106 protein-coding genes and 1 tRNA gene are annotated in these 114,125 nt (G+C 69.0%); 69 read left to right on the top strand and 38 right to left on the bottom strand.

The genetic code is table 11. The features are described 5' to 3' along the window. Positions 1-62: 62 nt before the first annotated feature. The 12 genes from HKK74_RS23180 (at position 63) to HKK74_RS23125 (ending at position 9,539) form a co-directional block, all read left to right on the top strand. Positions 63-317 (top strand): acyl carrier protein, encoded by a 255-nt coding sequence (locus tag HKK74_RS23180; RefSeq protein WP_187245387.1) that lies wholly within the window; start codon positions 63-65, stop codon positions 315-317. Positions 318-347: 30 nt separating this feature from the next. Further along, the gene (locus HKK74_RS23175; protein WP_187245386.1) at positions 348-806 is read left to right on the top strand and encodes an SRPBCC family protein; all 459 of its coding nucleotides are present in this window, start codon (positions 348-350) and stop codon (positions 804-806) included. After that, a complete protein-coding gene (locus HKK74_RS23170) occupies positions 803-1,660 on the top strand; it encodes an AfsR/SARP family transcriptional regulator (protein WP_187245385.1) in 858 nt (285 codons plus the stop codon). The genes HKK74_RS23175 and HKK74_RS23170 overlap by 4 nt, the downstream gene beginning before the upstream one ends. Before the next feature lie 96 nt (positions 1,661-1,756). After that, positions 1,757-2,497, top strand: a complete 741-nt coding sequence (locus HKK74_RS23165) for an SDR family NAD(P)-dependent oxidoreductase (RefSeq protein WP_187245384.1) — start codon at positions 1,757-1,759, stop codon at positions 2,495-2,497. 24 nt (positions 2,498-2,521) lie between these two features. Then, entirely contained in the window at positions 2,522-2,809 is a 288-nt protein-coding gene (locus HKK74_RS23160) for an antibiotic biosynthesis monooxygenase family protein (protein ID WP_187245383.1), read from the top strand. A 52-nt stretch (positions 2,810-2,861) separates the two neighbouring features. Further along, positions 2,862-3,170, top strand: coding sequence for an antibiotic biosynthesis monooxygenase family protein (locus HKK74_RS23155; protein ID WP_187245382.1), 309 nt, complete (start codon positions 2,862-2,864; stop codon positions 3,168-3,170). A gap of 34 nt (positions 3,171-3,204) precedes the next feature. Next, on the top strand, positions 3,205-4,389 hold the full coding sequence (locus HKK74_RS23150) for an FAD-dependent oxidoreductase (protein WP_187245381.1): 1,185 nt from the start codon (positions 3,205-3,207) through the stop codon (positions 4,387-4,389). Beyond that, positions 4,389-4,850, top strand: coding sequence for an anthrone oxygenase family protein (locus tag HKK74_RS23145; RefSeq protein ID WP_187245380.1), 462 nt, complete (start codon positions 4,389-4,391; stop codon positions 4,848-4,850). Before HKK74_RS23150 ends, HKK74_RS23145 begins: the two co-directional genes overlap by 1 nt. A 143-nt stretch (positions 4,851-4,993) precedes the next feature. Further along, positions 4,994-7,090: an MMPL family transporter gene (locus HKK74_RS23140; RefSeq protein WP_187245379.1), complete on the top strand. Its 2,097-nt coding sequence runs from the start codon at positions 4,994-4,996 to the stop codon at positions 7,088-7,090. Positions 7,091-7,096: 6 nt separating this feature from the next. Further along, positions 7,097-7,939 carry a methyltransferase domain-containing protein gene (locus tag HKK74_RS23135; RefSeq protein WP_187245378.1) on the top strand — a complete coding sequence of 281 codons (843 nt, stop codon included), beginning with the start codon at positions 7,097-7,099 and terminating at the stop codon, positions 7,937-7,939. Beyond that, positions 7,936-8,901, top strand: coding sequence for a hypothetical protein (locus tag HKK74_RS23130; RefSeq protein ID WP_222722626.1), 966 nt, complete (start codon positions 7,936-7,938; stop codon positions 8,899-8,901). The genes HKK74_RS23135 and HKK74_RS23130 overlap by 4 nt, the downstream gene beginning before the upstream one ends. Further along, positions 8,901-9,539, top strand: coding sequence for a hemerythrin domain-containing protein (locus HKK74_RS23125; protein WP_187245377.1), 639 nt, complete (start codon positions 8,901-8,903; stop codon positions 9,537-9,539). The genes HKK74_RS23130 and HKK74_RS23125 overlap by 1 nt, the downstream gene beginning before the upstream one ends. 15 nt (positions 9,540-9,554) lie before the next feature. Here HKK74_RS23125 and HKK74_RS23120 read toward each other — a convergent pair whose 3' ends face one another. Continuing rightward, entirely contained in the window at positions 9,555-9,983 is a 429-nt protein-coding gene (locus HKK74_RS23120; RefSeq protein WP_187245376.1) for an ester cyclase, read from the bottom strand. A gap of 231 nt (positions 9,984-10,214) precedes the next feature. Here HKK74_RS23120 and HKK74_RS23115 point away from each other — a divergent pair, with 231 nt between their 5' ends. From HKK74_RS23115 to HKK74_RS23105, 3 genes are read left to right on the top strand one after another with little or no spacing between them, the layout of a single operon-like run. Further along, positions 10,215-11,162 (top strand): oxidoreductase, encoded by a 948-nt coding sequence (locus HKK74_RS23115; RefSeq protein WP_187245483.1) that lies wholly within the window; start codon positions 10,215-10,217, stop codon positions 11,160-11,162. Positions 11,163-11,164: 2 nt separating this feature from the next. Beyond that, the gene (locus HKK74_RS23110; protein ID WP_187245375.1) at positions 11,165-11,959 is read left to right on the top strand and encodes an SDR family NAD(P)-dependent oxidoreductase; all 795 of its coding nucleotides are present in this window, start codon (positions 11,165-11,167) and stop codon (positions 11,957-11,959) included. Between the two features lie 50 nt (positions 11,960-12,009). Further along, positions 12,010-13,665 carry an NAD(P)/FAD-dependent oxidoreductase gene (locus tag HKK74_RS23105; RefSeq protein ID WP_187245374.1) on the top strand — a complete coding sequence of 552 codons (1,656 nt, stop codon included), beginning with the start codon at positions 12,010-12,012 and terminating at the stop codon, positions 13,663-13,665. Positions 13,666-13,739: 74 nt separating this feature from the next. Here the strand turns inward: HKK74_RS23105 and HKK74_RS23100 are convergent, their stop codons facing one another. Next, positions 13,740-14,177, bottom strand: coding sequence for an SRPBCC domain-containing protein (locus HKK74_RS23100; RefSeq protein WP_187245373.1), 438 nt, complete (start codon positions 14,175-14,177; stop codon positions 13,740-13,742). 200 nt (positions 14,178-14,377) lie between these two features. Here HKK74_RS23100 and HKK74_RS23095 point away from each other — a divergent pair, with 200 nt between their 5' ends. Both HKK74_RS23095 and HKK74_RS23090 read left to right on the top strand, forming a co-directional pair. Continuing rightward, positions 14,378-14,893, top strand: a complete 516-nt coding sequence (locus HKK74_RS23095; RefSeq protein WP_187245372.1) for a cupin domain-containing protein — start codon at positions 14,378-14,380, stop codon at positions 14,891-14,893. Beyond that, positions 14,880-15,293 (top strand): ester cyclase, encoded by a 414-nt coding sequence (locus tag HKK74_RS23090; RefSeq protein ID WP_187245371.1) that lies wholly within the window; start codon positions 14,880-14,882, stop codon positions 15,291-15,293. The genes HKK74_RS23095 and HKK74_RS23090 overlap by 14 nt, the downstream gene beginning before the upstream one ends. Before the next feature lie 68 nt (positions 15,294-15,361). On the opposite strand, the gene HKK74_RS23085 is transcribed toward HKK74_RS23090, so the two are convergent. After that, positions 15,362-16,417, bottom strand: coding sequence for a methyltransferase (locus HKK74_RS23085; protein WP_187245370.1), 1,056 nt, complete (start codon positions 16,415-16,417; stop codon positions 15,362-15,364). Between the two features lie 54 nt (positions 16,418-16,471). Further along, a complete protein-coding gene (locus HKK74_RS23080) occupies positions 16,472-17,014 on the bottom strand; it encodes a flavin reductase family protein (protein ID WP_187245369.1) in 543 nt (180 codons plus the stop codon). A 220-nt stretch (positions 17,015-17,234) separates the two neighbouring features. Between HKK74_RS23080 and HKK74_RS23075 the strand changes: the two genes are divergently transcribed. From HKK74_RS23075 to HKK74_RS23060, 4 genes are read left to right on the top strand one after another with little or no spacing between them, the layout of a single operon-like run. Further along, positions 17,235-17,555 carry a TcmI family type II polyketide cyclase gene (locus HKK74_RS23075; RefSeq protein ID WP_187245368.1) on the top strand — a complete coding sequence of 107 codons (321 nt, stop codon included), beginning with the start codon at positions 17,235-17,237 and terminating at the stop codon, positions 17,553-17,555. A 32-nt stretch (positions 17,556-17,587) separates the two neighbouring features. Further along, a complete protein-coding gene (locus HKK74_RS23070) occupies positions 17,588-18,007 on the top strand; it encodes a cupin domain-containing protein (RefSeq protein WP_312881688.1) in 420 nt (139 codons plus the stop codon). Between the two features lie 2 nt (positions 18,008-18,009). Further along, complete coding sequence (locus tag HKK74_RS23065; protein WP_187245481.1) at positions 18,010-19,281, top strand: beta-ketoacyl-[acyl-carrier-protein] synthase family protein; 1,272 nt, start codon at positions 18,010-18,012, stop codon at positions 19,279-19,281. Further along, the gene (locus HKK74_RS23060) at positions 19,278-20,507 is read left to right on the top strand and encodes a ketosynthase chain-length factor (protein ID WP_187245366.1); all 1,230 of its coding nucleotides are present in this window, start codon (positions 19,278-19,280) and stop codon (positions 20,505-20,507) included. Before HKK74_RS23065 ends, HKK74_RS23060 begins: the two co-directional genes overlap by 4 nt. Positions 20,508-20,534: 27 nt before the next feature. On the opposite strand, the gene HKK74_RS23055 is transcribed toward HKK74_RS23060, so the two are convergent. After that, complete coding sequence (locus HKK74_RS23055; protein WP_187245365.1) at positions 20,535-21,866, bottom strand: cation:proton antiporter; 1,332 nt, start codon at positions 21,864-21,866, stop codon at positions 20,535-20,537. 347 nt (positions 21,867-22,213) lie between these two features. Between HKK74_RS23055 and HKK74_RS23050 the strand changes: the two genes are divergently transcribed. Both HKK74_RS23050 and HKK74_RS23045 read left to right on the top strand, forming a co-directional pair. After that, entirely contained in the window at positions 22,214-23,155 is a 942-nt protein-coding gene (locus HKK74_RS23050; protein ID WP_222722625.1) for an alpha/beta hydrolase, read from the top strand. Positions 23,156-23,327: 172 nt separating this feature from the next. Continuing rightward, the gene (locus tag HKK74_RS23045; protein ID WP_187245363.1) at positions 23,328-24,806 is read left to right on the top strand and encodes a vanadium-dependent haloperoxidase; all 1,479 of its coding nucleotides are present in this window, start codon (positions 23,328-23,330) and stop codon (positions 24,804-24,806) included. Here the strand turns inward: HKK74_RS23045 and cydC are convergent. Genes cydC through HKK74_RS23025 form a run of 4 tightly spaced genes read right to left on the bottom strand, consistent with a single transcriptional unit; the run spans position 24,773 to position 30,166 of the window. Beyond that, positions 24,773-26,476 (bottom strand): thiol reductant ABC exporter subunit CydC, encoded by a 1,704-nt coding sequence (cydC, locus tag HKK74_RS23040; RefSeq protein ID WP_187245362.1) that lies wholly within the window; start codon positions 26,474-26,476, stop codon positions 24,773-24,775. The two genes, HKK74_RS23045 and cydC, sit on opposite strands and share 34 nt — an antisense overlap. Continuing rightward, positions 26,473-28,047 carry a thiol reductant ABC exporter subunit CydD gene (gene cydD / locus HKK74_RS23035; RefSeq protein ID WP_187245361.1) on the bottom strand — a complete coding sequence of 525 codons (1,575 nt, stop codon included), beginning with the start codon at positions 28,045-28,047 and terminating at the stop codon, positions 26,473-26,475. Before cydD ends, cydC begins: the two co-directional genes overlap by 4 nt. Positions 28,048-28,071: 24 nt before the next feature. Then, on the bottom strand, positions 28,072-28,839 hold the full coding sequence (locus HKK74_RS23030; protein ID WP_187245360.1) for a cytochrome d ubiquinol oxidase subunit II: 768 nt from the start codon (positions 28,837-28,839) through the stop codon (positions 28,072-28,074). A gap of 55 nt (positions 28,840-28,894) precedes the next feature. Continuing rightward, positions 28,895-30,166 (bottom strand): cytochrome ubiquinol oxidase subunit I, encoded by a 1,272-nt coding sequence (locus tag HKK74_RS23025; RefSeq protein ID WP_187245359.1) that lies wholly within the window; start codon positions 30,164-30,166, stop codon positions 28,895-28,897. A 153-nt stretch (positions 30,167-30,319) separates the two neighbouring features. Between HKK74_RS23025 and HKK74_RS23020 the strand changes: the two genes are divergently transcribed. Continuing rightward, complete coding sequence (locus HKK74_RS23020) at positions 30,320-31,477, top strand: sensor histidine kinase (protein ID WP_425544363.1); 1,158 nt, start codon at positions 30,320-30,322, stop codon at positions 31,475-31,477. Beyond that, complete coding sequence (locus tag HKK74_RS23015; protein ID WP_187245357.1) at positions 31,474-32,142, top strand: response regulator; 669 nt, start codon at positions 31,474-31,476, stop codon at positions 32,140-32,142. Before HKK74_RS23020 ends, HKK74_RS23015 begins: the two co-directional genes overlap by 4 nt. 5 nt (positions 32,143-32,147) lie before the next feature. On the opposite strand, the gene HKK74_RS23010 is transcribed toward HKK74_RS23015, so the two are convergent. Continuing rightward, positions 32,148-33,479 (bottom strand): cytochrome P450, encoded by a 1,332-nt coding sequence (locus HKK74_RS23010; RefSeq protein ID WP_187245356.1) that lies wholly within the window; start codon positions 33,477-33,479, stop codon positions 32,148-32,150. A gap of 267 nt (positions 33,480-33,746) precedes the next feature. On the opposite strand from HKK74_RS23010, the gene HKK74_RS23005 reads away from it, so the two are divergent. From HKK74_RS23005 to HKK74_RS22985, 6 genes are read left to right on the top strand one after another with little or no spacing between them, the layout of a single operon-like run. After that, positions 33,747-34,841 (top strand): polyprenyl synthetase family protein, encoded by a 1,095-nt coding sequence (locus HKK74_RS23005; RefSeq protein ID WP_187245355.1) that lies wholly within the window; start codon positions 33,747-33,749, stop codon positions 34,839-34,841. 10 nt (positions 34,842-34,851) lie between these two features. Continuing rightward, on the top strand, positions 34,852-36,669 hold the full coding sequence (locus tag HKK74_RS23000; protein WP_187245354.1) for a ubiquinone/menaquinone biosynthesis methyltransferase: 1,818 nt from the start codon (positions 34,852-34,854) through the stop codon (positions 36,667-36,669). Positions 36,670-36,674: 5 nt separating this feature from the next. After that, positions 36,675-39,905 (top strand): thiamine pyrophosphate-binding protein, encoded by a 3,231-nt coding sequence (locus tag HKK74_RS22995; RefSeq protein WP_187245353.1) that lies wholly within the window; start codon positions 36,675-36,677, stop codon positions 39,903-39,905. Beyond that, positions 39,902-40,588 (top strand): transmembrane-type terpene cyclase, encoded by a 687-nt coding sequence (locus HKK74_RS39220; RefSeq protein WP_222722624.1) that lies wholly within the window; start codon positions 39,902-39,904, stop codon positions 40,586-40,588. Before HKK74_RS22995 ends, HKK74_RS39220 begins: the two co-directional genes overlap by 4 nt. Continuing rightward, positions 40,585-40,815: a ferredoxin gene (locus HKK74_RS39215; RefSeq protein WP_222722623.1), complete on the top strand. Its 231-nt coding sequence runs from the start codon at positions 40,585-40,587 to the stop codon at positions 40,813-40,815. The genes HKK74_RS39220 and HKK74_RS39215 overlap by 4 nt, the downstream gene beginning before the upstream one ends. Positions 40,816-40,827: 12 nt before the next feature. Continuing rightward, entirely contained in the window at positions 40,828-42,027 is a 1,200-nt protein-coding gene (locus HKK74_RS22985; protein WP_222722622.1) for a cytochrome P450, read from the top strand. Between the two features lie 95 nt (positions 42,028-42,122). Here the strand turns inward: HKK74_RS22985 and HKK74_RS22980 are convergent, their stop codons facing one another. Further along, a complete protein-coding gene (locus HKK74_RS22980) occupies positions 42,123-44,105 on the bottom strand; it encodes an anthranilate synthase family protein (protein WP_187245352.1) in 1,983 nt (660 codons plus the stop codon). A gap of 213 nt (positions 44,106-44,318) precedes the next feature. On the opposite strand from HKK74_RS22980, the gene HKK74_RS22975 reads away from it, so the two are divergent. The 9 genes from HKK74_RS22975 to HKK74_RS22935 all read left to right on the top strand — a co-directional run bounded on the left by HKK74_RS22975 (position 44,319) and on the right by HKK74_RS22935 (position 53,260). Beyond that, the gene (locus HKK74_RS22975; protein ID WP_312881686.1) at positions 44,319-45,602 is read left to right on the top strand and encodes an aspartate kinase; all 1,284 of its coding nucleotides are present in this window, start codon (positions 44,319-44,321) and stop codon (positions 45,600-45,602) included. Between the two features lie 15 nt (positions 45,603-45,617). Further along, positions 45,618-46,451, top strand: coding sequence for a 2-amino-3,7-dideoxy-D-threo-hept-6-ulosonate synthase (locus tag HKK74_RS22970; RefSeq protein ID WP_187245351.1), 834 nt, complete (start codon positions 45,618-45,620; stop codon positions 46,449-46,451). 21 nt (positions 46,452-46,472) lie between these two features. Then, positions 46,473-47,576, top strand: coding sequence for a 3-dehydroquinate synthase II family protein (locus HKK74_RS22965; RefSeq protein WP_187245350.1), 1,104 nt, complete (start codon positions 46,473-46,475; stop codon positions 47,574-47,576). Positions 47,577-47,588: 12 nt separating this feature from the next. Continuing rightward, positions 47,589-48,350 (top strand): amidohydrolase family protein, encoded by a 762-nt coding sequence (locus HKK74_RS22960; RefSeq protein WP_187245349.1) that lies wholly within the window; start codon positions 47,589-47,591, stop codon positions 48,348-48,350. After that, positions 48,347-49,663 carry a phenylacetate--CoA ligase family protein gene (locus HKK74_RS22955; RefSeq protein WP_187245348.1) on the top strand — a complete coding sequence of 439 codons (1,317 nt, stop codon included), beginning with the start codon at positions 48,347-48,349 and terminating at the stop codon, positions 49,661-49,663. The genes HKK74_RS22960 and HKK74_RS22955 overlap by 4 nt, the downstream gene beginning before the upstream one ends. Positions 49,664-49,673: 10 nt before the next feature. Next, positions 49,674-50,864 (top strand): FAD-dependent monooxygenase, encoded by a 1,191-nt coding sequence (locus HKK74_RS22950; protein ID WP_187245347.1) that lies wholly within the window; start codon positions 49,674-49,676, stop codon positions 50,862-50,864. Next, positions 50,864-51,649, top strand: coding sequence for a 2,3-dihydro-2,3-dihydroxybenzoate dehydrogenase (locus tag HKK74_RS22945; protein ID WP_187245475.1), 786 nt, complete (start codon positions 50,864-50,866; stop codon positions 51,647-51,649). Before HKK74_RS22950 ends, HKK74_RS22945 begins: the two co-directional genes overlap by 1 nt. Positions 51,650-51,689: 40 nt before the next feature. Beyond that, positions 51,690-52,328 (top strand): isochorismatase family protein, encoded by a 639-nt coding sequence (locus tag HKK74_RS22940; protein WP_187245346.1) that lies wholly within the window; start codon positions 51,690-51,692, stop codon positions 52,326-52,328. Between the two features lie 230 nt (positions 52,329-52,558). Continuing rightward, positions 52,559-53,260: an SDR family NAD(P)-dependent oxidoreductase gene (locus HKK74_RS22935; RefSeq protein ID WP_187245345.1), complete on the top strand. Its 702-nt coding sequence runs from the start codon at positions 52,559-52,561 to the stop codon at positions 53,258-53,260. Here HKK74_RS22935 and HKK74_RS22930 read toward each other — a convergent pair. Then, positions 53,253-53,993, bottom strand: coding sequence for a DUF6081 family protein (locus tag HKK74_RS22930; RefSeq protein ID WP_187245344.1), 741 nt, complete (start codon positions 53,991-53,993; stop codon positions 53,253-53,255). The two genes, HKK74_RS22935 and HKK74_RS22930, sit on opposite strands and share 8 nt — an antisense overlap. Before the next feature lie 202 nt (positions 53,994-54,195). Between HKK74_RS22930 and HKK74_RS22925 the strand changes: the two genes are divergently transcribed. From HKK74_RS22925 to HKK74_RS22915, 3 genes are read left to right on the top strand one after another with little or no spacing between them, the layout of a single operon-like run. Then, positions 54,196-54,531, top strand: coding sequence for a DUF485 domain-containing protein (locus tag HKK74_RS22925; protein ID WP_187245343.1), 336 nt, complete (start codon positions 54,196-54,198; stop codon positions 54,529-54,531). Further along, positions 54,528-56,270, top strand: coding sequence for a solute symporter family protein (locus HKK74_RS22920; RefSeq protein WP_187245342.1), 1,743 nt, complete (start codon positions 54,528-54,530; stop codon positions 56,268-56,270). Before HKK74_RS22925 ends, HKK74_RS22920 begins: the two co-directional genes overlap by 4 nt. Positions 56,271-56,329: 59 nt before the next feature. Beyond that, entirely contained in the window at positions 56,330-57,928 is a 1,599-nt protein-coding gene (locus HKK74_RS22915) for an FAD-dependent monooxygenase (RefSeq protein ID WP_222722621.1), read from the top strand. Between the two features lie 119 nt (positions 57,929-58,047). Here HKK74_RS22915 and HKK74_RS22910 read toward each other — a convergent pair whose 3' ends face one another. From HKK74_RS22910 to HKK74_RS22900, 3 genes are all read right to left on the bottom strand, one after another. Beyond that, positions 58,048-58,257 carry a hypothetical protein gene (locus HKK74_RS22910; protein ID WP_187245341.1) on the bottom strand — a complete coding sequence of 70 codons (210 nt, stop codon included), beginning with the start codon at positions 58,255-58,257 and terminating at the stop codon, positions 58,048-58,050. Positions 58,258-58,370: 113 nt separating this feature from the next. After that, positions 58,371-59,867, bottom strand: coding sequence for a prenyltransferase/squalene oxidase repeat-containing protein (locus tag HKK74_RS22905; RefSeq protein ID WP_222722620.1), 1,497 nt, complete (start codon positions 59,865-59,867; stop codon positions 58,371-58,373). 297 nt (positions 59,868-60,164) lie between these two features. Beyond that, positions 60,165-61,220 (bottom strand): ParB/RepB/Spo0J family partition protein, encoded by a 1,056-nt coding sequence (locus HKK74_RS22900; RefSeq protein ID WP_187245339.1) that lies wholly within the window; start codon positions 61,218-61,220, stop codon positions 60,165-60,167. A 431-nt stretch (positions 61,221-61,651) separates the two neighbouring features. Between HKK74_RS22900 and HKK74_RS22895 the strand changes: the two genes are divergently transcribed. From HKK74_RS22895 to HKK74_RS22875, 5 genes are all read left to right on the top strand, one after another. After that, positions 61,652-63,118 (top strand): DUF6851 domain-containing protein, encoded by a 1,467-nt coding sequence (locus HKK74_RS22895; protein WP_187245338.1) that lies wholly within the window; start codon positions 61,652-61,654, stop codon positions 63,116-63,118. A gap of 485 nt (positions 63,119-63,603) precedes the next feature. Then, entirely contained in the window at positions 63,604-63,774 is a 171-nt protein-coding gene (locus HKK74_RS22890; RefSeq protein ID WP_187245337.1) for a hypothetical protein, read from the top strand. Position 63,775: 1 nt separating this feature from the next. Further along, positions 63,776-64,120, top strand: a complete 345-nt coding sequence (locus HKK74_RS22885) for a hypothetical protein (RefSeq protein WP_222722619.1) — start codon at positions 63,776-63,778, stop codon at positions 64,118-64,120. Positions 64,121-65,293: 1,173 nt separating this feature from the next. Beyond that, positions 65,294-66,406 (top strand): response regulator, encoded by a 1,113-nt coding sequence (locus HKK74_RS22880; RefSeq protein WP_187245335.1) that lies wholly within the window; start codon positions 65,294-65,296, stop codon positions 66,404-66,406. A 19-nt stretch (positions 66,407-66,425) separates the two neighbouring features. Continuing rightward, positions 66,426-67,034 (top strand): response regulator transcription factor, encoded by a 609-nt coding sequence (locus HKK74_RS22875; RefSeq protein ID WP_187245334.1) that lies wholly within the window; start codon positions 66,426-66,428, stop codon positions 67,032-67,034. A 37-nt stretch (positions 67,035-67,071) separates the two neighbouring features. Here the strand turns inward: HKK74_RS22875 and HKK74_RS22870 are convergent, their stop codons facing one another. The 6 genes from HKK74_RS22870 to HKK74_RS22845 all read right to left on the bottom strand — a co-directional run bounded on the left by HKK74_RS22870 (position 67,072) and on the right by HKK74_RS22845 (position 74,915). Further along, positions 67,072-67,455 (bottom strand): DUF6223 family protein, encoded by a 384-nt coding sequence (locus tag HKK74_RS22870; RefSeq protein WP_187245333.1) that lies wholly within the window; start codon positions 67,453-67,455, stop codon positions 67,072-67,074. 368 nt (positions 67,456-67,823) lie between these two features. Further along, a complete protein-coding gene (locus HKK74_RS22865) occupies positions 67,824-69,188 on the bottom strand; it encodes an RNA-guided endonuclease InsQ/TnpB family protein (protein ID WP_312881684.1) in 1,365 nt (454 codons plus the stop codon). 132 nt (positions 69,189-69,320) lie between these two features. Beyond that, positions 69,321-70,547: a 3-deoxy-7-phosphoheptulonate synthase gene (locus HKK74_RS22860; protein ID WP_187245331.1), complete on the bottom strand. Its 1,227-nt coding sequence runs from the start codon at positions 70,545-70,547 to the stop codon at positions 69,321-69,323. Positions 70,548-71,368: 821 nt separating this feature from the next. After that, positions 71,369-71,833 carry a HEAT repeat domain-containing protein gene (locus HKK74_RS41540; RefSeq protein ID WP_187245330.1) on the bottom strand — a complete coding sequence of 155 codons (465 nt, stop codon included), beginning with the start codon at positions 71,831-71,833 and terminating at the stop codon, positions 71,369-71,371. Between the two features lie 100 nt (positions 71,834-71,933). After that, a complete protein-coding gene (locus tag HKK74_RS22850) occupies positions 71,934-74,123 on the bottom strand; it encodes a molybdopterin oxidoreductase family protein (RefSeq protein WP_187245329.1) in 2,190 nt (729 codons plus the stop codon). A 252-nt stretch (positions 74,124-74,375) separates the two neighbouring features. Then, the gene (locus HKK74_RS22845) at positions 74,376-74,915 is read right to left on the bottom strand and encodes a TetR/AcrR family transcriptional regulator (protein ID WP_187245328.1); all 540 of its coding nucleotides are present in this window, start codon (positions 74,913-74,915) and stop codon (positions 74,376-74,378) included. Between the two features lie 75 nt (positions 74,916-74,990). Here HKK74_RS22845 and HKK74_RS22840 point away from each other — a divergent pair, with 75 nt between their 5' ends. Both HKK74_RS22840 and HKK74_RS22835 read left to right on the top strand, forming a co-directional pair. Continuing rightward, the gene (locus tag HKK74_RS22840; RefSeq protein WP_187245327.1) at positions 74,991-75,428 is read left to right on the top strand and encodes a hypothetical protein; all 438 of its coding nucleotides are present in this window, start codon (positions 74,991-74,993) and stop codon (positions 75,426-75,428) included. A gap of 370 nt (positions 75,429-75,798) precedes the next feature. Further along, positions 75,799-76,302 carry a YfbM family protein gene (locus tag HKK74_RS22835; protein ID WP_187245326.1) on the top strand — a complete coding sequence of 168 codons (504 nt, stop codon included), beginning with the start codon at positions 75,799-75,801 and terminating at the stop codon, positions 76,300-76,302. 313 nt (positions 76,303-76,615) lie between these two features. Here the strand turns inward: HKK74_RS22835 and HKK74_RS22830 are convergent, their stop codons facing one another. Further along, entirely contained in the window at positions 76,616-76,900 is a 285-nt protein-coding gene (locus HKK74_RS22830) for a hypothetical protein (protein ID WP_187245325.1), read from the bottom strand. A gap of 347 nt (positions 76,901-77,247) precedes the next feature. Next, positions 77,248-77,820: a hypothetical protein gene (locus HKK74_RS22825; RefSeq protein ID WP_187245324.1), complete on the bottom strand. Its 573-nt coding sequence runs from the start codon at positions 77,818-77,820 to the stop codon at positions 77,248-77,250. 201 nt (positions 77,821-78,021) lie between these two features. Here HKK74_RS22825 and HKK74_RS22820 point away from each other — a divergent pair, with 201 nt between their 5' ends. Beyond that, positions 78,022-78,609, top strand: coding sequence for a hypothetical protein (locus tag HKK74_RS22820; RefSeq protein WP_187245323.1), 588 nt, complete (start codon positions 78,022-78,024; stop codon positions 78,607-78,609). Between the two features lie 359 nt (positions 78,610-78,968). Here HKK74_RS22820 and HKK74_RS22815 read toward each other — a convergent pair. Together HKK74_RS22815 and HKK74_RS22810 are read right to left on the bottom strand one after the other, a co-directional pair. Beyond that, positions 78,969-79,042 (bottom strand) — tRNA-Pro (locus tag HKK74_RS22815). A 58-nt stretch (positions 79,043-79,100) separates the two neighbouring features. Next, on the bottom strand, positions 79,101-80,228 hold the full coding sequence (locus HKK74_RS22810) for an esterase-like activity of phytase family protein (protein ID WP_222722618.1): 1,128 nt from the start codon (positions 80,226-80,228) through the stop codon (positions 79,101-79,103). Between the two features lie 289 nt (positions 80,229-80,517). Between HKK74_RS22810 and HKK74_RS22805 the strand changes: the two genes are divergently transcribed. From HKK74_RS22805 to HKK74_RS22780, 6 genes are all read left to right on the top strand, one after another. Next, positions 80,518-81,585 carry an aromatic ring-hydroxylating dioxygenase subunit alpha gene (locus tag HKK74_RS22805; RefSeq protein WP_187245322.1) on the top strand — a complete coding sequence of 356 codons (1,068 nt, stop codon included), beginning with the start codon at positions 80,518-80,520 and terminating at the stop codon, positions 81,583-81,585. A gap of 3 nt (positions 81,586-81,588) precedes the next feature. Next, on the top strand, positions 81,589-81,834 hold the full coding sequence (locus HKK74_RS22800; RefSeq protein WP_187245494.1) for a hypothetical protein: 246 nt from the start codon (positions 81,589-81,591) through the stop codon (positions 81,832-81,834). 22 nt (positions 81,835-81,856) lie between these two features. Then, positions 81,857-82,843: a PDR/VanB family oxidoreductase gene (locus HKK74_RS22795; protein WP_187245321.1), complete on the top strand. Its 987-nt coding sequence runs from the start codon at positions 81,857-81,859 to the stop codon at positions 82,841-82,843. A gap of 42 nt (positions 82,844-82,885) precedes the next feature. Next, positions 82,886-83,674 carry an IclR family transcriptional regulator gene (locus HKK74_RS22790; protein ID WP_187245320.1) on the top strand — a complete coding sequence of 263 codons (789 nt, stop codon included), beginning with the start codon at positions 82,886-82,888 and terminating at the stop codon, positions 83,672-83,674. A 130-nt stretch (positions 83,675-83,804) separates the two neighbouring features. Then, entirely contained in the window at positions 83,805-84,491 is a 687-nt protein-coding gene (locus HKK74_RS22785) for a putative DNA-mimic protein (protein ID WP_187245319.1), read from the top strand. Between the two features lie 165 nt (positions 84,492-84,656). Continuing rightward, entirely contained in the window at positions 84,657-85,061 is a 405-nt protein-coding gene (locus HKK74_RS22780; protein WP_187245318.1) for a nitroreductase family deazaflavin-dependent oxidoreductase, read from the top strand. A gap of 95 nt (positions 85,062-85,156) precedes the next feature. Here the strand turns inward: HKK74_RS22780 and HKK74_RS40160 are convergent, their stop codons facing one another. Next, complete coding sequence (locus tag HKK74_RS40160) at positions 85,157-85,843, bottom strand: nucleoside triphosphate pyrophosphohydrolase (protein WP_246491890.1); 687 nt, start codon at positions 85,841-85,843, stop codon at positions 85,157-85,159. Positions 85,844-85,924: 81 nt separating this feature from the next. Here HKK74_RS40160 and dacB point away from each other — a divergent pair, with 81 nt between their 5' ends. After that, entirely contained in the window at positions 85,925-87,622 is a 1,698-nt protein-coding gene (dacB, locus tag HKK74_RS22770) for a D-alanyl-D-alanine carboxypeptidase/D-alanyl-D-alanine endopeptidase (RefSeq protein WP_187245317.1), read from the top strand. Between the two features lie 13 nt (positions 87,623-87,635). Here dacB and HKK74_RS22765 read toward each other — a convergent pair whose 3' ends face one another. The 4 genes from HKK74_RS22765 to HKK74_RS22750 form a co-directional block, all read right to left on the bottom strand. Next, entirely contained in the window at positions 87,636-88,184 is a 549-nt protein-coding gene (locus HKK74_RS22765) for a GNAT family N-acetyltransferase (RefSeq protein ID WP_187245316.1), read from the bottom strand. Positions 88,185-88,279: 95 nt separating this feature from the next. Further along, on the bottom strand, positions 88,280-89,149 hold the full coding sequence (locus tag HKK74_RS22760) for an amidohydrolase family protein (protein WP_312881682.1): 870 nt from the start codon (positions 89,147-89,149) through the stop codon (positions 88,280-88,282). A gap of 164 nt (positions 89,150-89,313) precedes the next feature. After that, entirely contained in the window at positions 89,314-90,078 is a 765-nt protein-coding gene (locus HKK74_RS22755; protein WP_187245315.1) for a TIGR03943 family putative permease subunit, read from the bottom strand. After that, complete coding sequence (locus HKK74_RS22750; protein WP_187245314.1) at positions 90,075-91,106, bottom strand: permease; 1,032 nt, start codon at positions 91,104-91,106, stop codon at positions 90,075-90,077. Before HKK74_RS22750 ends, HKK74_RS22755 begins: the two co-directional genes overlap by 4 nt. A gap of 503 nt (positions 91,107-91,609) precedes the next feature. On the opposite strand from HKK74_RS22750, the gene HKK74_RS22745 reads away from it, so the two are divergent. Further along, the gene (locus HKK74_RS22745; RefSeq protein WP_187245313.1) at positions 91,610-92,272 is read left to right on the top strand and encodes an RlpA-like double-psi beta-barrel domain-containing protein; all 663 of its coding nucleotides are present in this window, start codon (positions 91,610-91,612) and stop codon (positions 92,270-92,272) included. A 95-nt stretch (positions 92,273-92,367) separates the two neighbouring features. On the opposite strand, the gene HKK74_RS22740 is transcribed toward HKK74_RS22745, so the two are convergent. Both HKK74_RS22740 and HKK74_RS22735 read right to left on the bottom strand, forming a co-directional pair. Then, positions 92,368-93,318, bottom strand: coding sequence for a carbohydrate kinase family protein (locus HKK74_RS22740; RefSeq protein WP_187245312.1), 951 nt, complete (start codon positions 93,316-93,318; stop codon positions 92,368-92,370). 30 nt (positions 93,319-93,348) lie between these two features. Further along, entirely contained in the window at positions 93,349-94,389 is a 1,041-nt protein-coding gene (locus HKK74_RS22735; protein ID WP_312881681.1) for a phosphotransferase family protein, read from the bottom strand. A gap of 243 nt (positions 94,390-94,632) precedes the next feature. On the opposite strand from HKK74_RS22735, the gene HKK74_RS22730 reads away from it, so the two are divergent. The 3 genes from HKK74_RS22730 to HKK74_RS22720 are packed head-to-tail and all read left to right on the top strand — an operon-like array spanning position 94,633 to position 97,860. Continuing rightward, positions 94,633-96,066, top strand: coding sequence for a hypothetical protein (locus tag HKK74_RS22730; protein ID WP_187245311.1), 1,434 nt, complete (start codon positions 94,633-94,635; stop codon positions 96,064-96,066). Further along, positions 96,063-97,274, top strand: a complete 1,212-nt coding sequence (locus HKK74_RS22725) for an ARPP-2 domain-containing protein (RefSeq protein ID WP_312881680.1) — start codon at positions 96,063-96,065, stop codon at positions 97,272-97,274. Before HKK74_RS22730 ends, HKK74_RS22725 begins: the two co-directional genes overlap by 4 nt. 55 nt (positions 97,275-97,329) lie before the next feature. Then, complete coding sequence (locus HKK74_RS22720; RefSeq protein WP_222722617.1) at positions 97,330-97,860, top strand: HAD domain-containing protein; 531 nt, start codon at positions 97,330-97,332, stop codon at positions 97,858-97,860. Positions 97,861-97,893: 33 nt separating this feature from the next. On the opposite strand, the gene HKK74_RS22715 is transcribed toward HKK74_RS22720, so the two are convergent. Both HKK74_RS22715 and HKK74_RS22710 read right to left on the bottom strand, forming a co-directional pair. Next, a complete protein-coding gene (locus HKK74_RS22715) occupies positions 97,894-98,646 on the bottom strand; it encodes an NUDIX hydrolase (RefSeq protein ID WP_187245310.1) in 753 nt (250 codons plus the stop codon). Positions 98,647-98,689: 43 nt separating this feature from the next. Beyond that, positions 98,690-99,505 carry a helix-turn-helix domain-containing protein gene (locus HKK74_RS22710; RefSeq protein ID WP_187245309.1) on the bottom strand — a complete coding sequence of 272 codons (816 nt, stop codon included), beginning with the start codon at positions 99,503-99,505 and terminating at the stop codon, positions 98,690-98,692. 107 nt (positions 99,506-99,612) lie between these two features. Between HKK74_RS22710 and HKK74_RS22705 the strand changes: the two genes are divergently transcribed. Both HKK74_RS22705 and gltX read left to right on the top strand, forming a co-directional pair. Continuing rightward, positions 99,613-100,203, top strand: a complete 591-nt coding sequence (locus HKK74_RS22705) for a TIGR03086 family metal-binding protein (protein ID WP_187245308.1) — start codon at positions 99,613-99,615, stop codon at positions 100,201-100,203. A gap of 16 nt (positions 100,204-100,219) precedes the next feature. Beyond that, positions 100,220-101,620 (top strand): glutamate--tRNA ligase, encoded by a 1,401-nt coding sequence (gene gltX / locus HKK74_RS22700; RefSeq protein WP_187245307.1) that lies wholly within the window; start codon positions 100,220-100,222, stop codon positions 101,618-101,620. A 35-nt stretch (positions 101,621-101,655) separates the two neighbouring features. Here gltX and HKK74_RS22695 read toward each other — a convergent pair whose 3' ends face one another. After that, positions 101,656-102,309 (bottom strand): response regulator, encoded by a 654-nt coding sequence (locus tag HKK74_RS22695; RefSeq protein ID WP_187245306.1) that lies wholly within the window; start codon positions 102,307-102,309, stop codon positions 101,656-101,658. A 42-nt stretch (positions 102,310-102,351) separates the two neighbouring features. Beyond that, positions 102,352-106,512 (bottom strand): HAMP domain-containing protein, encoded by a 4,161-nt coding sequence (locus HKK74_RS22690; RefSeq protein ID WP_187245305.1) that lies wholly within the window; start codon positions 106,510-106,512, stop codon positions 102,352-102,354. 134 nt (positions 106,513-106,646) lie between these two features. Here HKK74_RS22690 and HKK74_RS22685 point away from each other — a divergent pair, with 134 nt between their 5' ends. From HKK74_RS22685 to HKK74_RS22675, 3 genes are read left to right on the top strand one after another with little or no spacing between them, the layout of a single operon-like run. Beyond that, on the top strand, positions 106,647-108,776 hold the full coding sequence (locus tag HKK74_RS22685; protein ID WP_187245304.1) for a SpoIIE family protein phosphatase: 2,130 nt from the start codon (positions 106,647-106,649) through the stop codon (positions 108,774-108,776). Positions 108,777-108,816: 40 nt separating this feature from the next. Further along, positions 108,817-109,155 (top strand): STAS domain-containing protein, encoded by a 339-nt coding sequence (locus tag HKK74_RS22680; protein WP_187245303.1) that lies wholly within the window; start codon positions 108,817-108,819, stop codon positions 109,153-109,155. Positions 109,156-109,158: 3 nt separating this feature from the next. Continuing rightward, complete coding sequence (locus HKK74_RS22675; RefSeq protein WP_187245302.1) at positions 109,159-109,527, top strand: ATP-binding protein; 369 nt, start codon at positions 109,159-109,161, stop codon at positions 109,525-109,527. A gap of 73 nt (positions 109,528-109,600) precedes the next feature. Here HKK74_RS22675 and HKK74_RS22670 read toward each other — a convergent pair whose 3' ends face one another. Both HKK74_RS22670 and HKK74_RS22665 read right to left on the bottom strand, forming a co-directional pair. Next, entirely contained in the window at positions 109,601-110,950 is a 1,350-nt protein-coding gene (locus tag HKK74_RS22670) for a class II 3-deoxy-7-phosphoheptulonate synthase (protein ID WP_312881679.1), read from the bottom strand. Positions 110,951-111,084: 134 nt separating this feature from the next. Then, a complete protein-coding gene (locus HKK74_RS22665; protein WP_187245301.1) occupies positions 111,085-112,035 on the bottom strand; it encodes a sigma-70 family RNA polymerase sigma factor in 951 nt (316 codons plus the stop codon). A gap of 320 nt (positions 112,036-112,355) precedes the next feature. On the opposite strand from HKK74_RS22665, the gene trxA reads away from it, so the two are divergent. Continuing rightward, positions 112,356-112,715 (top strand): thioredoxin, encoded by a 360-nt coding sequence (gene trxA / locus HKK74_RS22660; protein ID WP_187245300.1) that lies wholly within the window; start codon positions 112,356-112,358, stop codon positions 112,713-112,715. 56 nt (positions 112,716-112,771) lie between these two features. Further along, a complete protein-coding gene (locus HKK74_RS22655; protein WP_187245299.1) occupies positions 112,772-113,635 on the top strand; it encodes a putative RNA methyltransferase in 864 nt (287 codons plus the stop codon). Positions 113,636-114,125 lie beyond the last annotated feature (490 nt).

Genomic DNA, 114,125 nt, shown 5'->3' with positions numbered 1-114,125 from the left:
GCCACCGCCTCCAGAGTGGGTGCACCGGTAGCGAAGGCCACCGGAGACGAAGGGAGCGAAAGTTGTCCCAATTCAGCGTTGACGACATCAGGCGAATCCTGCGCGCCTGCGCCGGTGAGCCGGATTCCATCAGCCTGGACGACGACATCAGCGCGGTCAGCTTCGAAGAGATGGGCTACGACTCCCTGGCCCGCCTGGAGCTGGCCGCGCGGATCCAGCAGGAATTCCTGGTGAACATCCCCGAGGAACAGGTCGATGAACTCAGGACGCCGGACGCAGTGGTGGGCTACGTCAACCCCCGACTGACCGTGGCGTGATCGCGGCACCTCAACGAAGGGACTTGCCCCATGGCGGGACACACCGACAATTCGATCATCATCGACGCGCCGATGGGCCTGGTCTGGGACATGACCAACGACGTCGAATCCTGGCCTCGGCTGTTCAGTGAGTACGCCTCCGCCGAGATCGTGGCACGTGAGGGAGCCACTGTCCGCTTCCGGCTCGCCCTGCACCCGGATGAGAACGGAAAAGTTTGGAGCTGGGTCTCCGAGCGCACTCCCGACCCGTTGACGCACACCGTGCGGGCGCACCGGGTGGAGACCGGCGTCTTCCGATACATGAACCTCTTCTGGCAGTACGAGCAGGTCGCCTCCGGTGTGCGGATGCGCTGGGTGCAGGACTTCGCGATGCGGGATGACGCTCCGCTGGATGATGCGGGCATGACCGACCGCCTGAACCACAACACCGCGATCCAGATGGAACGCATCAAGCGGCTGGTGGAGGAGGCAGCTGAGCGCGTCGCATGAACGCACCGCAGGCGACCATGAGAGAGCACGTCCTCGTCCCGGCCGAGGACCCTGGCATGCCGGCGCACTCCGTCCGCTTCCTGCTGCTCGGGCCGCTGGAGGTTTTGGACGGGCGCCGGAACTGGACCCCACGCGCGAACAAGCTGAGGGTACTGCTGGCAATCCTCCTGGTACGGGGGAACACCGTGGTCTCGACCGACACGCTGATCTCGGAACTGTGGGGTGACAAGCCCCCCCGAACCGCGATGAAGGCGCTGCGGGTGTACGTGTCGCAGCTCCGCCGTATCTTCGACGCCCTGACCGCTTCCGGGCCACCCGTGATCGTCACCCGCGATCCGGGCTACCGGCTGGAGATCGATGACGACTCGCTCGACGCGAACCAGTTCGAGCGGCTGTGTGAACGTGGGCGAGCGGCCTGCGACGGCGGCGACATGGAGCGTGCGCTGAGGCACTACCGGGAGGCAGCGGGCATGTGGAAAGGGTCCGCGCTGGTGGATGTGCGTTCCTCGCCACTCTTGGAGGCGGCGGCCCTGCGCCTTGAAGAGTCGCGGATCTTCGCTCTCGAGCGGCGGATCGATCTGGAGCTGCGCCTGGGCGGGCACGCCGAGGCCATCTCGGAGTTGCGCGCCCTCGTCAGAGAGCATCCGCTCAACGAGCGGATTCACGCGCAGTTGATGGTGGCGCTGAGCCTGGCCGGTCGGCGAAAGGACGCGTTGGAGGCGTATCGCGGGCTCCGCGGCGCGTTCGTCGAGGACCTCGGGGTCGAGCCCAGCCGGGACTTGAAGCTGCTCCACCAGGAGATCCTCGAGGCGGACGACCGAGCGCCGCTCCGATGGGAGTCATGGGCCCGATGAGCGCCGGCCCGGAGTTTTCCGGCAGCTGATCTCGGCTTAATCCCGCCCTGAAAACCTGATGACCCGAGCCCACTCGAAGCTCGAAGGGACGGCACCATGGATTTCGGCCTCAAGGGAAAGCACGCGGTGGTCACCGGAGGCACCCGAGGTATCGGGCGTGCCATCACCCTGGCTCTGATCGAGCAGGGCGTCTCCGTCACGGCCTGCCATCGGCAGGAGAGCGACGAGGCGGCGACCCTCCGGGCGGAGTTCGCGGCACGCGACGCGGCCGCGCGGCTGGTCCCCGCGGACGTCGCCGACGAGGGCGACGTGCGCCGCCTGCTCGACGTGGCCCACGAAGCGTTCGGACCGGTCGACGTCCTGGTCAACAACGCCGGGGTGATCAGCCATCTGCCACTGGCTGAAATGCCCACGGCGGAGTGGCGCCGCGTGGTCGAGACCAACCTCGGTGGCACTTATCAGATGATCCGCGGCTCGCTGGACCGGCTGGCGCGCCCGTCTTCGATCGTCAATATCACCTCGGCCGTGGCCAAGCACGGAATGCCGAACGCCGCGCACTACGTGGCCTCCAAGGCGGGCATCATCGGCCTGACTCGTGCGCTCTGTAAGGAGCTGGGGGCGGAGGGCATCCGCGTCAACGCCCTCACGTGCGGCATCGTCGACAACACCGGGCAGAAGAGCCCCCAGGGTGAAGCCGGGAAGCGACGCTACGCGCAGATGACCGCGTTGGGGAGGCTCGGCGAGCCCGCCGAGATCGCCGCAGCCGTCCTGTTCCTCGCCAGCGACGCCGCAGCGTATGTCACCGGCGCCGTACTCGATGTCGACGGCGGGATCTAGGAGATCGATCAGGAGGAGGCCCCGATGGTCCGTGCAGTGCTCACGATGCTGGTGCGTGAAGGATGCGAGTCCCTTTTCGAGGACATCTGGTTCACGGCGCTGAAAGAGGCCGAGCCTCCGGGGAGCCTGGGTCAGACACTGATGTCAGATCCCGAGGAGCGGCGGAGGTACGTCATCACCGGTGACTGGGAGAGCCGGGACGCACTTCGGGCGTTCGAGTCCAGCCCGGAACGCCGTGCCATGTCCGCGGCGTTCGAGCCTATCCGGGAAGCGGCGAGCAAGCAGGTGCTCGACATCATCGCCCGGACCTGATCCCGGCCATGCGGACCGAGGTCCGCAGGCTCATTAAGGAAGGACGACAGCCATGACCGTACGCATCCTTGTCCGCGCGACCCCGAGGAAAGAGGACCAGGAGAAGTTCGAGGAGGCCTACCGTCAGGTCACCGAAACGGTGCGCGGCACGCCCGGGCACCTGCACGACGAGTTGTTGCGCGATGCCGAGGACGGCGAGACCTACATCCTGCTCGCCGAGTGGGAGAGCGAGCAGGCCTTCCGCGCCTGGGAGGACGATCCCAGACATATGCAGATGGCGGCGCCGATGTTCCCCTACTGGGGCGACCGGGGGGTCGAGCGCCGGATCTTCGAGGTACGTGCCCGGCTCGACAGCGTTTGACATTCCTTCCTCCTGAGACAGGTGAGGTGACGTGATGCCGGCCGTGCGGAACGCGGTCGTGGTGGGCGCGGGCATCGGCGGTCTGACGGCGGCCATCGGGTTGTCCAGAGCCGGTGTCGACACCACGGTCCTCGAACGGCGCTCGACTCCCGACCGGCTGCTGACCGGCGGTGGATTCATGCTCTGGCACAACGCGCTGCTCGCCCTCCGCGAGCTCAAATTGGACGAGCAGGTCGCGGAGGCGGGGGTCGAGATCCTCTACCACGAGTTCCGGTCCGACCGGGACCGGCGGCTCGCCCGTTGGGACATCGCTCCGGAGGCGGCGCGGTACGGCGTGCCCGCGCTCGGTCTGCGCCGTTCCGCGCTCAACACCGTGCTGATGGACGCGGCGGGCGACTGCGTACGGCTGGGTGCCCGCTGCGTGGGCTTCGAGCAGGACGCGGACGGGGTGACCGCGCGGCTGGAAGACGGCGGCGAGGTACGTGCCGACGTTCTCATCGGAGCCGACGGCCTGCGTTCGACGGTCCGCGAGGCCATGCGCAAGGGACATGACCTCCCGCCGCGCTATGCGGGCTACACGGCCTGGCAGGCGATCACCCGCCTCCCGGGCGAGGACGCCGTCCCCACCGGGACCTTCTTCAATCTCTGGGGCAGGGGTGGGCTCCGCTTCCTCTACATGCGGTTGAACGACGACGAGGTCTACTGGGACGCCATCACCGCCGACAGTGTGGGCGGCTCGTTCGACATGCTGGCCAAGGGGCGGCGCGACGTGCTGGCTGAGGCGTACCGCGACTGGCCGGCCCCTGTCCCGCGCATCATCGAGACCACCGAAGAGGACGCGATCCTTCCCATCGACATCTTCGACCGCCCACCCGACCGCTGTGCCGGCTGGGGCGCCGGCCGCGTCGTTCTGCTGGGAGACGCCGCACATCCGATGACCCTCAACCTGAGCCAGGGCGCGGGCCAGGCCATCGAGGACGGGGTCGCCCTCACCAGGCTCCTCGCCGAGCATGACGATGTGTCGGCGGCGGTCTCCGCCTTCGAGGCGCTCCGGTACGAACGGGTCGCAGGCATGATCAGCACAGCCTGGTCGATCGGCGCGATGGGCCGCTGGCACAGTCGGTTCCGCTGTGCGGGGCGGGACCTGTTCATGCGCGCGTTCTTCGATTCCAAGGGGCGCCGTGAGAGCTACAAGCAGATGATGGACGTGCGGTTCTGATGGCCGTCGACATCCTCCTCGCGGCCTTCCTGTTGCTGTCGGGCGGGCTCGCGGGCGTTCTGTTCGCGGTCGAGGTGGCCATCGTGCCCACGGTCGGCGCTTTGCCGGGAGAAGGCTATGTCCAGGTGCACCGGCTTCTGGACCGGCGTTTCGACCCGCTGATGCCGAGGGTCAACAAGGTCGCCCTGGTGATCTGCGTTGGGGTCATCGTGCTGGCGGGGGACATGTGGCCGAGGGTCGCCCTGGCGCTGGCCGGGCTGTGCATCATCGGGGTCGCCGTGGTCTCCGAGGGCTGGAACGTACGGATCAATCGCGACATCGACGCCTGGGACCCGGCTGATCCACCGGCGGACTGGCCTCGCGTGCGGACCCGGTGGGCGGCGGCCAACCGGATCCGGGCGCTCTTGGCGGTGGCGGGCTTCGTGGCGGCGATCGTCGGTGCGGCGCTGGCCTGGGGGTGAGAAGCGTCCTGCCGGCGACATCACGGCAGGGCGCGGCTCATTCGGCGGCATAATAGCTATGGCGATAGTAGTTATGTAGATAATAGTCATGTTGTGCTCCCGGCCCCGATCTCAGGCTGATCAAGTACCTCTGGAGGTTCGCGATGACGAGGCTGATGGCGGTGCCGGCGGGACGCCGGGCCAAGTGGCTCGTCCTGGTGGCTTGGCTGGTGCTGCTCTTCGTGGCGGCACCCTTCGCCGGCAAGCTGTTCACGGCGGCTGACAACGACCGGCTCGAGTACCTGCCCAAGAGCGCGGAATCCACCGAAGTACTCAAGGTCCAGGAACAGTTCCCGCAGGGACAGGTCATCCCCGCCATGGTCGTCTACCAGAGGGACGGCGGACTGACAGTGGCCGACAAGCAACGAGTAGCCGCCGACCAGCAGAAACTCACGAGGGAATTCGCACCCAAGGCGAGAGCGCAGCCGCCGGTGGTCTCCACGGACGGCACGGCCCTGCTGTACACGGTCCCGCTCGTGGCGGCCGAGGGCGAGCAGGAGGGTGAGGTCATCCTTGACGCGGTCGACGGCATGCGCGACCGGCTGGGCGAGCCGGGCGCCGGTCTCGATGTCAAGGTCGCAGGCCCGGCCGGTCTCAGCGCCGATGAGTTCCTGATCTTCCGGGAGATGGAGTTCACCCTCGTGCTGATCCCGGTCGTGGTGGTGGCGATTCTCCTGTTGCTCATCTACCGCAGTCCAGTGTTGTTCCTGGTGCCGCTCTTCGCTGTCGCAGCGGCCAACCAGGTCGGCAGCGCGAGCGTGTACGGCCTGATCAAGGGACCGGGCATGGTCGTCAACTCCATGGCGACCGGTGTGCTGACCATCCTCATCTACGGCGCAGGGACCGACTACGCCCTGTTGCTGATCTCCCGGTACCGGGAGGAACTGGGCCGTCACGCCGACCGGCACGAGGCGATGGCGGAGGCGCTGCGCAGGTCCGGCGGCGCGATCCTCGCCTCGGCCGGCACGATCGCCCTCGCCCTGCTGTGCCTCGGCGTCGCGGACCTCAACTCCACGCGTTCGCTGGCCCCTATCGGGGTCCTGGCGGTCGGCTCCGCGGTGCTCGCCATGATGACCTTGCTGCCCGCGCTGCTGGTCATCTTCGGCCGGTGGGTCTTCTGGCCGCGGGTACCGCATGCCGGCCTGAGCCCGCATGCCTCCCGCCTGTGGGTGCGCGTCGGGAATCTCGTGACCGCACGGCCGCGGGTGGTCTGGGCGACGACCGCGGCGGTTCTGGCGGTGGGAATGCTCGGGCTGACCGCGTTCAACGTCCCGCAGCAGACGCGTTTCACCAGCCCTCCCGACTCGCTCAAGGGGCAGAACACCATTTCGGCCCATTTCGCCGCGGGCGCGAGCAACCCGGTGGACGTGATCGCGAATGCGACCCAGGCCGAGCAGGTCAAGGCCGCCGCGCGCTCAGCGGGCGTGGCCACGATCGAGGAGTCCGGCAGGTCCGGTGGGAAGGTCCAGCTCCAGGCCACGCTGGCGGCCGAGCCGGACACCGCGGCCGAGCGCGCCGCGGTTGAACGGCTGCGGGAAGGCCTGCACGCGGTGCCGGGCGCGGAGGCGAAGGTCGGTGGTTCCGCGGCGATCGAGCTCGACATGGTCGAGACGACCGTGCGGGACTCGTGGCTGGTGATCCCGCTGGTCCTGCTGGCCGTCCTGCTGGTGTTGTTCGCCCTCCTGCGTGCCCTGACGCTGTCGCTCCTCCTCATCGCCACCGTCGTGCTGTCGTTCGGCGCGGCGATGGGCATCTCCACGGTTCTGTTCGAGTACGTCTTCAACTGGACCGGGCAGGACGCACAGCTACCCCAGATCGCCTTCGTCTTCCTGGTGGCGCTCGGGGTGGACTACAACATCTTCCTCATGAGCCGCGTCCGTGAGGAGTCCATACGGCAGGGAACCCGGCAGGGCACCATCACGGGCCTGGTGTCGACCGGCGGTGTCATCACGTCGGCGGGTGTCGTCCTGGCGGCCACGTTCAGCGTGCTGATCACGCTCCCCGTGGTGGGTTTCGCCGAGCAGGGCGTCGTCATCGGCCTGGGCGTGCTGATCGACACCTTCATCGTGCGCTCGCTGCTGGTTCCCGCGCTCACCTACGACTTCGGTGACCGGATCTGGTGGCCGAGCCGCCTCGCCCGTCGACAGGTCGAGCGGCAACGAGAGCGCGAACGAGTGCTCGCGCCGGAACAGAAGGGATGAGCATCGATGGTGGAGCGACTGGCAGGCGGCATGGCGACCGGCGAGGCGACCGGCGAGGCGAACGGCCCTACCACCACCCTCCTTGGACGGCCGGCCGCCGGGTACCTCGACGAGGCCGCCGGTGCACTCGCCGTGGTCAAACGGGAGATCCTCCGCAGGCTCGAGCTCGCGCCCGGACAGCGGGTCCTCGACGTCGGGTGTGGCAACGGGACCGACCTGCTGGACATGGCCGCGCAGGTCGACCCGGGCGGTGAGGCGATCGGCGTGGACGTCAACCCGGAGGCGATCGAGGAAGCCACGGCCCGGTGCGAGGCCACCGGCGTTCCCGCGACGTTCACGACCGCCAGTGCGTACTCGCTGCCGTTCTCGGACGACCGATTCGACGCATGCAGATCAGAGCGAATGGTCCAGCACCTGGACGAACCGGTGCGGGCCGTAGCGGAGATGCTGCGGGTTGCCAGACCAGGCGGGCGGATTCTCGTGGCGGACCCGGATCACGGCATGTGGGCGCCCGACCTGGACGACCAGGAGGCGACGCGGGCCGTGCTCGCGTGGTGGTTCGACAACGTCCGCAATCCCTGGATCGGGCGCCGGCTCCCCGGCGTCCTGCGCGCCGCCGGCGTGCGGGAGGTGCAGGTCACCGTCGCGCCCGTAGTGCTGAACGGGCTGGCAGCCGCCGACGGGCTCACTGGACTGTTGAACGCGGTACGCCAGGCCGGTGAACGGGGTGTGATCGCGCCCGACCGGGCCCGGGTCCTGCAGGAGCAGATCACCGCCCGAGAAGCCGAGGGCGGGTTCCTGATGTACGGCACGATCGTCCTCGCGGAGGGGAGGAAAGCGCTCCCATGATTCAGCCTCCCCGCTACGCCGAGGCGATCGACGACGCGCTCGACCGGATGTGGGAGGTCGGGTTCGAGTTCGGGCCGGACTTCGCCGTACACGCGCCGATGGCCGCAGAGACCTTGATCACTCTGGGGCACCCCGACGTCGTGCCGTCCTGGCTCGAGCTCAACCGGCGGCAGCGTCGCTACACCGCGCCACCCGCCGCCGCCGAACCGATCCCGGACGACGATCCCGGGGCGCAGCGGCTCGCGCTGGGCGACTACCGGCGTGTCGCCGACTGGGTCGCCTTCTTCGACCGGCGGCTCGACACCGCTCCATGGCAGGAGGTGGTCGTCAGGTGGTGGCCGGTGCTCCTGGACGGCGCGTTCGCGGCCTTCACCCACGGACTCATCCGGACCGCGCACGCGGTGCGGATCCTGCGGACCACCCCCGAACCCAGCCCGCTCCAGCTGAACGAGCTCGCGCGCGGGCTGGCCTACTGGGCGGCTCGCCATACGCCGATCATGACCGGGGATGCCGACGAGAGGACGTCGGCTCCGGCAGAGCGGGACGTCCAGGTCGCTTTGAGTGACCTGACCGTGGCGAGCGCCGGGAAGTACGCGACGCTGGCGCCCCGGCCGCCCGTTCCGCTGGTGCACGCGATCACCGCTCCCGCGGCCATGCGCCTGGTGCTGCCCATCCTGCCCGGCGAGCTGCGGTTGCGGACCTGTGAGGTCGCCGAACGACTCGTGGAGATGGTCTGGAACAGGATCCCGGGATTCCCCAGCGGCCGGGGGCCGGCCCGCGAGCCCGGTTACCGGCCGCCTACGGGCGAACACCTCACCGAGGAGGCGGTGCAGATCGGGGACGAGCACGCCATCAAGCTCGCTGAGGCCTGCGTGCGAGAGTACGCGCTGCGTCCCGACGACCGATATCTCGCCGCGGCGCACACGCTGAACATCAGTTGCCGGTACGAAGGAGGACTGTGATGTCCGGCGATCTCGATATGACGATGATGCTCGTGACGCACAACGCGATGCGGCGCGACCTGCGCCATCTGGCCGACGCCGCCGAGAAACTGGAAGAGGGGGATGCGCGCGGTCGCGAGTCCGTGCGAGTGGGCTGGGAAACCTTCAAGGCGATGCTGCGTAGCCATCACGAGGGTGAGGACCGGCGTATGTGGCCGCGGATGCGGGCCGGTCTCCGTGGCCGCCCCGACGATCTGGCGGTCCTGGCCGCGATGGAGGAAGAGCACGAGCGGATCGAGCCGCTGATCCGGGCCGTGGACCAGGCGCTCGCGCGGCCGGACGGGGCCGGTGCCCTGCTGGCGGATGCGACCGACCGGTTCTGTGGCGAGCTGGGTGAGCACCTGACCCACGAGGAGTCGGCCGCTCTACCGCTGGTCGGGGTCGCGATGTCGGCCGGCGAGTGGGAGCGATGCCTCGCGGACATGCGCGGCGGAGGTTTGGCGGCCCTACGTTCCGCTCCGGAGTTCTTCCCGTGGCTGATCGGGGAGGCGGACCCGGCGGACCGGGCGGCCGTGCTCGGCCGGGTGCCTCCTCCGGTGCGCCTGCTTTTCCAAAAGGTGTGGCTGCCCCGCTATGCGAGGCAGCCACGGTGGTTGTGAGATGACCGTCCAAGGTCACTGTCCGCCAGGAGGTCCAGGAGGTCCAGGAGGACCGCCCGGACCGCCCGGACCCGGAATGACACCGAGTTGCCGCATCATGCCGAGGTCGTCCCGCAGCGCCCAGTGTTCGGCGATCTTGTCGTCGGCGAACCGGACCAGGTGCATCTGCGGGACCTCGACGCTCTTGCCGGTGCCCGGTAGACCCGACCCGGGGAGTGGCCCCGCATGCGTTCCCTTCATCACCATCCGGAGGGCCACGGTGTCGCCCTCGGCCACGACCTGTTCGATCTCGTACTCGAGATCGGGGAAGGCGGTGCGTGCGGCCTTCGCCGCGTTCAGTACGCGTTGCGGGCCGCGCTCGGGCGCTCCACTGTGGTCGGTGTAGTCGGCCGTGTAAGTTTCATTCGCCAGCTCGGCTCCGGCCTTTCCTCGGAGAATATCCAAAGACCGTAGCAGGATTGCCTTATTCCTTTCTTGTTGGCTCTCTTCGGGCATCATTATTCCCTTCTGAAGAGTTGATGATCTGCATCTTATTGGGACGGTACCCAGTTCCATAAATGTTGTCAAGGTGCCATCTTGTCGTCTTTTCCTCTCGCTTAGCCGCCAATTTATCGACGTGCCGCACACTGGTCAGGTGGCTCGTGTTCGAACCGGGCGGGCCGGAGAGGACCGATGATGGGCAAGTGGACCGCGGCCGATATCCCTGATCTTTCCGGAAAGTCGGCGATAGTCACCGGCGCCAACGCCGGCCTGGGCTTCTACACCGGACTGGAACTCGCCCGCCACGGCGCGGAAGTGACCTTGGCCTGCCGGAACCGCGAGCGCGGTGAGCGCGCGCGAGCCGAGTTGCGCAGGCGGGTGCCGGCGGGTGATCTCGCGTTGCGCATTCTGGATGTGGCGAACCTGGATTCCGTACGGGCGTTCGCCGACGAGTATCTCTCCGATCACCCTGGGCTCGACATTCTCGTCAACAACGCAGGGGTGATGGCCACCCCGTACACGCTGACGCCGGACGGGTTCGAGCTCCAGTTCGCGACCAACTATCTGGGGCATTTCGCGCTGACCGGGCTGTTGTTGCCCGCGCTCCTGGCCCGGCCGGGCGCTCGGGTCGTCAACCTCACGACCTTCGGGGTGAACTACTGGGGGAAGATCGATTTCAACAACCTCCAGGGTGAGCGGAAGTACAACAAGTCCGCGGCCTATACGCAGGCCAAGATGGCCAACCTGGTGTTCGCCAAGGAACTTTCCCGGCGCTATGCCGAACGCGGGCTGATCGGCGTGGCGGCACACCCCGGATACGCGGTGACCGACGTGCTCTACGTGGGCCCGCGGATGACCAACAACAAGATCCAGGAGTTCTGGTACCGCCTCACCACCGCGATTGTCGCCAAGCCCACCGCACAGGGCGCGTGGCCCTCCCTGTACGCCGCCTGTGCGCCCGGGGTCGAGCCCGGCGAAAGCTATGCGCCGCAGGGGCCCGGACAGATCCGGGGCCGTACCGGAAAGGTGAAGACCCCCGCGCGAGCTGAGGATCCCGTGCTGGGCCTGCGTCTGTGGGACGTCTCAGAGGACCTCACCGGCGTGTCGTACGAACTGACCGTTCCCAAGACGAAAGGACCCTGAGGATGGGAGAACACGCACCGGCAGAGGCGCAGCCACGGGTCTTTCACGGCCAGGTGGCGCTCGTCACCGGAGCCAGCAGCGGGATAGGTGCCGCCACGGCCCGGACACTCGCCGCCCGGGGGGCCGTGGTCGCGGTGAATTACCACCGCGGCGAGACCATGGCGAAAGAGGTCGTCGAGTCGATCGAGACCGCGGGCGGCCGCGCGCTGGCGCTCCAGGCCGACGTGACCGACCGTGACCAGGTCAAGGATCTGGTGGAACGCGCCCAGACCGAGCTTGGACCTGTCGAGATCCTGGTGACCAACGCGACCGGCCTGTACGGATTCGACGTGAAGGTCGCCCCGTTCATCGGCACCTCTGTGGAGTACACCGAGTGGATCGTGCAGCGGCAGCTGCGGGCGGTGCTGAACCCCATCGACCTCATCCTGCCGGGAATGATCGACCGCGGGCACGGCTCCATTGTCGCTGTCGGCGCGGCGTTGTCGCGTACGCCCGCGCCCGGGTTCCTGCCGCTGAGCATGGCGAAGGCGTCCGTCGAGGCCGCGGTCAAGGTGCTCGCCCAGGAGGCCGGCCCCTATGGGGTCCGCGTCAACGGGGTGGGGCCGGGGCTGATCATCACTCGGGTCGCCGAGGGGCTCCCCGAGCAGGTCCTGCGCGCCAACGCCCAGCGCGCCTCAGTGCGGCGCAACGGCCTGCCGCAGGACGTGGCCGAGGTGATCGCCTTCCTGGCGGCCGACCCGGCCGGTTACCTCACCGGAAGCTATCTCCTTATCGACGGCGGTACCGCGTTGGTGTGACGGGCCCGATTCGAGGTGAAGCACCCGACCTGCGAAAAAGAGCGAGGCTGATGCACGTGAAGGAAACCAACTGCGACGTCCTGATCATCGGGTCGGGAATCGCCGGCTCCATGCTCGGCGCCATCCTTGCCGGGAACGGCGCCAAGGTCATCCTGGTCGACGGGGTGACACACCCCCGGTTCGCGGTGGGGGAGTCGACGATCCCGCACTTCCTCGTCCGGCTGAACATGCTGGCGGCGCGTTACCGCATCCCGGAGATCACGACGCTGGAGAGCATCCACGCGGTCGACAAGAAGATCGGCAGCACGTTCGGCATCAAGCGGCACTTCGCCTTCGTGTCGCACCGGCCGGGGGAGGAGCCCGATCCCGGAGAGACCATCCTGGCCGGAGTGCCCAGGGCGTTGTACAAGGCCACCCACATCTTCCGCCAGGACAGCGACGCCTACATGTTCCACGTCGCGATCAAGTACGGCTGTGATCCGCGCCAGAACTGGCGGGTCGCCGACGTCGACTTCGCGGCAGACGCCGTGACGGTGACCGGACAGAACGGTGAGCGCATCCGAGCGCGCTACCTGGTGGACGGGAGCGGTTTCCGCTCACCGGTCGCCGACGCGCTCGACCTGCGCGAGGACCCCTGCCGCTTCAAGACCGACACCCGGTCCATCTTCACTCACATGGTGGACATGCCGCCCTTCGACGACATGGTGGACTGGCCGAAGGAGCAGCGCCCGCCGCTGCGCTGGCATGACGGCACCCTTCACCACACCTTCGACCGGGGGTTCTTCTGGATCATCCCGTTCGACAACCACAAGAAGTCGACCAACCCGCTCTGCAGCGTGGGCCTGGTCCTCGACAACCGTGTCCACCCCAAGCCGGACGACATGACAGCGGAGGAGGAGTTCTTCTCCTATGTCAACAGGTTTCCGGCCGTGGCACGGCATTTCCGGGGTGCGCGCCGCGTCCGGGAATGGGTGTCGACCGGCCGATTGCAATATTCCGCCAAGAAGACCGTCGGGCACCGCTGGTGCATGATGTCGCACGCCGCCGGGTTCATCGATCCGCTCTTCTCGCGGGGGATGTCCAACACGGTGGAGGTCATCGACGCGGTGGCATGGCGGATCCTGGAGTCGCTGGAGGACGACGACTTCTCCGAGGAGAGGTACGAGTTCGTCGAGCGGCTTCAGCAGGGCCTGCTCGACTACAACGACGATCTATGCAACGTCGCATTCATCTCCTTCCCGCATTTTCCCCTGTGGGACGCGATCTTCCGCATCTGGGGCTTCAGCTCGAACTACGGCGCGATGCGGCTGAGCCGGGCCCAGCTCCAGTACAAGCTCAGCGGTGACGACGCCGTTTACAAGGCCCTGGAGGATGCCCCGAACGCCGGTTTCTGGTGGCCGGACGAGCCCGAGACCAAGGCCATGTGGGACACCATGGTCGAGACGGTCGAGAAGTTCGATGTAGGCGAGATCTCGGCCGACGCCGCCGCCCGCTCGATCCTCCGGATGGTGATGGAGTCCGAGCTGCCCCCCGCCGCATTCGGTTACAAGGACCCTGACAACCACAACCTGCACCCGACGACGGTGGATCTCGCCAAGTTCCTGTTCTGGGCCATCCGGAGCGGTCCGCCCAGTGCGAAAGAACTCGCCTCCGGCACCCTTCAGGCCATCGGCCGGGCGGCGCTGCGGCGCAAGAAGATCGCCTGAGTCGCGGACGACGCCACAGAGCCGGCCGTTCCCTTGGGGACGGCCGGCTCTCCGGCTCTCGGCGGTGGTGTTGATCAGCCGTTCTCGCACTGCTTCTTGAGAGCCTCGTTGAGGTTGTGGAAGTCTCGCTCGGTCTTGGCCAGAAGCCCGCCGATGATCGGGACCAATACGCCGGAGAACTGCTCTGAATGGACTAGGCGGGTCCCGCCGTCGGTGGCGGAAAGTCGGAATTCGTGGCGGCCTGCGACCAATCCTGGAATGGGAATGAGACGCGCCGACCAGCGCAACACCTGGTTTGGGACGGCCGCGAGCAGCGTCGCTTTGTTGGTCGCGCTCCACCCGGCCGAGGAGCGGATCTTCAGGATGACCTTGGCGCCCGGCGTGGGCGTTCCGGTCACCCGCACGATGAAGGGGTTCCACTCGGGATACGAGCCGAAGTCGGTGAGCACCTCCCACACCCGGTCCGGGGTCGCCTCGATGTCGATGGCGGTTTCGACCTCTCGCGTCAGCATGGAGCTCCCTCTCGCTCGGTGCCGTTTGCGAGAACGGTCTCCCTAACGGCTTGAGGCCGGCTGGAAGTCTGCTGGTGAGACGGTACGGATAAAGCACCGGCAAGGCGGCAGAAAAATGGCCTTAAGGGGTTCTGATATTGACATCTTGAGTGGGTCGTACGATCCTTATTTAAACAATTCATGGAATGGATGGTGGGTCGATGACGCACACCCCAGGAAGAATCGTCTCGCGTGACGCGGTGGCACCGGTCCACTGGATGGGTGAGGAGGGCCGGTTCCTGCTGCGCAGCGAGGACACCGGCGGCCTTTACACCTTCTTCGAGGTGACCACCTCCCCGGGAGGCGGCCCGCCGCTGCACATCCATGAGGACGCGGACGAGGCGTTCTATGTCATCGCGGGACGCTACGCGATCCATCTCGGTGATGAGGAGCACGAGGCGCCGGCAGGCTGTCTCGTGTACGGACCGCGCGGCGTGCCCCACAAGTTCCGCAACATCTCCGGCGGCCCGAGCAAGTTGCTGGTGATAGCGACCCCGGGTGGGGTGGAAGGCTTCTTCGAGGGGCTCAGCGGACTCATGGCGGCCGGCGCGCCGCCCGCTGCATCCGACATGATCGAGTTGGCCGCCGCGTTCCGCGTCCAGGGACTCGAACCGGTCGGGCCACCGCCGGGTGTTCCCGGACGGCCGCCGGGGACGTCCGGCCGTGGCGTCCGGTGAGCGGGTGAGCCCCGAGGAGCGGAACAAGGCGCTGGCTCGGCGCTGGCTCGACGAAGGCTGGTGCCGGGGCGAGCTGGATCTGGCGTACCAGATCTTCGCATCGGGTTTCGTGATGCGGGGGCGGCGCGTCGGGCCCGAGGGGCCCAGGCAGAGCGCACGGCTGATCCGTGCCGCCTTCGGCGAGTTGTCGGTCGAAGTCGGCCTCCAGGTCGCCCAAGGCGATCAGGTCGCCACTCACTACACCGCCCGGGGGCGGCATGTGGCCGAGTACCGCGGCATCCCTCCGACCGGGCGCTCGGCGGTCGCCTCCGGCATCCAGATCTGGACCGTGCGCGGCGGGCTTGTCGTCGCGGATCTGAACGTCTTCGACGAGTGGGGCCTGGTCTCCCAGCTCCGCTGATCCTCAAACGGCCCGAGCCGGCTCCGCGGAAGCGAAGCCGGCTCGGGCCGTCGTGCGGGCGGTCGCGATCACATGGGCTTGCGGCCGATGACGACCGTGTGCCCGTCGTAGTCCTTAAGCGGAACGGCCACGATGTCCACGAAGCCCGCTTCCCGCATCCACTCCCGGCACTCGGACCCGAGATAGCCGGAGCCACCGACGCTGAGCGTCATGGCCAAGCTGAGCAACAACGGGTTCAGCCTGCTCCGCTCCTCGTCCATCATCAGGTCGTAGACCATGAAGGCGCCACCGGGCCGCACGGCGTCGAACGCCTTGCTGATCACGGTCCTGCGCTGCTCGGCGGTCCAGTTGTGCAGCGCGTGGCCGCACAGCAGCGCCTCGCCCTCGGGCAACGGGTCGTCGAACCAGTCCCCGCCCTGGTAGCGCGCGCGATCCTGGACCCCGAGCCGAGCCATGTGCTCGGCGAAGAGTGGTTCGAGCGGCGGCATGTCGAAGACCGTGCCGGTCAGGTGCGGGTGGGCCTGGAGCAGGATGCCCGCGACGTTGCCGCGGGCCCCGCCCAGGTCCACGATCTTCGTCCACCGGCTCCAGTCGATCTGTCGGCTGAGCTCCCAGGCGATCTCGCTGCTGAGCGCGTCCTGTGCCTCGATGAACATGCGCTGCAGGTTCGGGTCCGCGTAGGTCTGCTCAAAGAACTCCGCGCCTTCGCCCTCCGGTGCGTCCTGCTGCGGCGGGTGGGGGATCTGCGGCTTGCCGGTGCGCAGCACCTCGCTGAGCCCCTCCCAGGTCGGCCGCATGAACCGATCGACGAACCCGAGGTAGGTGCCCATGTAGTAGCGCTTGTCGGGGACGAGATAGTAGTCGGCCTCCGCGCTGTTGCGGTATCGGTCGCCGTCCCGTTCGAGCAGGTCCATCGCGACGAGCGCGTCGAGGAAGACGGGGAAGGCGGATGACTGCACGCCGAGCTTGTCGGCGAGCTCCCCGGCCGTCGCCGGGCCCTCGCCCAGCTGGGCGAACACGCCCAGGTCGGAGGCGCTGAGGATCACCTTCGAGTGCCAGAACGCGGTGCTCAGACGGTAGATCTTCGCAGGGGGAAATGGCGGAGCGTGGGTGGGTGTGGTCATGGGACATCTCCTTACCTCGGTTTGGCCGGGACGACGTACGGATGTCGGGGCCCGCTACTCGCGCCAGGCGGTCCACCACTCGAGTTCGGTGTTCAGGGAGCGGTAGCCGCCGGCGTAGAAGACCAGCGGCTGGGTCTGGTCGTCAGGGTCGAACTCGAGGGCGGCGACACGGCCGATGATGACGTCGTGATCGCCCGCGGGGATCCGCTGAGGCTCGTCACATTCGAACGCCGCCAGCGCGTGGCGCAGCAGCGGAACGCCGGTGCGCCCGGGCCTGGGCTCGCCCTCGGCGAACCGGTCGAATCCTGGGCGGGCGAAACGCCAGGAGACGGCGGTCTGATTCTCCCGCAGGATGCTCACGCCGAAGGCATGGGCCGACGCGAAGGTCGGGTACAGGCAGGACCGGTGGCCGACGCAGAACAGCACCAGGGGCGGATCGAGCGAGACCGAGGTGAAGGAGTTCACGGTCATCCCGACGGGCGTGCCTTCCGGGCTCATCGCTGTCACCACGGCGATTCCGGTGGCGAACCTGCCGAGCGCCGACCTGAGGAGACGCGCCTCGGCCGGGTCCATCGTTCGCGTTTCAGGGCTTCGCATGGCCTCCCCGTTCCCGGCATCGTTTCCGGGTGTCCTCAGCAGTCTCCGGCGGACTGCTCGAGAACCACTCGGGGGCGGCTGTGGACGGAGCCACGGCCTCGACCGCCCGGTGGGCGGCACTTCCAGCGCTCATGCAGCGCGGGTCAAGCGGCAGGCCTCAGCCTGGGGCGGTGATCTCACCGGTACCGAGAGACGGGCCGGTTCCCTGGGAGGAGCGCACATGCACCGAACTCTGATCGTGGCCAGGATGGCGCCGGATCAGGCGGACTCGGTGGCGAGCCTGTTCGCCGAGTCCGACTCCACCGAGTTGCCCCACCTGATCGGTGTCGCCAGGCGAACCCTCTTCCGCTTCCACGACCTCTACTTCCACCTGGTCGAGGCGGACGGCGACATCACCCCGAACCTCTACGAGGCGCGGCACAACCCGCTGTACACCGACCTCAGCGAGCGGCTCACCGCACACGTCCGGCCCTACGACCCGAATTGGAAAGAGCCCAAGGACGCCATGGCTGAGCCCTTCTACACCTGGACTTCGAGCTGACGTCCATGCCCTCTGCCCAAGGAGGAATTCCCGTGTCCACACCACGAACCCAGAAGTTCACGGCGCAGGACGTCGCGCCCAACCGTCGCCGGGGCGGGGACATCCGTGTCCTGCTGAGCCCCAAGACCGTGAAGTCCACCTCCGGGTTCATGGGCGTGTTGACGCTCGAACCGGGTGAGTACGTTTCTGAGCACCGGCACCCGTACTCCGAGGAGTTCCTTTACGTGGTCCGCGGTTCGATGCTCCTGACGGTCGAAGACGAGCCTGTCCGGCTCGGTGCGGGCGACTCCGTCATGGTGGCGATCGACGACCGGCACCGGCTGGAGAACGACGGGGCGGAACCGGCCTTCGTGGTCTTCCACCTCAGTCCACTGGCGCCCCGGCCCGAGCTCGGCCATGTCGACACCGAGCCCCTGCCGGCCCCCGACCAGGTCGTCCCGGAGGTCGGGTGACGATGAAGAGCGGACGCAGTGTCGCGATCACGGGCATCGGTGTCGTGGCGCCCGGCGGCGCCGGCACCAAGGCGTTCTGGGAGATGCTCACCGCGGGCCGGACCGCGACGCGCACCATCTCGTTGTTCGACCCGACCGGTTTCCGGTCGCGGATCGCCGCCGAGTGCGACTTCGACCCCGCGGCCGGCGGCCTGTCGCCGCAGGAGGTCCGCCGGATGGACCGTGCCGCCCAGCTCGCCGTCGTCGCGGCCGACGAAGCCATCGGCGACAGCGGCCTGGAGCGCGGCGCGCTGCGGCCGGATCGGATCGGGGTGAGCCTGGGCAGCGCGGTCGGTTGCACGATGGGCCTCGAGGAGGAATACATCGTTCTCAGCGACGGCGGCCGCCAATGGCTGGTCGACCACAACTACGGGGTTCCCCAGCTGTACGGCTACATGGTGCCCAGCACCTTGGCGGTGGAGGTGGCTTGGCGGGCCGGGGCAGAGGGGCCGGTGGCGTTGATCTCGACCGGCTGCACCTCCGGGCTCGACGCCGTCGCGCACGGCGCCCAGCTGATCGCCGCGGGGAACGCCGACGTCGTGATCGCCGGGGCAACGGACGCGCCGATCTCGCCGATCACCTCGGCCTGTTTCGACGCCATCAAGGCGACCTCGCCCAACAACGACGATCCCGCGCACGCCTCGCGGCCGTTCGACCGCGGCCGGGACGGGTTCGTACTGGGCGAGGGGGCGGCGGTCTTCGTCCTGGAGGGGCTGGGGGCGGCGCGTCGCCGGGACGCCCATGTCTATGCCGAGGTCGCCGGATTCGCCAGCCGGAGCAACGCGTACCACATGACCGGCCTCAAGCCGGACGGCCGGGAGATGGCCGAGGCCATCACGGTGGCCATGCGCGGAGCCGGCATCGGACCCGATGCCATCGACTACATCAACGCCCACGGGTCGGGGACCAAACAGAACGACCGGCATGAGACAGCGGCGTTCAAACGAAGCCTGGGCCAGAGGGCGTACGAGGTGCCGGTCAGCTCCATCAAGTCGATGGTCGGGCACTCGCTGGGCGCGATCGGGTCGATCGAGGTGGCGGCCAGCGCGCTGGCGATCGAGCACAACGTGGTGCCGCCCACGGCGAATCTGCACACCGCCGATCCCGAGTGCGACCTCGACTACGTCCCGCGGACCGCGCGCGACCACCGTACGGACGTGGTGCTGAGCGTGGGCAGCGGCTTCGGCGGATTTCAGACCGCGATGTTGCTCGCCCGGCCGGGCGAGGTCTCATGAGCGGGGCCGTGGTCACCGGCCTCGGCGCCGTCACACCGCATGGCCTCGGCATTGAGGCGTACTGGCGGGCGACCCTCGCCGGACGTCGCGCTCTCCGCCCGATCACGCGCTTTGATCCGGCGTCCTACCCGGTCCGCCTGGCGGGAGAGGTTCCGGGCTTCAGCGCCGCCGATCACGTGCCGAGCCGCATCATCCCGCAGACCGACCGATGGACCCACCTCGGCTTGGCCGCCGCGGGGATGGCCCTCGACGACGCCGAGATCGTGCCTGCGGCGCTGCCCGAGTACGAGCTCGCGGTGGTCACCGCCAGCTCGTCCGGCGGCACGGAATTCGGGCAGCGGGAGATGGTCAACCTCTGGGGGCGGGGGCCGGAGTTCGTCGGGGCCTACCAGTCGATCGCGTGGTTCTATGCGGCGACGACCGGCCAGATCTCCATCCGGCACGGCCTTCGCGGCCCGTGCGGTGTGATCGCGACTGAGCAGGCGGGCGGCCTGGACGTGCTGGCGCAGGCGCGGCGGCTCTTGGGCGAGGGCACCCGGATGGTGGTGAGCGGCGGCACTGACGCCTCGTTGTGCCCGTATGGACTGGTCGCCCAGCTGGCCTCCGGGCGGCTGAGTCTCCGCGCCGACCCGGAGCGGGCGTATGTGCCGTTCGACGTGGAGGCCTGTGGCTATGTACCAGGAGAAGGCGGAGCGCTGCTGATCGTCGAGGCTGCGGACTCCGCGCGGCGTCGGGGCGCTCCCCGGATCTACGGCGAGATCGCCGGACACGGCGCCACGTTCGACCCGGCGCCGGGCGCGGATCGCCCGCCAGGACTCCGGCGGGCCATCGAGAACGCGCTCGACGACGCCGATCTCGCGCCCGGGGAGGTGGACGTGGTCTTCGCCGACGCGGCGGGCGTACCGGAGCTGGACCGGGTCGAGGCCGATGCCCTGGCGGCGGTTTTCGGGCCGCGCGGAGTGCCGGTCTCCGCCCCCAAGACCATGACCGGGCGCCTGTACGCCGGAGGGGCCGCGCTCGACACCGCGGCAGCTCTGCTGTCGATCCGCGATGGGGTGATCCCGCCGACCGTGGGCGTCCGCACCGTCGCGTTCGACGAGGTCGATCTGGTGCTCGACGAGCCCCGCTCGGCGACGGTGCGTCATGCGCTCGTCGTCGCCCGGGGCTTCGGCGGCTTCAATTCGGCGCTGGTGGTTCGGCGGGAGACCTCGGGAACGCGCCTCTGACAGGCCCGGGTCTCCCGCCGCATTGCCTCAGGCCGCGGGGGCGTGGACGACTTCACGTTCCTGTGGCTCTGGGGTGCGTTGCCGCTCCTCGAGCCGCTTGGGCAGGGCCAGCGAGTAGAGCGGCATCGCCGCCGCTGTCGTGATCACGGCCACCAGGACCAGCATCGCGAAGAGCTCCTGGGTGATCATCCCCTGCGAGAGACCGATGTTGATGAAGATGAGGATCATCAGTCCGCGCGCGTTCATCAAGGCGCCCACCGCGTACGACTCCCGCCGGCCGAACCCGAGGCCGCGCATGGCGAACGAACAGCCGAAATACTTACCGACGAACGCGGCGGCGAGGATCAGCAGGAACGCCAGGAACATCGTGGCGCCACCCAGGCCGCCCAGTTGGGTGTTGAGCCCGGAGAAGGTGAAGAACATGGGCAGCAGGAGGACGGAGACGAGGCTCATCATGCGGTCGAGCACCAGCCGCTGGAAGGCCGCGTCCCGTGGCATGGCCAGCCCGGCGATGAAGCCTCCGAAGACCGCGTAGATACCGATCCAGTCGGTCATCCAACCCGCGATGAGCGGCACCAGCACCACCACGTACATGTGCCCGATCTGCACGTCACCGGTGCGGGTGACCGCACGGCCGAGGGGGCGCAGGAGCCTGCGCACCACGAGCAGCATCACGGCGGCGAACGCCACTGACAGCCCGATCGTGCGCATCGCGCTGCCGGTACCGGTGCCGAGGTGAAGTGCGCTCAGCACGGCCAGCAGACACCAGGCCGCCGCGTCGTCGATCGAGGCCGCCAGGAGGGACAGCCGTCCCAGTGGCGAGTTCTGCAGGCCGCGCTCATAGAGAATCCGCGCGAGCATGGGGAAGGCCGTCAGGGACAACGCGCCGCCGAGGAACGCCGCGAACAGCCAGCGGTCGACGTCGGGGCGCGACAGCGTGCTCCACAGGACCAGGCCGGTTCCGCCGCCGAGAATCAGCGCCGGGAAGATGCCCGATATCGCCAGCACGAGAGGCCGGCGCAACCCGGCCTTCTCGCCCGGCCGGGAGCCGTGGTCGAGGCCCGCGCCGACCAGGAACATGTACAGCGTGAGACCGATGGTGCTGAGCACGTAGAGGACCGGTTTGACCTCAGGCGGAAAGATGTTCGCCTGAACGCCGGGGAAGAGCCAGCCGAACAGGGTCGGGCCGAGCAGCACGCCGGCCACCATCTCGCCGAGGACGCGCGGCTGCCACAACATGAGTGCCAGCCGGCCGCACAGACCCGACGTGATCAGGATGACGACCATGGCCGGGAAGACCTTGAGGATCAGTTCGAGGTTCTTGTCGGTGGCGGCGACCGCGAGTGATTGGGCGTTCATCGAACCTCCGTTGATGCCCGGAAAATATTTCCGGGGCCGATCCTCTGGCGAATTGTTAGTGGCCCGCTCGCGGCTCGCTCGAGCCGGTGACACGAGCGCTCGAAGGCGGCGAGAGCAACGGCACCGCTTTATTGACAATTTTTCAGTCAAGGTTCGAAAAGGCTTACTATCGGCCGTCATAAACATGTATATCTAGCCCCGGCTTTTAGGAAGGCGACATGAGGTTCCGACGCCACCCTCGATCTCGGCTCCTTCTCGTCACAACCGCCGTGCTCCTCACGACGCTCGCCGTCCCCCCGGTACGAGCAGACGCACCCCGCTCCGCAGCGGTGTCCGGTCCGGCAGCGATGTCCGGTCCCGCCGGGGAGGCCGTCGCCGGCCTGCGGCCCGGCATGCGGCTTCCGAGCGGTGCCCGCCTTTCTGAGGTTCGGCGTGTCGGCCACCGCACCATTGACGTGACCCTCGACTCTCCGGCGCTCGGCACTGCCGGCCACGCGCGAATCCTGCTTCCGCCGAACTTCGCGGCGTGGCGCACCAGGCGCTGGCCGACTCTCTACCTGCTCCACGGATGTTGCGAGCCGATCCCCGGCTGGACCGAGTGGACCGTTCACACCGATGTCGAGCGGCAGACCGCTCGCTACGACGCCCTCGTCGTCATGCCCGACGGCGGTACCCATGGCTTCTACAGCGACTGGTGGAACGGAGGGCGCCACGGGGCACCCGCTTGGGAGAGATTTCACCTGACCGAGCTCCGGCAGCTGGTCGAACTCGGGCTCCGGGGCGGCCCTCAACGGGCCATCGCAGGATTGTCCATGGGCGGGTTCGGGGCACTGTCCTATGCGGCTCGGCATCCCGGGGCCTTCCGCGCCGTCGCGTCGTTCAGCGGGCTGGCCGACTCGGTCTCCGGGGCTCAGAACGTTCTCGCGGTACTCGAGGCGTTCGGAGCGGATCCCACTGCGCTCTGGGGAGATCCGGTCGCCCAGGCGCGCATCTGGCGCAGGCACAACCCGTACGACCTGGCCGCCCGGTTGCGTTCCACTCCGCTCTACATCTCGGCTGGGAACGGGACGCCTGGCCCGCTAGACCCGCCGGGCCAGGAGGCTGACCCGCTGGAGTCCTGGATCGACCCGATGAACCGGCGATTCGTCGATCAAGCCCGTGCCCATGGTGTGCGGGTGACCGCGAACCTCTACGGCCCGGGCACTCACACCTGGCCTTACTGGGAACGCGAGCTCCGCCGGAGCCTGCCGATGCTCATGGGCGCGGTCGGAGCGCACCGGGCCGGATGACGATGGGCCGCGCATTCGGCCCTCAGCGCGGCACCAGCCTTGCTTGAGCGCCTCATCAGACAGTACCGCCGGGCGTCCCGGTCGCTTCAGGCGGACGGAGCCGAGTGCGCGCCCGCGGGGCGCGCCGAGAGAAGGGTAGTGACCCATGACCACTCCAAGGAGACCGCGGCGGATGGCGTTGTGCTCCGCCGTGCTCATCGGCGCGACCGTGGCGGTCGCGCCGATGACGGCTCACCTGAACCGGCCGGCCGCGGCTGCCGCCGCCTTCGACTTCGACAAGGGCAACGCCGTGACCGGCCTGCTCTGGGTCCGGGTGGGCAACGTCATCAAGACGATCGTGTCACCCAGGGGCAACGACGCCACGCTCGTGTTCCGCATCGCGGCGCTCTCAGCGACCGCGCAGTTCGACGCGATCGCTCCGTATCACCCCACGGCCGTCGGGATCTACTCCGACCTCGGCCGCAGGCCGGCGAGCGAGGCGGCCACCAACCGGAACAAGAACATCGCGATCCTGTATGCCTCCTACCGGGTCTACAGCAGTCTCGTACCGCAGGCCTCCGCGGAGTGGCGCGCGCTCTTGACCGACGTCGGGCTCGACCCGGACGACGACCAGGAGAACACCGACACGCCCATCGGCATCGGAAACCGCGCGGGCAAGGCCGTCATCGCGGCGCGTGCGCACGACGGAATGAACCAGCTGGGCGACGAGGGCGGTCGTAAGTACAACCGCCAGCCGTATTCCGACTACGTCGGATATCGGCCGGTGAACACCGCCTACCGGCTCGAGCACCCGTCACGTTGGCAGCCCGCGACCGTGACCAAAGGCAACGGCATCTTCACGGTGCAGCAGTTCGTGACCCCGCAGATGGGCGTCACCAAGCCGTTCTCCTACGCCGACGTCAAGGATTTCCCGGTGCCGCCGCCCCACAACAGCGATGCTCGTAACCAGAAGGGCTACAAGCAGCAGGTGGACGAGATCCTGGCGACGTCGGCGGGCCTCACCGACAAGCAGAAGATGATCGCGGAGTTCTTCGACGACAAGTTCCGGGGCATCGGGTTCTCCAGCGGAAACATCGCCGTCAACAAGGGCGTGAGCCTGGATCGGTTCATCGAGCACACGGCCGCGGCCGACATCGCCGGTTTCGACGCCCTCATCGCGGCCTGGGCCGCCAAGGTCAAGTACGACGCCGTGCGGCCGTGGAGCGCGGTCCGCCATGTCTACGGTGGCAAGCGCGTGACCGCCTGGGGCGGGCCGGGCAAGGGCACCGTCCGTGACCTGCCGGCCGACCAATGGCAGAACTACCTCGACGTTCCGGACCACTCGGAGTACCCGTCCGGGTCGACCTCCGTGTGCGCCGCCGTGGCGCAGTCGGGACGGCGCACCTTCGGGACCGACGAGATCACGCTCTCGTTCCGCTTCGCCAAGGGCGCCTCCTTCGTCGAGCCGGGCATCACACCGGCCGCCGACACGACGTTGAGCTGGACGACCTGGAGCGACTGGATGCGTGACTGCGGTCTCAGCAGGCTGTACGGCGGCGTGCATTTCAAGTCGGCCATCGCGGCTTCGAGCGAGCTCGGCCCCAAGATCGGCGACCGGGCCTATGAACTGGTACGCCGTCATGTCGAAGGAAGGACCGGCCCGGAGAGCTGACGGCTCTCGCCACAGTCGTGCAACTGCACGCGACCACGGGCCATGATGACGATGTCGTCGAACAGGTCCAGTGCGTCCTCCCGGTGGGTGACCACCACCGTCGACCGGCCATGCCGTGCTCGCAGCACGTCGGCGAGCACCGCACGGCCGGTCTCGGCGTCCAAGGCTTCGGTGGGCTCGTCCAGGAGCAGGACCTCCGGATCGGCCAACAGCGCACGGGCCAGAAGCAACCGCTGTCGCTGCCCGCCGGACATGTCCCGCCCGCCTTCCCCTACCGGACAGTCAAGGCCCCCAGGCAGGCCGCCGAGCCATTCGTTCAGACGGACCTGCTCGAGCACGCGGTGAAGCTCGGCATCCTCGGCCTGCGGTTTGGCCATCAGGAGGTTGGCCCGGACGGTGGTGTTGAAGAGATGTGCATCCTGATACATGCCTCGCGCCGGCCTGAGCGAAGCCACGCCCTTGGTCGGGGGAACGAGGCCGGCGATGACGGCCAAGAGTGTTGACTTCCCTGCGCCGCTCTGGCCGAGGATGGCGACCGACCGGTCAGGAGCAAGATCCAGGTCGACCTCGTCCAGCGCCTCTGCCTTGCCGTAGCAGACGCTGACTCCGCGAAGAGCGATTCGTCCCGGCACCGTCGAAGCGGACATCTGAGCGGCAGGGAGACCGGGAGACGGCGCACTCAGCACCGACCGCACCCGCGCCAGAGCCGGTCGTAGCTCGATGTAGAGCTGCGCGGCCGCCGATATGGGCAGCATCGCCTCGAGTGCGACGAGCGTGGTGAGCACCAGCACCGCACAGAGCACCGGGCCTGCCGTGGCCGAAACCGATGCCACGCCGATCGCTGTCAGCCCCTGAACCGCCATTCCCGCGGCGACGGCCACGGCGGAGACTCCGCCGCTCACCCGTTCAAGTCGGGCCAGCCGGTGGACCTGGTGTTCGGCCGCGGCCACGGCGCGGTCCAGCGCGCCGAACGCCATCAGGTCGGCGTGGCCGTCGGAGAGATCCAGGACGCGGAGCGCCAGATCCGCCCGGGCGGCAGAGACCCGGGCCCCCAACCGGCGCGCGGCGACAGCCGACATCATCGGAATGACCGCACCGATGAGAAGCGCTCCTCCGGCCAGCATCGCGCCGGCGGCGGGGTGCAGCAAGGTGCAGAAGACGGTGGCCGCGATTCCCATGAAAGCGGACACGACCGCGGGGAGGAGGCAGCGCAGACGCATGTCCTGTGCCGCGTCCAGGTCGGCGACCATGTGCGTGAGCGCCTCCCCGTCGCGCGGCCGCGTTGGCGGCTCAGCACCGGCAGGCCCCGCACCGGCCGCTGCAGGGCCGGCCGCTGCAGGGCCGGCCGCTGCAGGGCCGGCCGCTGCAGGGCCGGTCGATATGGGGCCTTGGGCCAGGGCGCGGAACAGCAGGACGCGCAACCCTGCGATGCGGCCGAGCGCCGCGTCGTGACCCGCGAGGCGTTCCAGATAGGCGAACAGCCCCCGGGCGGTGGCGAACGCGCGTACGCCCACGATGGCCAGTCCCAGTGCGGAGAGCGGCGGCTGCTCGGCGGCACGAGCGATCAGCCAGGCGGCCGAGGCCGTCAACCCCAGCCCGCAGAGCTGGGCAGCGGAACCCGCGATGACCGCGAGCGCGGTCATGAGGGCGCCGCTTCGGGAAGCGGTCATGAGCGCACCTCCTCGAGAATACGTCCATCCCTCAGCCGCACGACTCGCTCGGCGGCCTGGAGCAGGGCGGGACGGTGCGCGACGAGTACCGCGGTGCGTCCCAGCAAAAGCCGTCGGGCCGCGTGGACCACGGCATTCTCACTCGTGGGATCGAGCCGGGCGGTCGGCTCGTCGAGCAGCAGAATCGGGGCGTCGCGCAGGTATGCCCGGGCCAAGGCGATTCGTTGCCGTTCGCCGGCGGACAGACCGGCTCCCCGTTCGCCCAGCACGGTGTCACGGCCCTGTGGGAGCTCCTTCACGAAGGTCTCGGCCCGCGCGGCGAGGAGGGCGTTCTGCACCGCGTCCTCGGACGAGTCCGGAGCGCCCAACCGTACGTTGTTCGCCACGGACTCGGCGAAGAGATGTGGAGCCTGCGGCACCCAGGCGATACGCCGCCGCCAGGCGGCGCCGTCCAAATCCGACAGGTCGGCGCCGTCCACCAGGATTCTGCCGTCGTCAGGGCTGACCAGACCGAGGATGACCGCCAGCAGCGTGGACTTTCCCGCACCGCTGGGCCCGGTGAGGGCTACGACTTCTCCCGGCCGGACGACCAGTGAGACGTTGTCGAGGGCGAGCCGCTCGCCATAACGGACGGTGACGTTCTCCAGGCGGATCTCCACACCACGCGTCGCCGGTCGGCGGCCCGCGGGTTCGGTCCCCGGATTTCCAATGACGCGTGCGGCCTCCTCCGCGACCGCGAGCCCTTCGGCCGCGGCGTGGAACCGGCTGCCGAGGGCGCGCAGGGGAAGGTACACCTCCGGCGTCAGCAGCAGCACGAGCAGGGCGGTCCGGTAGTCGATTCCACCGTCCAGCAGCCGCAGGCCCACTGGGACGGCCACCAGCGCGACCGACAGCGTCGCCACCAGTTCAAGTACGAGTGCGGACAGGAAGGCCACCCGCAGCACTCTCCTGGTCGCCAGTCGGTGCGCCTCGGCCATCCTGCCGACTTCCGCCTCCTGGTGGCGGAGCCGGTCGAAGGCCCGCAGCGTCGACATTCCCGCGACGACGTCGCGGAAATGACCGCCGAGGCGGTTCAGCCGTTCCCATTGCAAGCGGGTGGCGTCGCGGGTGTACCAGCCGACGAGGATGCCGAAAACCGGTACGAGCGGCAGCGTCACCAGCACCGTCAGTCCCGCCGCAACATCCGCGGTCAGCAGTCGCACCAGGATCAACGGCGGGACGATCGCGGCGACCGCGAGTTGGGGCAGGTAACCGGTGAGGTAGGGGTCGAGTGCGTCCAGGCCCTTGACGATCAGAGTCGGCCCGCCACGCGCGTGTAGCAATGACGATCGTAGGTCGGCCTTGGCATCCGCCGCGGTTCGCCGGGCGTACTGCGCGGTGGCCCACGACAGGCCGGCCCGGAGCGCGACCGTCCCGGCGAGCCAGGGGAGGGGGCCGGCATCGGGCGGAGCCAGCGCACGGACCACGAGCTCCGCCTGCGCGAGCACCAGCAGCCCCTGGACGACCGCCAGCGGCGCCAGTACCCGCAGCAGCCGCCTGCGATCGACGCCCGGGATCTCTTGACCTCTCACGGGTGCCTCCTCATGGCCGCACGCTCAGAGGTACGTCGGACCTGTGACGCGGTGCCGGAAGAGCCACCACACCCAGGCCTGTGCGGCCACGAGGAGAGGCAGGACCACGGCCGTGGTGACCGCCAGCCAGGAGGCCGATTCCGTGACGTTGTCCCGCAGTGGCAGCCGAGCCGCGGCGACGAGCGGAAGCAAGGTCATGCCCGCCGAAGTGAGCAGGAACGTGATGCGTTCCCCGGACGGCCCCGACAGTGCGCGGGCCCGGCCGTGGGGGGCGTCGTGCAGGCGCAGGGCTGCGAACGCCGCTCCGTGCAGGCCGAAGAGTGCCCATGCCGCTCCGACACCGATGAGGGGGAACAAGGAGGCCTCTGGCTCGAGCCGGTAGAGGAGCAGGCTTCCGATGGCCCAGCCCCACGCGCCCGTCACCAGCCAGCTTCCGGTGGTGATGGCCCCGTCCCAGAACGTCTGCCAGCGGACGGCATCCAGACGCCCACGAAGCCAGAGTCCGGCGTCTCGGATCACCCAGCCGGTCAGGAGCGCTGCGACCACGACGAAGAGCTCGGTGAACAACTCGCCTTCCAGCGTGGGGAACAGACCGACCAGGAGGCCGGCGGTGAGAATCAGCCAGACCTCGTTTCCGAGGAAGAACGGGGCGAACGAGGCGATCACCAGACGGCGCTCCCGAGCGTTGCGGCCCAGGAAGAACAGCGCCATTCCGGTGCCGAGGTCGGTGCCCGCGAGCACGAAATAGCCGATGGCGACGAAGGCCAGCAGGCCGATGGCGAGGACTTCCATGCGAATTCCTTGTCGTGAGGTCCTGGTCGGCCGATCCCGGCCAGGAGGTCACCGGTCAGAAGGTCGGCACCGGCTCAGGCTCCTCGTCCGGGTCCGGCGGCATGCCCAGTGCCGAACCTTCCGGGCCCCGGGCGGCGAAACGCGCCAGCAACCAGGCGTCCAGAACGAGCAGAGCGCCGAACAGCAGGGTGAAGACCACGAGCGTGAGCCGCATGTTCCCCGCGGAGACCGACGGCGAGATCGCATCCTCGGTCCTGAGCACCTCGGTGATCGTCCACGGTTGACGCCCGACCTCGCGGAACAGCCAGCCGGCGATCGTGGCGATGAACGGCAGCGCGATGGACCACGTCAGCAGCCGCCGCCAGAAGCGCGTCACGGGCCCGGCGTGCGTCTTGAACGCCAGCGGCAGGTTGATGAGGAGGAGCAGAACCATCAGGAAGCCGAGCAGGATCATCACGCTCGCCGGCACGTTGATCCAGTCCGGCGGGCGGTAGTCGCCGGGGCCGAGCCGGGCGGTGAGCTCAGCCTGGACCTTCTCCTGCTCGGCGGTGTCGCCCCGGCTCACCGCGAACTTCATCGGCACGCTGTCGCCCACCACCGCGAACTGGCCGAAGCCCACGATCACGGTGAACAACGCGGCGGGCGCGGCGGTGACCACACCGATGCGCAAGGAACGGCGGAACAGATCCAGGTCGGTGGTCTGCTTACGCAGGTGATAGGCGCTGATGCCGGCAAGGAAGAAGCCCCCGGCCAGCAGGCCGGCACCGACGACGTGGGCCAGCGCGATGAGCGTGTCCTCGTTGGTGAGGACCGCGGCCAGGTCGACCAGCTCCAGCTCGTCACCGCGTTTCTCGTAGCCCACCGGATTCTGCAGGAATCCGTTGGCGGCGAGGATCCAATAGGCCGAGGCGTAGGCGGTGATGGCCACGACCCAGATCAAGGCCAGGTGCACCCATTTGTTCAGGTGGTTCCAGCCGAAGATCCACAGGCCGAGGAACGTCGACTCGATGAAGAACGCGATGAGCGCCTCCATCGCCAGAGGGGCACCGAAGACGTCGCCGGCCATGTCGGTGAGCCCGCTCCAGTTCAGCCCGAACTGGAACTCCATGACGATGCCGGTGATGATCCCCATGCCGTAGTTGATGATGTAGAGCTGACCCCAGTAGCGGGTCATCCGCTGGTGAACACCGCTGCCGGACACCGTGGCCCGTGTTTGGGCGAAGACCAGGAAGGCCGCCAGCCCGAGGGTCAGCGCAACGAACAGAAAGTGCGCACCCGCAGTGATCGCGAACTGCAGTCGCGCCAGGTCGAGCGTCTCCGCGTTCATGAGATTCATCGTGGCGGGCCGGCGGTGGCCTGTCGTCGGCCCGGGGTCGACAGTTGATTGTCAACCTTGGGAGACCCAGGGCGCTGACCGGATCAGCCAAATAGTAGTCATGTATAGTGGCCGTGCTGGGTCGGCTTTTCCGGAAGGGTTGCGATGAGGCTCCATCGCCGGTCCCAAGGCTTGGCCTTGGACGCGGCGATCGCCGCCACGACCCTCGCCCTCGTCCTGGGCTCCGCGCTCATGCAGGACGGCCCCGGTCCGTCCCCAGCCCAGGTCATCCTCACACTGCTCGCCTGTGCTGCGTTGATGCTCCGGCGCCGCTTCCCCGTCGCGATCCTGGCCTTCACACTGGCGGCCTCTGCGCTCTCGGGCTCGATCGGCGACTCCGGAGGGCCGATCTTCATCCCGTTCATCATCGCCCTCTTTACCGCGGCGGCTGAGGGGCGGCTCCCCGCCGCCGTCCTTTTCGCGGTGGTCGGAATCATGGGAATGATCCTCCGCAACTCCGCTGAGCCGGACCAGGGGACGGAAGAGGGCGCCATCCTCATCGCCGGCTGGCTGGTGGCCGTGCTGGCGGTCGGCGGGATGACCTGGAAAACGCGCGCGTTCCTCGCCGAGGTGGAACAGCGGGCCCTGGAGGCCGAGCGGAGCCGCGAAGCCGACGGCAGGCGGCGGGCCATCGAGGAACGCATGCGCATCGCCCGTGAGCTGCACGACGTGCTGGCGCACAACATTTCGGTGGTCAACGTGCGCTCCGGGGCGGCCCTGTTCCACCTCACCGATGGGCGATCGCGCGATCCAGGCGACCTGCACGATGAGCTGGTCGAAGCACTGACCGTGATTCGGAATGCGGGCCGGGACGCCGGCAGGGAGTTGAGGGCGACGCTGGGGGTGCTCCGCCAGGCCGACGAGGAGGCCAGCACCGCCCCGGCGCCCGGCCTGGCTCGCCTGCTGGATCTGGTGGACACGGTCGAGCGTGCCGGGCTCAAGGTCCGCACCACCATGGAGGGATCTCCGCAGCGAGTACCGGCTGAAGTCGACCTCGCGGCCTTCCGCATCGTGCAGGAGGCACTGACCAATGTGGCGCGCCATGCCGACACTCGGCAGGCCACGTTGCGCATTCGTTTCGAGCTCGACGACGTCCTCATCCAAGTCGAGAACGCGGGTGCCCGGGCCTGCCGGGACCCCGGATACGGAATCCAAGGGATGCGCGAGCGCGCTACGGCCCTGGGCGGCGAAGTGAGCGCCGGTCCCTGTGGCGACGGAGGCTTCCAGGTCAGGGCCAGGCTGCCGATGCGGGAGCACGCATGATCAACGTTGTCATCGCCGATGACCAGAAACTCGTCCGAGTCGGCTTCCGGTCGATCCTCGAAGGGCTGCCCGACATCACCGTGGTCGGTGAAGCGCAGGATGGCGGTGACGCCGTCGCCCTGAGTCGCGCGCTCCGGCCCGACGTCGTGCTGATGGACATCCGCATGCCGGAGTTGGACGGCATCCAGGCCGCCCGCCAGCTCTGCGCGGACCCGCTCCTGACCGATCTCAAGGTCATCATCCTGACGACCTACGAACTCGACGAGTACATCTACGGGGCGCTGCGCGCAGGGGCGAGCGGCTTCCTCCTCAAGGACATCGACCCGGCGGAGCTGATCCATGCCGTGCGCGTGGTCGCCCGCGGCGACGCACTGATCGCCCCGTCGGTGACCCGCCGCCTCATCGGAGAGTTCGCCGGCCGGGCCGACCCGCAGGCCACGGGTCCCGGGCTGGAGACCCTGACCGACCGGGAGCGCGAGGTGCTGACCTTGATCGCTGAGGGTCTCTCCAACCCGGAGGTCGCCGTGAAGCTGGTCATCAGCCCCGCGACCGTCAAGACCTACGTGAGCCGCATCATCGCCAAGCTCGGCGTTCGTGACCGGGCCCAGCTGGTGGTCGTCGCCTACGAGTCAGGAATCGTCACGCCCCGCCGCCTGCTCTGCTGACCACGTCAACCCACGGGCAGGGGAGCACGGACGTGGTCGACGCGGACGGTGACGCCGCCGCGCGGGAACATCGCGGTGAAGCCCGTCGGCTGGACGTCGCGCGACAGCAGCGTCAGGTCGGTGCGTTGCAGCAGCCGCGCGAGGACGGCGGCGATCTCGGCGCGTGCGAGGTTGGAGCCGAGGCAGCGGCGCGCCCCGACGCCGAACGGCAGGTACTCGTAGCTGGAGGGGTGCCGGTAGCCGGGGCGTTCGCGGTCCCAGCGCTCCGGCCAGAAGCGGTCCGGGTCGGCCCAGATGCGCGGCAGCCGGTGAGTGACGTACTGGCTGAACACGACCAGGTCGCCGGCGCGGCCACGGTGCCCGGCGAAAGTGAAGTCCTCGTCCGCCTTGCGGGCCCCGGCCATCGCGGGCGGGTAGAGACGCAGCGTCTCGGAGGTGACCCAGTCGAGGTACGGGAGCCCCCGCAGCAGGCCCAGCTCCGGTGTTCGCGCGCCAAGCCCCTCCCGGACCTCGGACCTCGCCCTGGCCCAGGCCCTGCGGTCCGACCACAGGGCGTAGACCGCCCAGGACAGGGCGGCGCTCGTGGTGTCGTAGCTCGCGACGATGAGGCTGACCACCATGTCGCGGAGCTCGGTGTCGGTCATGGCGAGCCCGTCGCCGTGGGTGCTCATCAGCAGGCCGAGGACGCCGTCGCCCGGGTCGTCCGCGTTCCGCCGCCGGGTGATCTCGGCGCGGACCCGCCGGTCGATGCGGGCGAGGGCGGCCTTCGCCCGCCGCCAGAACGGGTTGGGGACGGTCTGGAGCAGCTGCTGCTTGGGCAGTGAGTAGTTCAGCAGGTGGAGCACCACCTCCAGGTCGGCGCCCAGCGACACGTGGTGGGCCGCCAGTTCCGGGCCGAAGAAGCCCCGGATGGTGGACGACCGGACCAGCGAGCGGAATATCCGGTAGAGATCGATTCGGTCCCCGGGGCGCCACGAATCGAGTGTGGTGTCCAGCTTGTCCAGGAGGACTCCGAGATATCCCGTCACCGGCTCGCGCTGGAAGGCGGGCTGAACGAGGGTGCGCCTGCGGTCGTGGCCGGGCCCGTCGCTGACCAGCAGCGCCGTCTCGCCCGCGAGCGGGATCAGGGTCTCGAAGCCCCCGCGCCAGCGAAATATCGAGGAATTGCGAAAGATGAATTCATTGGCTTCCGGCCCGAAGAGGAACGTCGTCTTCAAAGGGCCGTACCCATAGGTCGCGACGGGTCCCGAGCGCCTGCTCAGATCGCGCATCGCATAGGCCATCCGCTGATCGAATTCCCGGGCCAGCCGGAGGTCGTCCAGAAGGGTGAATTGCATCGCGGCACCTCTCTTCCATTCGAGCACTGCGTCAGGGTGGATACGCGCCACGTTTCCACTGTCCACACCGGCTTTGCCGGAGTCAACGCCAGAGATCTCTGCCCCTTGGGCGAGTGTACAAGTCGATCTTGCCGTGTTATTTATATGCGCGATTATAAAACACCATTGTTGGCTCTGTGAAAAATTATTCGCACCGCGCCATGTAATTGCCATTCGCGAATTGGCGGAGGTAATATCACTTGCGTTGTTGATCAAGGGAGTGCAGACGTGGATTCACTTTTGCAGACGATGTCGTCCTCACCGGGGAATGTGGGAGAACAGTCCGGCGCGCACGTCCTGAGGCTGATGGAGCTCGAGCCGCACCGGCTGGTCGCCGCCTTCGCCACAGAGGAACGGCTCGCGGCCGACCTGCTCGCGTGCGTCGACCTGGTACGCGAGGAGGCCGGGAGCGGGGACGAACTGATTGCTCGCGCGCTGTCCGGCGTCGTGTCCGGCGGCAAGCGGCTGCGCCCGCTGCTGGCGCTCGCCACCGCCTACGCGACCTGGATCGGCACGCCGGGCGCGGAGCGGGCGGCGGACCGTGACCGGGCCGTGCGCGCCGGGGCGGCGGTCGAACTACTGCACCTGGCGAGCCTCGTCCACGACGATGTCATGGACGAGGCCGGCGTCCGGCACGGCGTGCCCACGGCCAACGTGCGCGACGGCAACATCCGCGCGGTGCTGGCCGGAGACTTCCTCCTCGCCCGCGCGGTCGCCGTCGCGTGCGGGCTGGGACAGCGCGAGGGCATGCTGGTCTCGGAGACCTTCGCCCGGCTCTGCGACGGGCAGGCCCGCGAGTCCGCCCTGCTCTTCGACGCCGCCCGCACCGAACCTGACTACTACGACGCCATCACCGGGAAGACCGCGGCCCTGCTCGCCACCGCGTGCCGACTGGGCGCCCTGGCGGCGGGCGCGGGCACCGAGGCCGCCGAGGCCCTCACGTCCTACGGGCACCACCTCGGGCTCGCCTACCAGCTGGTGGACGATCTGCTCGACCTCACCGGATCGGACGAGCGGCTCCGCAAGCCGGCGGGCCATGACGTGGCCATGGGCGTCTTCACGCTTCCCGTGCTGTACGCGCAGGAGGAGCACCCGCGGCTCGCCGGCCTTCTGGGCGCCCTCCAGCCGGAGGACGACGGCACCGTCCGCGAGGTGGTCGACCTGGTCAAGGACTCCTCCGCGCTGCGGCGGACGCGCGCCGCCGTGGACGAGCAGACCCGGTACGCCGTGGGCGCGCTGTCGGGCGCCGCCGCCGGGCTGACACCCGCCGGGCTGGCGATGCTGTCGGAACTGGTGGCATGCCTCGCCCGCCGCGCGCACTGAGGGGGCGTCGATGACAACCTCGGCCCCCTCCGCGCCCCCGGTGCCGCTGACCGCCCGCGGCTTCGTGGCCCTGCCGCCGACCGAGCAGGTCGCGGCCATCCGGACCCGAGGCGGCGCGGCGTCCCTGGGCACCACCCTCCGGCTGGTGATAACGCTGGGTCGCCCGCGCACCTGCGTGCCCGGCCTCGTCGCCTATGCGATCGGTCTCGGCTACGCCCCTGCGCCGGTCCCGGTGGGCCACGCCGTGCTGGGCGCGGTGTTGGCCCTGCTCGTCGGCTTCTCCGCCAACCTCCACAACACCTACACCGACGTCGAGGAGGACAGCCGGAACCTACCGGGCCGGATGTGGCTGCTCTACCGGCTCGGGCTGCGGCGGCTGGCCTGGACCCTCGCCGGGCTCAACGCGTTCATGGTGGGCGCGGCCGTGGTGTTCGGGCCCGGCTTCGTGGTCTTCACAGTGATCGGGCTGATCGGTCTGCATCAGTACTCGTTCCGGCCGCTGAGGCTGAAGGCGCGGCCGCTGCTCGGCCTGTACGTCTTCGCGCAGGCCGTCGTCGGGCCGTTCCTGATCGGCTGGTTCATCGGCCAGGACGGCGTGCGCGGCCTCCCCGGCCCGGTCTGGGGCATGTTCGGCTTCCTGTTCGCCTGGTTCGTCGCCAAGGGCCTGGTGAAGAACGTCCCCGACTTCGACGGCGACCACGCGGCCGGGCTGCGCACGTCGGCCACGCTGTTCCCCACCCGGACCGCCGCCGCCCGATGCGCCGCGCTGGTGACCGTGGCGGCGTACTTGTGCCTACCGGTGCCGGTCGTCGTCGGCGCCTCCCCGATGGCCGTGCTCTGGGCGCTGCCCTGGAGCCTCGTCGCCGCCTACCAGGGCGTTCGTCTGGTGCGGGCCGAGGACGCCGCCGCTGCCAACGCCGTGCTGCGCGGCGACATGGTGTTGTCGAGCGCCTTCTTGGCGACCGTGCTGCTGCTCCAGGAACCCCGTTGGAGCAGCGTCGCCGTCATCGCCGCCGGCGCCCTGATCATCGCCGCGAGCGACCTGCTCGCCATGGACTCCCGCCGCGACGCCGACACCGGTTCCATGCCGACCCGTGAGGAGCCAATCGCAATGAACCCCCCGACCGGAACATCCGCCCGTCCCGCCACCCCCCAGGAGCTCTTCGACCGGATCGCGCCCCGGTACGACCTGTTCAACTCGCTGCTCAGCGCCGGTTCCGACCGGCGCTGGCGGCGCGAGGTCGCCCGCCGCCTCGCGGCGCCCCCGGGGGCGGACGTCCTGGACGTGGCCACCGGAACCGGGAGCCTGGCGATCGCCGTCGCCCGGCACCGCCCCGACGCGCGCATCGTCGCCTGCGACATCAACGCCTCGATGCTCGCGGTGGCCGCCAGGCGGCTGGAACGGCAGGGCCTCTCCGGTCGGATCACGCTGAAGTCGGCGCCCGGCGAGCTGCTCCCGTTCCCGGACGCCTCGTTCGACGCGGTCTGCATCGCCTTCGCCATCGACGACATGGCGGACAGGCGCGCGTGCGCGGCGGAGATGGCGCGGGTGCTCCGCCCCGGCGGGCACCTGGTCCTGCTGGAGCTCGGAGTCCCCGAGCAGCCGGTGCTGCGCTCGCTCTACCTGGGTGGGCTGGGCGTGATGAGCCTGCTCGGGCGGGCCCGCGGCATGAGCGGCTACCGGCACCTCCGCGAGGAGATCATCACGTACCGGGGTCCCGAGGCCGTGCGCTCCCTGCTGATGGACGCGGGCCTCACCGAATACACGCGGACGCCCCTGACCGGGGGCATCGCGGTCGTGCACGCCGCCGTCCGAGAGAAGGGCTGACCGGGATGCAGGCCAACCGACATGTCTACAGCGAGCTGGCCGGGCGGCGCAGATTCGCCGACGCGCTGGTCACCGCACTGGCCGGCGCGGGCGTGACCGCGGTGTTCGGCATGCCGGCCGAGTCGCTGAACGCCTTCGTCGACGCACTGCGGCGCGACGGCCGGATCCGGCTCGTCGGTGTGCGCCACGAGGGCGCCGGCGCGCTCATGGCCGCCACGTACGGCAAGCTCACCGGGCTGCCCGGCGTCTGCATGGGCACCGCCGGGCCGGGCGCCACACATCTGCCGCTGGGCCTGTACGAGGCGCACGCCGACCGTGCCCCGCTGCTCGCCCTCTCCGGGCAGGTTCCCGTCGAGCAGGTGGGGCTGGAGTCCTTCCAGGAGATCGACCCGGTGGCGCTGATGGACGAGGCGGCCCTGTACAACCGCCACGTCACGGTGCCCGGGCAGATCGGGATGGTGCACCGGGCCATGGCCGAGGCGGCGCTGCGGCGCGGACCCGCGCACCTCGCCTGCTCCTCGGACGTGTTCGCCGCGCCCCTCCGCGGGGTCCCCGAACCTCCGGTCCGCCGACCTCCCGCCGCGGGCGGCGCCGCCGACAAGGCCCTCCTGGAGCGGGCCGCGAACCTGCTCTCCGGGGCCAGGACCGCCGTGATCGTCGGCGCCGTGCCGTCCGATCTCGCCAAGGACATCGACGCGCTCGCCGAGCGGATCGGTGCGCCCGTGCTCGTCCTGCCCGAGGGTTACCGCTACTTCGCGGCGCTGCACGACGGCCCTGCCCTGCCCGTCCTGCAGGGCAGGACCGCCGACTACACGAGGGTGCTCGAAGGCGCCGACCGGCTCCTGCTGGTCGGGCCCTCCAGCTCCGCCGCCCGCGGCCTGGCCGGCGGGCACCCCGTCATGCAGGTGGCCGACGGCGCCGAACGCGCCCACCCCTGTCGTCCCGGCTGGGTGCGGCTGCTCGGCGATCCGGGGGAGACCCTGCGCCAGCTGCGCGCCCTCTCCCCGTCCGCCCCGGACGGGGACCTCGCCGCGGACGTGGACGACCTGCGGACCGAGCCGTCCAACCGACCCTTCTGGGAGGCTCTCGACCGTTCGCTGCCCGCCGACGGGGTGGTCGCCCTCGAGCCAGGACGAATACTGGACGGCGCGTTCGGCGCTCTGCCGGTCCGCGATCGGGTGCTGACCTCGTCCTTCGGGCTGCGCGTCGCGGGCAGCGCGCTGCCGGCCGCCATCGGAGCGTCCTTCGCTCACCCCGACCGCCGCGTCTTCGCCGTCACCACCGACCGCGGCCTCCAGGACTTCGCCGCCGAGCTGCTCACCCTGGCCCGCTACCACCTGCCCGTCTCTCTCGTATGCGTGGAGGAGGACCGCCGGACGGACGTGCGCCGCGTCGCCGGCGGGGGCGGGCTGGCCGCCGAGCGCGCCACCTCGCCCGCCGACCTGGAACGGCTGCTGTCGGCGCCACCCGGCGGGCCCGCCGTGATCACCATCCCTGCGGACGGGCTCGTCGAGCCCGCGCGCGAAGAGGTCACCCTGACGGCCCCGGCCGCCGGCTCCACCGGATCCGTGCTCACCGAGGTCCTGTCCGGGCTCGACGTCGCCGCCGCCTACGTCCGGCCCGGCGCGGGCACCGAGCCGCTCGCCGCGCTGTGCCGCAACGCCGGGATCACCGTGCACGCCGTCCACCACCCAGAGTCGGCCGCGATGACGGCCTCGGCTGTCGCAAAGCACACCGGACGGCTCACCTTGTGCCTGACGGCCCCGGACGCCGACACGGTCCTCCAGCTGAACGGCGTCTACGACGCCTCGTTCGACCATGCCCCCGTCGCCGTCCTCGGACCGCCGGGCGTCGTGGTGGACGGCACCCGCCTCCTGGCCGACGCCGCCCGAACGCTCAGGGTCGGCGACGATCCGGGCGCCACCGAGGAGGCCGCCCACGCGCTGGGCACCGCCGCGGCCGAGGGCCACGCCGTCTACCTGGAGATCGACCCCGCCTCCCTGGACCGTCCGGCGCGCGGGCGCCTCCCGGCCGCGGCACCACCGGCGTCCACGGCCGTCCTGCCCGGGACCGCCGAGCTCGACGCCGCCGCCGCGCGGCTCGCCGGCGCCCGCCGACCGGTCATCCTCATCGGACGCGGCGGCCGGGGCGCCGGGGCGGAGATCGCCGAGTTGGCCGGCGCGCTCGGCGCGCCCGTCGTCAGCACCATGCCGGGCAGGGGCGTCCTGCCCGACCACCACCAGAACTACGCCGGGGCGGTCGGCTCGTCCGGCCACCAGTGCGCGACCAAAACCCTGGAGGCCGCCGACGTCGTCGTCGCCTTCGGCATCTCCCGGCGTGGCGCCTCGGCCTTCGACCTGCCCGGCGACTACGTCCTCGTCCAGATCGACCACGACCTCGGCCGGCTCGCCAACGCCGCCCGCGCCGACCTGGCCCTGCACGGCACCGCCCGGCATACCGCCCAGGCGCTCGCCGAGCGGATCGGCACCGCCACTCCGCCCGAGGCCGACCGGCAGGCGTTCGTGCGCGCCTGCCACGACCGGTTCCTCGCCACTCGGCGGCGGCGCAGCCGCATACCCACCCGGGCGAGCAGCCCCATCAGGCCGTCCGCGCTGGCGCTGGCGCTGACCGACGAGCTCGGCCGGGGCCCCGCCGCGCCCCTGGTCACCGTGGACGTCGGGCTCACCACCCTCTGGATCTACCGCTACCTCACCGGACGGCAGGACTTCGTGTGGACCAGTTCGTTCGCCACGATGGGCTTCGCCGTGCCCGCCGCCGCCGGCATCGCGAAGTTCACCGACCGGCCTGTGCTGGCCGCCGTCGGCGACGGCGGCGTCGCCGTCACCCTCAGCGAGCTCGGCACGCTGCGCGACCTCGACCTGCCCGTCGTCGTGGTCGTCTTCGACAACGGGCGGCTCGGCGCCATCAAGTTCGAGCAGGAGATCATGGGCTGGCCCGAATACGGCTCGTCCCTCCACAACGGCGACCTCGCCGAGATCGCCCGCGGCTACGGCCTCGCCGCCGAACGGGTCACCACGATGGCCGGGCTGCGCCGCGCCCTGCGGGTCGCGCGCCTCGCGCGGCGCCCCTACCTGATCGACGTCGTGTGCGACAGCAACGAGATCCCGGCGCCCGCACAGCAGCGGCCCGCGGCCACCCAAATCGTCGGCTACGCGCTGGCGCTGGCCCGCGAGGCCCGCCGGGGCCTGCGCCGATCTGGAGGTACGACGCGATGACCGGCATCATCATCCAGTCCCTGGCGGGCGTGATGTGGACGCTCGCCTACATCCTGATCATTCTGCGGTCCCGGCGCGACCGGGTCTACGGCATGCCGCTGGTGGCGCTGTGCGCCAACCTCACCTGGGAGTTCTACTACACGCTGGTCGAGCTGCCCCCGCACGACGACCCCACCAAGCTGGCCGCCCAGTTCGTGGTCAACTTCGTCTGGCTGGTCTTCGACCTGGTCATCCTCGTCCAGGTGCTGCGCTACGGGCCCCGTCAGTTCACATGGATCTCCCCGGCCTTGTTCTACGGGCTCTTCGCGCTCACCCTGGCGATCACTGGCCCGACCATCGTCCTGCTGAACAAGGAATTCGACGACATTTACGGCGTTCGCGCCTCGTTCGTTCAGAACCTGGCCATGTCCGCTCTGTTCCTTGTCATGCTCAACGCCCGCAGATCGGTCGCGGGCCAGTCGGTCGGCATCGCGGTCAGCAAGATGATCGGCACCGCCCTCGCCGCCCTCGGCGTCTACCTCTACCCGCCCGCCCCGGTCTACGACGACTCCGTCCTGCTGCCGTTCCTTTACATCGCCATCCTCGCTGTCGACCTCGTCTACACGTTCATGCTCGTGCGGCTGCGCCGCGCACCGGCCGCCCGGGACGAGGCGACCCCCACCACCGCGGCGGTGCCGGCGTGAGCGAGGCGAACTGGAAAGTCGAAGTGACCGGGGCCTGCATCGCCAGCGGGATGTGCGTCGGCACCGCACCCGCCTACTTCGAGCTGGACGGCGACCGCAACCGTTCCGTTCCCCGGTCGGCGCGTCCCGCCCCCGACCCCCTTCTCCTCTCCGTGGCCGACTCCTGTCCCCTCGAAGCCATCCGCGTCCACGACGCCGGTGGCACCCTGCTGGCACCCCTCGACTAGAAGGGCATCACCTTGACCGACAACGCCCCCGGCTACCCCTTCGGCGACGGAACCGGGCTCGCCCTGGAACCGGAGTACGGACGCCTGCGCGCCGAAGAACCCGTCAGCCGCGTCCAGCTCCCCTTCGGCGGCCGGGCTTGGCTCGTCACCCATCACGCCGACGTGCGGAAGGTGCTCACCGACCCGAGGTTCAGCAGCCGGGCCACCACCGCGAACCCGGACGGCCCCAGGTTCACCCCGCAGCCGCTGTTCCCCGCAGGTGTGATGAGCATGGACCCGCCCGAGCACACCCGGATCCGCAGCCTGGTCTCCAGGGCGTTCACCGGCGGCCGGGTGGAGGCGCTGCGTCCCCGCATCGCCGAGATCGCCGGCGGCCTCGCCGACGCGATGCTGGAGAAGGGCCCGCCCGCCGACCTGGTATCCATGTTCGCGCTTCCGCTCCCGGTGACGGTCATCTGCGAGCTGCTCGGCGTCCCTTACGCCGACCGGGACCGCTTCCGCGAGCTGTCGGACGCCCTGCTGTCGACCACGGCGCTCCCGCCCGAGGAGATCTTCGCCGCGGTCATGGCGCTGAACGAATACCTGGCCGGCCTGATCGAGGAGCGCCGGGCCGAGCCACGCGACGACATGCTCAGCGATCTCGTGCGCGCCCGCGACGAGGACGACCGCCTCTCCGAGCAGGAACTGGTCGAGTTCGGCGTGGGCCTCCTGGTGACGGGCCACGAGACCGCCGCCACCCAGATCGGCAACTTCATCTACATGCTGGCCCGCAACCCCGAGCAGCTCGCCGCTCTGCGCGCCGACCCCGCCCTCGTGCCCCAGGCGGTCGAGGAACTACTGAGGCACACCCCGCTCGGCGCCGTCAGCGGCATTCCCCGCGTCGCGGTCGAGGACGTCGAGCTGTCCGGCGTGACCATCCGCGCCGGCGACTCGGTGATTCCGTCCATCAACTCGGCCAACCACGACGAGTCGGTGTTCGAGGACGCCCACCGTCTCGACATCCACCGCCCGTCCAACCCCCACATCGCCTTCGGCCACGGCGTCCATTTCTGCCTGGGGGCCCAGCTCGCCCGGGCCGAGCTCCAGATAGCCCTGGAGACCCTTCTCATCCGACTCCCCGGTCTGAAGCTCGCAACGGACGGCGACGCCGACCTCGCCTGGAAGAAGGGCCTCCTGATCCGGGGCTTCTCCGAACTTCCCGTCACCTGGTGAACCGCTGAGCTCCCGCGCATCCACCGCCGCCCGACCGGTCCGGGTTGTACCAGGCGAAGCCTTCTCGCCGCGAAGGGGCAGGCATGTGCGTCGGCTTACTGGCGACGAACTCCCACGCGTGCACCAGGAACGCCGGTACTTCCCGCTTCCCTTAGCAGTGAGGTGAGCAGGTCGCTGAGGATCTGCGGGCCGTGCTGGGTGAGTATGGATTCGAGATGGAATTGCACGGATCGAAATCCTGCGCCGCGCAGGGCGTGCACTTCGCCTGTTCGGGGGTTCCGGCTGATGTCTATGGGCTTGCGCCGCCCGGTACCGGGTATGAAGTCGTGTTCGGCGCGGGCGGCGTAGGTGTTGTAGAAGCCCACGAGTTCGGATTGGCCGAACAGGTTGACCAGCTTCTGGACGCCTTGGTTGGGCACCGCACGCCGTACGATTTCAAGACCGAACTCGGTGGCGAGTATCTGGTGGCCCAGGCAGATGGATAGGAACGGGACGGTGCCGGCGAGCAGGTCACGGGTGAGCGCGCGGAGCGTGTTCATGCGTGGGTCTGTCTCGTCGCGGGGGTCGCCGGGGCCGGGACCGACGATGACGAGGTCGAATCCCTCCGGGGGCAGCGGATCGTCGAAGCGCGTGATCGTGGTCCGCACGCCGATGGCTCGCAGTTGATGGCCGAGCATCCCCATGAAGGTGTCCTCGTTGTCGACGACCAGCACACGCCGCCCGTCCAGTGCCGGGTCCGGTGTTCTCTGGTGTGCTCCGTCGAGCCAGAATCGGGACAGCGTGGCGTTGCGGGTCTTCAGTGCCTGGCGCACCCGGGGATGGCCGGCAGGTGACGCGTGCGCTCCCACCGCCGTGGGCTCGCCGCCGGTGCCGGTACGTTCCAGTGCGAGGCCGAGCGCTTCGAGCATGCCCGCGGCCTTGGCCAGGGTCTCGGCCACCTCGGAATCGGGGTTGGAGTCGCGCACGAGGGTGGCGCCGACGCCCAGGCGCAGCCGGCCGTCATCGCGGACCTCGGCGGTCCGGATCATGATCGCCGAGTCGAGCGTGCGGCTGCCCGCCGAATCGCGGCCGATCAGCGCGAGGACGCCGCCGTAGTATCCGCGGCCTGTCGTTTCATGGCGGCTGATGACCCGGAAGGCGTTCTCCAGCGGACTGCCGGTGACGGTCGGTGCGAGCAGGGTCTCTAGCAGCACGTCGCGTACGTCGAGATCGCTGTGACCGGTCAGGATGTATTCGGAGTGGGTCAGGCGCGCCATTTCCTTGAGAAATGGGCCATGAACCTGGCCGCCAGAGGTGCACATACGGGCCATCATTTTCAGTTCTTCGTCGACGACCATATAGAGTTCGTTGGCCTCTTTCGGGTCGTTGAGGAACTCTAGGAGCCCGGAAATGTCCGGGCCGGTCGAGGGATGCCGGTAGGTTCCGCTGATGGGGTTCATCGAAACGGTGCCGTCGGCCACGCTGACGTGTCGTTCTGGCGATGCGCCGATGAATGTTCCCGTGCCGGTGTGGAACAGGAACGTCCAGTACGACCCGAGCTCACCGGTCAGAAGCCGCCGGAAGATGGCGAGTTCCGTGCGAACCGAGTAATCGTCCAACCGCGCGGCAAAGGAACGTCTGATGACGAAGTTGGAACCGGCACCCTGTCCGATCTCATCGCCCAGCACCCGCTTGACGATCGCCGCGTAGTCCTCATCGCTGATATCGAATCCGGCGTCGGACACGCGCACGTTCTGCTCGGGCAAGCCTGCCAGGGCCTGACTGCGGCTGAGTTCGGCCTGCTCGTGGACGCGCATGGCGAGCAAGGGCGCATGATCGTCGCGGCAGGCGAACCCGCGTTCGGTGATCTGCCGGAACGGAATCGCCACGAGCAGGTCGTGTTGCGCGCCGGTCGTCAGCTGGCCGGGCAGGGGCAGCTCGGCGAGGCCGTCCACGCCGCAGACCTCGCCGGTCAGGACCTCCACGTGCGCGTTCTGCGCCGAGCCGGGCCGGTAAAGCAGGGCGAAGGCACGCCCGTCCTCGCCGAGGCCGGTAAGAACATCCGGGGGGCCGGCCATACTCGAATCCGTGCCGTACATATCGCTCCCCTTTGCGTGAGATCAGATCGCCCCCCTCGATTCTGCGGCGGCGAAAAGGCGTCGCACAATGACGTGAAGCCGCCATCGCGTGTTCCCGGTAACGGCCCCGGCGGCATGGCGTGAACACCTGAATAAAGTGGTACTACTCGCGCAGGTAGTGGGCGGGGAGGTGCATCGCGATTACTGTCGTGCCATACCAGTTCGACGAGGGCGGTGAAAACGACTGTGGATGTGCTGGTCCAAAAATATGGCGGTACTTCTTTGCAGACGCTCGACCGCGTTCGTCACGCTGCCTTCCGCATCGCGGAGGCCCGGCGGAATGGGCCGTCGCTGGTCGTCGTCGTCTCCGCGCGCGGAAGCAGGACCGATGATCTGCTGCGGCTGGCCGCCGACGTCGGCCCGGCGGGTCCGTCCCGGGAACTGGATCAACTGCTGGCAGTCGGCGAAGGCGAGTCGGCGGCTCTGATGGCCATCGCCTTGAATGGACTGGGGATACCGGCGATCTCGCTGACCGGTCACCAGGCCGGGATCCGGACGACCGATCGGCACGGCGATGCGCTCATCGCAAGGATCGGGGCGGCGCGTGTGCGGGCGGCTCTGGATGGTGGCAAGGTCGCCGTGGTCACCGGATTCCAGGGGGTCGACCACGCCGGTGACATCGCCACGCTCGGGCGCGGCGGCTCTGACACGACCGCGGTGGCGCTGGCGGCGCAACTGCGCGCGTCGGCTTGCGAGATTTACACCGACGTCGACGGCGTCTTCAGCGCCGATCCCCGCATCCTTCCCGCGGCTCGGTGCCTGCCGTGGGTCCAACCTGGCGTAATGGCGGAGATGGCGTTCGCGGGCGCACGGATTCTGCATACCCGTTGCATCGAACTGGCCGCCATGGAAGGGGTCGAGGTGCGTGTCCGGAACGCGTTGTCGCAGGCGCCCGGAACGACGATCGTCGAGCGGCAGGACGGTCGGCCGCTGGAGACCCGGCGGGCCGTCATGGCGGTGACCCACGACACCGACGTCGCGCGCGTGCTGGTGCACTGCCGGGACATCCGCCGGGACCTGGCTCCCGACGTTTTCGAGGCGCTGGCGGCCCACGGGACGGTGGTGGACCTGGTGGCCAGGTCCGGGCCCTATGAAGACGAGTTCCGCATGGGATTCACGATCCGCCGCAGCCAAGCCGACCCCGTGCGGGCCGCATTGCACGAGGTGACGGCCGCCTTCGGCGGGGGTGTGCATTTCGACGAGAACGTCGGCAAGGTGTCAGTGGTCGGGATGGGCCTGCTCAGCCGTCCGGAGTACACGGCCAGGCTCATGGCGGCATTGGCCGCGGCCGGAATTCCGACGAGCTGGATCTCCACCTCCCAGATGCGGTTGTCGGTGATCGTGCCGCTGGAGCGCACCGTCGATGCAGTCGAGACCCTGCACCGCGAGTTCCACCTTGACCGGGATGAGCCGACAGACGGCACGTCCGCGACCCCCGGCCGTTCCGCCACCGCTTGAGAGAGGCAGGACACAGTGGCTGTACACAACGCCTCGTTCGCTCGAGGTCTCCGCCTGCGACGCCTGTTTCGCCATGGCGACGGGCGCCTGCTCGTCGTGCCGCTCGATCACTCTGTCGCAGACGGGCCGCTGCGCGGTGGCGATCTGAACGCCTTGCTCGGTGAGCTCGCCGGCACCGGTGTCGACGCCGTGGTTCTGCATAAGGGCCGTCTCCGTCATGTCGATCATGGCTGGTTCGGCGACATGTCGCTGATCGTGCATTTGAGCGCGAGCACGAGGCACGCTCCGGATCCGGACGCGAAGTATCTGGTCGCCCACGTGGAGGAGGCGCTGCGGCTGGGCGCCGACGCGGTCAGCGTGCATATCAATCTCGGTTCGGACCAGGAGGCCCGGCAGATCGCCGACCTGGCGGCCGTGGCGGGGGAGTGCGACCGCTGGAACGTCCCGCTGCTCGCCATGATGTACGCCCGGGGACCGAAGATCAGTGACTCGCGGGCGCCGGATCTGGTGGCGCACGCCGCGTCGCTGGCCGCCGACCTCGGCGCGGACATCGTCAAGACCGACTATGCGGGCACACCCGAGCAGATGGCCGACGTGGTACGGGCCTGCCCGATCCCGGTCATCGTGGCCGGCGGCCCGCGCATGACCGAGACCGACGCTGTGCTCACCTATGTGTCCGATGCGCTGCGCGGCGGTGCGGCCGGGGTGGCCATGGGACGCAACGTCTTCCAGGCCGACCAGCCCGGCTGGATGGCGGCCACGATCGCGCGGCTGGTGCATGAATCGCGGCACGTCCCGGAGCGGGACGGCGTGAACAACCGGCTTGCCCTTACGTCCTTGACGCCCTGACCTTCCGCAGAGGGGATACCTGTGAAACTGTGCTGGCTGGACATCCGTAACGCAGACGGTGCCAAGGAAGCCATTGTTGAGGAAGCGGTCCACCAGAGGGTGGACGCTATCGTGGCGGCTGATCCGGCGGACCTGGAGCCGCTTCCTCCGACGGTGAAGAGGGTTCTGTTCCCGCGGAACCAGCCGTTGCCGGAGAAGCTGGCCCCTGCGGACCTGGTGATCGTCGACCCGGCCGTTCATGGGGAGCCCGCTGAGCTGGCACATCGGTACTCCGACGTGGAGTTCGGCCGGTACGTGGAGATCACCGACGCCGACAGCCTCGAGGACGCCTGCCGCGCGGCGCGCCTGGACCGGTGGAGCCTGTTGTACTTTCGTGACCCCACCAAGATCCCGCTGGAGATCGTGCTGGCCGCCGCGGCCGGGGCAGAGGGCAGCATTATCACCCAGGTGGCCGATGTCGAGGAAGCGGAGATCGTGTTCGGTGTGCTCGAGCACGGCTCCGACGGGGTGATGCTGGCGCCTCGCGCCGTGGGGGAGGCCACCGACTTGAAGGCGGCCGCGGTGAGCAAGGCGGCCGACCTGTCGCTGGTGGAGCTGGAGGTCACCGGGATCCGGCGGGTGGGGATGGGTGAACGGGCGTGCGTGGACACCTGCACGAACTTCCGGCTCGACGAGGGCATTCTCGTCGGCTCGCACTCCACCGGTATGATCTTGTGCTGCAGCGAGACCCATCCGCTTCCGTACATGCCGACGCGGCCGTTCCGGGTCAACGCGGGTGCGCTGCACTCGTACACGCTGTCGGCCAACGGACGCACCAACTACCTCAGCGAGCTCGGCTCCGGCGGCAGGGTGCTCGCCGTCGACTCGAAGGGGCGGGTACGGGTCGTCACGGTGGGCCGGGTCAAGATCGAGTCGCGGCCGTTGCTGGCGATCGACGCGGTCGCGCCCTCGGGTGTGAAGGTCAACCTCATCGTTCAGGACGACTGGCACGTACGGGTGCTCGGGCCGGGCGGCGAGGTCTTGAACGTCACGGATCTGACGGCGGGCACGAAGGTGCTCGGCTACCTGCCGGTCGAGCAGCGGCACGTCGGCTACCCCATCGATGAGTTCTGCATCGAGAAGTGAGCAGTGACGGCGATGGCAGCGCAACCCGTTCTGGACTTCCACGTACGCCTGGCACCGCGGACCGGGGCCGGTGAGCGGCTCCTGTCGACGCTGGACGAGTGCGGGCTGGAGCGGGCGGTGGTGTGCGCGGGCGGCACCATCGACCTGGACCGCCTGTCCCGCCAGCTCATCGAGGGCGGGCACGTGGAGACCGACGCCGACAACGACGCGGTGCTGGAAACCTGCGAGGGCACCGACGGGCGCCTGGTGCCGTTCTTCTTCGCCAATCCGCACCGCTCGCCCGATGCGTACCGCGCCAGGGCAGCCGAGTTCCGCGGCCTGGAGGTATCGCCCGCCGTGCATGGTGTCGGCCTGACCGACCCGCGCGTCGTGGCGCTCGTCGGTGTGGCCGCCGAGTTCGGCCACCCGGTGTACGTGGTGTGCCTGACCCGTCGCGGTGCGGGCGTGGCCGACCTGGTCGACCTGGCCCGCCGGTTCCCGCAGGTGAGCTTCGTGCTAGGGCACAGCGGTATCGGCAACATCGACTTTTACGCTCTCACGTTGATCCGAGACGAACCCAACATCCTGCTGGAGACCTCCGGCGGCTACACGTGCGTGGCCGAGGCGGCGCTGAGCCGCCTCGGCGCCGGGCGGGTGGTGTTCGGCTCCGAGTATCCGCTCCAGCACCCGGCCGTGGAGCTGGCCAAGTTCCAGGCGCTGCGGATACCGCCCGAGCAGTGGCGGCAGATCGCCTGGGACAACGCGCATCGACTGCTAGGGGAGGAGAAGCCGTGAATGACCCAAGTTCGAGCCTGCCTCAGCTCGGCCAGTGGAACGGGCCGGAGGACCTGCAGCGCCTCCAGGAGAAGCAGCTGCCGCAAACCGTCACCTGGGCGGCCCGCTCCCCCTTCTACCGCTCGCGGCTGAACTCGGCGGCCCTGCCCGCGACCGCCGCCGACCTCGCCACCTTGCCGCTGACCACGAAGCAGGACCTGCGGGACAACTACCCCTTCGGCATGCTGGCGGTCCCGAAAGAGCGGCTGGCCACCTACCACGAGTCCAGCGGGACCGCCGGCCAGGCCACGCCGTCCTACTACACGGCGGAGGACTGGATCGACCTGGCCGAGCGCTTCGCCCGCAAGTGGATCGGCATGTCCAGCGAGGACATCTTCCTGGTGCGCACGCCCTACGCGCTGCTGCTGACGGGGCATCTCGCGCACGCCGCCGGCCGGCTGCGCGGGGCCACCGTGGTGCCGGGCGACAATCGATCGCTGGCCATGCCGTACGCCCGCGTGGTCCGGGTCATGCACGACCTGGGTGTCACGCTGACCTGGTCGGTGCCGACCGAATGCCTCATCTGGGCCGCTGCGGCGGCCGCGGCCGGGCACCGGCCCGGCGCCGACTTCCCCGCGCTGCGTGCGCTGTTCGTCGGCGGCGAGCCGCTCACCGCCGCCCGGCGCGCTCGGATCAGCCGGCTGTGGGGAGTACCGGTGATCGAGGAGTACGGCTCCACTGAAACCGGCAGCCTCGCCGGAGAGTGCCGGCACGGCCGGATGCACCTGTGGGCCGACCGGGCGCTGTTCGAGGTGTACGACCCGCAGACCGGCACCGTCCGTCCGGAGGGCGAGGGCCAGCTCGTGGTCACACCGCTGTACCGCGAGGCGATGCCGCTGCTGCGCTACAACCTCGAAGACAACGTGTCGGTCTCCTACGGCGACTGCGAATGCGGATGGGACCTACCCACGGTCCAGGTGCTCGGCAGGGCGGCGTTCGGCTACCAGGTCGGTGCCGCGACGATCACCCAGCACCGGCTGGAGGAGCTCGTCTTCTCCCTCCCGGACTCCTACGGGGTGGTGTTCTGGCGGGCGAAGGCGGAACCGACGGTATTGCGCATCGAGATCGAGGTACCCGAGGAGCACCGGGCGGACGCCCAAGCGGAACTGGCGGCTTCGGTGCGGGCCGTGTTCGGGGTCGACAACGATGTCGTCGGGCTGGCTCCGGGGACTCTGGTGCCGCACGATGCGCTGACCACCATGCCCGACGTGGTCAAGCCGCGCAGCCTGTTCGGGCCCGGTGAGGACTGGGGCAAAGCGCTCCTCTACTACTGATGGGGACGACATGCCGCAGATAAGGGTGGCCGTGGCCGGGGCCGGAATCGCCGGCCTCGCCTTCGCCGCCGCCCTTCGCCGGACCGGGATCGACTGCCACATCTACGAGCAGGCGGGGCGCCTGGCCGAGGTGGGGGCGGGGGTACAGGTGGCGCCCAACGCCACCCGGTTGCTGCGCCGACTGGGCCTGCGAGAGCGCCTGCGCGCCGTCGCGGTCGCACCGCAGGCGATCGAAATGCGCCGCTGGGACGACGGCACATTGCTGCAACGCACTCCGCTGGGCGGCCCGTGCCGCCGCCGCTTCGGGGCGCCCTATTACACCCTGCACCGCGCTGACCTGCACAGCAGCCTGCTCTCGCTCATTCCACCCGACCGGGTGCACCTCGGTGCCCGTTGCGTCGCCATAACGCAGGACGCCGACGCGGCGCGGCTGCATCTGTCCGACGGTACGACGGTGACGGCGGATCTGGTCGTGGGCGCCGATGGCATTCACTCCATCGTGCGCGAGCAGCTCGTGGCCGATCAGCCACGGTACTCCGGGCAGACGATCTACCGGGGCCTGGTGCCGGCCGAACGGGTGCCCTATCTGCTCACCGAGCCCCGTGTGCAGTTGTGGTTCGGACCGGACCAGCACTGTGTGTGCTACCCGGTGTCGTCCGGCCGGCAGGTGAGCTTCGGCGCGACCGTCGCCGCCTCGGACTGGCGGGAGGAGTCCTGGTCGGCGCGGGGTGACGTCGCTGAGCTCGCGGCCGCGTACGCGGGCTGGCACGCGGACGTCGCACGGCTGATCGGCGCGGCGGAGACGGTCAGCAGGTGGGCGCTGCACGATCGCGAGAGCGTCGACCGGCTCAGCTCGGGACGGGTGACCGTCATCGGCGATGCCGCACATCCGATGCTGCCGTTCCAGGCGCAGGGCGCGAACCAGGCGATCGAGGACGCCGTCGTGCTCGCGGTCTGCCTCGCGGAGGCGGGCCCCGACGGCCTCGGTGCGGCCCTGCGTCGCTACGAGCGGATACGCCTTCCCCGCACCAGCCAGATCCAACGCCGGTCTCGGGACAACGCGAAGACCTTCCACCTGGCCGACGGGGACGCGCAGCGCCGCCGCGACACCGCCGCCCAGACCTCATCGGGCCTGGACCGGCACCAGTGGTTGTTCGGGTACGACGCCGAGCAAGCCGCCACGACCAGCAGGAGCTCATGATGGAACTGACCGGAATCGAGTCGACGGTCGCACTGGTCACCGGTGCGGCGCAGGGCATCGGCGCTGCCGTGGCGGGCACCTTGGCGGGCGCGGGAGCGCACGTCGCGGCCGTGGATCGCAACGCCGAGGGGCTCGCCACCGTCGTGGCCAAACTCGAGGCCGAGGGCGAGTCGGTCCGCGGCTACCCCGTCGATGTATGTGACAGCGAGGCGGTGGACGCGCTCGTGCGGCGCATCGAGGACGAGCAGGGGCCCATCGGCATCCTCGTCAACGCGGCCGGCGTCCTGCACACCGGCAAGGTGGTCGAACTGCCGGACCGGCAGTGGAATGAGACCTTCTCGGTCAACGCGGGTGGCGTGTTCAACGTGTCCCGTGCGGTGGCCCGGCGGATGATCCCCCGCTGCCGCGGCGCGATCGTGACCGTGGCGTCCAACGCCGCCGGCGTGCCGCGCATGGAGATGGCCGCATACGCCGCCTCAAAGGCCGCGTCCGCCCAGTTCACCCGGTGTCTGGGGCTGGAGCTTTCCGGCTACGGCATCCGGTGCAACGTCGTCTCGCCCGGCTCGACCGACACGCCCATGCTGCGCTCGATGCTCGGCGAGGATGCCGATCCAAGCCAGGCGATCGAGGGCTCGCCGGCCGCGTACCGCGTCGGCATTCCGCTGCGGAAGCTGGCCCAGCCGCGTGACGTGGCCGAGGCGGTCGCGTACCTGGTATCCGACCAGGCCGGTCACGTCACGATGCACGACCTGTACGTGGATGGCGGCGCCGCCCTGCACGTATGACGTCATCGGCGGGAAATCGGACGGAAACAGGAGGCGAACAATGGCCATGACCCCGATCGCGCCGTACCGCATGCCCGGCGATGGCGATCTGCCTAGCGCGGCGGTGCCGTGGCGCCCGCGTCCGGACCGGGCCGTCGTGCTGGTGCATGACATGCAGCGGTATTTCCTGCGCCCGTTTCCGGCCGGGCAGGCTCCGCTCACCGAGCTGGTCGCCAACATCGCGAAGCTGCTCGCGGCGGCGCGTACGGCCGGAGTGCCGGTGATGTACACGGCACAGCCGGGTGGCATGAGCCGCCAGGACCGCGGGCTGCTGCACGACTTCTGGGGTCCCGGCATGGGTGTCGACGAGGCCGACCGCGGCATCGCCGACGATGTCGCCCCCGAGTCGGGCGACACGGTGCTGACCAAGTGGCGCTACAGCGCGTTCTTCCGGAGTGACCTGGAAGAACGGCTACGGCGGTCGGGACGGGACCAGCTCATCGTCTGCGGCGTCTACGCGCACATGGGGTGCCTCATCACCGCCTGCGACGCGTTCAGCCGCGACATCCAGCCGTTCCTCGTGGCGGACGCACTGGCCGACCTGTCTCTCGACGACCATCTCATGGCGCTTCGCTACGCCGCGGACCGTTGCGCGGTGCCGCTGTCCACGGCCGACGTGCTGGCCGAGCTGGAGACCTAGCCGGCCGAGGCCGTCGTGCCCCCTGATTCATGCGCCTCGAATTCCCATTGGTACCGGCCACATCGACGCTCACCGATTTCCCCCACGCGAGACCATCACCTGTTCACGTGATTCACCGCGCAGAGCAAACGAAATACCGCGAATGCGGGTGAACGTTTGTTGTAGGGGCGGAGTACGGTCGCCTGATCGGCCATCCGGCCGTGACACCGAAGGCAGGGAGGAACACGTCAATGTCCGATCGCACTCATGTCGTCGTCATCGGCGGAACGTCGGGAATCGGGCGGCATTTCGCCCAGTCGTGCGCCGAACGAGGAAGCGACGTGGTCATCACCGGCCGTACGGAGGATCGGACCAAAGGCGTCGCCCATGAGATCGGCGGGCGGACTCGCGGACTCGCATTGGACCTGGCCGACCCGGAACGGATCATGGCAGGGCTGGCCGACGTGGAACGCGTCGATCGGCTGGTGCTCACGGCGCTCGACCGGGACTACAACACGGTTCGCGAGTATCGTGCGGCCGATGCGACGCGCCTGCTGACTGTCAAACTCACCGGTTATACGGCGGTCCTGCACGCTCTCGCCCCGCGGATGACCGACGAGAGTGCGGCCGTACTGCTCGGCGGCCTTGCCAGTCACCGGCCCTATCCGGGCTCCACGACCGTGACGACCGCCAACGGCGGCATCAGCGCGCTGGTCAGAACGCTGGCAGTGGAACTGTCTCCCATCCGGGTCAACGCTCTGCACCCGAGCATTGTCGCCGACACGCCATTTTGGAGTGACAAACCCGCTGCACGCGAGGCCGCCGAAACGCGTGCGCTCACCAAGCGGCCGGTGACGATGCAGGACTGCACCGAGGCGATCACCTTTCTGCTGGAGAACCGCTCGATCAACGGTGTCAACCTGAACATCGATGGCGGAGACGTGCTCATCTGACGCTTGTCGTGATCCGCCACGGCCCCCACCAGCCGGTCGCGCCCTGCCCGTGCTCCCGCTGCGCGCGAGCGTAGCGGGAGAGATCCCTGGCCGAGAACAGCGCCATGCCGGCGTTGAGGCCCGTCACCGGCACCGGAAGCCGCGTCCAATAGGCGAGTCGGCCGTCGACGCGGAATTCCACCTCCGACGTCTCGGCCCGGTAGGTGATGGCGTAGCCGTGCTCACGCCCCGGCTCCGTCGGCACATCCAGAACCACCCGGTGGATGTAGTGCTCGTGCGGACGGGTCACGCCGGGGATCACCAGTCGTTCGACCACCGCGTAAACGGTGTCATTGGTCGCGGCGGCATTGAGTACGACGCCGGTCTCCAGGTCGAAGAGGTTCACCGTCCCGAAGGCGTCGAGCAGGTCATAGGGAATCTGGCCGTGGGTCCGCACCCCCATCTCGACCTCGAACGTCAGATGTCCCGCCGCCGGCACGGCGAAGCGCCGCACGGACCGGTACATCTGCTTGGCGTTGTTCTGCCTCGGGTCCGTGTCGTGGAAGCGGGTGAACGGGTTGACGGTCAGCTCCAATCGCCCGTAACCGGTACGCACCCGTGCGTTGCGATCTTGGTAATGGTGCCGTTCGCCGTCGGCTCCCGTTATCGACATGATTCTCCAGCGTGTGGGATCGAGCTCGCCGCTCGTGAAGTCGTCGTACGTCCACGCGTTGGTCTTCAGTGCCGACGTCATGCAGACACCATCGGCCCCGCCGTCGTCGGCGGACATCACACGTTCACGCGGTTCGGCCGGGGCGGCACGCCATTTCTCCACTGCACGCCGGAAATCCCGTGAATGGGCCATGCCCGGCGCGGGGGCGGTGACCGAGACTGCCGCCGTACTGACCACCACGTCACGACGTCGTCGTCACGACGTCCTCGATTGAGGAGGTGTCATGGGCACGAAGAACTCGGCAGCGGACGGTGACCGCTATGTCGCGGTATTTGACAGCGCCCAGTTCACGGCATTGCGGCGCAGATCGAATGCCTTCATCGGCTGGGCGAGCGTCATCTTCTACGGGTGGTGGCTCCTCGTCATCCTGCTCGCCGCCTTCGCGCCGGACTTCTACCGGCAGGACCTCGTCGGCCCCATAAACGTGGGCCTGCTGGCCGTGTTCCTGTCGTTCAACCTGGTGGTGGTGGTCGCTTCGGTGTACATGCGATTCGCCCGTACTCAGCTGGACCCCCTCAGTGAGCGGATCCGGGCGGACCTGGAAGGAGGTCTCCGATGACAGGTGTTCTCGCGGCTCCTCCCCCGATTGACAACACATGGGCGGCGCCCGCGATCGCCATCGCGGTCGCCATCCCCCTCGCAATTCTGGTGTTCGCTCTCGTGAACGCCGCGCGCGGCGGCATACGCACCCCGAACGATTTCCTCCTCGCGGGTAAGAGGGTCGGCGCCGGTCAGAACGCCCTCGCGATGATGGGCGCGTTCATGATGTACTCGACGGTGATCATCATCATCGGGCACGTCGCGCTGAACGGCTACGACGCCATTCTCTTCGTCACGGCCTTCGCGGTCGGCTCGGTGCTCGGGGTGCTGATCTACGCCGGGCCGATGCGCAACGTGGGCGGGCATACGATGGGCGACCTGTTCGTGCTGCGCGCTCGAGAGCGCCCGGCACGGATCGCGTCGGCGGTCGTCACCCTGGTGACCTACACCATGTTCATGGTCGCCATGCTGGGTGCGATCGGTCTGGTCGCCACCCGGATGTTCGACACCAGCCCCGAGGCGAACCTTCCCCTCGCGGCCGTCGCGATGGTCGTCGTCGGCCTGGTCGCCATTCTCTGGGTGTACATGGGCGGGATGCCCGGAGTCACCCGGATGCTGGTGCTCAAGGCAATTCTGGTGGGCAGCTTCGTGGTGGTGCTGACCGTGGTGGTACTGGCCAAGTACAAGCTGAACATCATCGACCTGCTCGATGACGCCGAGGCCAATGCGAATCCGGACAAGCGCGGTTACGATCTGCTGGGCCCCGGCCGCCTGTTCGGCGAGAACTCCACGCCGAATTCAGGGCAGGATCCGTGGGTTCACCTGTCGAAGCTCGTCTCCGTCGTCATCGGGGGCATGGGGATGCCATGGCTCTTCATGCGTTACTACGTGGCGACCAGCGGACGGGACGCGCGGCGGTCCGCCGGCTGGGCGGCGATGTTCACCGCCGGGTTCTATCAGCTTTTGATCATCATCGGTCTCGGCGCCGTCGCGCTACTCGGCGCGAAGGGCATCGGCACGAACTACCACCACCGCGACACCACCCTGCCCAGGCTCGTGGACGACTTTGGCGGTGAGTGGGCGTCCGGCCTGCTCGGCGGGGTCGCCATGATCTCGGTCGCCGCTATTTTCGCAGCCATGCTGATCAACGCGGTGACGTCCTACACCAAGGACATCAACGCGGCGCGTGGCCGGCAGCCGGAACCGGCCGCCGAACTGAAGGAAATCCGGCGCAACGTGCTGGTCATCGGAATCGTCTCCCTCGTCGCGGGTGCGGCGATGGTGCCGGTGTTCACCCGTATCTTCATTCCGACAGTGGTCGACCTGGGGGCCTCCACGGTCCTGCCGGCGATCGTCTACTCGCTGTTCTGGCGCCGCTTCAACACCAGGGGACTGATGTGGACGGTCTACGGGGGACTGGCCGTGACCGTGGTCATGGTCGCGTTCTCCAACGGAGTGTCGGGTGACCCCAATTCCTGGTGGCCCAACAGCGACTTCAAGATCTTTGACATCGAACCCGGACTGATCGCGGGGCCGCTCGGCTTCCTGTTCGGCTACCTCGGCACGATCACCAGTAGCGAGCGCAACGACGCCGGCTTCGCCGAGATGCAGGTCCGTGCCCTCACGGGTGCCGTCGTTCCCCCTCGGAACGACCCCTCCACCGGCAGCGCGAACCTGCCGACCGGCAGCGTGGGCGTGCCCAACGGTAGCGCGGACAAGCGCGACCGGGGGAGCCGGACGCCCAGCGGAGCACACTGAACAACCGCGAACGGTGTGGGGCGGTCGCACCGCCCCACACCTCTTCGGGAGGGTCAAACGTGGATCCGGTACCGGTTCTCGTCGTGGGCGCGGGCCCGGTCGGCATGGTCACTGCTCTGGCGCTCGCCCGCCAAGGCGTGTCCTGCGTTCTCGTCGACCAGGATTTCGAGACATCCGTTCATCCCAAGCTGGACTACGTCAACTCCCGCAGCATGGAGTTCTTCCGGCAACTCGGCATCGCTGACGACGTCCGCTCCGCCGGTGTCGCGCCCGAGCACCGATCCGACGTGATCTGGTCGACCGGCCTCGCCGGTGAGCCGATCACCACGTGGAGACTTCCCTCGGTGTCCGAGGAGTGGCGACGCATCGCCGAGCACAACGACGGCACTCAGCCCGCCGTGCCCGGCCAGCGCATCTCGCAGATCGATCTGGAGCCGGTCCTGCGTGCCCACTGCCGGCGCAATCCGCTCATCGATCTGCGATGCGGCCTGCGGTTCGACTCCCTCACCCAGGACGACGACGTGGTGACCGGCCACCTGGTCGATGTGATGACCGACGACCAGGTCCGGCTGCGTTCCCAATATGTGATCGGCTGCGACGGGGCGTCGAGCCAGGTCCGCAAGGCTGTGGGCATCGGCGAGGAGGGCTTCGACGTACCCGGGTTGCCGGGCGCCTTCATGGTGCACTTCAAGAGCCGCGATCTGGACGCCTTGCACCGGCATGGGCGGTTCTGGCACTACTTCGCCTTCAGGTACATCATCATCGCCCAGGACGAGGTGGACACCTGGACCGCGCATGTCAACGGCATGGAGCCGTCCGAGTTCGACACACCACCGGCCGATCCGGCGGCATTCCTGCTCGAGACGATGCGGACGGATCTGAAGATCGACAAAGTGCTGCTGACCTCTCGCTGGCGCCCCGGCTTCATGATCGCTGACCACTACCGCGCCGGGCGGGTCCTCATCGCCGGCGACTCCGCTCATCGAATGTTCCCGACCGGCGCTTACGGAATGAACACCGGCATCGGCGACGCGGTCGACGCGGCCTGGAAGATCGCCGCACTCGTCAAGGGCTTCGGTGGCTCCAGTCTGCTCGACAGCTACGAGGTCGAACGCCATCCGGTGGGCCTGCGCAACATGCACACGTCACACCGGCACCTCGGCGTGCACCTCAAGGCGGGGGCATTCCTTCGCGAGGGCGCCTCGCTCCAGGCCATCGCATCCTTTCTCGATGCCGAGCGGGGCGAGAACGAGTGCACGGGAATCGAGCTGGGTTACCGCTACGACGACTCGCCCATCGTCTGTCATGAGGGTTCGCCAGAACCCCCGTCGAGCCCCCGGGAGTACACACCGACGACCTGGCCCGGAGGCCGCCCGCCCAGCCTTCTCCTCGAAGACGGGAAACCGATCTATGATCGCTTCGCCCCGTCCTTCACGCTCATCGACTTCGCCGGCGACGGCCGCGCGGACGCGCTCCTCGAAGCGGCGGCCGCTCAAGGTCTGCCGGTCGGCCATGCCGTGGTGAACGACGCCGGCGCCCGGCAGGTATGGGAACGCGACCTTGTCCTTCTCAGGCCTGACCATCATGTGGCCTGGCGTGGGAACAAGGCCCACCCGAACCCGGCTGCCGTGGTCCAGCGCGTACGAGGTGCTTTGTGAGCGGCCGGTACCACAGTCAGAGTTTGTGATTTAGATCTGGCCGGCGTTGGGTGAGAAGGGCGAAGCCGCGTTCGCCGAGGCAGCGCAGGGCGCGTTGGAGGCGGTTGTGGCTGCGGTGATCAACGCTGAGAACCTGCGGCGGCTTGCTCGAACGGGATGATGATGCAGTGACCTGCGCCTCGGTAGCCGGGATCGGCCGGCACCGGCAGGGTCTTGTCGTTGGGGTGGCCGGCCGGCAGGACGTGGGTGCGGGCCGCCTCGATGTCCACGACGTGGCCAGGCTCGACGCCGGAGGTCCAGAAGGTGGCGACGAGCCGGCCTCGTGACACGAGCTGACCACGTGCGGAATCCGCTCGATTCCGGACCGGTGGCCCGGCCTAGCGGCGGTTCCCATCGGGGATGAACCAGACGTGCCGTGGCACCGGGCCGGTGGCGGTCGCTGTCATGACGCTCTCCGGCGCAGGGACGCCGCGCCCTGAACTCGGGAGCGAACGTGGCCGAATGCGAGGAGCACGGGGGCGTCGGTCAGGATGGGGATGTGGTACGGGAACGGGCGAGGGCCGACCATGTCGGGCGGGCCGCCGTACCCGCCGTCCGCGTTCTGGTGTGCGAGCAGCCAGGACATGGCGCGCCCGATGGACCGGGGGTCGGTCCCGTAGCACAGCGTGATCAACCCGTAGGCGGTGCTGATGTCGTCGCTGGGATCGCCGGGCTGCATCCCCCAGCCACCATCGGCGTTTTGTGTTTCGCGCACCGTGCGCTCGATTCGCTCGGCCATGTCGGCCGTGCGGCGGTCGTGCGGGCCCGCGGTGCACGCGGCGAGACGCGCACGGAATATCGTGTGCAGGCGGCTGCGGCTCCACCCTGGCTCGAAACCGCCGTCGGACAGCTGGCTGTCGGCAAGGAACGCCAAGGCGCGTTCCCGTGCGGGCGCGGTGTGGGAATGCGGCGCGAGCGCGTTGATGGCCGCCGCCGTCATGCACGGCTCGGAGGCGGCGCCGGCGACGTATGTGGGGAACCCGCCGTCGGCGCCCTGGACGGCCAGCAGGGCGTCCACCCCGAGCCGCACGGCACCGCCGAAGGCGGCCGGATCGGTTGCATGCAGGAGCTCCAGGGCGGACGAGGTGCAGTCAACGTCGTTCAGCGCCACATTGGGGGACATGGACCAACCACCGCTGAGCGGCGTGCCGCGGGAAAGGCCGCGGGAAAGAGAGCGCCGCTTGGCGCCACCCTGGTGTGCGGCGAGCATCCCCGCCATCGCCCGGAGCAGGTCTGGTGGGGCACCGGCTGCGGCGAGACTCAGTCCGGTGGTCGACGTGCACCAGTTATGTATCTCCACTATGAACGGGAAGCCGCCATCGCCGCGCTGGTACCTCAGCAATGTCTCCAGGCCGCTGCGCACGGTCGCTTCCTGCCCGGGAACACCGGCGAGCCCGTGCAGCGTCAGGAGGTGCATCAGTACATAGCCCTCCCACACCGTGGTCGCCGGGTCCGTGGCCGTCAGCGTGCTCAGCGCGGCGGCAGTGGCCTCGTTGCTGACCTCCGCGGCGGCGGCGAGGATCAGCGTCACGGCGGCCTGCTGGACGACGGCCCAGGAGTGCATGGGATCGGTGGGGGCCTTTCCGTCGGCCGTCGGCGCGGCGTCGGGCGGCAACGGGCACCCGAGCACCGACAACACCGCGTACACCATCATGCGACGGCGTGCAGAGATGAACCCCGGTGCGGCACCGAGCACCGCATCCGTCAGCTTGCCGATAAGGGCAGCGTCACCAGCCGGTGCCCGGCCGGTGGCCCGTCCGACGGCGAGCGTGGCGAGGACGCCTTCGAGCTCCTGCGGGGCGTCCTGCCGCGCCTGGAGGAAGCCGAGCAGGCGATCCCGGGCGGGTGAGGCAAACCCGGTGCGTGCCATCAGCATCAGCGCGAGTGCCGACTCCAGCACTCGGCTCTGACACTCCTCGCGTATCGCGCCGTCGGAATCGACCCTGCCGCTGACATTTGCGAGCAGCCGGGATGTGGCCTGGCGCACGTGATCCGGACTGACCTCGGCGGGCCACGGTATCGGGGCCAAGCGCGTCACATTCGGTGGTTTCATGCCGTGCTCCTATCTGAATGTCCGGGGTCGGTGATGAGCTCGAGGACTGCACCGCGTGCCCGCAAGAAGCAGAGCCCCACACCCTCGCCACGTCGGCCGGTGCGTCGAGCTTGTGGTAGTCACTGAGCAGGTGCGGCTGGAGTATTAATCAGGTTGCGTCCGCGCCCTTTGCTCGAGTTCCTGCGCGAACTCCAGCCAGGCTCCGGCACACGATCGAGCCAACTCAGCGACGGAATTCCGCCAGTGCGATGGCACGGCATCGATCAGCCCGCACCACTCGACCGGCTCGACCACGTGACCGTCGATCCACCGGACGAAGGCGCGGCCGTTCTCCGCATACTTCACCGCGGGATCCCTGCTCAGATTGCCCCGCACCGAGCGCCAGTCAATGTTCTGAGGGGCGCTGCCCGTTCTGTGCCGCTGCGACTCCACCGCGCCATCGACGGATGGCCCGCGCTCCTCGGTGGTGCTGCGCTGAGGGGTCAAGACCGGATCCCGGCCCGCTCGCAGGCGTTCACGCACGTCTCGCGCCGTCCCCACCGAGACGCCGGCCTCCCTGGCGATGGTGCGCAAGGACGCATCGGGCTTCATGGCGATTACCTCGCTCGCCCGCCGCCGGCCCGCCGAACCATCTACGGGACGGACTCGCCCATCTCTCCCCACGCGGCCGCTCTCCCGCTCAGCTGAGACAAATGAACGCCGCCGGATCGCGCTTACCGTCGTCGGAGACAGCCCAGTAGCAGCCGCGATAGCTCGGTCCGACCATTGCCGGTATATCGCGAGGATACGGCCGGCCGCCGCCTCGCGATCGGCCAGCGAAAGCGGCAGCCCATGCTTGATGTTGGTATTAACAGAGAGCAGAAAGACTTCTTTGTCGTCACCTTCGAAGAACTTGACGGAGATGGTCTCGTCACCCCGGAGCTGCGCAGCTCGCAACCGATGCATGCCGTCAATGACCCGCATCGTGCTCCGGTGCACAAGAATCGGCGGAAGATCCTGCGCCGCAGTCAATAGCTGTACGTGTTCGGGATTCTCTCCGGCCAGTCGAGGTGAATCACCGGGCAGAATCGAGGATATCGGCACCGAAACCGGGGTCGCCTTGTCCAGTGTGACCGGGCCTTCCGCACGCGCCTCTCGCGCGGGGGATCTCTTGCTGGATGAGTTGCTGCTTACTTCCAGGGTCTCCGAATTGCTCCACATCCGAACACTCACCTACAATATATAGGAGCTATTGTTCGTACGGAAATCGGTCCTGCAGAGGTCAGTATGAGACTAGGGCTCCAACGTGGGTAGTGTCTACTACTCGATCGAGCAGTGGACGAGGCGAAGCACAGCCGCTAACTTCGTTTCGTCAGAGCGCAACCCCTTGCGGCTATGCCGAACCACATCACCGGGAAGGTGTACTTACGCGCGCGTCAGGCGATTAGCAGAGCACGGCTGCTCAGTAGTACTTGGTGACACGCGAGTAGCAGGGCCGACCGGATCCGTTCCGTCCAAAGCGTTCGCTCGTCCACGAAAGGACCTTGATTCTTTCCGCTGGCCATCGTTTCAATGACTTGGAAAGCTGATCGAGAGGAGAATTTCCGGTGACGAATATGAGGCGGCTGCGGAGTCGGCGCCTGAAGTACGCGGTGACCATCGCCACTGCGGCGGCCCTGGCGGGATCACTGACCAATGCCGTGGCAGCGTCCCAGCGGGAGGCGGCGGGCTTTGACCTCGATCAAGGGAACGCCGTGGTCGAAGTCGTCTATCCGAAGTTCGCTCCAGTGTCGCGTGCGACGAACACGGGCAGCAGTCCCGTGAACAGGGATCTCACCATCTTGCTGGAGGGACCGTGGTTTGACGCCATAGCTCCGTATCACCCGACGGCGGTGGGCATCTTTTCGAACCTCGGCCGCCGCCCGAGTGCCGAACGCACGACGCGCAACAAGAACATCGCTGTCATCTACTCCGCCTTCACCTCGTTGAACGCGCTCTACCCGCAGTACAAGTCCGCATGGCTTGAAATGATGCAATCGGCGGGTCTCGATCCGAACGACACCAAGGAAGACCCGACCACTCCAAGCGGTCTAGGCATTCTTGCCGCCAAGAACGCCCTGGCAGCGAGAAAGAATGACGGTTCCAACCGGGACGGTGATGAAGGCGGCCGTAAGTACAACCGGCAGCCCTACGCCGACTACACGGGCTACAAGCCGGTCAACAGCGCAAACGAGCTCCGCAACCCATCCCGCTGGCAGCCGAACACGTTCTCAACGAACCTGTTCGTCTTCACAGGACAGGAGTTCGCGCTTCCCCAGTTTGGCCGCGTGAAGCCGTTCTCGTTCGACAGTCCCGCCCAGTTCAAGATCTCTCCGCCGACCAACAGCAACCACTACAACCGTACCGCGTACAAACGCCAGGCCGACGAGGTCCTGAAAGCATCGGCGAGCTTGAACGATCACCAGAAGATGACCGCCGAGCTCTTCAATGACAACATTAAGACCTTCGGTCCTGTCGGCGGTGCACCGGTAATCATTGGGGGCAAGTTCGATACCGAGAAGACGGTTCACTTCGTCACCCTTCGCGACGTGGGCTTTTTTGACATGGCCATCGCGACGTGGTACTTCAAACGCAAGTACGATTCGGTGCGGCCGTTCAGTGCGATCCATCACTTGTATGGGAAGACGAAGATAACGGCATGGGGTGGGCCTAACAAGGGCACCGTCAGCGACATCACCGGAAACGAATGGCGGAGCTACCTGGACGCATGGCCAAGCAACCACGTCATGAAGGCTGCTGACCACCCCGAGTATCCTTCCGACTCTGCCGCAGAATGCCTTGCCTACGCCCAGCAAGTGCGACGTTTCACCGGCACTGACAAGATCGACATCTCCTTTCCCGTTGCCAAGGGTTCCTCCCTCGTTGAACCGGGAGTCACCCCGGCCAGTGACCTCACGCTGCACTGGAACAGCTGGACTGAGTACGCCAGCGACTGTGGGATCAGCAACCTCTGGGGCGGTCAGCAATTCCGTTCCTCAATTGAGGCGGTGTCCCAGTACGCACCGAAGATCGGCGACCTGAGCTACGAATTCATTCAGCGCAAGCTGAACGGCGGCTGATCTTCTTCGTTACCGACCCTGGCCGCCGACGGCGCCCTCTGGCTCCGTCGGCGGCCGGCCGCTGTCTGCCCGGCTTGGCGACGAAGCCTCGCGATGGACGCCTTCCGCGACGGCTGCCCCGGGTGGATGCGTTGAAGAATTTCGCCGGCCGCACGTCCAGGCCTTCCGCGGCCGGCTCGGCGGCCACCACGTCCTTGATATCAATTGATGATCCTTCCCGGCCAGGGCGAAAGCCCAGCCGGCCGGATCACCGCCGCACACACGATCTTTCTCTGTGGCGGGCTGATCCTGTCGCCGCGGCGTGACCGGTGGTGGAGTGCGGCGCGGTGGTGGCCTGGCCGGTCAGGTCGGGCGGAAACTCGAGTAGACAACGGTGGCCGCCGACGACGCTGGAAGACTGCCATGTCACCGCCCGGCTGGAGCGGGCGCTTTCGGCTGCCGGCTGCCGGCTGCCGGGGAAACGTATCGTGCGGGTGCCACCGCAGATGACAGCCCGGCACCGGCAGGTCGCCCGGACCCGCGGCAAGCCCGATCCGATCGACGCGGTGGCCGCCGCCCGGGCCACGCTGGCCGAACCTGATCTGCCGGTCGCCGGACACGGCTGGACCGGGCACCTGGGGTGCTCGAAGCGCGCCTGGCGGCGGACTCGTCCATGACGTGGCCGCGTTGACCAAGCGCATCACCGCGCTGGATGCCGAACTCCGCACCCGAGTGGAACGCACGGCCCTTCAGCTGCTGACGATGCCAGGATGCGCTCACCTGACGGCGGCTCTAGTGCCGATATGTTCAGAAGACGTCAAGTTCTCCTACACGGTCGAATTCTTCCTCATGTACTTCCTTTGTTGCGCGGTGGGTCAAGGTGCACCACAGAAGCCGACGACCTACCAGAAATGGCTGGAGGAATCCGGATTAACGGTCACGAAGGTAATCGCTCAGAATCCAACCGAAATGCCGGCAAACTCCATTGCCGCTCATGGCATCCTCTGCGCCATGAAGAAATAAACGCTTTTCACGCCCCCAGCAGAGCAGACGGTGAAGCCGTGAGATAGGGAGGATTCCGTTGTTCGCAAGCTCGTCGTCACTTGAATGCGGTAGCTCACTCGGGTTGCCCGTGTTGATCTTGTGTGTGGCGTGCGGGGTCGTGGGTGTGCGTTTGAGTCTCCGCAGCCGCCTGATGACCTGAGGGCCGCCGTGTAGTTGCGCATGGTGATCGCTGTTCCGCGGAAGGTCGTTGAGTCCCAGGCCGCGATGACCGAGGCGTTGCGACGCCGGATCATCCTCGGTGATCTGACGGCTCGTGATCGAACATATGCGGCAGGCCAAGGGGGTGCGGCTGGTCCGGGGCGAACACCGTGGGGGAAGCCTCCCGCGCACCTGTCCGGGCGGGTCGGTTCGGACCCGAGACCATGTTGAGGTAGATGGCCGGGGTGGCGACCGCTATGGGGTGGATGGCCTCGGTGTGTGGCAAGGCTGCGGCGCTGCTGGCGAACGGTGGGTTCGCACTGTTCACCACCGGGCTCCGGCTCCCACCGGCCTCGCCTCACCGGAAGCCGCCCGAACATGATCACTTCACAGCCATCTCAACTAGAAGAGCACTCGGCTGGTATGGCTCCTGCAAGAGCGCACTACAGGCATCCCTCAGCCCGCAATTCCTGACAACATGACCTGTCAGCTGTCAACGATTGTGTTGCGATATCCAAAGGCTTGCCTTCTTTCGACGGGGATCAAGAGGAGTTATAGTCGATCTAGTGGCCCGTCCGCATAATGGGGGATTCTATATGATCTTTCACGTGCTGCCAGTGAGGTCACAGCTACCTGTGGCGATGGCAATCGACAGAGGGTGCGGGGTTTCGAGCCGGGTTTCCGCTCGCGGCGAAGGAGTGTCCCGGCGCCGCCCGGCCACGGTCCGTCACGGTTTCCATGCTTTGTGTGGCATCACCCCTCTGAAATGCGGTATTGGGGTTCGTGCATTAGGCATCGCCTGGAAGGAGCGCGTACGCATATACCTGCTGCCGTTGACCGGAATTAACTTTTTGATCACAAACAGTCATAGCGGCTCGGCTGGATCCTCTTCCACCTGCCCCAGGAGTACGTATGGAGTGTGACCAGCGGGAACCGGCATCTCGGCGTCCGGTGTGTGTTCGGAGTCAGCGCCGACCCAAGGAGGGCACTCCGATGGCAGACGTCCTTCCGCCGCATCTCGCGGCCGCGAAGACGTGTTCCGTGCTCGTCGTCGATTACGAGATGCCGGTCCGGGCAGGGTGGGCGGCGGTGATCAGAGCTGCTCCCGGGCTGGCCGTGGTGGGCGAGGCGGCCGACGGTGAGGAGGCGGTGGCCCGGGCCGCCGAGGCTCACCCGGACGTGGTGGTGATGGGCGTCCGGATACCCGCCAACGGCATCGCCGCGATCGAGCGCATCCGGGCCGCCGCCGACCCTCCCAAGGTCATCATCCTGAGCCCGCCCGATCAGCACGAGCAGTTCCGCGACGCTCTCTGGGCCGGGGCTTCCGGTCTGCTCATGCGGGACGCCCCACCGGAACAGCTGCTGGCGGCAATCCCCGCCGTCGCGGCAGGTTACATGCTGTTGGCGCCCGACCTCGCCTACCAGATCGCCGAAACGTCCGCCGACGACGGCCGTGACCCGTCGCCGGCTTTTGACTTCGGCTCCTTGGGGGAATGGGCGCAGGGCGACCAGGAGCCGGCGCGGAGCGCAGTCACGGCGGACCATCTGGTGTTCGCGCGGGACATCCACGATGTGCTCGGCCGCACCCTTGCCGTGATCAACCGCAAGAGCGAGCTGGTGGCGCGGCTCCTCAGCGCCCAGCCGGACCGGGCCCGAGCCGAGCTGGAGACCGTGTGCGCGCTCGCGCGCCGGTCCATCGCCGAAGTACGAGCCCTGGCCGGCGGGTATCACCTGGGGGACCTGGCCGCCGAGATTGAGGGAGCGCGCTTCGACCTCCGGGTCATGGGGGTGCGGGTGGAGGTCAGTGGCAGCCCCGGTGCGCTGCCCCGTCCGATCCAGGAGGCGTTCGGCTGGGTGGCGCGGGAGGCGGCCGCCAACGTCATCCAGCACAGCGAAGCCGGACATTGCTCGATCGAGGTCTGGACCGGCAGCCGGACCGCGCATCTGCGGATCACCAACGACGGTACCGGGCAGCGCGGCTCGGCCCCCGGGACCGGGCTCGCCGGTCTGACGACGCGGCTACGCGCCGTCGGCGGCACGCTCATCCACGGCCCGGGCCCCAATCTCACCTATCGCGTCGAAGCGACAGCGCCGTTGAGCCGGTAAGGCGACTGGTGGAGGAAAGATGGCGATCAAGGTTGTCCTGGCCGAGGACGAAGCCCTCACCAGGGAGGCCCTCACTGAACTTCTCCAACTGTCGGGAGACATCGAGGTCGTCGCCCACACAGGGTGGGGCGACAGTGTGCTGGAGCTCGTGGACGACCACCAGGCCGGGCTCGCCGTTCTCGATGTGCACATGCCGGGCATGAACGGGATCGAGGTCGCCGAGCAGCTGAACCGGGAACGTTCCGGTTTCCCGGTGGTGATCCTGACCTGCGACGCCCGGCCCGGGCACCTGCAGCGGGCCCTCAAGGCCGGAGTGCGCGGAATCCTCACCAAGGAGACCTCGATCAGTGAGCTGACGAGGGTGATCCGTGAGGTGCACGCGGGGGGACGGCATTTCACCCCCGAGCTGGTCGCCGAGATGCTGGCCGCCGGCGAGAACCCGCTGACGGCCCGCGAGGCGGAGATCCTGAAGGCCGCCGAGGACGGCCGCCCCCTCAGCGCCATCGCGTCTCAGCTGCACCTGAGCCCGGGAACGGTCCGAAATCACATTCATTCGGCCATCCACAAGCTGGAGGCGGGGAACAGGATCAGTGCCGTGCACGCCGCATCGCGGGCCGGCTGGATCTGAGCCGATGGAAGCGGACGGGTCACCGGCCGTCAGCCGGTCAGCCGGTCCGGCGGGAGCGGGCCAGAGCCAGCCCACCGAGGACCATGCCGATCAGCCCTACCACCATGGCCCCGATGGCACCGCCTCGCCCGTTGCCGGTGCCGACACCATCGGTGGAGGTGGCCAGAGCCAGCACGCCGAGGACCATGCCGATCAGGCCCACCACCAGGGCCACCATGGCCTTACGACCGGCCGGGCGGGCCAGAGCCAGCCCACCCAGGACCATGCCGATCAGCCCCACAACCAGGGCCACGGTGCTCCCGAGTCGTCCGGAGCCGGTATCACCCGCGGCGGCGGAGACGTGCGCGGCGGCCGGTGCGGCAAGCCCGAACATCCCGAGCAGGGCGGCTCCGGTCACGGCAAGAACAAGTCGGACTGACATCAGGGCTCCTGATGAGCTCATGTCCCTCTCTTCTTTTCGTGGGTTTCCGAGGTTTGGATGTCGCCTGATCATGTCGCCGGACGCGCCGCCGGTCGTCCTGCAGACGTATGCAATTCGCGCTGCCGCAGGTGGCGCATCCGGTTGCTGCGGACGCCGCAGGCGGCGCGAAAGTACTGCGTGCGCGGTAGGCGGCCGCTCGTCCGCGAGGAGGAGTCCTGCGCGTCGATGTGGACTCCCAGGACCCCGGCGTCCGGTAGCTCGATAGCCTATTGGGGAGGTCAACGCCCGCGGCCACTTCCCCGGTCCTGCGGCAGCAAGCACCACTTCCAGCCGCAGCGATCGAGGAGCCAGGGGCATCTAGTGCCGTGTCAGGCAACGTTTGCCTCGCTGTCGAGGTGGTGTTGGCTGATCCTCGCTTGGTGGGCGAGCGACGTCCCCATTTCCGGTGGGGCGGGCCTCGGCCGGCCAGGGGACCCTCGTACGGTGCCGTGATGGGGGCGTCGTCTGGGGTCACGTCGTGCCGAGTTGACACCTGGCAGGTGCCGGCCGGCTCGACGGTGCTGGATCACGGTCGGGAAGGGGTTGCGATCGGCCGTGATGGTTCCGCCCCCAATGGTTCGGGTGGCGATGTTGGCGCCGCCGACGAGGTCGCGGTGCCCGGTGAAGGCGCAGTGCGGGCAGGAGAAATTCCGGTTCTTGGGTTTGGGGACCCGGCGATCACAGGTCGGGCAGGTCGAGGAGGTGCCGCGCTCGTCGACCAGATGGGTATCGATCCCGGCCTGTTCTGCCTTGTCCCGCAGGCATGTGATCAGGTGACCGACCCGCCAGTCCCGCAGGCGCTTGTTGTGGCGGCGTCCGGCCGTCAACTCCAGGACACCGCGCGGGTCGCCGATCTTCAGGATGCCGATGCGGTGCTGGATCGCCCACTGCACCACATCGCGCGCGGCTTCGTGGTGGGCTTGTGTGATCCGCCGGTGGTGCCGGGCTTGGAGTTTGCGTTGGCGGGTGCGGGTCTTCTTCCACCGCCGCGATCCCGCTTGGCCTTTGGTGGGCGCCCGGCGTGCGGTCGCTTTGGTGCGGGCCTTGGTGTCGCGCAGGTGCAGGTGGTTTTCGGCGCGGACCGCCCGCCCGGACACCAGCAGCCCTTGCTCGTCGGGGCCGGCGGCGGCGTACAGGTGGATCACGCCGGGATCCACTCCGGCCACCCGCGAGGGGTCGGGTTCTGCGCCGGGCGGGTAGGTGGCGACCGGCACCTGCGCGGTGACCTCAACGAACAGGCGGCCGCCGTCGGCCAGCAAGGTCACCGAGCGGACCTGCTCGGCCGGATAGGGCGGGTCACGATCCAGCCGCACCCACAACGGCGGACACCCGCGAGCCGTGGCCAACCTCAACCTGCGGCCTTGGGTCGTGAACGCCCCGTGCCGGAACCGCACCGGCATCAGCCGGCGCTTACGCCGCGGATACCGAGCCGACGTATCGCCTTGTCTTCGGCGCTTGGCAGCAGAGAACCACGCGTCGGAGAAACGGCGCAGCATCCCCTCCGCGGGGATGGAAGCCAGCTCACCGAACACGCCCGGACCGCTGTTGTGAAGCTCCCTGCACAACTCCTGGAAGTTCACCATCGCGGGCAAGCCTCGTTGCCGCCGCCAACGATTCATGTCCAGCACGCAGGCCCACACATCACCCGCCGACACCAGCAACCCGAAACACCGCCGCCGCTGGGCCCTTGTCACACGCAAACCGATTCGGGCGGTCCGGTGAACCACCCTGGGAGCATCCCGATCATTACCACGAGGCACGAACCAACTACACCACGCACCCACGACAATATTCGCGACGGCAGGGCAACATTGCCTGATACGGCACTAGGAGCGGCCGGTCGCCGATCCCTTGACCCACGCCTCGATGAGTTCGGTGGCTTGGTCGACGTTGAGTCTCGGGTCGCACAGCGAGGTGTAGTGACGCGGCAGATCGTCCTCGCTCTCCACTGACCCGCCGATGCATTCCGTCACGTCGCCCGCTGCGACCTCTATATGGAGTCCGGCGGCGTGCTGCCGGCTCTCCTCGATGATGTCGCGAAATCTCAGGGCTTCAGTGATCACGTCGGCGAGATAACGTGTTTTCAGACCGAGTCGAGATATCACGGTGTTGCCGTGCATAGGGTCACCCAGCCAGATCACCGGGTATCCTGCATTCGCCACACGCCGGACGATGGGCGGCAGGACCTCTCGAATTAGGTTTCGGCCCATCCGCGGTATCAGTATGAGACGGCCGGGCTCGCGTTGCGGATTAAGCGCCTCACACAGCCTCAGTATGTCATCAGGGGTCGCCGTCGGCCCGACTTTGCATCCGACCGGATTGGCCACTGAGGAGAGCAAGGCGACATGCGCGCCGGCCGGGTGGCGTGTCCGTTCCCCCACCCATGGCAGGTGTGTCGAGGTCAGATGCAGGTCGCCCGTGTCCGGGTCGCGGCGGACCAATCGGGTTTCATAGTCGATGACCAGGGCCTCGTGGCTCGACCACGGCCCGTCCATAGCAGGCATGCGGCCGTGTCTCTGGCGGTGCGTTCGCATCACCCGCTGCACTTTATCGCTGGCCTCATAGGCCCACAACATGCGCCGTGGGTCGGGCTTCCGGGTCACGGGAGTTGCAATTTCCGAATTTATCATGTGCCCTCGGAAAGAAGGGATGGTCAGCTCACCGTGACGCTCAGTTGCCTGTGACCGGGGTTTGGCGAACTGTCCACCCATGCGGCCGATACGTATGACAGTCTGGCCGGTGAGATCGCTGAATCGATCTCCAAGCCTGTCGATGACACGAAGCTTCTCCGATACGTGTGGCGCAGCACATTCATAGAAGCTCTCCGCGCAGTCGCCCAGTTGAAGCACGAGAGCATCGGCCGTCATCAATCTCGAGAGCGACCACCGCAGGCGTTGAATCTCCGCGGTTGTCACCAGGGGCGGAGCGGAAGCCAGCCTTTGGCAGATCTCGTGGTGAGCGGCGTGTTCTCGCCACTCCGGCTGCTGCGCCGCCGGCGTGCCCTCCCACGGTCGGAGTTCGGCGAAGCCCGCCGAGGAGCTGGGTGGCTGCATGTCTGCTCCCGTCAAACAGTGGGCGGTACCTCCGGGAGCCACAGAAGGCCCGAGTCGGTCGTCGGATGAGCGAGAGTTGTTCTGCCGGACCGACCGACCGCACCGGAGCTTCCCGCCCGGTCGAGGCGTGTGCGGCTAGCTTGACCCAGCAGCCCGTGCGTGCACATCACGTCTTTGCGGTGTTGAAGGCACGCTTCATCAGATCCCGGACACGGCTGTTTCGAGATCATGATGTGAGGCCGAGGAGGGGAAGGGTCTGGTCATGTAGCGGAAATGGTCGACGGCCGTCGACACGCCGTTGTGTCCAGTACGGGGCGAACCCATGCCACCAAGCACACTACGTGACTTACTGCCTTAAACAGTGATCGGCCAGACTGATCAATTGCATCTGGATATGGGATATAGCGTGTTTGCGCCATCAGACTGATGATCGTTGAGCGTCGCATATGGCCGTGCCGATGTCCTGCGATGGGGCACTCTCCGCCAGGACGCGGGGTGATCATGAATCCACTGGTAGGGCGTGAACACGCACTGTCGATGTTGGTTGACCATTTGGGCGCCAGCGTGAGGGCTCCGATTGCTGTGTCGTCGTTGAGGGGTCGATCGGCATAGGCAGGACTCGCCGGTTGAAGGCGACGACCTTGGCGGGGTTGAACGCGGCTTTGCGATGGTCTCCGAACGGGCGAGTGGAAACGATCAGCCGACCCCGATCCGTTTGATGATTGACTTCTTGCGGCACGTGATGGCCCGGTTAATCCGAATTCGATGATCTGGTTCGCCCGGGTAACAATCCCTTCTGGTTGGCGGATCGCCTGGGCGAATCAGTCGAGAGTGCGCGCCGGTTGGTCCAGGTCCGGCTCCAGAAATTCCAGGGCCCATGCGGCGGTCTTGCGGACTGACGGCGAGTTATCGGCGCTTAGGTTCTCCAGGATGGCGCGAGCGCGGGTGTTATCTGTCGATATCAATTCGAGAATTGTTGACTGCAATGTATCTTGGTCATCGCCCAGATCTCGCGCCGATGCCGCGATCAGAAGGGGCAGGGCCTCGATGCCTGCAAGTCCAGCCAGTGCATCGGCAACGACATCGCGGCCGTAGAAATCTTCCTCATTTAGAAATTTCTGTAGTTCTGTCGTGAGGTGCGGCACCAGCGCCCCGTCGCCGCTCGCCACTATTTCGTCGACAATCTCGTACGCTCTGGTGCTGTCATCGTCAGGATCGTTGATGCAGCGCAGCAGTTCATTCACGATCGACACGCCGACTGACAATACGGCAACCTCACTGCTCACGCCAGGATCAGACGCACAAGCCCGATAGCCGATTGTTCACCGACCCGGCTCCCGGGGCGGAAGAAGCGGTTTCTCCGGATGACTCGCGTTCGGACGAAGCTCAGCCGTCGCCGGATCCGGGCTCCGCGGCCGGGGCGACCGTGACGGGAACCCCGTTGAACACCGCGTTGCCGGACAGAGGGTCCACGACCGAGTCGTCGGTCAGCGTGTTCGCGTTGACCCCTGCGTGGGCCGCCGCGACCCGCTGAACGCTGCCGGCGTGCCCCCATCCGTGCGGAAGGCTGACCACCCCCGGCATGATCGCCTCGGTGGCCTCCACCGGGGCGACCACCTCACCGGTCGCCGAACGCACCCGTGCGTGATTCCCGAGCCCCAGTTCGGCCACGTCGGCCGGATTGACGTGCAGCGTGCACCGATTGCTGCCACCGACCAGGGTGGGCACATTGTGGAGCCAGCTGTTGTTGGAACGCAGCTGCCGTCGTCCGATCAGCACCATGTCGGCCGGCGGAGCGTCCAGCCGCTCGCGCAGCCGCGTGATCTCGCTGGTCAGCTCGGGCGGCGCGAGCCGTACACGACCCGAGTCCGTGCCCAGCATCTCCTCCAGCCTCGGCTCCAGCGGGCCGAGGTCGATGCCGTGCGGGTTGGCCCGCAGATCGGCCAGGGACAGGCCGTAAGGGCCGAGCCGGAGCATGGCGTCCAGCAGCAGTTCGGGTCCGCTGTCGCCCTCCAGCTCGGCCCGAAGTTCCCCTGGATCCCGGCCCATGACCGGCGAACCCGGCATCTGGGTCCCGGCCGTGAGCAGCTCACCGAGCATCAGCTCATCGAGATCCGCCGGATCGGCCTGCGCCCCCTTGCCCGCAGCGATCAGTGCCAGCTTCGCCATGATCTCCGCTTCCGAGGGCTGCCCGGCCTCCAGCGGCAGGACCGGCGGGGAGAACCGGGTGTAGTTGCGCACCGTCACCGTGAGCAGCAGAAGGTCGTAATGGGGCATCTGCAGCGTCCGCGGAGGCGGCAGCACCACATGGGCCAGCCGGGTGGTCTCGTTCAGATAGGGATCCACGCAGACCATGAATTCCAGGTCCTGGAGTGCGCGGCCCAGGCGCGGGCCGTTCGGCGCCGACAGCACCAGATTGCCGGCCACCGTCACCATCGCCCTGACCTGCCCCTCGCCGGGGGTCTCCAGTTCGTCCACCAAAGTGGCCACCGGCAGCTCGCCGAGGACCTCGGGTAGGCCGCGGACCCGGCTGTGCCATCGCCCCATGGCGAAGGGCCTCCCCATGGGGAGCTCGACGGTGGCCGGCTTGGTGAACATCACTCCGCCGGGTCGGTCGAGGTTGCCGGTGAGAATATTGATCACATCGACGAGCCACTGGGTGACGGTGCCGAAGTCGGCGGTGCAGGTGCCGACGCGGGTGTACACGGCGGCGGTGGGGGCCGCAGCGAGCTCACGCGCCAGCCGCATGATCGCCTCGGCGGGCACTCCGCATACCGGCGCGACCGCCCGCGGGGTGAAGGCGGCCGCCAGCCGGGTGAGCTCCTGCAGCCCCTCCACCTCGACCTTCACGGCGGTGAGGTTCTCGGCGAGGAGGGTGTGCACGATGCCGAACAGCAGGCACGCGTCGGTGCCCGGGCGGACGAACAGGTGCTCGTCGGCGAGTTCGGCGGTGCGGGTCCGGCGCGGATCGGCGACCACGATCTTGCCGCCGCGCCGGCGGAGCGCCCGCAGGCGGCCGGGGAGATCCGGCGCGGCGAACAGGGAGCCGTGCGATTCCGCCGGGTTGGCGCCGAGGATGAACAGATGGTCGGTCCGGTCCACGTCGGGCACCGAAATGGCCAGGGCGTTGCCGAACAGCAGACCACAGGCGACGTGCTTGGGAATCTGGTCGATGGTGCTGGCGCTGTAGACGTTGCGCGTGCCCAGCGCCTGGGCCAGCGGCCCTCGGTAGAAGATTCCGCCCATCGTGTGGAAGGTGGGGTTGCCGAAGTACGTGGCGACGGCGTCCCGTCCATGGGCCTCGACGACGCCCATGAGCCCACGTTCGACGGTCTCGAACGCCTCCTCCCAGCCGGCCTCGCGCCAGCGGTCACCCTCTCGGATCATGGGAACGCGGAGCCGGTCCGGATCCTCGTCGAGGACACCGAGACTCGCCCCCTTGGGGCAGATGTATCCATGGGACAACGGGTCGTCCGAGTCGCCCTTGACGGACCGTACCTTCCCGTTCCCTTCGAGCGTCAGGCGCAGGCCGCAGACGGCGTCGCAGATGGGGCACGTTCGGTATGCGGTTCTCATGGACACTCCCGCAATCAGTCGGGCCGTCACTGAGGCTGCCCGGTTCGGCTCGGGCCACATCGGCAGCATCACATTCGGTGCAGTCGCGGCACATCTCTCGTATTGCCGGTCCGCTGCGGACCGTTCGGCGATACCCGAGCCGGGGTGTTCCCTCGACGCCGCCGTCCAGCACTGGCCGTACCCGCCGTTCCACCTGGTGGCGTTCCGGGGCCTGACTGGCCGGCACTCGCCCTCGTACCGAGTGGGCGGCGCTCAGCCCGTGCCGTGGAACGCGTCGATGCCCTTGCTCCAGGTGGTGTCGAGATCGGCGTCGGGTGGGAAGCGTTGGTTCAGCTCGAGGATGACCATGCCGTGTGCGAAGGCCCAGATGGCCCGTGCGCGTTCGTGGTCACCGCCGGTGGCGTCGAGGAGCGGCATTGCGGCCGCCTCCTCGACGCCGGAGGTGAGCAGGTCGCGGCGCAGGGGCCGCTCGGTCATCAGCCGATAGAGGTTCGGCTGGCGGCGCGCGAAGTCGCGGTACGCGGCGGTGAGGGCGGCGATCGGGGCGTCGGATCGATGGACGGCCTGCGAGAACAGTTCGGCCTGCTCCTCGAAGCCGACCGAGATCAGCGCCGCCTCCAGTGCCTGCTTGTCGCGGAGGTGCTCGTAGATCGAGGAGGCGCGGATCCCGAGTTGGGCGGCGAGGCGACGCATCGACAGTGCATCGGGGCCCTCCCGCTCGAGGAGTTGCCGCGCGGTCTGCACGATCTCCCGGGCTCGTGGGGTGAGCCGGCTCAGTGCGTGGGAAGCCATTCGTCCCGCCTTCCCAGAATGACCTAACGGTGTTAGGTTAGCACCCTAACGCCGTTAGGGTGAAAGGAAGCGTCGATGCCCGCTCATGCCCCATCCCTTCACGTCGAGACCGGCACCGGCACCGGCTCCGCGCGGATCCGTGACCGCGTCGCGCGGGCCCTGCTCGTCCTCGCCGCCGCCGGCGCCGTCGCCGCAGTGGCCGGCGCAGTGGGCGCCGTCGCGGACGCCGGACCGGCCACACGGATGGTCGAGACCTGGCGCATGCTCGGCTTCGGTGTCTTCGCGGGCGTGTTCCTGCTGCTGGTCTACCGCCCCCGGCTCTACGCCGGGATCTGGGAGCTCGCCATCCTCAACAAGCTCGGCCTGACCCTGGCCGCCTTGTCCTTCGGGAGCGGGACCGACGGCGCCGGCGTGGCGCTGATCGCCGACGGAGCGGTCACGCTCATCCTGCTGGCCGCGTATGTGCTCAGCCGAGGCTGGACGGCCTGGTCGACCGCAAGGGTCGTGGCGTGATGCAGGGCGTCCGCGACCGCCGCCGTACGCCGCTCCGGACACGCTGACCGCGTCCGCACCACGCTTCCTGGTCGAGAGCGTCACCTGGATCCCCTGTTCCGGCAACGGCCTGCGGCCAGCGCTCGTGATTGGACTCGAAGTAATCCGGGCCAGTTCGCTGAACTGTGCTAAGTGAGTCCTGACCTGCACAGATGTGTGTCCTGAGGTCCGCGTCAGTCCGTATAGGTCTGAGGCGATTGCCGCGCAGTTTGACAGACAGATGTGCGGGGCGCTGGCCTTGTGCGTACCGTGTGGTCTCCAAGGAGACCTCCGGGGTGTCGAGCTGCGGTACTGGTTGCTGGGCTTTAGAAGAAGCTAGAAGCTGACGTGAATGGGCGAATTAGTGGGCATCAGGTGCAGGTACGTAAGGGTCGGTTCTGATGACGTAGAGTCTCTATGGAGAGACCCGGAGTCATTCGTGTTCGGCTTCGACGTCAATCACCTCAATGGTGACCCACTCGCCGACCAAAGCATCGGAATCGAGAAGACGTGGCATGCTCTCGATTATCTTCTTGATAAAGCTGTCGGACCTGCGGCGGATGTTATCTTCGGCGGAGACCCCTTTGCTGACGACTGGGGATATGGGCCGCCGTCTTTTATGGATTCCAAAGTAGTAAAACGTAAGGCTGATGTGCTAAATCGGACTCCGTTTAGTAATTTGACGGTCCACTACGACGCTCAGGCAATGCAGAATGAGGAGATCTATCCTGGCGTCTGGCGTGACGATGGCGAGGATTTCGATCTTAGATGGCTCCGTGGCCATTATGAGAAGTTGGTGACATTCTTCAATGTCGCTGCGGCGGCTGGTGACAGTATGGTTGTGGTTCTTACCTGAGCCGAGGGCCTTGGTCATGGGCTGTTCGGCCTCGTGCACCCAAAGCAGCTAAGCCATGTTTGTGAGCAGACGCATTATCTCGATGACCTGCGCAGATGCGTCCATGAAAATCCATGGTCGTCCATCGTGTTCCGGTCCGGTTGTCACGCAATCTCACACGCGCGTTCCCGTACGTCCACTGGATCACTGCGCTGACGGGACGCATCGGGCACTGCGCAGTGGATCGATATCACTGAATGCCCCCAGTATGGCCTGACCTTGGCGTTGAACTGGGCGGTGGCGATGCGGGTGGCGTGGCAATCGCGCCGGGTGATCAGGTCGGCCTCCATTCGCTCGGCCGTATCCATACCTCTCCGTCGCCAGGTCGCACTCTGGCGGCATCACCGACCCCGAGATCCGCGAGGACGCGGAAGACGAGGTCGAGCATTTCAGATCGGTTCGCACCTGGATCGACGTCGAGGTTCGAGGAGCCGAGACCCGTACCGGCGCCGGTCACCTCCCCAAGGCCCTCCAGGGCCTCATTAAGGTCGTCCTCAACGTCGTCACGGTCGACGTCCGTCGGGAGCGGCCGATCGAAGACGATTTCGATGAAGTCCATATCGCACCTAACCTAGCCCGCCGGCGGCGGGGGCCGTCATTCCCTTGGCTGCCTGGCTGCTGCTTCTCACGATCGGCGGCAGGGTGGAACTGGACGGTTCCGGACTTGCGCGGGGGCGGGGCCTCGTAGCCTGACCTGCGTCGGGACGGCGGGATTTGAACCCACGACCCCTTGACCCCCAGGTCGGCGGGTATGTGGTTACTACAGCTCAAGCCGTGTATGGGGGAGAGGCCCTGTGGTTCGGCAGCGTCGGGTTTGTGAGTCGTGTGCGGGGCGTGTGGTCCCCAATTGGGGCGGTCATCCGGCCGGCCTCTTCGGTGTGAAGGCGGCTCCGGCAGGACGGGGCCCTAGCGGGGCAGACGGGCTGGAGAACTGGGCTTTCCCCATCGTCGTGTAGCGCGGGCGTGCTGAGCAGAGGCCCGTTGGCTTGCCCCATAGTCGTCGGTCTGCCGGTAGATGATCTCCGGGTCGTCGTGCTGCGTGGGCCAGCTCATGATCAGGTAGTCCTCGACCGGCTCGGTGGCCACTAGATCGACGGCGGTGTCGCGGCCGCGTGCGTAAATCCTGAACCGGTAGCGGCCCGGTCCGCCTGGTGTCAGTTCCGGCAGATCTGGCAGGTCGGACATCAGCCCGCAGACGGTCACCTCACCGGCGTCAAATGCCGCGAGCGTGACCTCAACTATCTCCTCCCACTCTTCCTGCTCGGCGGACGTGGGGGCCGGCGCAGCTTGGTTTCTGATCTGTACGGTCACGGCGACATTGCCGCTATCGATGCCTGTGGAGACCACGGCGATACCGGGTTGTGCCGTGACCAGCCCGTTGTCGAAGGCGAGAAGATACTTCGGATTGGGCTGCGTGTCGGCGTCGGCGATGAACAACAGGTGATGGCTCACGTGCACTTTGCTCTGCGCGGTCTCCACAGGCTTATCCAACCAGTCACGGCAGGACACCGGTCAAGCCCGTCACCAGCGGAAACTCATACACCACCACCGTGGACGCTGGACTCCGAACACCCTGACACCTTTACGAGTGGCGTTACCCGGACTCGCCGCTGTCTGGGGAATTGAGAGTCTGCTGACAGTGCTGGGCCTCGCGCTGAACTCCAGAGGGAGATCGATGCCATGAAATCCGACAGCCATGAAGGCAAGACCATCACCTACGGGCCTGTGCCCACCCGGGTGTCCTGGCATCAGTTCGTGCTGGCCGAGGTTGGCCATTACCCGTCGGCGCCGGTCGGCGACCCTTGCAACGGTCTGATCACCCCGAGCCCGCCGTGCGGAGCGGTTATCTACACCGGCATCGCCGACGGCAACGTCGCCGTCGAAGTCCAGGTACACCAGCAGGAGCCGCCGCCCGGTGTACCGCCCCTGGAAGAGTGGGAGGACATCGCCGAGGTTACGGTGCAGGCTCCCACCGGGCAGTTGATGGTGTGTGCCCTGATGGACGATGGGCCCAGCCTCCCCCCGGTCACCGCATCGGGCGCCGGAGCTTACCGTGTGCGCGTGCACGCACGCGGCCGCGACATCGCCTACGACGCGGCCCTGCTCGATGAGATCGTTGAGGACTACCTCATCCAGGTCTGGCCTGCGCCGTCCGCGTCCGAAGTCATTCACAAGCAGACCGACGCCTGTGGCGCCGGCCTTCGCCGATCCGCCGCCAGGAACGCCGCGCGGATGGCCGGCAAGAGCTCTAGCCCCACGCCGGACTGACAGCAACACTCGCAGCTGCTCGCCGACATATCCGTCTGCCCCGGATCCGCGCTACTGCTGTGCTCCGTAGCTGCATGGCGATCAAAAGGCCGGTTCCTTGATCGGAACCCGCCTTTGAACTGGGTGGGCGACACGGGGTTCGAACCAGTGACCTCTTCGGCGTCAAGCAATCCAGGCAGCTTGAACAGCTGCAACGCCGTGTTCGGTGAGAGCAGGACCGAGTCCGCAACGAAGAGGAACACCCGAAAGTCCGCGTCGGTCGCGTGACGGTGGCTCCCCGTTCGGCTCTCATCGACTTTCAAGATCGGAAAAGGGCCTCGGAACAAGATCCGAAGCCCTTCTGACCTGCACAAACCCGGTCGGGACGGCGGGATTTGAACCCACGACCCCTTGACCCCCAGTCAAGTGCTCTACCAAGCTGAGCCACGTCCCGGTACCTGCCCTCGCAGGCGTGTCCACCTTAGCGCAGCCGAGGGGGTCCCTCGTACCGTTTATCGGCCGGGGGAGGGGTGCAGCCGGACGCTGAGGGCGTAGACCCGGGTGGTCTGGGTGGCTCCGGCGTTGTCGTCCGAGATCAGGTACAGCACGTGGCGTCCGCCCGCCGAAGATCCGCCGAGTGCCATGCCCTCCACGTTGTCCAGCAGCGGATTGGGCTGGGGCTGCTTGGCGGTGGCCCCGGAGGGCGGGCAGGTGGCGAGATCGACCAGGAGTTCCTTGCGAAGGAAGGCGCGCGGGCTCAGGTCGGCCAGCGATCCCGTGTGCGTGACGTCGGGGGCACCGGCGGCCGAGACGAGGTAGACCCGGACGGTGTTGCCGACCCCGGCCGTGAAACCCCGCTCCAGCGCGATCAGCCGGCCGCGGCCGAGGGCCACGAGCTCCACCAGGCCGAGTGCCGGGTCGGTCCGGTACGCGTACTGCGCGGTCGGCGCGTACGCGCCGCCGCTCCGGCCGGTGTAGCGCAGGACGCGCACTAGAGCGTGGCCCTCGGTGTCGCTGCCGTCGGTGGAGAGCGGCCCCTCCATCCCGGCGTACAGCTCGCGGCCGTCCGGTGTCGCGGCGAGCGCCTCGAAGGTCTGGTTCCGGACGGCCTCGCCGTCCGGTGTCACCCGGAAACGGGCCGGCACCGGCAACTCGGCGGTCTGCGTGCCGTCGGAGAGGCGGAACCGCCGGATCGTGGGCTCGGTCTCGGACGACGCGAGGACGGTCCGGCCGCCCCGCTCGGCGACGAGGCCCTCGCCGTCGAAGTCGGCGCCGGTGTACGGCGCGCCGTTCGGCCGCCGCAGCGTGGTGACGCCCCGGACGGTGGCGGTGAGATCCCGCCCGGCCTTCAGCGACAGGTCGTAGATCCGGGCGGGGGTGGTGCCGACGTTGTCGACCAGTGTCAAGCCGCGCGACGGGCCGGTGAGGCTCAGCGCCGATAGGCCGGCGACCGCGGTGTCGTCGAACGTCGTCTTGTCGAGGCCGTCCGTGAAGCCCAGCAGCGACGCGCCGGGCGCGCAGCGCGCGCCGTCATCGCCGTGGCCGGGGCCCGACCGTACGGCTGCGGACGTGGGAACGGCCAGGGCCGTCATCAGCATGACGGTGGCCGATCCGACCTTGAGTGACAGCCGTGTGCGCACCAGGACCTCCGAATGGGGACGTGACTCGACGGCCCGGCCGCACCCGGCAGGCCCGGCACGATCGAAGCGCACCACACCGGATGGCGGCCGACACGGCGCCGAACTCCGCGTGAAGACCGGGCGGCCGCGAGGCACCGCGGGAGCCGGATCCCGCCGCCTGCCCTTCCGGGATGAGTCTTCCGCGTGACGGAAGGCAGGGGGGTCCGCCGGCGATGGCTGCCGCATAGTCGGGTCCACGAGACGCGCCGTGAATCGGAACACGGCAGGCGCGGGAGGAGGACCCGGATCGATGGCCTCGTTCACCGAGAAGTTCGCCAGGAATCAATGGTACGTGGCCGCCTATGGGCGGGAGGTGGGCCGGGAACTGCTGGCCCGCACGATCTGCGGCGAGCCGATCGTGTTCTACCGGACCGAGGACGGCCGGCCGGTCGCGCTGGCCGACCGGTGCGTGCACCGCCGATTCCCGCTGTCGCAGAGCAAACTGGACGGCGACCGGATCGTGTGCGGCTATCACGGGTTCACCTACGACACCGGCGGGACCTGCGTGTCGGTGCCCGGGCAGAAGCGCATCCCGCGTACGGCGCGGGTGCCCTCCTATCCCGTCGTGGAACAGGACTCGTTCGTGTGGGTGTGGATCGGCGACGCCGACCGGGCCGACGAGACGACGATCCCCCGCGCGCCCTGGCTGAACCAGGAGGGCTGGACGGCCGTCAACGGCATGGAGTACCTGCCCGCCAGGTACGGCCTGCTCGTGGACAACCTGCTCGACCTCTCCCACGAGACCTATCTGCACGCCGGCTACATCGGCACCCCCGAGGTGGCCGAGACCCCCATCACCACCGAGGTGGACGACGACGCGTCGGTGGTCCACGTCAGCAGGCGCATGAGCGACGTCGAGTGCCCGCCCTTCTACGCCGAGTCCACCGGCATCAAGGGCCGCATCGACCGCTGGCAGGACATCGAGTACCACCCGCCGTGCCTCTACCTCCTGCACAGCAGGGTCGCGCCCACCGGCGTCGCGCCGCGCGCCGACGCGGACGACTCCGGTGCCTTCCACGTCGAGGTCGTCTACGCGATCACGCCGGAGACCGAGAACTCGACCTTCGACTTCTGGGCGGTCGCGCGCGACTTCGCCCTCGACGACCAGGGCGTCTCGGACTTCCTGTGGGAGAGCAACCGCACCGTCGTGCTGCAGGACGTCACCGCGCTCACGGTGCTCGAGAAGGTCATCGCCGATGAGGCGGAGGGCTACCAGGAGCTGAGCATCAACATCGACACGGGCGGCCTCGCCGCGCGCAGGCTGCTCAAGCGCATGGTCGAGGCCGAGGCGCCGGACCGGACGAGCGCGTTGAGGTGAGCCATGGACACGGCTGACGAGGAGTACGAGAGCACGAACGTCTACCGGGTGGTGTGGGTCCCGGGGACCGACCGGCTGCGCGGCGAGTGCCACTGCGGCGCCGAGAAGGAGGCGCAGGACCCCATCGAAGTATGGGCCTGGCTGCTCGCGCATCCCGACGGCCACGGCGGCGGGCGCGCGGGTGCCGTCCGTACCGAGACTTCGTTGGCGGGGCGGCGATCGGAGCGGTCCGCGCCGGTGGGCGTGTGACACGGCACCGCGGAGGCGCACCATGATCGAACAACGCAAGCCGTCGCAGCGGCCGGCGTCCGGCGGGGAGTTCGCGGCCGAACTGCACGTCACGGAGCGCGAGACCGTCGCCGACGGCGTCGTCGCGCTGACCCTGGCCGACCCCGGCGGGCGGGGGCTCCCGGCGTGGTCTCCCGGCGCGCACATCGACCTGTCGCCGCGCCCCGATGTCGTACGGCAGTACTCCCTGTGCGGCGATCCGGCCGACCGGACCGGCTGGCGGATCGCGGTGCTCCGCGAGCCGGAGGGGCGCGGCGGCTCGCGTCTGGTGCACGACGACCTGGTCCCCGGGTCGCGGGTCCAGGTGCGCGGGCCGCGCAACAACTTCGCCCTGGCCGAGGCGCCCCGCTATCTGTTCATCGCCGGCGGCATCGGGGTGACGCCGATCCTCCCCATGGTCGCCGCCGCTGAGGCGGCCGGCGCGTCGTGGCGGCTGGTGTACGGAGGCCGCAGGCGCGCGTCGATGGCCTTCCGCACCGAACTCGCGCGGCACGGGGACAAGGTCGTCATCTGGCCGCAGGACGAGGCCGGGCTGCTGCCGCTGGACGACGAGCTCGGGGAGCCCCGCGCGGACACGCTCGTCTACTGCTGCGGGCCGGAGCCGTTGCTGGCCGAGGTGGAGCGGCGCTGCGGGGCGTGGCCCACGGGGGCGCTGCACGTCGAGCGCTTCGCGGCGCGTCCTGTCGGCGAGCCGGTACGGGCCGGCGGCTTCGAGGTGGTGTGCAAGCGCTCGGGGCTGACCCTGGACGTCGCGCCGGACCGCTCCATCCTCCATACCGCCGAGGACGCCGGCATCACGGTGCTGTCCTCGTGCCAGGAGGGCACCTGCGGCACCTGCGAGACTGAGGTCATCGAGGGAACACCGGACCACCGTGACTCCGTGCTCAGCGAGTCGGAGCGAGAGGCGGGCGACGTGATGATGATCTGCGTGTCACGGTCCCGCACGCCGCGTCTCGTACTCGATCTCTAGGCGCACGGGCACGCACCGGCCGGATGGAAGAGTGAGGCAGCGATGAGCCCAGCCCGGACGGCCGCCGGCCGGCTGCTGGACGTCCTCGGCGCGTTCTCCGCCGAACAGCCGTGCCTCACCCTCTCGGAGATCAGCCGCCGTACGGGCATGCCGCTCACCACGACCCATCGCCTCGTCGGGGTGCTCACGGAGTGGGGCGCCCTCGAGCGGGACGAAGGCGGGCGCTACCGCGTGGGCCTGCGGCTGCTCGAGGTCGCCTCGCTGTCGCAGCCATGGCTCGGGCTGCGCGAGACCGCGCTGCCGTTCATGGAGGACCTCTACGAGGTCACGCACGAGAACGTCCAGCTGGCCGTCCGGGACGAGCTTGAGGTCGTGTACGTCGAGCGCATCGCAGGCCGGCGCGCCGTGGGGGTCTACACCCGCGTCGGCGGCCGTTGGCCGTTGCACTCCACCGGGGTCGGCCTCGTCCTGCTCGCGTACGCCGACCCCGAGGTGCAGGAGCGGGCGCTCGCGTCGACGCTGAAGCCCTACACCGAGAAGACCATCGTCGACCACGACGAGCTGCGCCGCGTCCTCGCAGAGGTACGGCGCACGGGCGTCGCCGTCAGCGACGGTCAGATGACCCTCGACGCGCTCTCGGTGGCGGCGCCGATCCGCGGGACCTCGGGAGAGGTGATCGCGGCGCTGTCCATCGTGGTGCTCGCGGACGGCGCCGAGCCCAAAACGCTCATCCCGGCCGTGACCGCCGCCGCCCGCGCCATCTCCCGGGGGATGGGGTTCCGGACGGCGCCCCGGCGAGCGGGCGGCCGGGGGCGGCTTGCCGGCGGGTGAGGACCTGGGCCGGTACGGAGCGCGCGGCGTCGGGAGACGGCACGGCGGTCGTCAATTCGGCAATACCGGCGGCATCAGGCGTTACAACAAAGATCACTGAAATGTCGGTGGCTTCTGGGAGGATTTATCCATGGGTCTCGATGTAGTGGTCGGCGTCTTCGGGGAGTTCGACGAAGACGCGTGCGCGGAGTTCGCCGAGGACTTCGCCGTGGTGCGCAAGCAACTCTCGGCGGCGGGTCTGCCGGACTGGGAGGAGCCGCGCCTGACCGAGGACGACGTCGTCCTGCACGACATGTACGGCTACTCGGGCCTGCACCACCTGCGTCGGGTCGCGGCCCATCTCGCGGCCTCCGGCGCCGTTCCCGGGTCGTCGGACAAGGACCCGACGCACGACCCGGTGCTGAAGGCCGCCTATGCCGGCGGCGCTTCGCACTCGATGACGATCAAGGGTGAGTCGGTCGACCGCCGTGGCGCCGCGGCGACCGTGCCCACCTTCGACCACCTGATCCAGCACTCGGACTGCGAGGGCTACTACGTTCCCGTGGACTTCGCCCCCGTGCTGCTCAGCGATGACGTCCTCGGCGGTTACGTGGGTTCGTCCCAGCGCCTGCTGGAGGAGTGCCTCAGGGTCGCCGAGGCGCTCGGCCTGCCCATCGACATCGATCCCGAGTCCAACGAGATCATGGATCTGATCGCCGGCTCGGCGGAGCCCACCGCCGAGTGGCAGCGGCATGCGATCGCTTCGCTCACCTGCCTCCAGCTCATCGAGGCCGCCTGGCACTCCGTCGGCACCGGGGCCGCGATCGCCTTCTGCTGACCCGGCCAGGGGTCACGTCGGGGCAGGGGCGGGAGTAGGACGCGGGCCGGGGTGGAATGCCTCACGCGTTCCGTCGGTTACGCCGAATAGAGATCGGGAGCACTCCGCCGGATCTCTACCGCGGCGAGATCCGGCCGCCGCGTCGACCGAAGAGGGGCGAACGAAATGCTTTTCGGTAAAGAACATGTCCGGCGCTACGTCGAGACCGATGGTGCGGAAGGACATGACTGGCAGGGCACCACCGTCCTGATCCTCACGATGACCGGGCGGCGTACCGGCGAGAAACGCAGCACTCCGCTGATCTACCAGCGACACGGTAACGACCACCTCGTGGTGGCCTCCCACGGCGGCGCGGACGAGAACCCGCTCTGGTATCGCAACCTGGAGGCGCATCCCGACGCCGAGATTCAGGTGAAGGGCGACCGGCTGAAGGTACGGGCCCGTACGGCGACGCCGGAGGAGAAGCCGGAGCTGTGGCGGATCATGACGGCGACGTGGCCCGACTACGACGAGTACCAGAAGAAGACCGACCGTGACATCCCCGTGGTCGTGCTGGAGCCGGTGACCTGACGCCACCGTCATCACGTGGTGTTCGCGGGACGGCCGTGAGCGACCGCGTGATCACGGCATGGGTGGCGGAACGGCCTCGCCCGCGGAACCGGCCGTTACCGGCGCTCTTCGCCGGGGAACCGGAGCACCAGCCGCTGTGCGAAGCCGCCCCGCTCGGCCGCCTTCGCGGCCCGCAACTCCTCCAGTTCGGCCGGTTCGAGACCGTGGGTGCGGGCGAGGGCGTGCACGACCTCGAGCAGGTCGGCGAGTTCCTCCGCGTCGGCCTCGCCCGGGATGGCCGCGGTGTACTCGCCCGCCTCCTCGTACATCTTGGCGCGCAGCAGTGCGGCGTACTCGCCGTCACCGGCCACGCGGACCTCGGGTGATCGGCCGTCGGCCTCGATGATCTCGGGGATCCGGTCGCGGACCAGCTTCTCGGCGCGTCCCCCCGGCCGGTCCGCGGGCCCCGGTATCCGGCCATGCCGCCGATCCAGGGCCTGTACCCACTTGACCGCGACAGCAGCGGTCTGGACGAGTTCGGCCCGCAGGCGCTCGGGGGCGGACTCGGCGAGGGCCTCGGAGAACTCCTCACCGAGGATGTGCCGCCAGGTCAGCGTGCCTTCCGACCACGCCGTACGGCACGCGGCCTTGGCCCGCTCGGCGTCGGTGGCGTACTCGTGCCCGGTTCCGTCGGGGAATTCCTGGACACCCCACATGGCGTCCTGCGCGGCACGTTCCCGCGCGATGTCGTCCAGCACCGTGGCGAGCGATCCTGGCACTTCGGCGTCGGGCTCCGTCAGCATGTCCGCCACCCTAGGCAAGGTGCCGCGGTCATGTGCGAGAGACCGCGTTCTCCGGATACCGGTCGCATAGGCTCTGGCGTCATGCGCCGATCCATGCTCGCCGGTCTCGCGATCGCGGTGACCGCCGGCCTCACCACCGCGGCCACCGCGGCCGGAACGCCCGTCGCCGCGTCGGCGACCGGCGCTCCGGGCGGCCACCCCATGACGGCCTCGGCGAAGGTTCCGGTGACGGCCCTCGCCGCTCCCCACGTGGCGCGGACCCCGGCACAGCGGACCCCGGCACAAGGGACGGGACTCGGCGCTCCCCGGCCGGATGGCGATCTCAGGACCGACCTCGACGCCATCCTGAGCGACGCCCGCCTGACCGGCGCCAGGGCCGGGGTCGTGGTCCGCGACGCCCGGACGGGCAAGGACCTCTACGCGCGCGGCGCCGACGCCCAGATGATGCCCGCCTCGAACCAGAAGCTGCAGACGGCCGCGGCCGCGTTCGGCGTGCTCGGACCGGGCTACACCTTCCGTACGAGCGTGCTCGCCGGCGGGCCCCGGCGGGCGGGCACGCTGACCGGCGACCTCGTCCTCAAGGGCACCGGTGACCCGACACTGCGGGCCGCCGACTACGACGGGCTCGCCGCCGCCGTCGCGGCGAAGGGCATCACCAGGGTGACCGGCCGCCTGGTGGCCGATGACACCTGGTTCGACGACCGGCGGCTCGCGCCCGGCTGGGATCCGGCGGACGAACCGTACTCCTACGCCTCCCAGGTCTCGGCGCTCACCGTCTCCGCGGACTCCGACTTCAACGTCGGCTCGGTGCGCGTCGACGTCTCGCCGGGGACACAGGGCGGCCCGGTCGACGTCGCGCTCGCACCGGCGACCGGCCACGTCACCATCGACGACCGGGCGACGACCGGCGCGCCCGGATCGGCCTCGACGCTGTCGATCACACGGCTGCCCGGCACCAACGTCATCCGGCTGACCGGTTCCCATCCCGCCGGCGGCGCGACGGTGCGGACCCTCCGCACGGTCGACAACCCCTCCCTGTACGCGGCCGACGTCTTCCGCCGGGCGCTCACCGCCCATGGCGTCAGCGTGGCCGGGCCCACCGCGCGAGCGGCGGCGCCGCGGACGGCCACCACGATCACCACTCGCACGTCGATGCCGTTGTCCAGCCTGGCGGTGCCTTTCCTCAAGCTCAGCAACAACAACATCGCCGAGATCCTGGTGAAGGCGATGGGCCGGAAGAGCGGCGGCGAGGGCAGCTGGCGGGCCGGCCTTCCGGTCGTCGCGAAGTACGTGAAGACCCTCGGAGTCGAAGCGTCGCGGCTGAACCTCGCCGACGGCTCGGGGCTTTCGCGCTCGAACCGGGCCACCCCGGCGCTGGCGGGTCAACTGTTGCGGGGAGCACGGTCCAAGACCTGGTTCCCCGCCTTCTACAACGCGCTGCCCATCGCCGGGCAGGCGGATCCGTGGGTGGGCGGCACGCTGGCGACCCGGATGAGCGGCACGCCGGCGGCCGGGAACGTACGCGCCAAGACGGGCACGCTGACCGGTGCGACGGCCCTGTCCGGCTACGTGAAGAACCCCGCAGGACGCCGGCTGATCTTCTCGATCATGTTGAACGACTACGCGGGCGCGGCGCCGAAGGACCTTGAGGACAGGATCGCGATCCGGCTGGCCACCGGAAAGCTCGTCGGCCCGGCGGCGACGCCGCGGACGACCGGCCGTCCGCTCCACGTCAGGCCCGGTGCCGAGCTCGAATGCTCCTGGACGGGCACCTGCTGACCCGCGCTGACGATCAGTGTGCGGCGGGCGCAATGCCGGGCGGAATGCCGGGTGGAGTCCGCTGCGGTCGCTCGTGCTCCAGCATCCCCATCTCCACGGAGGACCACCAGGAGCCGTTCACGCTGGTGACGTCGCGGAGCACACCCTCCCGTACGAAGCCCGATCGCTCGTAGAGCCGCAGCGCGGTGGTGTTGTGGCTGTAGACGCCGAGACCCACCCGGTGCAGGCGCAACTCGTCGAAGGCCACGCCGAGCGCCGCGTCGACCAGCCGGGCCCCGAGCCCCTGCCCGCGGGCGGACGGAGCGGTCACGATCCTGCCGAGCCGTCCCGTCCGGTGCCGCGGATCCACGAGCAGTGAGACGTGCCCGACGGCCGCTCCGGTGCGCGGGTCGATCGCCGTCCAGCTCCGCCGGTCCGGCTCGGTCGCCATGGCGGCGAGCTGCGCCGCGTCGAGCGGCCAGCGGAAGGTGGTGCCGGACCACAGCAGCATGTCCTCCTCCGTGGTGATCCAGTCCAGGATCAGTGACACGTCGGTCTCGGTGAAGGCACGTAGCTCGATCATGACGGCCTCCAGCGTACGGCTCCCGGCCGGTCAGGCACGCTCCGGTAGGTCGCGCCGCACCATGCCCTTCGCGTCCGGATCAAGGGTGCTCGAGGTCAACCGCCGGTCTGCGGCGGCGGTGCCAGGCCGTAGGCCCGGACGGCCGTCCCGCCGAAGACCGCCTCGCGCTCAGCCGCCGACAGCTGCGCGGTGAGCTCCCGCCCCGCCTCGACGACCCGGTCGTACGGGGCCGCGAGCAGGCAGACCGGCCAGTCGGATCCGAACATCAGCCGCCGGGGCCCGAAGGCGTCGAGCACCACGTCGGCGTACGGCCGCAGGTCGCCGATGTCCCAGCGGCCCCAGTCGGCTTCGGTGACCAGGCCGGACAGCTTGCACATGACGTTGGGCAGCCGCGCCAGCTCGCGCATCCGGCCGGCCCACGGCTCCAGCTCACCCGACGCGATCGGCGGCTTCGACAGATGGTCCACCACGAAGGTCAGCTCGGGCAGCACCGTGGCCGTGCGGACGGCCGCAGGCAACTGGTGCGGCAGGGTGAGCAGGTCGTAGGCGAGGCCGGCGCCGGCCACCGCGCGCAGCCCGCGTCGTACGTCCGGGCGGCACAGCCAGTCCTGATCCGGCTCGCCCTGCACCTGGTGCCGGATCCCGGCCAGGTACCCGCCGCCCGGCGCCTCCCGCAGCGCGGCGAGCGCGTCCGCGACGTCCGGGGCGGTCAGGTCGACCCAGCCGACCACCCCGGCGACCAGGTCGTCGGCGGCGGCGAGGGCGAGGAACTCCGGCGTCTCGGCGGCCACGGTGATCGTCTGGACCAGAACGGTGGCGGTGACGCCGGCGGCGGTCGCCTCCGGGCGCAGGTCGTCGAGCGAGAAGTCGCGGCGCAGCGGGGCGAGCCGCTCCCCGGTGATCCAGTCCTGATCGCGTACGGAGAGGTCCCACACGTGGTGGTGGGCGTCGACGAAGGGGGTCACGCGCCCTCCAGGTGCCAGACGGCGGGCAGACCCGACCCGACCATTATCGGCTCCATCACCGCTTCGTCCCCGATCCTTCCGCGTCTCCCGGCGATCAGTCTCTGCAGTGATCCGATGTATATCCGGTTTCCGGCCCCGGCGACAAGGTGACGACCGGTGACGCGTCAGCCCTCGTACGCGTTGCGCGGCTTCTTGATCGGGTGGACGCTCATGGCGGACAGCTCGTGCACGCCCGTCGCGACGGCGCCGGACGACGGAGGCCGCCAGGTGCCCACGACCTGTACCCAGGAGCCGGTCGGTGGCGACTTCGCGCCGTGCACGACCACCCGCAGGGGGATCGCGTCACCGGCGCAGCAGCTCATCCGCAGCCGGGTGAGATGCCAGCCGCCCTTCGCGCGCGGGGTGGCGAACCCGGTGAGCTTCACGGGGGCGCCCCGAAGTCTCGCCGGGTCGCCGATCTGCGCCTCGAAGGACCGGCCGATGTACTCGCCCAGGGTCATCTCCGTCGGGGCTCCGGAGGGCGCCTGCTTCAGCGCCCCGAAGCCCTCGGCGGGCGGAGGAGGGGGCGCCGCCGAGCGGGCACCGTCGCGGGACGCGGTGAACGAGCCGAGGGCAGGGGGAGCGATCAGGAAGATCGCCAGGGCGGGGAGGCAGAGCAGCCATGCCACCCGGGGTCCGTGACCGTGGTCGTGGCCGTCATCCGTGCCGGCGTGGTCGGCGTCGGTACGAGCCGCGTCGTGGCCGGTGCCGTCCGTCCAGTCACGGCGGACGCCGGCGGCCCCGAGCGCGATGAGCGCGACGGCGGCGGCGACGAGAAGGGGGCGGAAGCCCGGCTTGACGTAGTTGAGGTACTCGTCGGTGGCCACGGTGATCCACAGTGCCGCGGCGCCGACGAGGATGAGCAGCAGGTTCTGCGCGGCCTTGGTCACCAGAGCATCCATCCCACGAGTGCGCTGACCGCCACGGCGAGCACGAAGGTCAGCGGGACGAACCGGACGGCGAAGCGCGGACCGAAGATCCCGGCCTGCAACGCGATGAGCTTCAGGTCCACCATGGGCCCCACCACGAGGAAGGCCAGCTTGGCGGTGGGGGAGAACTGCGTCAGGCTCGCGGCGACGAACGCATCGGCCTCCGAGCAGATGGACATCAGGACGGCCAGGACCGCGAGGGTCAGCACCGACAGCCAGGGAATCCCGGCCACGCCGGACACCCAGTTCGCCGGGACGATCACGTTGATGGTCGCCGCGGCCAGCCCGCCGACCACCAGGAAGCCGCCCGCGTGCATGATGTCGTGCCGCATGGCCTGCCGGAACCGTTCCCAGCGGCCGATGCCGTCCGTGGCCGGGCGCGGTATCCGCAGCCACTCGCCCTTGCCGAACCGCAGCCACAGCCATCCGGCCAGTACGGCCACGACGATCGACGCGAGGAAGCGCCCGAGCACCATCTCGGGGTCGCGGGGAAAGGCCACCGCGGTCGCAACCAGCACGACCGGATTGATGGCCGGTGCGGCCAGCAGGAAGGTCAGCGCCGCCGCTGGGGCGACGCCGCGCGCCATGAGCCCGCCGGCGACGGGTACCGAGGCGCATTCGCAGCCGGGCAGTACGGCGCCCGCCACCGCGGCGGCGGGCACCGCGGCCGCCGGCCGCCGGGGCAGCACGCGGTTGAAGAACGAGGGCGGGACGAAGGCGGTGATCGCGGCCGAGAGCGTCACCCCGAAGACCAGGAACGGCAGGGCCTGTACGCAGATGGCCACGAAGATCGTGGCCCAGGCGTCCAGCGATTCCGCCGCGATTGCCGGCGCCACCCACAGCCGGCCCACGACCAGCAGCATGGCGATCGCTGCGAAGATCCACAGCGCTCTGGCCCCCGGTGTCGCCGTCGAGCCGCTCCGTCCCCAGCCAGGGGGAGGAAGCGCCTCGTCGTGGTCGGCGACCCGCGCCGTCGGACCGTCTCTCATGCTCGTAATGGTGCCAGAGAAACGGCTGTGACCTGGTGCTACTGGTGAGGCGGCCGACCGCTTTCGCCGGATAAAAGATCTACCAAGCGGTTTGCGTGATTTGCCCGTTATCAGCCATGTATGTGTATATTCGAGTCCAGCCAGAGCAAAGGCTGGCCAAAGTAGGTAAAGCACGAAGATCGCAAAGCCGTCGCGCTCCCGCCCCCCATGTGGGATCGAACTTACGCCGCTGATCCTGGTCGCCAAAATGCGATCACCTTTGTCTTCACGCCCGGATCGGTGATCTCCCGGCCCTGATCTCTTCAGATCAACTGGTCATGACGTTTGCCCTGCTGGGGTGACGCGCGGCCTATGGAACCGGGAGACGGCAACCAGCGCGCCTCCGACATGTCTCGCAGGCCCCCCATGACGGCAGTCCAGAGATAGCTCGGAGCAGTTTCGCCACTAGTCCCATGACCTGTGTCCGCGAAGCGCTGCGCTCCTCAGCAACCGAAGGGAAGTTCATGGAGAAGCGAACGAGAAACGCCTTTGTGACGGCCGTCACGGGTACCGTGGCCGCCGGCGCATTGGCGACCGGTCTGGTGGCGATCAACGCCGACACCGGTGCCGTCCGCTCCACCACGTCCGCATCGCTCGAAGGCCCCGTGTCACCGGGCGCTCTGGCCAATGGGCTGGAGGCGAAGGCGGAGAAGAACGCCGCGTCCTCGCTCACCGCGTCCGAGTCGTTCAACGAGCTCGGTGCGAAGGTTCGGGAGAAGAAGGCGAGCCGGTCCGGGCGGAGCCACGTAAAGAAGACGGCAAAGCCGGACGCAGGCATGCCCTCGGGCACGGCCACGGCCACCTCCTTCTGGGACCCGCAGACCGCGTCGGGGAAGCCGATGAGCTATGAGACGCTGGCCAGCCCCTACTGGCCGCTGGGCACCAGGGTCCTGATCACGTACAACGGGCAGAGCACCGTCGGCGTCGTCGATGACTTCGGCCCGGCGGAGTGGGCCGTCGCACAGCACAGCCCCCCCGCGATCATCGACATCTCCGAGAAGATGATGGTCGACTTCACCGGCTCTCGGTCGAACGCGGTAACGGTCCAGTTCCAGGTGCTGGAGATGGGCTCGGGCAGCACCTACCGCAGCTCGGGTACCGGCTACGACCTCGCGATGGGCGACTGAGCCCCTCGCCAGGCCTGAGCTTCAGACGCCGACGTGCGCCGCCCCCCTCGGGGCCGGCGCACGTCGCGTTCTCCGGCTTCCGCGCTCCGCTGACGTCAGGACCGATCACCGGCGGAGGCGAGCGAGTCTCCCCAGGGCGGGTCGGCGCCGGGGACCTCGCACGTGAGCGCGGCGACGCGGACCGCGAACCCCATCGCCGCCCGGACGTCGTCCGCCGAGACGTCGGTCAGCCGGCCACCCAGATGTCCTTGCCGCCGCAGCGAGTGCAGCAGGCCCGCCGTGAACGCGTCGCCCGCTCCCACGGTGTCCACCGGCTCGATCCGCACCGCCGGCACCGCGATCCGGGTGCCCCGGAGCGAGGCCACAGCGCCGTCGGACCCACGTGTGATCACGACCAGCCCCACACCCTTGGCGTGCCATTCGTCGAAGGCCTCGTCCGGCGTCGCGCCCGGGCACAGAAGGCCGAAATCCTCGTCGCTGAGCCGGAAGACGTCCGCGAGACCCGTCCACCGGTCCAGCCGGGCACGGCACGCGGCGGGATCGACGAGATGCGGGCGGAGATTGGGATCGATCGAGATGGTCGAGTGCGCCCTCATCCGCTCCAGCAGTTCCTCGATCAGCGGCCCCCCGGGCGCGCGGACCAGGGCGAGCGAACCCGCGTGCGTGCAGGACACCCCCCACGGGGTCCGCGCCGACAGTTCCCCGGTGGTCCACTGCCAGTCCGCGGTGCCGTCGGCGTAGAACTCATAGGACGCCTGCCCGCCCTGATCGACTTTGGCGATGGCGAGGGTGGCCGGCTCGGCCGCGTCCACGCAACCGCTGATGTCGACGCGTGAGCCGGCCAGGTGCGCGCGCACCAGATCGCCGAGCGGGCCCGCCGCGAGCCGGCCGAGGAACCGCGTCGGCGTGCCCAGCCGGCTGAGCGCGACCGCCGTGTTCACCGGACTGCCGCCCGGCCGCACGTGGAGCTCCAGTACGCCCGGGCCGCCCGGCGATGCGGGGAAGGCGTCGGCGACCGCCTCGCCGATCACCGCTATCTCACTCATGAGTGTCGATCATGCCGCAGGTTCCACGAGTCAGGAGGCGATGTACGCGTGGGCCCGCTGGAAGAGCCCGAGTGTGATCGAGTGCAGGAGGTCCCCGACGTCCTTCGGGGCCTTGCCGGCGAAGGCGCGGGCGTGGGTGCCCTCCAGCACGATGCCGAGCTTGTAACAGGCGAGCACCGTGTACCACGCGACCGCGGACAGGTCCCGGTCGCTGCCCTCCGCGTAGCGGGCGACGAGCTCCTCCGCGGAGGGCAGCCCGCCGGCAATGCCGATCGGGCCGGACAGCTCACCGCGCTCCTCGTCCGGCCAGGTGGCGAGCAGCCAGCCGAGATCCACCAGCGGGTCGCCGATCGTGCACATCTCCCAGTCGACGATCGCCGCGACCCGCGGGCCGTCGAAGGCGTACATGAGATTGGCGAGATGGTAGTCACCGTGCATGATCCCGGGACGCCATGACGTGGGCCGGTTCGCCTCGAGCCACGAGGCGACACCGTCGAGCCCGGGGATGTCGGGCCCCGGATACCCCTCCAGGGAGCTGTAGGACTCCAGCTCCGACATCCACCGCCCGACCTGCCGCTCCAGGAACCCCTCCGGCCGGCCGAAGTCCGCGAGCCCCACGGCGACGTGGTCGACCGCCCCGAGGGCGGCCAGGGCGGCGGCCGCCTCCAGGCCCATCCGGTGCCGAATCGCCGGATCGCCCGCGTGCGGCTCCGGCAGCGTCGTCGTCGCGTTGAAGCCGTCGACGGCGGTCATGAGATAGAAGACCGCACCGCCCATCACGCTCTCGTCCGGACACGCGGCGATCAGCCGGGGCGCCGGAACACCCGTGCCGTCCAGGGCCGCCAGCACCCGCGCCTCGCGGCGGAGCACCTCGTTGCTCTTCGGCCGCGGATGCCGCGGCGGGCGGCGCAGGACGTACCGTCGGCCGCCGCGCCGGAAGGCGACCAGGATGTTCTGTGTCCCGCCGCCCAGCTGCTCGACGTCCTCGAGCGGCCCTCCCGGCAGCCGCTGACCGTCCATCCACTCGGCCAGCACCGCGCGGTCGACGACAGCGGAGTCGATCGGCTGCACCCGCGTTCCTCCGAACTCACCACCGGAAAACCCGTCCAGGTCCTGGAGCCTAACAACCGGCCGGGGCCGTGAACGAGGCACCGAAGCCGCAGGAAATGGGGCGGAACGCCACAGTGTCGCGGTGCTACCGTGCGGAGGCCGGCCGCGGGACTCCGGTGCGACTTCCGGACCCATCTCTTAAATGTGACGATTCGCTGATCGTGCCCCCATTCCCCGGCCGGCACCCGTGAGGTGGAGGCCACGATGGACACGTACGCGGACACGTACGCCGACCTGATCGCCGCCGAGGACGTTCTGCTCTTCGTCAACGCGGCCATCACCTCGACCGGGCAGTCGGAGTTCCGCTCGGACGCCGACCGGCAGCGGATGTCGCTGGACTTCCTGCACGACTACATGCTCGGCAACTACCGCGAGCTCTACGCGGCGACGCTCGCGCTCGGCGTCAACCACCACAACGCGGCGTTGATCATCCGCCGCCTGCTGGAGACGGCGGCCGACGCCATGCCCGAGCAGAGGCGCGCCGAGGGCCGGCTCATCGCCCGGCGGCTGGCGAAGCTGCCGCCCCAGCGGGTGTACGCCCTGTTCCGCCGGCTGCGCGAAGCCAGGGTCAACAACCGGCGCACCCGCGCGATCATGCGGGACTGGCTCGCCGCGCGCCGCGACCTCGCCTTCGACTCGGTGAAGTACCGCGACGCGGTCAAGACGGTCGCCCGCCACGCCCACCTGCCGCTCGGCGGCGAACTCGGCTCGTTCCTGTTCGCGCCGCACGACCGTACGGTGTTCACGACGCCCATCCTGGAGTCCTGGCGGCGCGCGCACTACGACCGGTCCGCGCTGTACGAGCTCCCGTACACCGTCGCCGAGGGGTTCGCCGCCAAGCACGGTGTCGACCGGAAGGCCTTCCTCGAGGGCATCGCCCCGCGGCTGACCCGGCTGGAACGGCTGCGCCTGCAGACCTCGGCCGCCGAGCGCCAGGCCGGCGGGGTGGCCGCCGACCTGTCCGTCATGCCGCTGACCCGCCTCGCGTCGTACGTGCTCTCGCTCCCGCTCGCCGACCGCGTACGCCGCCGCGACGAGCTGACGGCGGCGCTGCGGGCGGCCGCGACACGCGCCGCCGGACTCGAAGCCGGACGGTGGGGGCGGGTCACGGCGGTGCTCGACGACAGCTTCTCGGCCACCGGGTCCCGGCAGAAGCGCAAGCGCCCCCTCGCCGTCGCGCTCGCCTGCCACTTCCTGCTCGACGCCCTGGCGGGGGAGTACACGCCGCTCTGGACGTCGCGCCGCGACGACGCCCTGCTCGTCTTCCCGTACGGGCCGACGCCGCTCGGCGCCCGCGTGCTCGACGCGCTCGACCACCGGCCGGACCGCCTGGTCATCGTCTCCGACGGCTGGGACAACGCGCCGCCCGGGTTGGCGGCGGAGGTACTGCGGATCTGGCGCGCGCGGCTCGACCCGCACCGCCGGATCAGCATCGTGCACCTGAACCCCGTCTACGACGCCGACGACTTCGACGTGCGCAGGCTCGCCCCGACCGTGCCGACCGCCGGCATCCGCTCCGCCGAGGACCTGCCCGCGCTCGTGGAACTGGCCCAGTTCGCCGAGGGGCGCACCGGCCTGGAGGAACTGCGGGGCCACCTGGCCGCCCAGTGCGCGCGCTTTCTCGAGGAGGAACCGTGACCGGACCCGGCGCGAGCACACCGGGACTGAACCGGATCGACCTCGCCGGGCTGGACACCGGTCCCGCGCAGACATGGGGCTCGGTCCGGCTGGTGCCCCTCGTGCGCGAGGAGCCCATCGCCGGCCTGCGGCTGCGCGAGCAGCTGTACGACGAGGACGTCACGGTCGTCGGACTGAACGACGGCACCTCTTACGTCTCCTACGTACCGCACGCCTTCGTCGCCACGTGGACCGATGACGGCACACCGGCCGCCGCGTACGGCACGCAACTGCGGCACAAGGAGAGCGAGAACGCCCCGCGGCGCATGCAGGTGCAGTACCGGCGCCGGATGGCCCGCCGCGTCGACAAGAACCGGCTGCGGTTCCTGCCCCTGCACCTGGCACTCGAGGGCTACCTGGCGCTGCACTTCGGCGGACCCGAGATCGCCTGGGCCGAGTGGTCACAGCGGGCGCTGCGATCCGGCCTGTCCCCGCGGGCCGAAGAGGCCTACACAGGCGCCGACGTGCGAGACCTGGACGACGCGTTGCGCATCTTCGAGATCCATCCCCGGCAGTGCGGCGTGCTCGTCTACGTCGCCGACGCGCTGGCCGGTGCCTTCGTCGTCCCGCACCCCGCCGACTACCGGGCCCTGCACGCCACCCTCGTCCGCGACCTCTACGGTGAGCTCGTCTACCAGTACGGGCTGATGACGCTGCCCGCGCGCGACTTCACGGCGCGGGTCGACGACACCACGGTGCGATCGCTCGCCGATCTGCGCGCGGCGGCCGAACGGCAGGCGGCGGAGTGGGCGCGGTTCCACGACACCGTGATGGCCGGCACCCTGCTCGGCGGCGACTCCTATGCCTTCGATCCCGTGTACCGGCTCGGCCGGTACACGCTGTGGCGGTTCCTGCCGTCCTTCAGCCTGCACAACGACAGCCACATCGGCGAGGCGATCAGCGACGACCGGGGCCGGATCGCCTACCTGAAGAGCTACCGGCTCTCGCAGGGGCAGACCCGGCGCGGATACCTGCTGACGCGGCTGGCCGCGCACGACTGGAATCTCGAGGCCACGGCCGCCGGGCTGGGCACCGACACCGGCGGGCTCGCCCTACGCCTGGAGCGGGCCGGTTTCGGTCACCTCCTGCGTGAGGACGTCCTCGACCACTACCGGGCCGAGGCGCGCGGGCGCCGGTCCCGGGCGGGTGACCCCGGTCGCATGCCCTGAGCGCGGCGGGCAGGTGGGCTTTCGCGCCCGCGCCCGGTGCCGTACGGTCCCGTACATGGCAGATCGTCCGGCGGCCGTGCTGCTCGACGTCGACGGGGTTCTCAACCCGCTGCGCCGGGTCCACCGTGGCTACCGGAGACACCGGGCGACCCCGCAGGGCGTCACGTTCAAACTCTGGCTCGACATCGCGCACGGGCGGCTTCTGCGGCGGCTCATCACCGAAACCGGCGCCGAACTCGTGTGGGCCAGCTACTGGTGTGAGAACGCCAACGAGTGGATCGGCCCGCGCATCGGGCTTCCGCACCTGCCCCACGTGCCGATCCCGGACCGGCCGCCCGACTCGGGTCTGTCGCTCGGCGCGTGGAAGGCCCGCCAGGTCTCCGTCTGGGCGGGGCACCGGCCGTTCGTCTGGTTCGAGGACGAGCCCGACGTCATCGACTGCCTGATGAGCGAGCAGGGCATCGGAGAGCATCTGCTGGTGGCGGTGGATCCGCTCGTCGGGCTCACCGAGGAGCACGTGGATCGGGCCCGCGACTGGCTCACCGGCCTCGGCGGGACCGGCGACGGCGCGACGGGCGCCGGCTGAACCGGTCCTGAGCCGGCCCGCCGGCCGGGCCGGTCAGCGGTACGTCCAGTCCGGCTGCAGGAACCCGGCGACGCGGGTCGCCCGGCCGAGCAGGGCGACCTCGCGGAACTGCCAGAGCATCGCGCCGGTCGGCGCGTGCACCACCATGTCGTGGCGCAGCCGCAGCTGGAGCAGGTGACCGCCGTTCAGCTGCGGCACCCATCGCGCGACGTCCGGCGCCGCCAGCCGGTCCAGCCCGACGTAGTGCACGGAGTGGACCTCGGCCGGATTGCGCCGGACCGGGCCCGGGTCGGCTGCGGCCACGACGATCGGCGTGATGGCGAAACCCGAGGCGGCCGGGAAGTCGTCGAGCCGGCCCAGGATCTCGTCGGCCCCGACGTTCAGGCCGACCTCCTCGTGCAGTTCGCGGAGCGCGGCCCGTACCGGGGTCTCGCCGTCGTCCAGCCGACCGCCGGGCAGCCCCCATTGCCCGGCGTTCCGCCCCTGGTAGGCGCGCTTGATCACGATGACGGAGGGAACGCCCGCGCGCTCGACCACGCAGACGACGACGGCCGCCCGCCGGACCCCCGGCTGGTGACCGACCGTGGTCGGCGTGAAGGCGCTGAGGCGGGCCGCGGCCGCCTCGCGGAAGACGGAGAGGCGGCCCAGGACGAGCGGCGCGACGGCGCCGGGTTCGCCCCGTTCCCGGTCCCGGCCCGGTGACCGCGGCGCCGGTGGCCCGGGTGCCCGCTCCTCGCGTGCCCGTGGCTCCGCACCGTGCGCGTCGGGGGTGGGGTCGGCGGTCATGGAGTGATCCTGCCAGGCGCGGGGCCGGCGCGCGCCCTGCGGATCACCCGTCGTCCGCGCAGGATCTCGCGTACTGCGCCGGTGAGGTGCCCACGGTCGCGGTGAAGTCGCGGGTGAAGTGTGCCTGGTCGGCGTAACCGAGATCGGCCGCGATGGCGGCCCAGTCCATGTCGGTGCCGGCATCGGCGAGATGGGCGGCCTCGTGCATCCGGCACCGGCGGATCACCCACTTGGGGCCGGCGCCGACGTAGTCGTTGAACAACCTCTGCAGCCGCCGGGTGCCGATGCCGAGGAGTGCGGCCAGCTCGCCGACCCGGAGGATCGAGGGATCGGCGGTGATCCGGTCGATCGCGGCGGTGACCTCGGCCAGGGCGGGATCCGGCTCCGGGATCCTCGCCACCAGGAAGTCCTCGATCGCGGCGATGGCCGGCGCCGGCTCGTCCGCCGCGGTGACACGGTCCTCGAGGTCACCGCCCGCCGCGCCGAAGACCTCGGTGACCGCGAGAGTCCGGTCGGTGATCGCTGAGACGGGCCCGCCGAGGAACGGCCGGAAGCCGCCGGGCCGGAAGCGCGCGCCGACCACCCGCCCGGCTCCCTCGATCTGCTCCGTGAACAGGCCCGTGACGATCCCGGTGATCCGTGCCGGGCGGTCGGTGACGAAGGTCAGGTGCACCGAGGGGTGGGTGAGGACCTGCTGCCGGTGTGGATCCCGGCCGCGTAGATCCCAGCGGAGGACCCAGAAGTGCTCGACGTAGGGTCTCAGCGGCTCGGCCGGCGGCTGCCGGTCCAGCGTGAAGTGCTCCAGTGCCGTGCGCGTACGGAGGATCCCCCGGGTGCTGTCGAGGTCCGCGTCCGTCATGATGTCCCAGCGTACTGACGGCGGCTGTCGCGTTTGTTCAAGACCCGGCCGGCGCGGTCCCCTAGCCTGGCATGCCCATCCGAACCGGCGACAACCCTGGAGGAGCCATGGATCTGCGGCCCCTGATGACCGATGCGGCGGAAGCGACGATCAAGGCGATGAGCGCCGTGGACCCCGGTCGCCTCGACGCCCCCACCCCATGTACCGACTTCGACCTGCGGACCCTCGTCGACCACGTGGCCGAGTTCACCGGATCACGCGCGGAGAGCGCCGCCCGCAAGGAACCGGTCGAGCAGGTGGCGGGCACCGCACCCGCGGACCCGGGAATGACGGCGGATCCGGGCTGGATCGACGCGTACGCCGAGCAGGCCCGCAGTACCGCCAAGGCATGGACGGACCCGGCCGCGTGGGAGGGCGAGACCAGCCTGACCGGCCCGGCGACGATGCCGGCGCCCTTCGTGGGAGGCATCCTGTTCGCCGAGTTCCTGCTGCACGGCTGGGACGTGGCGAAGGGCGCGGGGACCACCTTCGAGGTGGCCGACGAACTGGCCAGGGCCCTGTACGAGCAGGTCGCGACGATCGCCGACCAGGCGCGGCAGTACAAGGTCCTCGGCCCGGAGGTCGAGGTTCCCGCGTCGGCGCCGATGCTGGATCGGGCCCTCGGCCTGGCGGGCCGTGACCCGAGCTGGGGTCGGTGAGCTCTAGGCTTGGGCCATGCCTTCCTCGTCATCGATCCGAGTACGCTTCGCGCCGTCGCCGACCGGCATGTTCCACGTGGGCGGTGCCCGGTCCGCGCTGTTCAACTGGGTGATCGCCCGGCAGTCCGGCGGTGTCCTCGTGCTGCGGATCGAGGACACCGACGCCTCGCGCAACAGCCCCGAATGGACCGCCGGGATCATCCGGGCGCTGGCCTGGCTGGGAATGGACGACGAGCAGTACGAGGGCCCGTATTTCCAGTCGGCCGGCGCCGACAAGCACCAAGAGGCGGTGCGGAGGCTCCTGGAGCAGGGCCGGGCCTACTACTGCGGGTGCACCCGCGACGACGTGATGACCCGCACCGGCGACTCGCACAAGGGCTACGACGGGTTCTGCCGGGACCGCGATCTCGGCCCGGGCGAGGGCCGTGCGGTGCGGTTCCGCACCCCCGACGAGGGCAAGACCACCGTCGTGGACCTGATCCGGGGCGAACCGATCTTCGAGAACGCGCTGCTGGAGGACTTCGTCATCGCCCGGGCGAACGGATCGGTGCCCTTCCTCCTCGCGAACGCCGTCGACGACATCGAGCAGGGCATCACCCATGTCGTACGGGGTGAGGAGCACCTGCCGAACGCGCCCAAGCAGCAGCTGCTGTGGGACGCGCTCGGCGCGGAGCCGCCGATCTGGGCACATGTCCCGGTCATCGTCAACGAGAAGCGGCAGAAGCTGTCGAAGCGGCGCGACAAGGTTGCCCTGGAGGACTACCAGGCCGAGGGCTACCTCGCCGAGGCGATGCGCAACTACCTGATGCTGCTCGGCTGGGCGCCGTCCGGTGACCGCGAGATCGTGCCGTGGGACGTGATCGAGAGCGAGTTCCGGCTTGAGAACGTCAACGCCTCGCCGGCCTTCTTCGACGTCAAGAAACTGCGGGCGATCAACGGCGAGTACATCCGGGCGCTGCCGATCGAGCGCTTCGTCGAGGAGTGCGGCCCGTGGCTGCGCGATGCGCCATGGGAGGCCGACGCGGGCGTCTTCGCCCGGCTGGCGCCGCTGGCCCAGACCCGGCTGGCCGTGCTGTCGGAGATCACCGAGCTGGTCGACTTCGCGTTCCTGGACGAGCCCGTCTTCGACGAGGCCTCATGGGCCAAGGGCATGAAGGGACCCGCCGCCGAGATCCTCGCCGCCGCCGAGGAGGCCTACCGCGACGCCCCCTGGCGGGCCGAGGAGCTCAAGGACCGGCTGGAGCGGGTGGGCACGGCGCACGGGCTCAAGCTCGGCAAGGCCCAGGCGCCCGTGCGGGTGGCGGTCACCGGCCGTACGGTCGGCCTGCCGCTCTTCGAGTCGCTGGAGATCATCGGACGCGACGCGACGCTGGCCCGCATCGCGGCGGCCAGGACCCGCCTCGCAGGGCGGGCCTGAGCCCGCGACGCCGGCGGCGCCGCCCGGCCGGGGGACTACTCCGGACGGGCCGCGCGCAGCGGGTCGAACGCCATGCGCAGTTCGGTGACCCTGCTGTCGAGCTCGTCGACCAGCTGCTCGAGCACCGGGGGCGCATGCGCGGCCAGCACCGACACCTGCTCCTCGACGGCCGTGAGCCGGATGGACACGTGGGCCAGCGGCTCGCTCAGCTCAGCGGACGCCACCTCGCCATGGCCGGTGGGCGTGGTGCGCAGCAGAGCCGCCTGTTCCCGCAGGAGCGCCGCCTGTTCGCGCAACTGCCGGTTCTTGTTGTGCAGCTCGACGAAGACCGACACCTTGGCGCGCAGGACCCACGGGTCGAACGGCTTGGCGATGAAGTCCACCGCCCCGGCGGCGTAGCCGCGGAAGGCGTAGTCCGGGTCGCTGTTGACGGCGGTGAGGAAGATGATCGGCACGTCCCTGGTCTTCTTGCGCCGCTTGATGTCGCGCGCCGTCTCGAACCCGTCCATGCTCGGCATGACGACATCGAGCAGGATCACCGCGTACTCGCCGGTCAGCAGCGCCTTGAGGGCCTCCTCTCCCGAGGTGGCCCGCACCAGGTCCTGATCGAGTGAACTGAGGATCGCCTCAAGGGCGATGAGGTTCTCCTCTCTGTCGTCCACGAGCAGGATCTTCGCCTTGTCGTCCACACACGACCTCTCTCGTGACCCTGTCGCACGGTGCCGGCGCCGTCACACACGCTGCAGCCAGGTCCGCATGACATCGAGCAGATGATCTATATCGACGGGCTTCGGAATGTAGTCCGAGGCTCCTGACGCGAGGCTCTTCTCCCGGTCGCCCTTCATCACTTTGGCGGTGATGGCGATGATGGGCAATTCGGCGAACTGCGGCATCTTCCGGATCGCCTCCGTCGTGGCGTAGCCGTCGAGCCCGGGCATCATGACGTCCATGAGCACCAGGGCGACGTCGGGGTTGCGCTGCAGGACCTCGATCCCGGCCTCGCCGTCCTCGGCGTAGAGGACGTCGAGCCCGTAGCCCTCGAGCACGCTGGTGAGCGCGAACACGTTGCGCACGTCGTCATCGACGATGAGCACCTTGTGCTCGGAGAGCACCGTGTCGAAATGCTCGGCCGGCGCCTCCTTGAACAGGTCGGCGAGCGACTCCCTGGGGTCGGGGCCGCTCTTGACCTCGGCCGGCAGGGACCTGCCGTTCACCTCGCCGTTCTGCGAGGGCCGATCCCAGACCATGGGGCGGCGCTGGCCGTCCTGGTCCGGATAGTCCGGCGGCAAAAACAGTGTGAAGGTGCTGCCCCGGCCGAGCTCGCTCGTGGCGTGGATCTCGCCGCCCAGCAGCCTGGCGATGTTCCGGCTGATGGACAGGCCGAGCCCGGTGCCGCCGTAGCGGCGGCTGGTGGTGCCGTCCGCCTGCTGGAACGCGTCGAAGATCACTTGCAGCTTGTCCTCACCGATGCCGATCCCGGTGTCTATCACCTGGAACGCGATCGCGCTGTTGGCGTCGCGCAACTCTGGAGTGTTGAACTCGGTGCGCTCGGCCGGACCCACCATCAGCCGGACCTCACCGGTCGAGGTGAACTTGACCGCGTTGGACAGCAGGTTGCGCAGGACCTGCTGCAGCCGCTGCTCGTCGGTGTAGAGCACGTCGGGCATGGCCGCCGACACCTCGACCTCGAATCCGAGCCCCTTGTCGACGGCCAGCGGACGGAAGGTGGCGTCGACGTAGTCCACCAGCTTGCTCGTCGCGAGCCGCTGCGGATGGACCTCCATCTTCCCGGCCTCCACCTTGGACAGGTCCAGGATGTCGTTGATCAGCTGGAGCAGGTCGGTGCCCGAGTCGTGGATGGTCTTGGCGAACTCGACCTGCTTGGAGCTGAGGTTGCCCTCGGTGTTCTCGGAGAGCAGCTTCGCGAGCACCAGCAGGCTGTTGAGCGGGGTGCGGAGTTCGTGGGACATGTTCGCGAGGAACTCGGACTTGTAGCGCGACGACATGGCGAGCTGCTCGGCCCGCTCCTCCAGCGTCCGCCGGGCCTGCTCGATCTGGAAGTTCTGGATCTCGATGGCGCGGTTCTGCTTCGCCATCAGAGCGGCCTTCTCCTCCAGCTCGGCGTTCGACCGGCGCAGTTCGCCCTGCTGCCGTTGCAGCTCGTCGGAACGTTCCTGCAGTTCCTGCGTCAGCCGCTGGGATTTCGACAGCAGCGACTCCGTACGGGTGTTGGCGATGATCGCGTTGATCGTGACGCCGATGGTCTCGGTGAACTGGTCGAAGAAGGCCAGGTGTACGTCCGTGAAAGGACTGAACGACGCCAGCTCGATCGCGCCGAGCACCTCGCCCTCGAACAGGATCGGCAGCACGATGATGTTCGCGGGAGCGGACCTGCCGAGCCCGGAGCCGACCGTGATGTAACCCTCGGGCGCCTCGGTCAGCAGGATCGTGCGGCGCTCGAGGGCGGCCTGACCCACCAGCCCCTCACCGAGCCCGAAGCTGACCGAGCCGAGCGTGTCCCGGCTCAGACCGTAACCGGCGAGCAGCGTCAGCTCGGTGGCGTCGCCGACCCGCTGGGCCAGGTAGAACGCGCCGTACTGCGCCGAGGCGGTCGGCGTCAGCTCACTCATGATCAGGCCCGCGACCTGCATGGGGTCGCGGTGACCCTGCATCAGCCCGCCGATCCGGGCCAGGTTGGACTTGAGCCAGTTCTGCTGCTCGTTGGCCCGGGTGGTCTCGCGCAGGTTGGCCACCATCAGGTTGACGTTGTCCTTGAGCTCGGCGACCTCGCCGCGCGCCTCGACGGAGATCGCGCGGGTCATGTCGCCGGTGGCGACCGCGCTCGCCACTTCGGCGATCGCGCGCACCTGGGTGGTCAGGTTGGAGGCGAGTTCGTTCACGCTCTGCGTCAGCTGCTTCCAGGTGCCCGACACCCCCTCGACCTCGGCCTGGCCGCCGAGCCGCCCCTCGCTGCCGACCTCGCGGGCGACCCGGGTGACCTCGGAGGCGAAGGACGACAGCTGGTCGACCATCGTGTTGATGGTGGTCTTGAGCTCGAGGATCTCGCCGCGCGCGTCGACGTCGATCTTCTTGCTGAGGTCGCCGGTGGCGACGGCGGTGGTGACCTGGGCGATGTTGCGGACCTGGAAGGTCAGGTTGGAGGCCATGCCGTTGACGTTGTCGGTGAGGTCCTTCCAGACTCCGCTGACGCCGTGCACGTTGGCCTGGCCGCCGAGGTTGCCCTCGGTGCCGACGTCGCGGGCGACCCGGGTGACCTCGTCGGCGAACGCCGAGAGCTGGTCGACCATCGTGTTGATGGTGTCCTTGAGGTCGAGCAGCTCCCCGCGGACGTCCACGGTGATCTGCTTGCTGAGGTCGCCCTGTGCCACGGCGGTGCAGACCTGGGCGATGTTGCGGACCTGGTAGGTGAGGTTGCCCGCCATGCCGTTGACGTTGTCGGTGAGGTCCTTCCAGACTCCGCTGACGCCGCGGACCTGCGCCTGGCCGCCGAGCCGTCCCTCGGTGCCGACCTCGCGGACGACGCGGGTGACCTCGTCGGCGAACGCCGAGAGCTGGTCGACCATCGTGTTGACGGTGTCCTTGAGCTCCAGGATCTCGCCCTGGGCGTTCACCGTGATCTTCTTGCTGAGGTCGCCGTGCGCGACCGCCTTGGTGACCTGGGCGATGTTGCGGACCTGGAAGGTCAGGTTGGAGGCCATGCCGTTGACGTTGTCGGTGAGGTCCTTCCAGACTCCGCTGACGCCGCGCACCTGGGCCTTGCCGCCGAGCCGTCCCTCGGTGCCGACCTCGCCGGCCACGCGGGTGACCTCGTCGGCGAACGCCGACAGCTGGCCCACCATCGTGTTGACGGTCTGCTTCAGCTCGAGGATCTCGCCGCGCGCGTCGACCGTGATTTTCTTGCTGAGGTCGCCCTGTGCCACGGCGGTGCAGACCTGGGCGATGTTGCGGACCTGGGTGGTGAGGTTGCCCGCCATGCCGTTGACGTTGTCGGTGAGGTCCTTCCAGACCCCGCTGACCCCGCGCACGTTGGCCTGGCCGCCGAGGTTGCCCTCGGTGCCGACCTCGCGGGCGACCCTGGTCACCTCGTCGGCGAACGCCGAGAGCTGGTCGACCATCGTGTTGACGGTGAGCTTCAGCTCCTGCAGCTCACCGGCGGCCTCGACCGTGACCTTGCGGGTGAGGTCGCCCTTGGCGACCGCGGTCGTCACCACGGCGATGTCGCGGACCTGGGCGGTCAGCCGGCCCGCCATCACGTTCACGGCACTGGTGACCTCGCGCCACCGCCCCGACATCCCCCGGAGCGGAGCCTGCCCGCCGAGCCTGCCGTCGGTGCCGACCTCGCGGGCGACCTGCGTCACCTCGGCGGTGAAGAGGTCGAGCTGGTCGACCAGCTGGTTCACCGACTTGCCCATGCGCAGCAGGTCGCCGCGCAGAGGGCGGCCGCCGGAGCGCAGGTCGACCCGCTGGCTGAGATCTCCCTGGGCCACCGCGTCGATGACCCCGGACATCCCGGCGGTCACCCCGGTCAGCGTGTCGATGAGCGTGTTGGCCGCCTCGAGCCCGGCCGTCCAGGAGCCGGCGTCGGCGCCGGGCGACAGCCGCTCGTCGAGATGCCCCTCGCGGCCGATCTCCCGGCGGACCCGGGACAGCTCCCCGACGAGATGCCGGCCGCGGGCGCCGATGTCCTCGACGATGGCGGCCGCCTCGGCGACCGCTCCCTCGCCCTCGTTCGGCCCCACCGCCCGGAAGTCTCCATCGCGTACGGCCGCCAGCGCCCGCAGTAGCGGCTCGAGGTCGGCGTCGCTGTAACGAGGACTCGTGTCGCGACGGAAGTTGGCGGTGCGACGTGGACGGCCTACCGTTCGGGGCATAATCAATCCTCCCGGCCCACCTGGTTTCAGCGTTGTTCAACCTTGGCGATCTGCGGACGCGCTGTGAGCCCGACATTGGCAGTCTGTCACGATGACAGGGAAATGCATCACTGCTTCCAGCCCAGGGGACACCGTTGGACCAGCAGCTCGTTTCGGCCGCATTCCCCGCCGCGGCCGCGTCGGTTTCGGCCGCGCGGCGCTTCGTACGGCGGGTTCTGACCGAGTGGGGCATGGAGTTCGTCACCGATGACGCAGTGCTCGCGACCAGCGAACTGGCGACGAACGCGGTCACCTACGCGGGCACGTCGTTTGAGGTGTGCTGCCGGGTCGAAGATGACAAGGTCCATGTAGAGGTTCGGGACCATCACCCTACCCGCAGGATCGCGATGCCGGGCCTCGACGCCTCCAGTGGCCGGGGCCTGCCGTCGACTGCCCGCCTCGCCGACTCATGGGGCGTGACCTACGACCGGCTGGCCAAGAGCGTGTGGTTCCGTCTGCCCGCCGCGTACCAGAACGCCTCGGGCTCGTACACCCAGCCGCTTCCGCTCGCCGACTCGGGCGCGCCGCCGGTGCTGCGACCCGGGTCGGGTGAGGACTGGCCCGCCGCCGAGCATGTGGAGGACCCGTTCGCGCGAGCCGTCGAGACCGTCCGTGACGTCCTCGGCGCCGAGGGCGCGGCCGTCCTGCTCACCGAGCGAGATGGGCGGCTCACGTTGGGAGCCTCCGACGGCCTCGCGCCGGAGGTGCGGACCGGAGGCCTGCGCGTCGCCGACCTCGGGCCCGAGGGGCAGCGAGGCGTTCCGTGGTTCCTCGGCGACGTGCCCGCCGAATCGGCCGCCCATCCGATCGCCTCGATCCTCGCGGCGCGGTCGCTCGCCGCCGCGCCACTGCGGGCGCAGGGGCGCACGGCGGGCGTGGTCGTGGCCGTGTCGGCCGAGCCGGGACGGTTCGAGCAGAGTGACGCCGAACGCCTCGGACGCATCGCCGACGAGGTCGCGCTCTCCCTCGAACGCGCCAGGGTCGGTGAGCTCGAGCGGTCCTGGCGGGGCTGGCTGAGCTTCGTGGCCGAGGCCAGCGACCTGCTCGCGGGCACCCTCGACCAGGAGCGCACGATGGCCCTCGTGGCCCAGCTGGTCGTACCTCGGCTGGCGAGCTGGTGCGCCGTCTACACGGTCGACGAGGCCGGCAAGGCCCGGCCCGCCTACACCTGGCACCTCGACGAGACGCGCATCGACGCGCTGCGCAAGCTGCTCGACCACGCCGACCCCGTTCCCGCCGTCGACGTGCCGGGCCCCTGGACCGGGTTCGGCTCGGCGCCCGAACCCGTGCGCGCCGAGGCGGGTTCTCTCGTCACCGACCTCGTCTACAACTTCCCGCTCATCGCGCGCGGCCGGCGGATCGGCACGATCGTCATCGGCCGGCCCAAGCAGGACCGGTTCCTCCGCGGGGTCATCGACCTGGCCGAGGAACTGAGCCGCCGGGCCGCCCTGGCCATCGACAACGCTCGCCTGTACTCCGCGCAGATGGCGATGAGCAGCGCGCTGCAGCGCAGCCTGCTGCCGCCCGCCGTACCCGAGATACCCGGGCTCGAGGTCGCCGTGGTGTACGAGCCCGCCGGCGAGCGCAGCGAGGTCGGCGGCGACTTCTACGACGTCTTCAACAGCGTCGACGAGAACGGCCGGCCATGCTGGCGCTTCGCCATCGGAGACGTGTGCGGCACCGGCCCCGAGGCCGCCGCCGTGACCGGCCTGGCCAGGCACGCCCTTCGCATCCTCGCGGCCGAACGGCTCTCGGTGCCCGAAGTGCTGTCCCGGCTGAACCGGCTCATCCTGGGAGAGGGCACGCGCGCGCGGCTGCTGACCCTGCTGCACGGAGAGATCTCCCTCGCCGAGGACGGCGACGGTGTACGTCTCGGGCTGGTCAGCGCGGGGCATCCGCCCGCGCTGGTGCTGCACCCCGACGGCCACGTTGCCGAGGCCGTGAGCCCCCAGCCCCTGCTCGGCGTGCTCGACGAGGTCGACTTCGAGATCGACACGGTCGAACTGAAACGCGGCCAGGTGCTGTTGTGCGTCACCGACGGCGTCACCGAGCGGCGGGCCGGCAGCCGGCTGCTCGGAGACGAACAGGGCCTGGAGCGGCTGCTCGGCTCCTGCGCCGGCCTCAGCGCCGGCGCCGTCGCGGCGCGCGTCCAGCGGGCCGTCCGGGACTTCGGTCCCGAGCCGTCCGGTGACGATGTGGCGCTGATCGCTCTCCGAGTGTCGTGATCAATGCGCGAGCCGTCGCCGGGCGCGTTAATGTGTCCGGGTGGGGCTTGCCTTGCACACGACACGACAGGATGGCCGCGCCGTGATCGCCGCGCGCGGCTCCATCGACCTGCACTCGTCCGACGACCTACGCGAGCGCCTGACGTCGCTCGTCGACGGCGGCGAAGAACGCATCGTCGTCGACCTCACCGCCGTCGACTTCTGCGACTCCTCGGGGCTCAACGTCCTCGTCCGGGCCTACAAGCACGCTCGGGCCCACGATGCCAAGCTCACCGTCACCGGCGCCTACGGCCGGGTGGAGAACGTTCTGCGGACGACCGGCCTCGACCGCTTCCTCATCGAAGGGCCGCCGGCGGGAGACACCACTGCTGAGGTGTGATCGATGACCGAGACCACCCTCCGGGCGGCACCGCAGACCGAGGCGGTGGAGTACGCCCGGCGGCTCGCGGCGCGGACAATGCGCACGTGGTCTCTGATCGAGTACGAGGAACCGGTGACGGCGATCGTCGCCGAACTCGTCGCCAACGCGGTGCTCCACGCGGGCACCATGCTGGAGCTGCGGCTGATCCGCCGTACCGGCAGGGTGCGGGTGGAGGTCCGCGACCGCGCGACCCGCATGCCCCGCCTCACGATCCCCGACCCTGAGGACGAGGGCCATCGCGGCCTGTTCATCGTCGACAGCTTCTCCGCCGCGTGGGGCGCCGACCCCGTCCCTGGCGGCAAGGTGGTCTGGGCCGAGGTCGCCATCTGAGCCACCGGTCCGGAGCGGCACCCTCCACCGCGTGATCTCCCGGCGAGCCCACGGGGACGTGCCGCCCCTCTGGTCAGTGCGTCTTGCGGTACATCTCCGCGACGATGAACGCCAGGTCGAGCGACTGCCCGCGGTTGAGCCGGGGGTCACAGGCGGTCTCATAGCGCTGGTGCAGGTCGGTTTCGACGATCTCGTGGCCGCCGCCGACGCACTCGGTCACGTCGTCGCCGGTGAACTCGATGTGGATGCCTCCGGGGTGCGTGCCCAGGGCACGGTGGACCTCGAAGAAGCCCGCGACCTCGTCGAGCACGTCGTCGAACCGCCGGGTCTTGTGCCCGCTCGGCGCCTCGAAGGTGTTCCCGTGCATCGGATCACAGATCCACGCGACGGGAGCGCCGCTCTGGGTGACCTTCTCGACCAGCGACGGCAGCGCGTCCCGGATCCGGCCCGCCCCCATCCGGGTGATGAAGGTGAGGCGCCCCGGCTCCTGATCGGGATTGAGCCGCTCGATGAGCGCCAGCACATCGTCGGAGGAGGTCGTCGGACCGAGTTTCACGGCGATCGGGTTGCGGATGTGCCGCATGAACTCCACGTGCGCGTCGTCGAGGCCGCGGGTGCGCTCGCCGATCCAGAGCAGATGGGCGGACACGTCATAGGGCAGGCCCGTACGGGCGTCGATGCGGGTCAGCGCCCGCTCGTACTCCAGCAGCAGCGCCTCGTGGCTGGAGTAGAACTCGACCCCGTGGAACTCCTCGGGGTCGGCGCCGCACGCCTTCATGAACGCCAGCGCGCGATCGATCTCACCGGCGAGCCGGTCGTAGCGCTGACCGGCCGGGCTGCTGGACACGAAGTCCTGGTTCCAGGCGTGCACCTGGCGCAGATCGGCGTACCCGCCCTTGGTGAAGGCCCGGGAGAGGTTCAGCGTCATCGCCGAGCAGTAGTAGGCCTGGAGCAGCCGGCGCGGATCGTAGCGGCGGGCCTCGGCGGTGAATTCGAAGCCGTTGACCGCGTCACCGCGGTAGGCGGGATGCTCGACACCGTCCCGGATCTCGGTGGCCTTGGAACGCGGCTTCGCGAACTGCCCCGCCATCCGGCCGATCTTCACGACCGGCACGCTGCCCGCGTAGGTGAGCACCACCGCCATCTGCAGCAGGGTCTTGAGTTTGTTGCGCACGGCGTCGGCGCTCGAGCCGTCGAAGGTCTCGGCGCAGTCGCCGCCCTGCAGCACGAATGCCTCGCCGCGTGCCACGGCCGCCAGCCGGTCCTTGAGCTGGTCGCACTCACCGGCGAAGACCAGTGGTGGCTGCTTCGCCAGCTGTGCGATGACGGCGGCGAGCTCAGCTGGATCTTCCCATTCCGGCTGCTGGTCCGCGGGCAAGTCGCGCCAGGCGTCGAGATCGGTGATGGTGGGATGTGTACTCACGGCAAAAGGCTAAGCCACCTGGGCGACCGCGGCATCCCTCATCAGCCTCGACGGCCCCAAGAGTTCACCCGGAAACCGACGCGCCGGCAATTCGTCCGGCCGCGCCGGCGCCCGTTGGCACCCGTCAGGACCCGTCAGGCCGCGCGCCGGCCGGACAGGTCGGTGTCGGCCGCCATCTGCCGCAGCTGCCGCAGTGACCGATCGGCGATCTGCCGGACCCTGTTGTGACTCAGGCCGTAGCGGGCACCGATCTGGGCGTAGGACAGTGGCTGGCCGTCGTCCATGCCGAATCGGGCCCGGACGATCGCGGCCTCGCGGGCCGGCAGCCGGTCGAGCAGCCGGCGGAGGCCCACGAGATCGTCCTGGGCGAGGATCTCGGCCTCCGGGCTCGCCGTCTCGGTGTCCTCGAGCAGATCGCCCATCGGCGTCTCGCCCGCGTCGTCGACGGTCGCGTCCAGACTGGCCGGATCACGCCGCCAGCGCAGCAGCTGGTCGATGTGCTCGGGCTCGGTCCCGAGCGCCTCGGCGAGTTCGTCGCGCACCGGTTCCCTGCCCAGCTCGCGACTCAGCGTGCGCTCGGCGCGGCGCAGCCGGGACAGCTCCTCCTCGACGTGCACCGGCAGCCGGATGGCACGAGCGGTGTGGCTGAGCCCGCGGCCGATGGCCTGCCTGACCCACCAGGTGGCGTACGTGGAGAACTTGAAGCCGCGCCGGTAGTCGAACTTCTCGACGGCCCGCATCAGGCCCAGATTGCCCTCTTGGATCAGGTCGATGAGCGGAAGGGCGTCGGTGGGGTACTTCCGGGCGATTGACACGACGAGCCGCAGGTTCGCCTCCACGAACTCCTGCTTGGCGCGCAGCCCGGCCGCCACGATCTCGGCCAGCTCCTCGCGGGTCGTCCCCGCGGGCAGTTGGCCGTCCTCGAGCACGTGCTCCGCGTACAGGCCGCCCTCAATGGCCTTCGCCAGATCCACCTCGCGCTCCGCGTCGAGCAGCGGGGTACGGCCGATGGCGTCCAGATAGGCACCGACGAGGTCCCTGTCCGGCGTCTCCAGCTTGGTGAACTTCGTACGGGTCGCAGCCATCCTCACCCTTCTCTGTGCAAACTCCCTAAGCGCTTAACGCTAATTACCGGTCTGTGATTCCCGATGCGGCGGACAAATGTTCGGTCGTGGGCACCGATCATCGGCCGTGTGCTCCGGCTCTTTATGGAGATGCCCCGATCGGTCCGCTCGACTCCGATGGACGATGGGGCCCCGCCCGCGACTGTACGGCTCGTCACCTGGCGTACCCGCCGGGCGTGGGGCACGGGCGCGCACGGTGCGCCGGCGATCGGGAGGGAATAGGTTGACTCCAATTACCGCTCTACCGGGCCGAGTGACAATCGAGGCAAGGAGCAGGGAATATGGGGACGGTCACGCTCACCACCGAGAACTTCGACGAGGTCGCCCAGGGCGATGGCATCGTGCTGGTGGACTTCTGGGCGGGGTGGTGCGCTCCGTGCCGCAGGTTCGCCCCGGTCTTCGAGCAGAGCGCCGAGCGCCACTCCGACATCGTGTTCGCCAAGGTCGACACCGAGGCGGAAGGCGAGCTCGCTCAGCGGTTCAACGTCTCGTCCATCCCGACGCTCATGGCGATCCGGGACGGCGTGATCGTGTTCGCGGAGCCGGGTGCTCTGCCCGAGCCGGTGCTCGAGAACGTGATCGAGCAGGTGCGCGGCCTCGACATGGACGATGTGCGGCGGCGGCTCGGCTCGGAGGCCTGAGGCCGGGCGGTCTCGCCCCCAGCTGACGGCGTCGCCGGATGGCCCATGATTGACCTGTGCTGAGTGACATCGTCGGTGATCTGCTCTGTCCCGTCTGCGGAGCCGATCTCGCCGAGCGCGACCGCGCGCTCCGCTGCGATGCCGGGCACGCCTTCGACATCGCCCGGCAGGGGTACGTCAACCTTCTGCCGGGCGACGCGCGTCCCGGCACTGCCGACACACCTGAGATGGCGCGGTCCCGCGACGCGTTCCTCGGCGCGGGCCACTTCGACCCGCTCATGCGGATGCTGGCCGAACGGGTGCGCGAGGCGGTGGGCGCCGAGCCCGCCGCCGGGTCGCACGTTCTCGACGCGGGCGCGGGCACCGGCCACTACCTCGCGGCGGTTCTCGACCGGACGCCCGGGATGAGCGGGATAGCCCTCGACCTGTCGAAGCACGCGTTGCGCCGGGCCGCGCGCATCCACCCGCGGATCGGCGCGGTGGCATGGGACGTCTGGCGACACCTCCCGCTGCGGGACGGGAGCGCCGCCGCGGTCCTCAACGTGTTCGCTCCGCGCAACGGGCCCGAGTTCCGGCGGGTCCTGGCGCAGGGTGGGGCGCTCATCGTGGTGACGCCCACGGCCCAGCACCTCCACACCCTCATCGGCCCCTTGGGCCTGCTGTCCGTCGACGAGCGCAAGCCCGAGCGGATCGGCACAGCGCTCGGGGCGGACTTCGACCTCGAGGCACGGGAACGCCATGACATGGAGATGTCATTGAGCCGTGCCGAGGTAGAGACCCTCGTCGGCATGGGGCCCAGTGCCTGGCACGTGCCCGCCGAGATCCTGCGGGAACGGCTCTCGGCGCTGCCGGAGCCCGTACGCGTACCGGCCTCGTTCAGTCTCTCGGTGTTCCGCCCACGCGGCCGCGAGTCCTCGTGACCCTCTGGACGGCGAAACCCGTGGGCGCGGGGCTCGAGTTTGACCGTCGCCGCGAGAGCCTCTAATGTTCTCCTCGCCCCAAGGGGATGCGGAACGCCACACGGCGGTCGGCCCCGGGGAATCCACTGATCTGAACGAGATGCGGAACGCCGTGACGGCGGTCGGCTCGTGGCTCACCTGATCATCGTTTCGGCGGCTGCCTGTCGCTGCGCGCTGGCCGGTGGGCGAGATCAGGTTCTTGTTCGATCCGGTTCACCGAAGCGGGTTTGACAGGAGCAGAGATGGGGGTAGGATAGTAGGGTTGCCCCGGAGGGGGTCTGGCGGGTTCGCTGGGCTGCTGATGGTGGGTGTCCGTTTCTTGAGAACTCAACAGCGTGTTAAAAGCCAGTGCCTATTTTTACCCTCGTTTCATGGGGCCTGGGTGCCTGGGATTGTGTTCTGGGTGTTCGGGTTTTGTGGTGAGGATTCCTTTAGGTATGCCCCCTTGTTT

The organism is Actinomadura alba, from assembly GCF_014323705.1.
Taxonomy (GTDB): domain Bacteria; phylum Actinomycetota; class Actinomycetes; order Streptosporangiales; family Streptosporangiaceae; genus Actinomadura_C; species Actinomadura_C alba.
The sequence above is the reverse complement of the archived record's forward strand: the minus strand, read 5'-3'. Positions and strand labels throughout refer to the sequence as shown.

Bases quoted from the DNA above. Each gene is read 5' to 3' on its own strand.
- HKK74_RS23010 (WP_187245356.1), bottom strand. From the start codon at position 33,479: ATGCAATTCACCCTTCTGGACGACCTCCGGCTGGCCCGGGAATTCGAT.
- HKK74_RS22835 (WP_187245326.1), top strand. From the start codon at position 75,799: ATGGGCGAATTAGTGGGCATCAGGTGCAGGTACGTAAGGGTCGGTTCT.
- HKK74_RS23115 (WP_187245483.1), top strand. From the start codon at position 10,215: ATGGGCAAGTGGACCGCGGCCGATATCCCTGATCTTTCCGGAAAGTCG.
- HKK74_RS22745 (WP_187245313.1), top strand. From the start codon at position 91,610: ATGGAGAAGCGAACGAGAAACGCCTTTGTGACGGCCGTCACGGGTACC.
- HKK74_RS22890 (WP_187245337.1), top strand. From the start codon at position 63,604: ATGACAGCCCGGCACCGGCAGGTCGCCCGGACCCGCGGCAAGCCCGAT.
- HKK74_RS22900 (WP_187245339.1), bottom strand. From the start codon at position 61,220: ATGTGGAGCAATTCGGAGACCCTGGAAGTAAGCAGCAACTCATCCAGC.
- HKK74_RS23000 (WP_187245354.1), top strand. From the start codon at position 34,852: ATGACAACCTCGGCCCCCTCCGCGCCCCCGGTGCCGCTGACCGCCCGC.
- HKK74_RS22730 (WP_187245311.1), top strand. From the start codon at position 94,633: ATGGACACGTACGCGGACACGTACGCCGACCTGATCGCCGCCGAGGAC.
- HKK74_RS22665 (WP_187245301.1), bottom strand. From the start codon at position 112,035: ATGGCTGCGACCCGTACGAAGTTCACCAAGCTGGAGACGCCGGACAGG.
- HKK74_RS23175 (WP_187245386.1), top strand. From the start codon at position 348: ATGGCGGGACACACCGACAATTCGATCATCATCGACGCGCCGATGGGC.
- HKK74_RS22795 (WP_187245321.1), top strand. From the start codon at position 81,857: ATGATCGAACAACGCAAGCCGTCGCAGCGGCCGGCGTCCGGCGGGGAG.
- HKK74_RS22840 (WP_187245327.1), top strand. From the start codon at position 74,991: ATGCCCGCTCATGCCCCATCCCTTCACGTCGAGACCGGCACCGGCACC.
- HKK74_RS23130 (WP_222722626.1), top strand. From the start codon at position 7,936: ATGATTCAGCCTCCCCGCTACGCCGAGGCGATCGACGACGCGCTCGAC.
- HKK74_RS22945 (WP_187245475.1), top strand. From the start codon at position 50,864: ATGGAACTGACCGGAATCGAGTCGACGGTCGCACTGGTCACCGGTGCG.
- cydC (WP_187245362.1), bottom strand. From the start codon at position 26,476: ATGACCGCTTCCCGAAGCGGCGCCCTCATGACCGCGCTCGCGGTCATC.
- HKK74_RS22950 (WP_187245347.1), top strand. From the start codon at position 49,674: ATGCCGCAGATAAGGGTGGCCGTGGCCGGGGCCGGAATCGCCGGCCTC.
- HKK74_RS22785 (WP_187245319.1), top strand. From the start codon at position 83,805: ATGGGTCTCGATGTAGTGGTCGGCGTCTTCGGGGAGTTCGACGAAGAC.
- HKK74_RS23050 (WP_222722625.1), top strand. From the start codon at position 22,214: ATGTCCGGTCCCGCCGGGGAGGCCGTCGCCGGCCTGCGGCCCGGCATG.
- HKK74_RS22790 (WP_187245320.1), top strand. From the start codon at position 82,886: ATGAGCCCAGCCCGGACGGCCGCCGGCCGGCTGCTGGACGTCCTCGGC.
- HKK74_RS22805 (WP_187245322.1), top strand. From the start codon at position 80,518: ATGGCCTCGTTCACCGAGAAGTTCGCCAGGAATCAATGGTACGTGGCC.
- HKK74_RS22940 (WP_187245346.1), top strand. From the start codon at position 51,690: ATGGCCATGACCCCGATCGCGCCGTACCGCATGCCCGGCGATGGCGAT.
- HKK74_RS22880 (WP_187245335.1), top strand. From the start codon at position 65,294: ATGGCAGACGTCCTTCCGCCGCATCTCGCGGCCGCGAAGACGTGTTCC.
- HKK74_RS22870 (WP_187245333.1), bottom strand. From the start codon at position 67,455: ATGTCAGTCCGACTTGTTCTTGCCGTGACCGGAGCCGCCCTGCTCGGG.
- HKK74_RS22720 (WP_222722617.1), top strand. From the start codon at position 97,330: ATGGCAGATCGTCCGGCGGCCGTGCTGCTCGACGTCGACGGGGTTCTC.
- HKK74_RS22845 (WP_187245328.1), bottom strand. From the start codon at position 74,915: ATGGCTTCCCACGCACTGAGCCGGCTCACCCCACGAGCCCGGGAGATC.
- trxA (WP_187245300.1), top strand. From the start codon at position 112,356: ATGGGGACGGTCACGCTCACCACCGAGAACTTCGACGAGGTCGCCCAG.
- HKK74_RS22920 (WP_187245342.1), top strand. From the start codon at position 54,528: ATGACAGGTGTTCTCGCGGCTCCTCCCCCGATTGACAACACATGGGCG.
- HKK74_RS23160 (WP_187245383.1), top strand. From the start codon at position 2,522: ATGGTCCGTGCAGTGCTCACGATGCTGGTGCGTGAAGGATGCGAGTCC.
- HKK74_RS40160 (WP_246491890.1), bottom strand. From the start codon at position 85,843: ATGCTGACGGAGCCCGACGCCGAAGTGCCAGGATCGCTCGCCACGGTG.
- HKK74_RS23095 (WP_187245372.1), top strand. From the start codon at position 14,378: ATGACGCACACCCCAGGAAGAATCGTCTCGCGTGACGCGGTGGCACCG.
- HKK74_RS22765 (WP_187245316.1), bottom strand. From the start codon at position 88,184: ATGATCGAGCTACGTGCCTTCACCGAGACCGACGTGTCACTGATCCTG.
- dacB (WP_187245317.1), top strand. From the start codon at position 85,925: ATGCGCCGATCCATGCTCGCCGGTCTCGCGATCGCGGTGACCGCCGGC.
- HKK74_RS23030 (WP_187245360.1), bottom strand. From the start codon at position 28,839: ATGGAAGTCCTCGCCATCGGCCTGCTGGCCTTCGTCGCCATCGGCTAT.
- HKK74_RS23065 (WP_187245481.1), top strand. From the start codon at position 18,010: ATGAAGAGCGGACGCAGTGTCGCGATCACGGGCATCGGTGTCGTGGCG.
- HKK74_RS22860 (WP_187245331.1), bottom strand. From the start codon at position 70,547: ATGCAGCCACCCAGCTCCTCGGCGGGCTTCGCCGAACTCCGACCGTGG.
- HKK74_RS22740 (WP_187245312.1), bottom strand. From the start codon at position 93,318: ATGAGTGAGATAGCGGTGATCGGCGAGGCGGTCGCCGACGCCTTCCCC.
- HKK74_RS22800 (WP_187245494.1), top strand. From the start codon at position 81,589: ATGGACACGGCTGACGAGGAGTACGAGAGCACGAACGTCTACCGGGTG.
- HKK74_RS23015 (WP_187245357.1), top strand. From the start codon at position 31,474: ATGATCAACGTTGTCATCGCCGATGACCAGAAACTCGTCCGAGTCGGC.
- HKK74_RS23100 (WP_187245373.1), bottom strand. From the start codon at position 14,177: ATGCTGACGCGAGAGGTCGAAACCGCCATCGACATCGAGGCGACCCCG.
- HKK74_RS22830 (WP_187245325.1), bottom strand. From the start codon at position 76,900: ATGGACTTCATCGAAATCGTCTTCGATCGGCCGCTCCCGACGGACGTC.
- HKK74_RS23140 (WP_187245379.1), top strand. From the start codon at position 4,994: ATGACGAGGCTGATGGCGGTGCCGGCGGGACGCCGGGCCAAGTGGCTC.
- HKK74_RS22925 (WP_187245343.1), top strand. From the start codon at position 54,196: ATGGGCACGAAGAACTCGGCAGCGGACGGTGACCGCTATGTCGCGGTA.
- HKK74_RS39220 (WP_222722624.1), top strand. From the start codon at position 39,902: ATGACCGGCATCATCATCCAGTCCCTGGCGGGCGTGATGTGGACGCTC.
- HKK74_RS22930 (WP_187245344.1), bottom strand. From the start codon at position 53,993: ATGACGTCGGCACTGAAGACCAACGCGTGGACGTACGACGACTTCACG.
- HKK74_RS23020 (WP_425544363.1), top strand. From the start codon at position 30,320: ATGAGGCTCCATCGCCGGTCCCAAGGCTTGGCCTTGGACGCGGCGATC.
- HKK74_RS23045 (WP_187245363.1), top strand. From the start codon at position 23,328: ATGGCGTTGTGCTCCGCCGTGCTCATCGGCGCGACCGTGGCGGTCGCG.
- HKK74_RS23085 (WP_187245370.1), bottom strand. From the start codon at position 16,417: ATGACCACACCCACCCACGCTCCGCCATTTCCCCCTGCGAAGATCTAC.
- HKK74_RS23105 (WP_187245374.1), top strand. From the start codon at position 12,010: ATGCACGTGAAGGAAACCAACTGCGACGTCCTGATCATCGGGTCGGGA.
- gltX (WP_187245307.1), top strand. From the start codon at position 100,220: ATGCCTTCCTCGTCATCGATCCGAGTACGCTTCGCGCCGTCGCCGACC.
- HKK74_RS22750 (WP_187245314.1), bottom strand. From the start codon at position 91,106: ATGAGAGACGGTCCGACGGCGCGGGTCGCCGACCACGACGAGGCGCTT.
- HKK74_RS23110 (WP_187245375.1), top strand. From the start codon at position 11,165: ATGGGAGAACACGCACCGGCAGAGGCGCAGCCACGGGTCTTTCACGGC.
- HKK74_RS22875 (WP_187245334.1), top strand. From the start codon at position 66,426: ATGGCGATCAAGGTTGTCCTGGCCGAGGACGAAGCCCTCACCAGGGAG.
- HKK74_RS23135 (WP_187245378.1), top strand. From the start codon at position 7,097: ATGGTGGAGCGACTGGCAGGCGGCATGGCGACCGGCGAGGCGACCGGC.
- HKK74_RS23080 (WP_187245369.1), bottom strand. From the start codon at position 17,014: ATGCGAAGCCCTGAAACGCGAACGATGGACCCGGCCGAGGCGCGTCTC.
- HKK74_RS22710 (WP_187245309.1), bottom strand. From the start codon at position 99,505: ATGACGGACGCGGACCTCGACAGCACCCGGGGGATCCTCCGTACGCGC.
- HKK74_RS23145 (WP_187245380.1), top strand. From the start codon at position 4,389: ATGGCCGTCGACATCCTCCTCGCGGCCTTCCTGTTGCTGTCGGGCGGG.
- HKK74_RS23170 (WP_187245385.1), top strand. From the start codon at position 803: ATGAACGCACCGCAGGCGACCATGAGAGAGCACGTCCTCGTCCCGGCC.
- HKK74_RS22820 (WP_187245323.1), top strand. From the start codon at position 78,022: ATGAAATCCGACAGCCATGAAGGCAAGACCATCACCTACGGGCCTGTG.
- HKK74_RS23165 (WP_187245384.1), top strand. From the start codon at position 1,757: ATGGATTTCGGCCTCAAGGGAAAGCACGCGGTGGTCACCGGAGGCACC.
- HKK74_RS22935 (WP_187245345.1), top strand. From the start codon at position 52,559: ATGTCCGATCGCACTCATGTCGTCGTCATCGGCGGAACGTCGGGAATC.
- HKK74_RS23025 (WP_187245359.1), bottom strand. From the start codon at position 30,166: ATGAACGCGGAGACGCTCGACCTGGCGCGACTGCAGTTCGCGATCACT.
- HKK74_RS22980 (WP_187245352.1), bottom strand. From the start codon at position 44,105: ATGTACGGCACGGATTCGAGTATGGCCGGCCCCCCGGATGTTCTTACC.
- HKK74_RS23155 (WP_187245382.1), top strand. From the start codon at position 2,862: ATGACCGTACGCATCCTTGTCCGCGCGACCCCGAGGAAAGAGGACCAG.
- HKK74_RS23060 (WP_187245366.1), top strand. From the start codon at position 19,278: ATGAGCGGGGCCGTGGTCACCGGCCTCGGCGCCGTCACACCGCATGGC.
- HKK74_RS22690 (WP_187245305.1), bottom strand. From the start codon at position 106,512: ATGCCCCGAACGGTAGGCCGTCCACGTCGCACCGCCAACTTCCGTCGC.
- HKK74_RS22715 (WP_187245310.1), bottom strand. From the start codon at position 98,646: ATGACCGCCGACCCCACCCCCGACGCGCACGGTGCGGAGCCACGGGCA.
- HKK74_RS23125 (WP_187245377.1), top strand. From the start codon at position 8,901: ATGTCCGGCGATCTCGATATGACGATGATGCTCGTGACGCACAACGCG.
- HKK74_RS22960 (WP_187245349.1), top strand. From the start codon at position 47,589: ATGGCAGCGCAACCCGTTCTGGACTTCCACGTACGCCTGGCACCGCGG.
- HKK74_RS22850 (WP_187245329.1), bottom strand. From the start codon at position 74,123: ATGAGAACCGCATACCGAACGTGCCCCATCTGCGACGCCGTCTGCGGC.
- HKK74_RS22780 (WP_187245318.1), top strand. From the start codon at position 84,657: ATGCTTTTCGGTAAAGAACATGTCCGGCGCTACGTCGAGACCGATGGT.
- HKK74_RS22705 (WP_187245308.1), top strand. From the start codon at position 99,613: ATGGATCTGCGGCCCCTGATGACCGATGCGGCGGAAGCGACGATCAAG.
- HKK74_RS23075 (WP_187245368.1), top strand. From the start codon at position 17,235: ATGCACCGAACTCTGATCGTGGCCAGGATGGCGCCGGATCAGGCGGAC.
- HKK74_RS23055 (WP_187245365.1), bottom strand. From the start codon at position 21,866: ATGAACGCCCAATCACTCGCGGTCGCCGCCACCGACAAGAACCTCGAA.
- HKK74_RS22675 (WP_187245302.1), top strand. From the start codon at position 109,159: ATGACCGAGACCACCCTCCGGGCGGCACCGCAGACCGAGGCGGTGGAG.
- HKK74_RS23150 (WP_187245381.1), top strand. From the start codon at position 3,205: ATGCCGGCCGTGCGGAACGCGGTCGTGGTGGGCGCGGGCATCGGCGGT.
- HKK74_RS22995 (WP_187245353.1), top strand. From the start codon at position 36,675: ATGCAGGCCAACCGACATGTCTACAGCGAGCTGGCCGGGCGGCGCAGA.